Consider the following 109,188-nt stretch of genomic DNA (forward strand, 5'->3'; position numbering starts at 1 on the left):
GTGCGGCGACGCATGGAGCTTACCGGTACTAATAGCTCGATAGGCTTGATCGTTCTTCAGTCAAACCCATGCAAGCTCTACAGTCTTGCCTGACACTGATGTCTTCTTCTTTTCCTTGTCGGTCTAACCACCGACGAGCAGCATCCTTTTCGCTGACCTGGTGGCTTTGCCGGGGGTTCCCCACCCGATCCCATTCCGAACTCGGTCGTTAAGTCCCCCAGGGCCAATGGTACTTCGTCTCAAGGCGCGGGAGAGTAGGTCGCCGCCAGGTCCGCTAAAAGGATGCATCCGCAAAGACACCAAAGTCCAGAACCCTACTCACGATACATACCTCTGCCGCGGGGTGGAGCAGCCCGGTAGCTCGTCAGGCTCATAACCTGAAGGTCACAGGTTCAAATCCTGTCCCCGCACCCAAACTTTTCTACAAATGGCCCTCGCTTCCGCGGGGGCCTTTTGTCGTTTCGGGATCTCGCCATGACCGATCGTTATCTGGATGACCTGACCGTCGGCGAAACCTGGACGGGCCAGCCGTTCGTGCTCTCCGAAGCCGAGATCCTCGACTTCGCCCGCGCCTATGATCCCCAGCCGATGCATGTCGACCTGGAGGCCGCCGCGGCCGGCCGGTTCGGCGGCATCATCGCCAGCGGCTGGCACGTGGCCTCGCGGGTGATGCGCGAATATGTCGACACCGCCCCGTTCGGCGCGACGCCGATGCTGGGCATCCGCATCGACGAGCTGACCTGGCTGAAGCCCGTTCGTCCCGGCGACGCCCTGACGGTCCATCGCGAGATCGTCGAGGTCACCCGTTCGCGCTCCAAGCCCGATCGCGGGACCATCCGCACCTTCACCCGGGTGACCAACCAGCACGGCGAGCCGGTGCTGACCTTCTTCAACCTGATCCAGATGCCTGCCCATGCGGGCGTGACCCTGTAAGGCGCCTTGCCTTCGCGGCCGGCTCGCCCTCAGTCTGCGGGCCTCACGGCTGGGGGCTGAGCGAATGCGACGACGGACGGTTCTGGCGGGCGGGGCGCTGGCCTTCGCCCTGGCGAGCCCCGTGCTGGCCGCGCCGCTTGCGCCCGACAAGGCCCGCCAGGTCGACGCCATCGCCGCCGAGGTGCTGGCCGCCACCGGCGCGCCCTCGGCCTCGGTGGCGATCATCGCGGACGGTGAGCCGGTCTACGCCAAGGCCTATGGTTTGGCGCGGCTGTCGCCAGCCGTTCCCGCCACCACCTCCACCCGTTACGGGATCGCCTCGGTCAGCAAGCAGTTCACCGCCGCGGCCGTCCTGCTGCTGGCCGAGGACGGCAAGGTCTCGCTGGACGATCCGGTCGGCAAGTACGTCCCGGGCCTGACCGACGGTGATCGGATCACCCTGCGCCAGGTGCTGTCGCACACCGCCGGCTATCGCGACTACTGGCCACAGGACTTCGTGTTCGAGGCCATGCGCGCGCCGACCACGCCGCAGAAGATCCTCGATGGCTGGGCGCGCATCCCGCTGGACTATCCGCCCGGGGAGCAGTGGCGCTATTCCAACACCGGTTTCGTCATCGCCGGTCTGGTCGTGGAGAAGGTCTCAGGCGAGCCGCTGTTTTCCTTTCTCAAGCGGCGGATCTTCGATCCCCTGGGCATGAGCGGCGTCACCGAGGACGACAGCAAGGCGCTGTCGCCGCCCGACGCCAGCCACTACACCCGCTATGGCCTGGGCCCCGTGGTCCTGGCCGACAAGGAAGGTCGCGGCTGGCTGTTCGGCGCGGCCGAACTGGCCATGTCGCCGTCGGACCTGGCGCGCTGGAACCGGGCGATGATCCGGCGCGAGTTGCTGAAGCCCTCCTCGTGGGAGGCCATGACGACCTCGGTCGACCTGTCGGGCGGGGCGCCCGCCGGCTATGGCCTGGGCGTGTCGGTCAAGGTGCGCGACGGGGTGATCAGCGTCAGCCATGGCGGCATGCTGTCGGGCGTGCTGACCAGCAACACGGTCTGGCCGGCCGAGAAGCGGGCCGTGACCGTGGTCGCCAACGCCGATTTCGGCGAGCCGCAGACGGCCATCTCGCAGCGCATCGCCTTCCTGCTGCGGCCCTCGACGGGATCGGCGGCGACGGCGCGGAGCCTAGTCGCCCAGTTGCAGGCGGGGACGATCGATCCGGCTCTGCTGACCGCCAACGGCAAGGCCTGGTTCACGGCTGCGCGCCTGGCCGACTTCAAGCAGAGCCTGGCGCCGCTGGGACCTTTACGCATGCTCGACGGCCAGGGCGTCCAAGTGCGCGGCGGCATGACCTGGCATGGTTTCGACGCGGCCTTCGGCGCGCGGACCCTGTCGGTGTCGATGCGGCTGACGCCGGACGGCAGGGTCGAGCAGTTCCTGATCGGGCCGAAGGCGGGCTGAGGGCAAGGCAGGCGAGGGGGCGGCGATGACCGACGTGTTCGAGGGCTTTTCGAGGTTCGAGTTCGACGACGGCCGCTGGAGCCGGTCGGTCTGGCGGATGGGAACCGGGCCGGCGGTGATCGTCGTGCACGAGATCCCCGGCCTGCATCCCGGCGTGCTGGAGTTCGCCCGCGAGGTGGCGGCCGCCGGCATGACCGTCTTCTGCCCCAGCCTGTTCGGCGAGCCTGGCCGGCCGGTCAGCCGCGGCTATGGCGCGGCTTCGTCCTTGCAGATCGCCTGCGTGCGACGCGAGTTCAACCTGTGGCGCGGCGGCAGGTCGAGCCCGATCGTCGACTGGCTGCGGGCCCTGGCCCGGCAGGTCCATGCCGAATGCGGCGGCAAGGGTGTCGGGGCCGTGGGCATGTGCGTCACCGGCGGCTTCGCCCTGGCGATGATGACCGAGCCTTGCGTCGTGGCGCCGGTGCTGTCGCAGCCTTCCCTGCCGGTGACGGCCAAGGGAGATCTTGACCTGTCGGCCGAGGAGCTGGCCTGCGCCAGGCGGCGGTTCGAGGCCGAGGACCTGTCGTTGATCGCCTTGCGCTACAGGACCGACTGGCACGTGCAGGACGGCCGGTTCGCTAGGCTGAAGGGCGAGTTCGGCGAACGGGCCGAGCTGATCGAGCTCGAGGACGCCGACGCCAACGGCTACCGCGTGATCCCGCCGCACTCGGTGCTGACCCTGCACCTGGACCGGGATCGGCCGGATGGGGCGGGGATGATCGCGGCGCGGCGGGTGGTCGAGTTCTTCAGGGAGCGAACGGGGGCGTGATCGGTTGAGCGCTTCGCCAGCTTGCGCCATGGTGACGCCATGACGACCAAGACGCCCCGGACGCCGCAAGAGAAGAAGGCGTTGAGCTACGAGCGCGACAGCCGCAACGACTACACCAGCAGCGACAAATCGATCCGACGGCTGATCCCGCTACGCAAGGCCAAGGAAAGCCGTCGAGTGCGGCACGGGGCCGACCAGGCGCTGCACCGGATCGTCGAGGGCGGCTGCGAGGAGGCGGTCGACCTTCTGGAAAACACCCTGAGCACCGACGTGGCGCGGGTCGGCGGCTGGCGCAAATGGGAGGCCGTCTCGCTGGGCGAAACGGTCAGGGGTCAACTTGAGCGTCGCGAGCGCCTGGGCATGACCGAGGCGCGTGACGAGGGCGAGGACTAGCCGGCGCGCTGGACTTTTCGCCCCCCAGAGCCTAGACACCGCGCCTTCGATTTTCCCCCGCGCTACCGGCGTTCGATCCGCCGGCCGGGCTGCAAAGGCTATCCGCGCCATGAAGCGCCATTCCGAGAAAACCAAGGGCCCCGTGGGTCCGTCGCAGCGTCAGCTTCGCGCCGGCGAACTGATCCGCCACGCGCTCGTCGACATCCTCCGCGAGGAGGAGCTGCAGGACGAGGCCCTGACCGGCGTCACCATCACCGTTTCCGAAGTGCGCATGAGCCCCGACCTGCGGCACGCCGTCTGCTTCGTCGAGCCTCTGGGCGCGGGCCTGGCGGGCGCCGCCCAGAACGTCGACGAGATCATCAAGGGCCTGAACCGGGTCTCGAAGTTCCTGCGCGGGCGCCTGGGCCGGTCGATCGACATGAAGTTCACGCCCGACCTGAAGTTCATCCACGATGAGAGCTTCGGCACGGCCGCCTACATGGACAAGCTGTTCCTCGATCCGCGCGTACGCCAGGACACCGAGCGCCGCCTGTCGGACGTCCTCGAAGAAGACGACGAGGACTGAGCCATGGCGCGCCGCAAGAAGGGTGACGCCGTCTCGGGCTGGGTGTGCCTGGACAAGCCCTACGACCTGACCTCGACCAGCGCGGTTTCGCGTGTGCGCCGGGCGTTCAACGCCCAGAAGGCCGGCCACGCCGGCACGCTGGATCCGCTGGCGACGGGAATCCTGCCGCTGGCGCTGGGCGAGGCGACCAAGACCGTCCCGTTCCTGATGGACGCCGACAAGGCCTATCGCTTCACCATCGAATGGGGCCGTAACACCACCACCCTCGACCGCGAGGGCGAGACGACGGCCTCGTCGGACGTGCGGCCCGCTGTCGAGGCGGTCGAGGCCGCCCTTCCGGCCTTCATCGGCGAGGTCGACCAGGTTCCGCCGAACTTCTCGGCCATCAAGGTGGACGGCGAGCGGGCCTATGATCTGGCCCGCGACGGGGTGGAGTTCGAGCTCCAGACCCGCAAGGTGACGATCCACGCGCTGCGGGTGCTTTCGGTTCCCGACGTCGATCATGTCGAGCTGGAGATGGAATGCGGCAAGGGCACCTATGTGCGCGCCGTGGTCCGGGATCTGGCGGCTGCGCTCGGCGCCTGTGGACATGTCAGCCAGCTTCGCCGCACGCGGGTCGGCCAGTTCACCGAGGACACGGCGATAAGTCTGGAAACTCTAGAGAATTTGGGCTATGAGGCCCGACTGTCGGAGGCATTGCTTCCGGTCGAGACCGCGCTGGACGACATCCCGGCGTTGGCCGTGACCGACGAAGACGCCTTCCGGCTTGCGCAAGGACGCGCCATCGTTCTGCTACCCAGGCAGGTGGAAACGCTGAAAGCCGAGCTCTCGCCCGGTGATCGCACCGTTTCCGCCATGTCCGGAGAACGGCTGGTGGCCTTGTGCGAGATGCGCGCCGGAAAGCTCAATCCGGTGCGGGTCTTCCAACTCACCTGAGCGGAGACAATCCGATGTCGATCACTGCCGAGCGCAAGAGCGCTCTTATCGCCGAGCACGCCCGCACCGAGGGTGACACCGGCAGCGCCGAAGTCCAGGTCGCGATCCTCTCGGAGCGCATCTCGAACCTGACCGAGCACTTCAAGAGCCACAAGAAGGACAACCACAGCCGTCGTGGTCTGCTGAAGCTGGTTTCCCAGCGTCGCCGTCTCCTCGACCACCTGAAGAAGTCCGACGAAGGCCGTTACTCGGCTCTCATCGAGAAGCTGGGCCTGCGCCGCTAAGGCGCATTTCCGCCGCCTTACCCCGGTAAGGCGGCGGAACGCTATTTGGGATCAGCCATCTCGAGACAGGCCGAGGTGGAGGATCCAAGGGCTTCGCTCCTGACGGGGCGGCGCCCAGTACGTGCGAGGGTTCACGTCCTCAAACCCCCGCCTGTCACATTAGGATGAGGATCATCGGGCCGGCTCCATTGGCCGTCCGCCCCTGTCCACGCCCGACGGGAATCCGCCCGCGGGAACCGAAAGAAGAAAAATGTTCGATATCAAGCGCAAGACGATCGAGTGGGGCGGCAAGACGCTGGTCCTCGAAACCGGTCGCATCGCCCGTCAAGCCGACGGCGCCGTCCTGGCCACCATGGGCGAAACCGTCGTCCTGGCCACCGCCGTTTACGCCAAGACCCAGAAGCCGGGCCAAGACTTCTTCCCGCTGACGGTCAACTACCAGGAAAAGACCTTCGCGGCCGGCAAGATCCCGGGCGGCTACTTCAAGCGTGAAGGCCGTCCGTCGGAAAAGGAGACCCTGGTCTCCCGCCTGATCGACCGTCCGATCCGCCCGCTGTTCGTCAAGGGCTTCAAGAACGAAGTCCAGGTCGTCGTCACCGTGCTGCAGCACGATCTCGAGAACGATCCCGACATCCTGGGCATGGTCGCCGCTTCGGCCGCCCTGACCCTGTCGGGCGCCCCGTTCATGGGTCCGATCGGCGCCGCCCGCGTCGGCTGGGTGAACGGTGAGTACGTGCTGAACCCGACGCTCGACGAGCTGAAGGAAAGCGCCATGGACCTGGTCGTGGCCGGCACCGCCGACGCCGTGATGATGGTCGAAAGCGAAATCAAGGAACTCTCGGAAGAGATCGTCCTGGGCGGCGTCAACTTCGCCCACCAGCAGATGCAGGCCGTCATCGACGCCATCATCGACCTGGCCGAGCACGCCGCCAAGGAGCCCTTCGCGTTCGAGCCGGAAGACACCGACGCGATCAAGGCCGAGATGAAGGGCATCGTCGGCGCCGACATCGCCGCCGGCTACAAGATCACCAAGAAGCAGGACCGCTACGAAGCGATCGGCGCGGCCAAGAAGAAGGCCATCGAAGCGTTGGGCAAGTCGGACACCAATCCGGCCGGCTATGATCCGCTGAAGCTGGCGGCGATCTTCAAGGAACTGGAAGCCGACGTCGTGCGTCGCGGCATCCTGGACACCGGCCTGCGCATCGACGGCCGCGACGTGAAGACCGTGCGTCCGATCCTGGGCGAAGTCGGCATCCTGCCGCGCACCCACGGCTCGGCCCTGTTCACCCGCGGCGAGACGCAAGCCATCGTCGTGGCCACCCTGGGCACCGGCGACGACGAGCAGTTCATCGACGCCCTGGAAGGCACCTACAAGGAATCCTTCCTGCTGCACTACAACTTCCCGCCCTACTCGGTCGGTGAGACGGGCCGCATGGGCTCGCCGGGCCGCCGCGAAATCGGCCACGGCAAGCTGGCCTGGCGCGCCCTGCGCCCGATGCTGCCGGCCAAGGAAGACTTCCCCTACACCATCCGCCTGGTCTCCGAGATCACCGAGTCGAACGGCTCGTCCTCGATGGCCACGGTCTGCGGTTCGTCGCTGGCCATGATGGACGCCGGCGTGCCGCTGGTCCGTCCGGTGTCGGGCATCGCCATGGGCCTGATCCTCGAAAAGGACGGCTTCGCCGTTCTGTCCGACATCCTCGGCGACGAAGATCACCTGGGCGACATGGACTTCAAGGTGGCCGGCACCAGCGAAGGCCTGACCTCGCTGCAGATGGACATCAAGATCGCCGGCATCACGCCCGCGATCATGGAGCAGGCTCTTGCTCAAGCCAAGGAAGGCCGCGCGCACATCCTCGGCGAGATGAACAAGGCCATGGAAGCGCCGCGTGAAGACGTCGGCGAGTTCGCTCCGAAGATCGAAACCATCACCATCCCGACCGACAAGATCCGTGAAGTGATCGGCACCGGCGGCAAGGTGATCCGCGAGATCGTCGCCACCACCGGCGCCAAGGTCGACATCAACGACGAAGGCACCGTGAAGGTCTCGGCCTCGGACGGCGCCAAGATCAAGGCCGCGATCGACTGGATCAAGTCGATCACGCAGGAAGCTGAAGTCGGCGCGATCTACGACGGCAAGGTCGTCAAGGTCGTCGATTTCGGCGCCTTCGTGAACTTCTTCGGCGCCAAGGACGGCCTCGTCCACGTCAGCCAGATCAGCAACGAACGCGTCGCCAAGCCGTCGGACGTGCTGAAGGAAGGCCAGATGGTCAAGGTGAAGCTCCTGGGCTTCGACGACCGCGGCAAGACCAAGCTGTCGATGAAGGTCGTCGACCAGACGACGGGTGAAGACCTGTCGAAGAAGGCCGAAGTGACCCCGGAGGAAGCCGTCAACACCTGATGACGGCTTTCAGGGCGACCTGAAAATGCAGCGGGCGGCTCCGAAAGGGGCCGCCCGTTTTGCTTAGGAGCCTCCCCCACGGGGGAGGTTCTTCAGGCCCGCCCGGCCTGGGCCGAGAGGTGATCTGCCGTGATGCCGATCTTGGCCAGGGCGCGGGTCCACTTGCTCTCGTGGTCGTCGCCGAACAGCAGGGCCTCGTCGGCGTCGCAGATGAGCCAGACGTTGTCGCGCAGCTCCTGCTCCAGCTGGCCGGGTCCCCAGCCGGAATAGCCCAGGGCCAGGATGGCGCGGCGCGGGCGGTGGATGCGGCTGCCCAGGGCGTCGAGGGCGTCGCGGGTGACGGTCAGGGCCAGGCCGTCGGCCACCGGCGAGGTCGAGTCGGGCGAGACGTAGTCGTCGGTGTGCAGCACGAAGCCGCGCTCGCGCTCGACCGGCCCGCCCAGCATCACGAGGTCGCTGGGCGCACGCACCTCGGGATCCACGCCCAGCTTGTCGAGCAGCTCGTACACCGTCAGGCCCTCGACCGGGCGGTTGACCGCCAGGCCCATGGCCTGCTCGTCGTCGTGCGAGCAGAGATAGACCACGGCGCGCTCGAAGCGCGGGTCCTCGATGCCCGGCATGGCCACAAGGAGCCGGCCGGTCAGGAATTGGCCCTCGCCGTCGAGGGGGGCGGTCTCGGGAGCGTCCATCTGTTGAGGATCGGCACACAACGCGTCGGTTTCAAGTCAAACCACGTTATTGGCGAACCGATCCGGACGCTTTATCTCCGGACGGCCCTTTCAGCACAGGATCACACCATGGCGATCAAGGTTGGCGACACGCTTCCGGCGGCCACGTTCATGACCAGCACGGCCGAAGGCCCCGCTCCGGTCACTTCCGACGAACTCTTCAAGGGCAAGACCGTCGCCCTCTTCGCCGTCCCCGGCGCGTTCACCCCGACCTGCTCGGCCAAGCACCTGCCGGGCTTCAAGGAAAAGGCGGCCGAACTGAAGGCCAAGGGCGTCGACACGATCGCCTGCGTTTCGGTCAACGACGTCTTCGTGATGAAGGCCTGGGGCGCCGACCAGGGCATTTCTGGTGAAGTGGTCCTGCTGGCCGACGGCAACGGCGACTTCACCCGCGCCATCGGCCTGGACTTCGACGGTTCGAAGTTCGGCATGGGCGCCCGCTCGCAGCGCTACTCGCTGATCGCCAAGGACGGCGTCGTCGAGACGCTGAACGTCGAGGAAGCCGGCGAATTCAAGGTCTCGTCGGCCGACTACATGCTGGGCCAGCTGTAAGCCGGTCCAGGCCCGGAACTTTCGTTCCGAGCATCCCCGCGCGGGCGGGGATCCAAGCCGAGGATGCGGTCAGGCTACGCGCCGCGCAGCATCCGGAATCAGCTTGGGTCCTCGCCTTCGCGGGGATTTTTCGTGGGGGACAGGAAGGTGGCCTAGGCCGAGATCGCGTGCAGCTCGGCGGCGTGCGCCCGCAGCCAGGCCCGGTGCGGCGCGGGATCGCCGATCAGGGTCTCGCACAGCGCCCAGAAGCGCGGGCCGTGATTGGCCTCCACAAGGTGGGCGCACTCGTGGGCGACGACGTAGTCGGCCACCGCCGCCGGCGCCAGCACCAGCCGCCAGCTGTAGCGGATCGCCGCCGGCGCACCGGGACGGGCTGGCCGGCAAGAGCCCCAGCGGGCCTTCGGGTCGGCCACCGCCACCGACGGCATCGGCCGTCCCAGCCGTCCGGCGTGATGGGCGGTGCGCTCGGTCAGGATCTCCAGCGCCCGGTGCTTGACCAGCCGCAGGATCTTCAGGGACCAGTTGGCGTCGTCGGGGGCGATCAGGGCGTCGTCGGTCATCCGCGCCCGGCCGGGACCGATCTCCAGGCGATAGGCCTTGCCCCAGATCTTCAGCACGCCGCCGGGCTCGATCACCTGGCGGCCGGGCAGGGCGGCCAGTTGCAGGCTCATCCAGCCGGCCTTCTCGTGGGCGAAGGCCACGGCCTCGGTCAGGCGGCGCTGGTTGGGGGCAATGGCGACGATCTCGGACTTGGCCCGGTCGACCCGCAGCGACACCCGCCGCGCGCGGCCGTCCACCTTCAGCCGCACGGCGCAGCGCTCGATCTCCAGCCGGTCGCCGTCGGCGAAGCGTCGGGGAGCGGCCTTGGGCTGCGGGCGAAAGAGGTTCATCGCCCTCTAGATCGCCCCCGCCGGGCCTTTACGCAAGAGTCCGGGGTGCAAGAGCCCCCTTCGCCTGTCCGACGGGCGAGGAGATCTTTTTCGGCGGCCGAGGGCGTGCTCAACTCGCGATGGACTGCGTTGGTCCCTGGAGGTCCTCGTGCTCGACGTCGTCTGCTACATCGCCGCCCTCTGCGTGGCTTCGGACTATGCGCCGGCTTCGGAGGTGTCGGGCTTCGTGCGGGCCATGCATCAGGGCCGCCCGGTCGTAGCCTCGCCGGAGGCCGTCGAGAGGCTGGGCGCGCGGCTGGACTTCATGGGCGGCGACAATTTCGTCACCCTCAGGGCCGGAAGCCTGAGGCAGACCTGCGTCGACGGCGCCTGCGTGGTCTTCCGGACCTCGTGCGCGAATCTGGTCTGCACCTGGCAGGCGGGCGCGGCGCGGCCGGCGAACGGCAAGCCCTTCCTCGCGGAGGTGCGCGTCGCCGCGACCAGTTCCGAGGCCATGGCCCGGGCCAGAAGCGCCGTCTTCGTTTCGCTCGAGGTCGGCGGTCAGGTCCGCCGCGTTTCGCTGGCGCAGCTGGGCGAGGGCGGGCCGGCCGATCCCGGCCGCTACACCGCCCCCATGTGGCCGGCCGACGGGCGCCCGGCCCGCTAGGCCTTCTTGCCGGCGAAGTTGGGATCGGTGCGCAGGATGAAGTCGCGGACCTTGGGATAGATCTCCTCGCGGAACCGGCGGCCGTTGAATACCCCGTAGTGGCCGACGCCCGGCTGGACGTAGTCCTCCTTCAGCTCGGCCGGCAGGCTCGAGCACAGGTCGTGGGCGGCCTGGGTCTGGCCGATGCCCGAGATGTCGTCCTTCTCGCCTTCGACGGTCATCAGGCCGATGTCGGTGATGGCTGCGGGATCGACCTTGCGGCCGCGATGCATCAGCTCGCCCTTGGGCAGCAGGTGCCGCTGGAAGACGATGTCGATGGTCTGGAGGTAGAACTCCTCCGTCAGGTCCAGAACCGACAGGTACTCGTCGTAGAATTCCAGGTGCTTGTCGGCGCCGTCGCCATCGCCCTCGACCAGGCTGTTGAAGTAGCGGCGGTGGGCTTCCTGGTGCTTGTCGGCGTTCATGCTCATGAAGCTGGCCAGTTGCACGAAGCCTGGATAGACGCGCCGGCCCATGCCCGGATAGGGCGCGGGCACGGTGTAGATCATGTTGGACTGGAACCAGGTGAAGGGCTTTTCCTCCGCCAGGTTGTTGGTCACGGTCGGCGACAGGCGCGCATCGATCGGCGAGCCCATGAAGGTCATGCTGGCCGGGCGCGAGGGATCGTTGTCCTGCGCCATCAGGGCGGCGGCGGCCAGCACCGGCGGTCCGGGCTGGCAGACGGCCAGCACGTTGGGACGCGGACCCAGCACCCGCAGCATGTCGCGGATGTGGTCGATATAGTCGTGGAAGTCGAAGCGGCCCTGCAGGACCGAGACCTCGCGGGCGTTCTGCCAGTCGACGATGAACACGGCGTGGTCGGGCAGGAAGGCCTCGACCGTGCCGCGCAGCAGCGTGGCGTAGTGGCCCGAGAGCGGCGCGACGATCAGCACGGCGGGGTCCAGCTCGAACTTGCCGGCCCGGCGCATGTCGGCCATGTCGCGGTCGAACTGGATCAGGCGCGCCCACGGGCTCTGCCAGACCACGGTGGGACGCACGCGCACGTCGACGTCGTTGATCTTCACGCTGTCGATGCGCCAGTCGGGCTTGCCGTATCGACGGGTGACGTTGGAGAACAGGTCCGCGCCCGCATAGAGCCGCCGGCCAAGTTCGGTGTTGGCGGCGGGGTTCAGCGGCGAACCCCAGAAGTCGCGGGCCGCGCGGGCGGCCAGGCGCATGGGGGTCGAAGCGTAGAAGCTCGCTTCGTGCAGGGCGTACAGCATGCCGTCTCCAGCGATTGTGCGCTGCAACATAACACGCCGGCCGTGAAGAAGGTACAGCCCTGAGGTGACCTAACGGCGCCGCGATGCAAAAAATGGGTTCGCCAGCGTCAGCGGCCCGTCATCGCCGCCTTCAGCTGGCGGGCGATCTCGTCGGGCGGCGAGCCATAGCCGATGACGCTGTGGAAGCGGCCCTTGGGATCGATGACGTAGATCATCGTCGAGTGGTCGACCGTGTAGTCGGGTCCGTCGCCGACCTTCTTGGCGTAGGCGCGATAGGTCTTCACGGTCGCGTCCACCTGTTCCTGCGTGCCGGTCAGGCCGACGATGTTCTTGGGCAGGTGGCCGGCGGTCAGGTAGGTCTTCATCTGGGCCGGGGTGTCGCGGGCCGGGTCGACCGAGATCATCACGATCTGCAGGTCCTTGGCCTTGGGGCCCAATTGGTCGCTGGCGGTCGCCAGGGCCTGCAGCGTGCCGGGGCAGACGTCGGGGCAGTAGGTGAAGCCGAAGAACATGGCGCTCCACTTGCCCTTCAGCACGTTTTCGTCGGCCGGCTTGCCGTCGTAGTCGACCAGCTGGAACGGCCCGCCGACGGCCGCGGGCTTCGGCGCGGAGTGGAAGACGCCGCTGCGGACGATCAGCGCGCCGGCCAGCAGAACCCCCACGATGCACACGGCCAGAACGACCAGGCGGTTGCGGTTCATGGGGGTCGTCCTTTTTGAGGCTCGCCAGATCGAAATTTCTGGCCTTAATGTCGCGTCATGGCCGACGCTTCGTTCAAGGACGCGCCGAAGAAACCATCACCCGACGGGCTCGATAGGCCCGACGGCGCGGGCGCGCAAGACAGCGACGACTGGTCCTGGGCGGGCCCAGGACTGCGTCAGGGACGCCTTCGTGTTCGAACGTTGATCGCCCAACGCTGGCTGACGGTGGCGGGCCAGTCGGTGACGGTGCTGTTCTGCGGCCTGGTTCTCGAGCGGCAGATTCCCTACGCCCTGTGTTTCTCGCTGATCGCGCTTTCGGCCTGGCTGAACGTGCTGATCGGCCTGGCCTCGACCGGCCAGCGCCTGGCGCGCGACGTCGAGGCCACCGCACAGATCGCCTTCGACATCCTGCAGCTGTCGGGGATGCTGTACCTGACCGGCGGGGTCTACAATCCGTTCTCGCTGCTGCTGATCGCGCCGGTGACCCTGGCGGCCGCCACCCTGCCTGCGCGCTACGCGCTGGGCCTGGGGGTGCTGGCGGTGATCGCCACCATCGTGCTGGCCTTTGTCTATATGCCCTTGCCCGTGGCCGTCGGCGTGTCGCCGCCCAGGCCCGAGGCCTCGCTGCTGGCCGGGATCGTCGCCGCGCGGATCCTCGGCATCGTCGTCACCGGCCTCTACGCCTGGCAGGCGGCCACGGAGTCGGCCCGCATGGAGCTGGCCCTCAACGTCACCGAGACCGTGCTGGCCCGCGAGCAACGGCTGTCTGCACTGGGCGCCCTGGCGGCGGCGGCGGCGCACGAACTGGGCACGCCGCTGGCCACCATCTCGGTCGTCGCCCGCGAGATGGCCCGCGGCGCTCCCGACGAGCAGACCCGCGAGGACGCCGAGCTCCTGATCGGCCAGGCCGCTCGCTGCCGCGAGATCCTGCAGCGCCTGACCGAGATGCCCGAGGCCCAGGACGCCGTGCACGAGCGCATGAGCCTGACCCAGCTGGTGCACGAGATCATCGAGCCGCACATGATCCACGGCGTGCGGGTCGAGGCGGTGGTCAACGGTCCCTCGGGAGAGGCCGCGCCCGACGTCTGGCGCCGCGCCGAGGTGATCCACGCCCTGACCTCGATCGTCGAGAACGCCGTCGATTTCGCCCGTTCCGAGGTGATCGTCGTGGCCCGCTTCGATCCGCGCTCGATCCTGATCGAGGTGCGCGACGACGGTCCCGGCTTCTCGCCCGAGGTGCTGGCCAAGCTGGGCGAGCCCTATGTCACCTCGCGCCCGGGGGCCGAGGGCTCGCGCACCGGCCACATCGGCATGGGCCTTGGCTTCTTCATCGCCAAGACGCTCCTGGAACGGACTGGGGCTGCCGTGGATTTCAGGAACGGCCGTCGCGGCGGCGCCGTCGTTGCGGCGCGCTGGCCACGCCCGGCGATGGAAGCTCCCGGCTTCATCGGTGTTTGAGTACGAAAGACTTGCGAAGTTTTGCAAGTCGTAGACAAGATGCGGACACGACACCCGGTTGAGTAATGGCGCGGGGAGGCGCTGAGTTGATGGCGGATATCGGAGAACTGGTCGCGGCGCTGCCCGACAAGTCCTTGCTTCTGCTCGACGACGATGCGCCGCTGCGCACCCGTCTTGGTCGAGCTTTGGAACAGCGTGGCTTCGAGGTGACGCTGTGCGCCTCGGTGGCCGAGGCCATCGGCTCGCTGAAGGCCCAGGCCCCGGCCCACGCGGTGCTCGACATGCGGCTCGAGGACGGCTCGGGCCTGAAGGTGGTCGAGGCTGTGCGCGACGCCCGCGCCGACGCCAAGATCATCATGCTGACCGGCTACGGCAACATCGCCACCGCCGTGGCGGCGGTGAAGGCCGGGGTGGTCGACTACCTCTCCAAGCCGGCCGACGCCGACGACGTGGCCCGCGCCCTGCTGGCCGCCAAGGACGCCGCGCCCGCTCCGCCGGAAAACCCGATGAGCGCCGACCGCGTGCGCTGGGAGCACATCCAGCGGGTCTACGAGATGTGCGGCCACAACGTTTCGGAGACGGCCCGCCGCCTCAACATGCACCGCCGGACGCTTCAGCGGATCCTGGCGAAACGGGCGCCGCGGTAATTTCCCTCTCCCCCTGCGGGAGAGGGTGGCCTCCCGGAGGGAGGTCGGGTGAGGGGTCTCTCAGATGTCGAACGCCGCGATAGCCAATCGGCCATCGCGGCGTTTTCGTGAGTGCGCCCCCTCATCCGTCACCTTCGGCGACACCTTCTCCCGCAAGGGGAGAAGGAGGGCGGATCACATCGCCGAGATCCCGCCGTCGAGCTTCAGCTCGGCGCCGGTCATGAACTTGCTCTCGTCGCTGGCCAGGTAGAGCACGGCATTGGCGATGTCGTCGGGCTCGCCGATGTGGCCCAGCGGGATCTGCCGGCCGAGCTTTGCGTGGGCCTCTTCCTTGCCCAGGCGCTGGCTCAGCGGGTCAAGGATCGGCGTGTCGATGAAGGTCGGGTGGATCGAGTTCGAGCGGATGTCGAGCCCGAGCTTGGCGCAGTAGAGCGCGATGTTCTTGGACAGCAGCCAGACCCCGGCCTTGGAGGCGTTGTAGGCCGGCGAGTTGTGGTTGGCGATCAGGCCGGCGATCGAGCTGATGTTGACGATCGAGCCGGGCTGGTGGGCGCGCATGTGGGTCAGGGCGTGCTTGGCCCCCAGGAAGACGCTGTCGACATTGATCGACATGATCTTCTTCCAGAGATCGAACTCCATCTGCTCCAGCGGCTTGTCGCCGGCGACGCCGGCGTTGTTGACCAGCACCGAGAGGCCGCCCAGGTCGGCCGCCGCCGCCTCGAGGGCCGCGATCCACTGGTCTTCCTGGGTCACGTCGAGGGCGTAGGCGAAGGCCGTCCCGGCGCCGTGGGCGGCGTTGATCTCGGCCGCCACGGCCTTGGCCCCGTCGACATTGATGTCGGCCAGGGCCACCTTGGCGCCTTCCGAGGCCAGCTTGCGCGCCGCGGCCGCGCCCAGGCCCTGGGCCGCGCCCGTGATGAAGGCCTTCTTGCCGGCGACCCGGCCCGTGGTCTGCGCCATTCGGCGTCCTCCCTGTAATTCAAACGATAGTTTGAACTGGATGCAGGAGGAGGGGAAGGGGGCTACCCCGCGATCGCATCCATGAATTTGGCCAGCTGCACGTCGCGTTCGCTGACGCCGTCGCAGTCGTGGGTGGTCAGGGTCACCTCGACGCGGTTGTAGACGTTGAACCACTCGGGGTGATGGTCGCGCTTGTCGGCCTCGATGGCCACGCGGGTCATGAAGCCGAAGGCGGCGTTGAAGTCGGCGAAACGGAAGGTCTTCTCGATGGCGTCCTTGCCGTTGGCGGCGGTCCAGCCGGTGAGCTGGGCGAGGGCGGCGGCGGCGCCGATCTTGGCGGGGGCGGTCATGCGGGCGGCTCCTGAAGCTTCTGGCCCCTTCAGAACGCCAATCCGGTGGCGACCGCAAGCTCCGCCAGCGCCTGGTCCTCGCCCGAGACCTTGATGGCGACCATGCCCATGGCCGCCGCCGGCTTGCAGTTGACCCCCAGGTCGTCGAGGTAGACGCAACGCTCCGGCGCCACGCCCAACAGGTCGCACATCATCTGATAGATGCGTGGGTCGGGCTTGCGCACCCCGGCCTTGGAGCTTTCGATCAGGGCGTCGAACTGGGCCATGATGTCGGCCACGGCCGCGGCCTTGTCGGCGGAGGACGCCATGCCGGCGCCATGGCCGGCGCCCGGCACGTTGTTGGTGATGCAGCCGACCTTGAACCGCGCCTTGCAGGCCTTCAGCGCCGCGACCATGCGCGGTCGGATCTCGCCCGACAGCAGGGGCAGCACGTCGCGGCCCGGCACGGCGTGGCCCAGGCGCGTGGATTCCTCCAGGAACAGCTCGTCGAAGGTCGCCGCGTCGATCTGCGCCCGCTCGAACCGCGCCCAGGCGTTGGTATCGGGATCGATGGCGTTGACGCCCCGGATGAAGTCGGTCGGCAGGTCGTTGCGGGCCTCGTAGCGGCGGAAGGCCTCGAAGGGCGAGGTGGTGAACACGCCGCCGAAATCCCAGATCACCGCCTCGATCGCCATCGCCTCGCCCGCATCGAACAATTGTTTGAAATCACTTTAGGCGAGGACGTCGGCGGGGAAAAGCCACGTCGAACAATGGTTAAGCTCGCCTTCATGGCGAAAAGGCGCGCGCGGCTCGCCGGGCTCTGGTCTACTGGCGGCCTGGAGTATCCCCCATGCGCCAACTGGTTCTTCTCGCTTTCGCCGCCGGGGTCGCCCTGACCTCGCCGGTTTTGGCCGCCGATCGCTACGGCCTGGCCGGCGGTCCGCCCGACCGCTCGAACCTGCCGGTCGATCCCGAGATCCTGCCGCCCGACACCCGGCCGGGAGAGTGCGTGAACCGCCGCGTCACCGGCCCGGGCGGCGCCTATCGCTGGGAGCGGGTGGAGTGCGACGACGGCGAGCGCGGCTGGAGCGACTTCGACCGCTGGAGCTATGGCCGCCCGCCGCTGCGGGTCGACGATCGGGCCGCGCCGCCGCCCCAGGCCTATCTGCCGCCGTCTCCGTCGCCGCAGCCGGACTATGCGCCCGACCGCTACAGCCGCCGTCATGACGACGGCCCGGCCTACGCGCCGCCGGCCTATGGTTCTCGGGCCTATGCTCAGGGCGGTTACGCCGCGGGCGGCGCCGTCCAGGGCTATTCGCGCCAGGAAGAGGGCTACGAGTACAGCCGCGAGAGCCATTACGACAGCGGCGCCTACAGCGCCTATCCCCCGGCCCAGGGCGGTTACGGCTACGCGACCTGGACCTCGGCCGGGCGCGATGAGTACGGCTTCCTGGTCTGGCCGGGCAAGCAGCCGTAGGGCGGATCGACATTCAGCAATTCTGGTCGCCTCCCTCACCGAGTTTCCCCGCGAAGGCGGGGATCCAAGCTGTATTTCAGGAGACGGCGCGGCCGCGAGCGACCCGCAGGCTCAGCTTGGGTCCCCGCCTTCGCGGGGAAGGACGGATGAGAGAGATACGGCCGTCAGTGAAAGTTGACCCGACCTAGGGCCCTACAGCAGCCGCAGGAACAGCACCCGGGCCGCGCCGTAGTCACGGGCGTCCAGGGTCTCGAAGGCGTCCAGCACCGGGTCGGGCTCGCCGACCCCGCGCTCGAACACCACTATGGCGCCTGGCGCCAGCCAGCCGCCGGCGACCAGCTCGGCCAGGGCCTTCTCGCCCAGGCCCTTGGCGTAGGGCGGATCGAGGAAGGCGATGTCGAAGGCCGCGCCGGCGCTGGCGGGACGCGGGCCAAGGTCGGTGGCGTCGCGGCGGTGCACGCGGGTCTGGCCGAACAGGCCGAAGGCGTCGATGTTCTGGCGGATCGCCCCGCGCGCGGCCTCGTTGGTCTCGACGAACAGGCAGTTCACGGCGCCGCGCGAGATCGCCTCAAGGCCCAGGGCGCCCGATCCCGCGAACACGTCGATCACCCGGGCGCCATGCAGCTCCGGCGCCCAGGCGGCGTGTTCGAGGATGTTGAACACGGCCTGGCGGGCGCGGTCGGAGGTGGGGCGGGTGGCGTCGCCCGGCGGGGTGGCGATGGCCTTGCCGCGATACTGGCCCGAGACGATGCGCATCAGGCCGCGGCCTCCTCGGTGGTCTCGATCGCGCCGGCCGCCGCGCGGCGGCGCATGAAGCGACCTCCGGCCACGAAGGCGGCGATGGCCGCGGCCAGGGGGATCAGGCCCCAGATGTGGTTCAGGCTGAACAGGATCAGGCCGCACATCAGGCCGGGGGCGACCGCCGTGCGGGCCAGGGTGAACAAAGCTTCGCCGCGATGGACGGGGCCGGCCAGCTCGCCGGCGAAAGCGGCATAGCCCCAGACGACCGACATGGCGACGCCGATCGCGGCCACCAGGCCGACATAGACGAGGGTCGCCTCGCCCGAGGCGTGCTCCCACAGGAGCTCGGTGGCCAGGGGCAGCATGGCGATCAGGCCCAGCACGATGAGGTTCAGCACGTCGAGCACGCCGTTGGCGGCGCGCAGGCGGGCGAAGATCCGCCGGTGGCTGATCCAGTAGACGCCGATCACCGCGAAGCTGACGGCATAGGCCCACAGCTTGTGGCCCATCTGGCCAAACAGGTCGGCGACGCCATGCCAGTGCTCGGGCGGATGGATCTCGATGGCCAGCAGGGTGATGGCGATCGCGAAGACCGCGTCGGAAAACAGCACCAGGCGGTGCAGGTGGCGATCTTGCGCCTCGTGCTCGGTCTTGCTCATGAAACCCCCATCGACAACCGCCGATGTGTGCCGTCATTGCCGCGTGACGGCAAGTCGCGGGCCGACTTTGCTCGAAACCTCTTTTCCTTCGCCTCGCGGCCGATTAGCGAGGAGGCGGGTGCTGTGTGGGATTGGGCGGCTGTGTTCGAGGACGTGAGACGTTCGGCGTTTCTGGACGACGTGACGCCGGCTGACCGGCGCATCGGGCGCATCCTGCTGAGCCTGCCGGTCGGGTTCGTGGCCGCGATCCTGGCCGCCGTGATCGGCGGCGTCTTCGTCATGGCCCTGTTCACTGGCCTGCTCGACGGCGGCTTTGACCAGGCCGCGGCGCTGTTCAAGTCGCTGACCAACCCGAACGCCGCGGCCCTGGACCTGATCACCCTGCTGTTCGTGCTGTGCCTGCTGACGGCCACCAACGGCGGCATGGCCGTGGCCTTCGCCGGCGTGGCCGCCGTGCTGCACGAGCGCCGCCTGCGCAGCTACCTGACCAGCGCGCCGGTCTATCGCTGGCGGCTGACCCTGCTGGGCCTTTTCCTGTTCACCGTGACCGTCGGACCGCTGCTGGCGGCCAGCGCGCGCCTCGATCCGCATGCGCCGCCCATGCCGATCCTGACCCTGACATCCACCTTCGACGGCCGTTTGGTCCACGCCGCCGCCGCCATCGGCCTGCTGCTGCTGGCCGCCGCGGCCGAGGAGCTGGTGTTCCGCGGCTGGCTCATCAAGCTGACCGGCGCCTTTACCCATCGGGTGTGGGTGATCCTGCTGATCAACGGCGTGGCCTTCTCGACCATCCATTTCGACCCCAACCCCGACGCCTTCCTGGTGCGGGCGGTGCTGGGGATCGGCCTGGCCTGGGCGACCCTGCGGCTGGGCGGGGTCGAGTTCGCGGTCGGCGCTCACGCGGCCAACAACATCGTCATCGTGCTGTTCCTGCAGCCGATGAGCCTGGCGCCCGAGCCGCCGCATCCGTTCCGTTGGGAGGTGCTGCCGATCTGCGTGGTGATGCTGGGCATCTATGTCGGTTTGGCCGAGCTGGTGGCCCGCACGCCGCGCCTGTCACGCTGGGCCGGGGTGGCGACGGCCTGAGGCTTTCTCTTTCTAGGGCTCGTCCGACCAGCGCAGCGGCGGCGCCTGGGCCTTCAGGGCCAGCATCGCCTCGCGCAGGGCGTCCATGAACGGAGCCCGCTTGCCGGTCCAGGCGACCGGCTCGCCCACCAGCACCGCGCAGTTCAGCGGCACCGGCACGCTGGCGCCCTTGGGCAGCACGCGGCCCGCGCCCTGGATCCACACCGGGATCACCGGGGCGTCGGGAAAGGCTTCGGCCAGGCGCGCCACCCCGCCCTTCAGCTGGCCCATGGCGTCGGTCGCGCCGTCGCCGCGCGTGCCTTCGGGGAAGACCAGCACGATCTCGCCCGCCGCCAGGGCGGCGCGGGCCGGGGCCAGGACGTCCTCGTTCTCTCCTGAAGCCGCGCGGCGGCCGGCCTTGCTGCGGGCCACCGGCACGATGCCGATCACGTGGCGCGAGAACCAGCCGATCACCGGGTCTCGCAGGAAATAGTCGGCCGCCGCCGCGGGGCGCAGCTTGGACACCGCCCGCGACGGGAAGATCGACAGCATCAGCAGGGTGTCCACATGGCTGGCGTGGTTGGCGGCGATGATCGCCGGGCCCTTCAGCGGCAGGCGCTCGCGCCCGGAGACGTCGGCCCCGGTCATGAGCAGGGCCAGGGGCCGGGCGACGAGAACAAGCAGGAGGAAGCGGAGCAGGCGCACGACGCGACTAGATCAGAACCGGTCGAGCGCGAACAGCGCCATGAGGTGGAAGTAGAGCGGGGCGGTGAAGGTCAGGCTGTCGGCGCGGTCCAGCACCCCGCCGTGGCCGGGGATGGCGTGCGAGGTGTCCTTGACGCCGATGTCGCGCTTGATGGCGCTCATGGTCACGTCGCCGGCGAAGCCCGCCGCCGGCAGCACGAAGGCGACGATGAGGAGGCCGTGGCCCGACAGCGGGGTGAACACCGGCCCGACGAACCAGATCAGGGCGGCGGTGGTGATCCAACCGCCGAGAAAGCCTTCCCAGGTCTTGTTGGGGCTGACGCTCGGCAGGATCTTGCGACGGCCGAAGAGCTTGCCCCAGACATATTGGGCGACGTCGTTGAACTCGGTGGCCAGCAGCAGGAAGAACACCAGGCCCGCGGCCCCGGCCGGCAGGTGCTCGCTTGGCGGCACGCGCATCAGGAAGGCGACGAAGCCGAGATTGTAGACGCAGGTGACCAGGCCCCAGTGGAAGGTCGCCGCGCTGGCCAGGTAGCCCTTGGTCTGGCCGATCAGGGCCATCAGGGCGGGCAACCCTAAGAACACCCACACCGGGATGAACACCAGATAGAACATGTAGCGGTCGGCGAAGATGAAGCCGTAGGCCGCCGCAAGGCACAGATAGGCCGCCAGGATCGCCGGCCGGTCCTCGCGCCGCCGGACCGCGAGAGACAGGAACTCGCGCAGGGCCAGGAACGAGATGAAGGCGAAGACGGCGGTGGTCGCCTGCCAGCCCAGCAGCAGCGCCCCGGCCAGCAGCGCCACCATCCCCCACCACGAGACGATGCGCAGGCGCAGTTCCTCGTACGACTTGCCGGGCTTGAGGCGGGGAAGCACGGCGGCGATGGCGCTGGCCACGCCCAGCAGGATCACCACGCCGGCCAGGCCCGCCAGCAGCGGCTTGGGCTGCGCGGCCAGGAAGCGGCTCGCATGTCCGGTCAGATCGCCGATGAAGTCCATGGACGCTCCCGTTCGCACTACTCCCGGTATAGCCTAGTTGCCGAGGGTTACGAGCCGGGGAGTTTTCGTCGAATGTCGCGCCTGCTGCGCTCCAGCCTGGTCCATGCCGCCTTCGGCTTTCTGCTGATGGGAGGCTGGACGCTGTGGGCCAATCGCGCCCACGGCCTGGCGTGGGTTGCGGCCATCGCCCAGGGGCTGCTGTCGGCGGGGCTGACCGCGCTCCTGAAGAAGACGCTGGAGCGGCTGGACGGCCGGTTCTCGGGCTTCGTCGCCCTGGCCCTGCCGCCTGCGATCACCGCCGGCGCCATCCTGGCGACCCTGACCATCGTCCATCGCCTGATCGGCACGCCGGAACTTCTGGCCACCATCGCCTTTCCCTGGACGATGTCGACGCTCTACGCCATCGCCTACAACGCCCGCCTGGTCGCCGACCGGAGGAAGACCGCGCCATGACAGACGCTCCCGACCTGACGAACCGCCGGCCGCTGAAGACCCGGGGCGCGGCCTGGGCCGGACGGCTGGCCGCGGCCATCGCCGGTAAGGGCGTCAGCGCCGACGCGATCTCGGGCCTGGGCCTGGCCTTCGCGGTGCTGGGCGCGGCCCTGCTGGCGGCCAGCGGCGGGGTCGAGGGCGGCTGGCGGTCGCTGTGCCTGGTGCTGGGGGCGACCTGCGTGCAACTGCGGCTGGCCTGCAACCTGCTCGACGGCATGGTGGCGGTGGAGCATGGCCGCTCCAGCCCCTACGGCCCGATCTGGAACGAGCTGCCCGATCGGGTGGCCGACGTGCTGTTCCTGGCCGGGGCCGGCTATGGCGCCATGACCGCGGGCTTCTCCGGCGGGCCGGCCCTGGGCTGGATCTGCGCGGCCCTGGCCATGCTGACGGCCTATGTGCGCGAGCTGGGCCGAGGGCTGGGCTTTCCCGCCGACTTCTCCGGCCCCATGGCCAAGCCGCACCGCATGGCCGCCCTGACGGGGACCTGCGCGATCGCCGCCTTCGAGCCGCTGTGGCGCGGCCGGGGCGAGGTGCTGGCCGTCGGCCTGGCGGTGATCGCGGTCGGAACCCTGGTCACCGTCGTGCGCCGCACCCGCACCCTGGCCGAACGTCTGGCTGACAGGCGGTAGGGCGGGCGTCCGTCAGCCGTAACACAGCAACTAGATTGCTTCCCTCGCCCTTGTGGCGAGGGCCCATGCCGGCCACCGCTCAGACCTTGGTCGTCCGCGAACGGTCTGAGCGGCTGAACGATGGATCCTGGGCACAGGGCCCAGGAAGGCAGTTATGAGGGCGGTGGCTTCTGTTACCGCTTGGGGCCGCGCGGGGCGGGCTTGCCGCCGGTCGGGCGCGGACCCTTGAAGCCGTCCGGCTTGCCTGAGCGCGCCGGAGCGACATTGCCGCGCGCGGCGCCTTGCGCAGCGGCCTTCCCGGCGGGGCGAGCGCCCGGCTTTCCGGCCGCGCCCTTGGGCCCGACGCCCTTCGCGCCTGGCTTGGCGGGGCCCTTGCCGCGGCCGGGGGCCTCGGTGACGAACTTGGTCTCGATCGACTTGGCCTTCCGGGGCTTGGACTTGTTGGGATCGACCTTGATCTTGGCCTTGGCCCAGCCGGCCTTGTAGACCTTCTTGGGCTCCTCGACCTTGGGCGTGGCGATCTGCGGGGCGCGGCCAGTGGGGGCGCGGCGCTGGATCTCGCCGCCGCGCAGGCGCTCGCCGTCCTTGGCCACGCCGGGGGCGTACAGCGGGTCGGCGACGCCGACGAACTGCGGCTTGTCGCCCGTGGGCATGTTCTCGTCGGCGATGACGCCGGCCAGCAGCTCGCGGATCACCCGGGGGCCGACCTCCTCGACCTGGCCGGCCTGCAGCGTGCCCAGGGCGAACGGGCCGTAGGACAGGCGGATCAGGCGGTTGACCTTCAGGCCCACCGATTCCAGCACCTTGCGGACCTCGCGGTTCTTGCCTTCCGACAGGGTGACCGTGATCCAGACGTTGCGGCCGCCGCCGGCCTTGTCCTGGGCCTTGTCGAGACGGGCCTCGATCGGGCCGTAACGGACGCCCTCGATGGTCGCGCCATCCTTCAGGCGGTCAAGGGTCTCCTGGGTGGCGTGGCCGAAGGCGCGGGCGCGATAGCGGCGGGTCCAGGCGTTCTGCGGCATCTCCAGGGCGCGCGACAGCTCGCCGTCGTTGGTCAGCAGCAGCAGGCCCTCGGAGTTGAGGTCGAGGCGGCCGACCGAGATCACCCGCGGCAGGCCGTTGGGCAGGGCGCCGAACACGGTGGGGCGGCCGCCCGGATCGTTGTGGGTGGTCACCAGGCCCGTGGGCTTGTGATAGCGGAACAGGCGCGTGGGCTGGCGGTCCTCGACCAGCTTGCCGTCGACGACAAGCAGGTCGCCCGGGAACACGCGCACGGCCGGGGTGGTCAGCACCTGGCCGTTCAGCACGACCTTGCCGGCCTCGATCAGCCGCTCGACCTCGCGCCGCGAGGCCACGCCCGCGCGGGCCAGGGCCTTGGCGACGCGCTCGCCGCCCTCGGCGTCCGGATCGTGCTCGACGGCGTCGTGCAGGGCGGGCTGGTACTTGTCGGTCATGCCTTCATGTCCTTCTAGGGGAGGGGCGCATCTCACGATGGGCTGCTTGTGGTGATGGCGCCGAACCGCCATAGGATCAAGCGCTTGCAGCCGGAGGCCCCGCCATCACCGACGAAGACGCCATGGCCCTGGCCCTCGACGAGGCCCGCGCGGCCGCCGAGCGCGGCGAGACGCCGGTCGGGGCGGTGATCCTGGATCCGAAGACGGGCGAGGTGATCGCGCGCGCCGGCAACGGTCCGATCGCGGCGCATGATCCCACGGCCCACGCCGAGATCGCGGCCATGCGTCTGGCGGCGGCGAAGCTGGAAAACTACCGGCTGACCGACCTGACCCTGGTGGTGACGCTCGAGCCCTGCGCCATGTGCGCCGGGGCGATCAGCCACGCCCGCATCGGCCGGGTGGTCTGGGGCGCCGACGATCCCAAGGGCGGGGCGGTGGTGCACGGCCCGAAGTTCTTCGCCCAGCCCACCTGCCATTGGCGGCCGGAGACGACGGGCGGGGTGATGGCGCAGGAAAGCGCGGATTTGCTGCGCGGCTTCTTCCGCGCGCGGCGCAAGGCGAAGTCCGCCTCCTAGTTGACCATCGCCGAGCCGAGCAGGACGCGCGCGCCCTTCTTGCCCAGCACGCGGTCGGCGGCCTTCTGCATCTCGGCGCCGACATAGTCGAGGTCGGGCGCCGCGCCGCGGCGCAGGCCCGAGGCGTAGGTCATCAGCACCTGGGCGAAGGCCGCACGCAGGCGCGGGGTGGAGGCCTGGGCGTACTCCATGACCTTGGGATCCTTGGCCTCGATGCCGGTCTCGAGCGTCATCACGCCCTTGCGGCCGTCGCGGCGGATGGCCGAGGCGGTGATGGTCGGCAGGGCGAAATAGGTCGGCGGCGCCTCCTTCTTGGCCTCGCCGCCGCTGGCCAGGGCGGGCGAGGCGCAAAGACCGGCGAGCGTCAGGACGGCGGCGAGGAGGGCGAGGGTGCGGCGCATGGCCTTCCGCATAACCCGTCGTGGTTGACGTCCTCTTTACGTCTGGCGCCGCACAAACGCGTTAACCTAGATTCCCCGTGCGTCAGATGCGCGCGCGGCGGGTGCGAGGAGGCTGATCTTGGGACGCTTTTCACCGCAATCCCTCGACCTTGACGGCAAGGTGATCCTGGTCACCGGCGGCACGGGCTCGTTTGGCCGCCGCTTCATCGAAACGGTCCTGAAGCGCGCCAGCCCGCGGAAGGTCATCATCTATTCGCGCGACGAGCTCAAGCAGAGCGACATGCAGCTGGAACTGCGCGAGCAGTTCGACGAGGCGCAGTTCGCCAAGCTGCGCTTCTTCCTTGGCGACGTGCGTGACCGCGAGCGCCTGACCCTGGCCCTGCGCGGCGTAGACATCGTCATCCACGCCGCGGCGCTCAAGCAGGTGCCGGCCGCCGAGTACAATCCCTCGGAGTGCATCCACACCAACGTGCTGGGCGCCGAGAACGTGGTCTGGGCCAGCCTCAACAACCACGTGAAGCAGGTGGTGGCCCTGTCGACCGACAAGGCCTGCAACCCCACCAACCTCTACGGCGCGACCAAGCTGGCCTCGGACAAGACCTTCGTGGCGGCCAACAACCTGTCGGGCGACATCGGCACGCGGTTCTGCGTCGTGCGCTACGGCAACGTCGTGGGCTCGCGCGGCAGCGTCGTGCCGCTCTATCGACGCCTGCTGGACCAGGGCGCGACCGAGCTGCCGATCACCGATCCGCGCATGACCCGCTTCTGGATCACGCTGAATGAGGGCGTCGACTTCGTGCTGTCGTCGCTGAACCTGATGCGCGGCGGCGAGATCTTCGTGCCCAAGATCCCGTCCATGGCCATGCCCGACCTGGTCAAGGCCATGTCGCCGAGCGCGGGCGTCAAGGTCATCGGCATCCGCCCCGGCGAGAAGCTGCACGAGATCATGATCAGCGCCGACGACGCCCGTTCGACCGTCGAGTTTGACGACCGCTTCGCCATCGAGCCCAACTTCGCCGAGTTCGGCCGCGAGCCCTATTCCGAAGCCGACGGCGCCAAGCCCGTCGCGGAAGACTTCTCCTACAGCAGCGACAACAATCACGACTGGCTCTCGCCCGAAGGCCTGCTGGCCATGCTGGAGGAGAAGGCCGCGCGATGAGCGGCTTCCTCCCCTACGGTCGGCAGACGATCGAGGACGACGACATCGCCGCTGTCGCCGAAGCTTTGCGCGCCGATTTCCTGACCACGGGTCCGACCGTCGAGGCCTTCGAGACGGCCTTCAGGCAGAAGGTCGGGGCGCAGCACGCCATCGCCGTTTCCAACGGCACCGCGACCCTGCACCTGGCGATGATAGCGCTGGGCGTCGGCGAGGGCGACGTCTGCATCGCCCCGTCGGTGACCTTTCTAGCCACGGCCAACTGCGCCCGCTACGCCGGGGCCGAGGTGGTGTTCGCCGATGTCGATCCCGACAGCGGCTTGATGACCCCCGACACCCTAGCCGACGCCCTGGCGCGCGCGGGCGATCGTCGCGTGCGGGCGGTATTGCCGGTGCACCTGCGTGGCGACGTCTGCGACCTGCCGGCGCTGAAGGCCATGGCCAGCGCCGCCGGCGCTGTGCTGGTCGAGGATGCGCCGCACGCCCTGGGCTCGGTCGCCACCTTCGGAAACGAGGCCCATCCGGTCGGCGACTGCGCCTATTCGGCCTTCGCCAGCTTCTCGTTCCATCCGGTCAAGACGCTGGCCACCGGCGAGGGCGGCATGCTGACCACCAATGACGCCGCGCTGGCGGCCAAGGCCCGCTCCCTGCGCGGCCACGGCATGGTGCGTCCGGCCGGGGCCGAGCCCTGGGTCTACGAGATGCCGGAGCTGGGCTTCAACTACCGCATCCCCGACGTGCTGTGCGCGCTGGGGATCTCGCAGCTGGCCAAGCTGGACCGTTTCGTCGAGCGTCGGCGATCGCTGACGGCGCGCTACCAGGCGCTGCTGGCGCCGTTGTCGCCGCTGGTGCGGCTGGCGGCCGGCCCGTCATGGTCTGACCCGGCGCTGCACCTGCTGACCGCGCTGATCGACTTCGAGGCGGCGATGACCACCCGCGCGGCGGTGGTTGAAAGCCTGAAGGCGCAAGGGATCGGCACGCAGGTCCACTACATTCCGGTGCACCGCCAGCCCTACTATGTGAACCGGTATGGTCTGGCCGACCTGCCCGGCGCCGACGCCTGGTATGGCCGCTGCCTGACCCTGCCGCTCTATCCCGCCATGGCCGACGAGGACCCTGAGCGGGTGGTCGAGGCTCTGGCGCGGGCGCTGGGTGTTTGAAGGGCGCTAGCCAAGTCGAGGTAGTGTCAGCATACCTAGGAGTGTGCAGCGTCGCGATGACGCCGCGTTCTTTTAGGAGAAGCAGAATGTCCAAGACGTACGAGCAGCGAATCCGCCGCGCAGAGCGCATCCTCCTTCGGCTGCTGAAGGAGCGCCGCGAACCCCCGTCGAGCTACACGCTCGACAACCTCGACTAACAACAGCTTCGCCTTCCTAGGCCTTGTGCCTAGGATCCATGGCTCAGCCTGCTCAAACCTTTCGCGCATGGCCAAGGTCTGAGCGGTCGCCGGCATGGGCCCTCGCCACAAGGGCGAGGGAGGCAAGCTTCTGGGTGGGTGATCGTTCCTACCCCGCCGCATAAATCTCGATCACCGGGGCGATGTCGGTGAAGTTGGCCACGTCGGCGTGCAGGCTCGGCGCGACGGGACTTTCCAGGCAGGCGCGCATGGCGGCCTCGTCGCGGAAGGTCAGGTGCGCCATAGCCACGAACGGGGCCGGACCGCCGTCCAGGGCCGACACCCCGCGAAACACCCGGGCGTCCAGCAGACCGGTTTCAGCCAAGGCCTCGCGCACCATGCGGATGTGGGTCTGCGCATAATAGTCGTGGTCGAAGCGCGCGCCGTCGCGGGCCGGATAGACGATGCTGATGAAGGCCATGATGGGTTCCGAGCGGGCGGGGCGACAGATTGGCCGCCCGCGCCCGCCGGTCAAGCTTCCAGGCGCCCTACGGCTCGACGCTGATCTGGATCACCGGGGTGATGTCGGTGAAGTTGGCGACGTCGGCCTGGACAGCGGGAGCCTCGGGGCCGCCCAGCGAGGCCTGCAAAGCCGCCGCGTCGCGGAAGGTCAGGTGCACCATGGCCACGAACGGCGGCGACGAGCCGTCCGGTCCGGGAACGCCGCGCAGGATCCGCGTGTCGACCAGGCCTGTGGGCCCGAAGGCCTTCTGCGCCATCGGGATGTGCACGGCCTTGTAGTAGTCGTGATCGAACTTCGCGCCCTCGTGGGCGGGATAGAAGACGCTGAAGACGGCCATGTCGGGCTCCGTACGCTGGGAGCCCGGATCTGGGGACGCGTCAGGTCGTGGACAAGCTTACTCGCCGAGGTCACGCTCAGCCAATGGACCGCCTGAACCAACTGCTCGCCCGTTTCGAACGTCAGCGCGACGCAGGTTCGGTGTTGCGCTGGGCGGGGCCGAGACCTGACGGCCGAGGCAGCAAGCTCTCCCGCCTGCTGGTCGAAAAGATCGGCTATCGCGAAGCGGCGGGCGACTGGGAACCCGAAGAGATCAGCCGCGACGAGGCGGCGGGGCAACTGGCCTTTCTGGCTATCGAAAGCCTGGCTTACGGCGCTTACGGTCCGCCCAGGGCGGGTTTGAAGGACCTGGCTCTGGAAGCGCTCGGCGATCTGGGGCCCGAGGCGCGCTTCTACGTCAACGGCTGGCTGCCAAAGCCCGGCCAGAAGGGCATGGGCTGGACGGGGCTGTCGACGGCGACGTTCGACGCCGGCGTTCTCGGCTTCGACGACCGCAACGCCTTCGTGTTCTGGATCGAGGAAGAGGACTGAGCGCCTGGGGCCCTCAAGCCGCCTGTTGCTGCTGCACCAGACCCTTGAGCAGGTCGAGGGTCTCGGGGCTGGCGGCCAGGGCTTCGCGGGCTTCGGGCGCGCGGGCCAGTTTCAGGGCTTCGAGGCGGGCGCGGTCGGCGACCGGTCCGGTCGGGCCGGCCTCGCCAGAGGCCAGGCGGGCCAGCAGGCTCAGGCGTTGGGGCAGGGGGGCGGGCGCGCGGACCAGCAGCGACAGCAGGCGGGCGTCGGCCTCGACCATGCCGCCGACCTCGCCCAGCTTGACGCACAGCGGGCCGTAGTCCTCGACCACCAGGCCCGACCGCGTCAGCGACTTCTGCAGCCCGGCCAGGGCGGCCAGCTTCACCGACGGGCTGTCGGGGCCCTGGCGCATTTCCTTCTCGAAGCGCATGGCCTGGATGTTGGCCGACAGCCAGCGGGCGGCGTGGCGCTTGTTGACCGCGCCCATGACGTTCTCGGCCAGGCGGATCAGCATGACGATCTCCTCGCGGGCCGAGCGGTCGCGGCCCAGCAGGGCCTCGATGAAGTCGCCGTTGAGCAGAGTCTTGGAGCGGGTGGTGAAAGCCGCAGTGATGTCCTCGGCCGGCAGGATGCGGCCCGCGGCGGCCGTCAGGCTCATCGCCAGGGCGCGCAGGTGCTCGATTTCGGCCTCGGCGTCGGTCGGCTTGAGACGGCGCACGCCGTTCAGCTCCTTGAGCACCCGGCGGGCGATCGAGGCGCGGACGGTGGGGAAGTTCTCGCCGCACAGCCATTGGCCCAGGCGCTTGGCTGTGCCCGACAGCTCCGGCATGCAGGCCCGGACGCTGGCCTCGACCTTGATCAGCACCTCGACCTGCGCCCCGCCGGCCAGGCGGGTCATGGCGGCCAGGGTCGAGCCCAGGTCGTCGGCGGTGTCGAGCAGGTCGGCCATGCCGGCCTTGGAGCCGATGATCTCGGCCAGGGGCGTTTCGATGGCGGCCAGGGCGGCGGCGCGGGCCTTGGGCTCGGCCGGCGCGGCGTCGGCCAGGTCGAGCAGGCGGGCGATCTTCTCGCTCCAGTCCTTGGCCGGGGCGATCGAGGCGGCGACGCCGGCCCCCAGCAGGAAGGCGCGGTCGGGATCGGCGGCCAGGCGCTCGGCGGCTTTCGCAAAGCCTTCCTTGTCGAGATCCGGCAGCTGGCCCTTCTTGAAGGCCTTCATCAGGTTGGCGACCGAGCGCTCGACCAGGCCCTGGAAGTTGCGGATCAGCTCGTGGACCGACATGCCCCGGGCCTCGGCCTCGGGAATGGCGATCTTCTGCAGGGCGTGCTGCAGGTCGGTGCCGGACGCTTCCAGCTTCTCGACGAGGTCAGGGCGGTGCAGTAGCTCGAACGGCGTGGCCTTGTGGCGCTGCAGCCAGCTTTCCAGCAGGCGGCCGATACGGTCGCGGGCGTGGGCGGTGTAGAGGTCGGCCGGCTGCACGCACAGCGGCTCCATCTCTTCCACCGGCTTCTTCGGCTTGCCGCCGTCGACCATGCCCTTGGTGAAGATCGAGATGGAGCGATATTCGCGGGTTTCGGGGTCCAGGGTCTCTTTCGAGACCCGCACGGCGACGGCGCGCCCCGAGTTCAGCACTTCCTCGGCCTGGGCCAGGGCGTGGCTGCGAATCTCGGTGGCCATGTCCAGAGTCCATTGCGCGCCGGCCTTGCGGCGCACGAATAGCTCGTAATGGACCTGGTCGCTCATGGGCTTTATGGGGCTCCTGGACCGTGACTATGACTTGCGAGACCTTAAGGCGAGGTTGAGGGGCGCAAATCACCGTTCGGCGTCGGCGCCGCAACTGTGTCCAAGCCCGCCACGCCCCGGCCGCAATAGAGTTTGACAACACCGGATGGAAAGCTTGGCCGCTCCATGCGTTGTAGCGGAGCGCGGTGGTCGGTAGGATCGACCGCAAGGTATTCGGAGGATTAGACGGCTTGGCCGAGATCACGCTCATCGACGACGACGAGAACATCGTCGCTTCGGTCTCCCTGGCCCTGGAGAGCCACGGCCACACGGTGAAGGCCTATTACGACGGCGTCTCGGGTCTCGAGGCGGTGGAGAGCAATCCGCCGGACCTCGTGATCCTCGACGTCAAGATGCCGCGCATGGACGGCATGGAAGTGCTGCGCCGCCTGCGCCAGTCTTCCGAGACGCCGGTCATCATGCTGACCTCGAAGGACGACGAGATCGACGAGATTCTCGGCTTCAACCTCGGGGCCGACGACTACATGCACAAGCCGTTCAGCCAGCGCCTGCTGCTCGAACGCGTCAAAGCCGTCCTGCGTCGCGCCCGTCCCGAGGAAGAGGATCCGGCCGCGCCGGGCGCCGCTGGCGCCGCGGGCTCCAAGGTCATGAAGCGGGGCAAGCTGACGCTCGATCCGGCCCGCCACGACAGCCTGTGGGACGGCCGGCCGGTGCGCCTGACGGTCACCGAGTTCCTGCTGCTGCAATCGCTGGCCCAGCGTCCCGGCTTCGTGAAGAGCCGCGACAACCTGATGGACGCCGCCTACGACGATCAGGTCTATGTCGACGACCGCACGATCGACAGCCACATCAAGCGGATGCGCAAGAAGTTCCGTCAGGTGGACCCCGAGTTCGATTCCATCGAAACCCTGTATGGCGTCGGCTACCGCTACCGCGAAGCCTGAGCCGGGATCGGATCCGGAGCCGCGCGACCGTCGTCGGCTGACCTGGCCGCGCGCCTCGCGGCTGGGCCGGCTGATCGTCGGCCTGAACCTGCTGGCCCTGGCCATCCTGGTGGTCGGGGCCCTGGTGCTCAACGAGCTGCGCAGCGGCTTGATCAACGCCCGCATCGACAGCCTCAGCACCCAGGGCGAGCTGATCGCCAACATCATCGAGCGGGCCGCCACGCAGGGCGAGCCCGAGCCGATGCTCGACGTGGCGGCGGCCAACGACATCCTGCAGTCGTTCTTCAGCGGCCATTCGCAGCGCGCCCGCCTCTATGACGGCGAAGGCCGGCTGCTGGCCGATTCCTACCTGGTCGAGGACCGGGTCGAGTGGAAGGTGCTGCCGCCGGCCCGCAAGTCGGGCGACAACGGCTTCCGCCTCTCCTTGCAGGACAAGGACGCCAAGCCCCGCGCCCTGGAGCGCGCCAAGGCCGAGTTCGAGCAGGAGATCGAACGCGCCCGCATGGGCGAGACCGTCAAGCAGGTGCGCCTGGCCGAGAACGGCGAGCGGGTGGTGTCGGTGTCGATCCCGATCCAGCACGTCCGCGCCGTGCTGGGGGTGCTGACCGTCGAGGCCGGCGACGTCGACGAGATCATCGGCGCCGAGCGCAAGGCGCTGCTGCCCTTCGTGCTGGTGGCCGTGGGCGCGGTGCTGATCTCCAGCCTGCTGCTGCACCGCCTGGTGGCTCAGCCGGTGCTGCGCATGGCCCGGGCGGCCGACCATGTGCGCCTCGAAGGCGCGCGGGCCATCAGCCTGCCTGACATTTCGCGCCGCAACGACGAGATCGGCGACCTGTCGCGCTCGCTGGAGGAAATGACCGAGGCCCTGTCCGAGCGGATGGGCGCCATCGAGCGCTTCGCCGCCGACGTGGCCCACGAGATCAAGAACCCGCTGACCTCGATCCGCTCGGCCATCGAGACCCTCGACCTGGTCACCGAGGCCAAGGCCCGTCAGCGCCTGCTGGGCATACTGCAGCAGGACGTCGGGCGCCTGGACCGGCTGGTGACCGACATCTCGAACGCCTCGCGCCTCGACGCCGAGCTGTCGCGCGAACTGCCCAAGGCCATCGATCTGGCTCGCTTGCTGACTGAGGCCGTCTCGATCTACGAGGCCCAGGTGCGCGGCGAGGAGCCGCCGTTCAGCGTCCGCGTGCGTCTGGTCGGCGCGCCTTCGGGGACCTCGCGGGTCATGGCCCGCGAGATCCCGGTCAGCCAGGTGTTCCGCAACCTGATCGACAACGCCCGCTCGTTCAGCGCCGGCGACGGCGAGGTGCGGGTCGGGCTGGTCCGCCAGAACGGCCGCCTGGTCGCCACGGTCGAGGACGACGGCCCGGGCATTCCGCCCGACAACCTCGAAACCATCTTCGAGCGCTTCTACACCTCGCGGCCCAAGGGCCGGGCGTTCGGCGGCAATTCGGGCCTTGGTCTGTCGATCGCCCGCCAGATCGTCGAGGCCCACGGCGGCCGGATCCATGCCGAGAACCGCCAGGACGAGGCCGGCAAGGTGATCGGCGCGCGCTTCGTGGTCGAGCTGCCCGAGCACCGCGATGGTCACGCCCACGGCCATCACGGCCGCGACGGCCACCATCATCACCATGGCGGGCGCGAATGATCCGCCATGCCGGCCTGGTGGCCCGGCGGGTCGGCGGCCTGTGGCGCGGGGTGCTGATCGAGGGCGCTTCGGGCGCGGGCAAGAGCGACCTGGCCCTGCGGGCGCTGGAGGCCGGTTTCCGGCTGGTGGCCGACGACCGGGTGGTGACCTTCGTCTCGGAGGGGCGGCTCTACGGCCGGGCGCCCGATCCGCTGAAGGGGCTTCTGGAGGTTCGCGGCTTCGGGATCGCGCCCGAACCGGCCCTGCCGCTGGCCGAAATCGCCCTGCTGGTGCGCTGCGTCGACGATCCGGCCAATGTCGAGCGCCTGCCCTCGACCCGCACCGAACGCCTTCTGGGGTTGGATTTGCCGGCTTTCGAGCTGTGGCCGTTCGAGCCCGCCGCGCCCGCGAAGATCGCCAGGATGCTGGAGCATCTTGGAGTCGCTCCCTAACAAGCGTATCAAGGCGGCCCGCGCGGCGCCTCCCTGCCGTATCGGGCGAAGGGGATCCCGTTTGAGAGACCAGGCATGATCGGGCTCGTGATCGTCACGCACGGGCGTTTGGCGGAGGAATTCGTTTCCGCCATGGAGCATGTGGTGGGGCCGCAGACCGCGGTGAAGGCCATCTGCATCGGGCCGGAAGACGACATGGAGCGTCGCCGGTCGGACATTCTGAAGGCCTGCGCCGCCGTCGACGACGGCGCCGGGGTCATCCTGCTGACCGACATGTTCGGCGGCACGCCCAGCAACCTGGCCATCTCGGTGATGGAGCAGACCAAGGCCGAGGTCATCGCCGGTCTGAACCTGCCGATGCTGATCAAGCTGGCCAGCGTGCGCACCCGCGACGACCTGGACGCCTGCGTGGCCCACGCCCAGGAGGCTGGACGCAAGTACATCTCCGTGGCCTCCTACGTGCTGGCGGGAGAAAAATGAGCAGGACGGCGGCGGCCACGGTCGAGATCATCAACGAGCGCGGGCTGCACGCCCGGGCGTCGGCCAAGTTCGTCAAGCTGGCCTCGGGCTTCGACGCCGAGGTCACCGTCGCCCGCGAGGGCTCCAGCGTCGACGCCCGTTCGATCATGGGCCTGATGATGCTGGCCGCCGGCATCGGCTCGACCATCGACATCGCCGCTGAAGGCCCCGAGGCCGAAGCCGCCGTCGACGCCCTGGTCGAACTGGTCGGCAACCGCTTCGACGAGGAGCGATAGGGCTTTAAGCTCCCACCGCAAATCTAGAACGCTTCCCTCGCCCTTGTGGCGAGGGCCCATGCCGGCTCCCGCTCAGACCTAAGCCGTCCTGAAAAGGTCTGAGCAGCTGAACCATGGATCCTGGGCACGAGGCCCAGGAAAGCAGTTGTGGGGCGAGCGGAGCTTTCCCTCTACCCCACCTTCGCCGCCATCCACCGCGCCGCCAGTTCGGGCCACGAGCCGTGCGTGCCCGCCAGTTCGCGCAGGGCGAAGCCGTGCGGGGCCTGGCCGAAGACGTGGGCGTCCAGATCCAGCTTCAGGTCGCGGGCGGTCTTGATGAAGTTCAGCGCGTGCTCGACCGGCACCACCTCGTCCAGCAGCGCGTAGGCCAGGAACACCGGGCAGGCGGGCACGCCGTGCGGCTGCGCGGCGATACCGATCGGCCAGGCGTCGTAGAAGGCCTGCTTTTCCGCCGGCGGATAGTCGGGCTTGCCGGCCGGCGCCTTGTAGTCGCGGTGGTTGGCGTTGATCGGGGCGTAGGTGATCAGCACGCCGGCAAGGTCCGCAGCCTTCTGGCAGGCCAGGGTCCCGGCCAGATGGCCGCCCGACGACAGCCCCAGCACGAAGCGCGGCAAGTCGGTGGGGATCTTTTCCAGGGCCGAGAGGCCGTCGGTCAGGGCGATGTCGAAGGGCCAGACGCCTTCGGGGGCCGCGGCGCCCGGCAGGCGATGGGCCAGCACATAGGCGTCGTAGCCCTGATCGTTCAGCCACAGCGCCGCTTCGACGCCTTCACGGTCGTGCATCAGCCGCAGATAGCCGCCGCCAGCGCAGACCAGCACCCGGCCCTTGGGGGCCTCGACGCGGAAGGCGTGCAGTTCGGCGCGGGTGACCTGGCCGATCGTGCGGTCGGGCCAGACCCCCTCGATGACGTTGGCCGGGCCGTCGCTGAGGACGATGATCTCGGTCGGCTGCTGCACGGCGCGTCTCCTGGTCGGACTGTCTGGCGGCTTATCGCGGCGCCCGCCCCTATCCACAAATGAAAAGGGCGGCCCGTCAGGACCGCCCTTCGCATCAGTCGCTCCGATGGGTCCTACTGGACCGGCTTGCCGTCGGCGTCGATCACCTGGATATCGAGCTTCAGGGCCTTCAGCTTGGGTTCGATCACGGCGCGGTCGCCGACGATCACCCAGACCAGCTCGTTCGGCTTGATCACCTTCTTGGCGGCCGCCGTGGCGCTTTCGACGCTCACCGCCCGCACGTCGGCCGGATACTCGTCGAAATAGCTGTCGGGCAGGCCGTAATTGACCAGTTCGCCGATGGAGTCGGCCACGGCCTCGCCGGTTTCCCAGTTGCCGGGCATCGACAGGGTCAGGCTGTTCTGGGCCTTGGCCAGCTCGGCCGGGGTGACCGGGCGCGGGCCGATGATGTCGGTCAGCTCCTTGCGCGCCTCGGTGAACGACTCGGCGGTCTTGTCGGTCTGCACGGGCGCGCGGATCAGGAACAGGCGCGAGCCGCGGGCGTCGCGAACGCCCGAGAAGGCGCCGTAAGACCAGTGCTTGTCCTCGCGCAGGTTCATGTTCAGGCGCGAGACGAAGTCGCCGCCGAACAGGGTGTTGAACGCGTCGATCGCCGCCTGGTCGTTCGGGTCGCGCGGGGGCAGCAGGTTGCCGGCGGCGATCACCGACTGCTGGGCGCCGGGCTTGTCGATCAGATAGACGGCCGCCTTGCTCGGCAGGGCCTGGACCGGGGCCTTGGTCTTGGTCGGGGCGCCCGTCCAGCCGCCCAGCTGGGCTTCCAGCTTCGGCAGCAGGGTCTGCATGGTGGTGTCGCCGACCACCACCAGGGTCGCGCCCTTGGGCTGCAGCCAGGTGGTCTGGAAGCGCACGAGGTCGTCGCGGCTGATCGAGGCGACCGAGGCCTCGGTGGTCAGCTGGCCGTACGGCGAGCCGGCGCCATAGGTCAGCACCGGCAGGATGCGGCTCGACATGGCCTGCGGGTTCTGCTTGGCCTGCTGCACGCTGGCGATGGCCTGCTTCTTCAGGCGGTCGAGGTCCTCGGGCTTGAAGGCCGGGTTCTTCAGCACGTCGGCATAGATCGCGAGCGCCGGATCCAGGGTCGTGGTCAGGGTGTTGAGCGAGACCTGGGTGAAGTCCTGGCCGCTGCCTGAGCCGATGCCCGCGCCCAGCTGGGCCAGTTCGCGGCTGATGGTCAGGCCGTCACGGTTCTTGGTGCCCTCGGTCAGCATGCTGGTGGTGATGCTGGTCAGGCCCGCCTTGTCGCCGGCGCTGGCGGCGACGCCGGCGTCGAACAGCATGCCCATGCGGATCTGCGGGGTCTCGTGGCGCTCGGCCAGGATCACCTTGACGCCGTTCGACAGGGTGGCGCGCTCGAGCTTGACGAAGGCGGGAGCCTTGGTCGGACCGGCCTCGGGCATGGTCTTGCGGTCGGCGCCGGCCGTGGTCGTGTAGGTCGGGAACGGCGTCACCGTCAGGGTGAAGTCGCCGTCGGTCAGCCAGGCCTTGCCGGCCGCCTGCAACTGGGCCGCCGTGGCGGTGCGCACGCGCTCGAGGCTGGTCTTGTAGGCGTCGGGCGAGCCCAGGAACACCTGGCTCTCGGCCAGGATGTCGGACTTGCCGCCGAAGCCGCCGATCCGCTCGACCCCGCGCACGAAGTTCGACAGGGTCAGGGTGCGGACCTTGGCCACTTCCTCGGGCGTGGGGCCGTCGCGCAGCAGGCGCTGGAATTCCTCGTCGAAAGCCTTCTCGACCGCCGCCACGTCGCCGCCCGGCTTGACGGTCAGGGTGACGACGAACTGGCTGCCGATCTCGCTGTCGGAGACGCCGGCGCCGACATTGGTGGCGATCTGGTCGGTGTAGACCAGGCGCTGGTAAAGGCGCGAGGTCTTGTCCGAGACCAGCACGTCGCCCAGCAGGGCCAGGTAGTCGGACTCGGCCGTGCCGTACTGCGGGATGTTCCAGATCTTGTAGATGCGCGACTGCGGCACGCGGTCCTGCATCTCGGCGCGCTGGCTGCCCGTGCGCTTGGCCACCCAGGCCTTCTGGCGCATGACCGGCGGGCCCGAGGGAATGTCACCGAAGTACTTCTCGACCTTCGCCTTGGCCTCGGCCGGGGTGATGTCGCCAGCCAGCACCAGCACGGCGTTGGCCGGGCCATAGTATTTCTTGAACCAGTCCTTCACGTCGTCCAGCGAGGCGGCGTCCAGGTCTTCCATCTCGCCGATGACCGTGTGGCCGTAGGGGTGGTCGGCGTCGTAGGTGCTGGCGGTGACGACGTCCCAGACCTGGCCGTAGGGCTGGTTCTGGCCCTGGCGCTTCTCGTTCTGGACGACGCCGCGCTGCTCGTCGAGCTTGGCCTTGTCGATGGCGCCGACGAGGTGGCCCATGCGATCGCTCTCGAGCCACAGCACCTGGTCCAGGGCCGCGGTCGGCACGTTCTGGAAGTAGTTGGTGCGGTCTTCGTTCGTCGTGCCGTTCATGTCGGTGGCGCCGAGCTTCTCCAGCGCCTTGAACCAGTCGTCGTTGAAGTTCTCCGAGCCGTTGAACATCAGGTGTTCGAAGAGGTGCGCGAAGCCGGTGCGGCCCTTGGGCTCGTTCTTGGAGCCGACGTGGTACCAGACATTGACCGCCACGATCGGGGCCTTGTGGTCCTCGTGCACGATCACGGTCAGGCCGTTGGCCAGGGTGAACTTCGTATAGGGAATGTCGACGGCGGGCAGTTGGGCCAGCTGGCCGGTGACCTTGGCCGCCGGCTTGGGCGCGGCTTGCGCGAGCATTGGGTTGGCGAGGAGCAACGCCGCGACGGCGGCGGAGGCGAACAGCTTCATGAAGAGCCCCGAATAGGTTTTCGCATAACGCGAAGATGCCCCGCACCATAGGTTGCGGGGCATCCGGGACAAGCGAGCGCCGGGGCCGCCTTCATTAAATTTCGTCCAGAAAGGGCAAGAGCTTCGGGGCGCCTGGTCGCTCTCCCCTAACCGCTCTCGCAAACCTCACCGCCTCCCTCGCCCTTGTGGCGAGGGTCCATGCCGGCCGCTGCTCAGATCCGGACAGATTTCGAAAGGTCTGAACAGGCTGAACCCGGGATCCTCGCCACAAGGGCGAGGAAGGCGGAATTGGTGGACTTGGAGCCGGGGCTGACCTGCCGGCGGAGCCGAAAAACCCTGGGTCCCCGCTTTCGCGGGGATTTTACGGAAGAGGGGAGCGCAGGCCTACTCCGCCGGAACGGCTTCCGCGGCCACCTCGGCCTTCACCATGACCATCGGCTTGAGGTCCAGGTCGTGGAACAGGCGGCTGTCGTCGTCCATGTCGGGCAGCGGCGTGGTCAGGAGCTTGCCGCCGACGAAGATCGAGTTGGCGCCGGCCAGGAAGCACAGGGCCTGCAGCTCGCGGTTCATGCCCTCGCGGCCGGCCGACAGGCGGACCATGGCTTTCGGGCAGACGATGCGGGCGACCGCGATGGTGCGCACGAACTCGATGGAGTCGATGGCCTTCTCGCCTTCCGCCAGGATCTGGTCGCCCAGCGGCGTGCCGCTGATCGGCACCAGGCCGTTGATCGGCAGGCTGTCGGGGTGGGCGGGCAGGGTGGCCAGCTGGTGCAGCAGGCCGGCGCGGTCGCGGCGGGTCTCGCCCATGCCGACGATGCCGCCGCAGCAGGTGCTCATGCCCGCGTCGCGCACATAGGCCAGGGTGTCGAGGCGCTCCTGATAGGTGCGGGTCGTCACCACGTCCTTGTAGTAGTCGGGGCCGGTGTCGAGGTTGTGGTTGTAGTAGTCGAGACCGGCGTCCTTCAGCTGCTTGGCCTGCTCGGCGGTCAGCATGCCCAGGGTGGCGCATGTCTCCATGCCCAGCGCCTTCACCCCGCCGATCATCTCGGCCAGCTTGGGCAGATCGCGGTCCTTCAGCTCGCGCCAGGCCGCGCCCATGCAGAAGCGCTGGGCGCCGCCGTCGCGGGCGGCGCGGGCCTTGGCGATGACCACGGCCGGCTCCATCAGCTTCTCGGCCTTCAGGCCGGTCTTGAAGTGGGCGCTCTGGCTGCAATAGCCGCAGTTTTCGGCACAGCCGCCGGTCTTGACCGACAGCAGCTGCGACAGCTGCATCTCGGAGGGGTCGAACCAGGCGCGGTGCACGCGCGCGGCTTCGAACGCCAGCTCCATGAACGGCAGGGCGAACAGCGCCTCGACTTCCTGAAGGGTCCAGTCGTGGCGGGGCTGTGCGGAGATATTGATCGGCGTCATGGCGGGCAGGTTTGAACTTGGGCGATCCGAATGGCAAGACGGCCCGCGCATCCGCGCGTTGTTGCGTTGCGGAAGTCAAACGCCTGCAAGGTGGTTATAGTCGGATCATGGATCGCGAAATCGAACTGAAGTTCCTGATCGCCCCGGAGGCTTCCGACGCGATCCTGGCCCGGCTGGGCGCGGATGGCGCGGTGCGCCGGCTCGACGCCACCTATTACGACACCGCCGACCACGCGCTGCGCCGGGCGGGCTTCGGCCTGCGGGTGCGCGACGGCGACGGCGGCCGCAAGCAGACCCTGAAATCGGCCTCGGCCGGCGGCGTCTTCGCCCGCGGCGAGTGGGAGGCGCCCGTCTCGGGCCCCGGTCCCGACCGAGACCTGCTGGACCAGACCCCGGCTGGCCGCATCGTCAACGGCGACGTCCTGGCCCCGGTGTTCGCCGCCAAGGTCGAGCGCACCCTGCGCCTCGTCGAGCACGCCGGGGCGGTGATCGAGGCCGCGCTCGATCGCGGCGAGCTTCAGGCTGGAACCGACCGCGCCGCGGTCAATGAGCTGGAGCTGGAGCTGAAGACCGGAGAGCCGGCCGCCCTGTTCGACCTGGCGCGCGACCTGATGGCCCATGCGCCGCTGCGCCTGTCGCTCGTCAGCAAGGCCGAGCGCGGCTATGCCCTGGCCCTGGGCGAAGCGCCCGGCGCCCGCCGCGAAGCCGCCGTCCTGACTCGCGACATGACCGCCGCCGAGGCCTTCCAGGCCCTGGGCAACACCGCGCTGGGCCGTCTGTGCGTCGCGGCCGAGGCTCTGGTCGAGTTGCCGGGACCCGAGGCGGTGCACGATCTACGCGTCGCCGCTCGCCGGCTGCGCGCCCTGTTCAAGCTCTTCCGTCCCGTCACCGGCAAGCTGGCGGCGGCGCCCGCCTCGGACGCGGTGAAGGCCCTGGCCGACGCCCTGGGCCCGGCCCGCGACCTGGACGTCTACATCGCCGGCGCCTGGCGTCCCGCCGTCGAGGCCGATCCGCAGCCGGTCGAAGGCCTCGCCGCTCTGGGCAAGGCGCTGGTCGACGCCCAGCAGGTCGCCTACGCCCGCGCCCTGGAGGCCGCCGCGCCCGAGCGCTTCGGTCCGCTGGCGCTCGATATCGCCGCCTGGCTGGAGGCCGGCGACTGGCTGTCCGATCCCGAGCGGGTCGAGGATCGGGGGGCGCCGGCCAGGGCCTTCGCCGCCGGCCGGCTGAAAAAGCTGTCCCGGGATGTCCTGGCGCGGGGCAAGCATCTGGACGGGCTGGACGCCGACCAGCGTCACCGCCTGCGCATCCGCGGCAAAGGTCTGCGCTACGCCATCGACGCCCTGGCCCCGCTGTTTCCGGATCATCTCAAGCGGCTGGAGCGGTGGTCGGCCGCCACGCGCGATCTGCAGGACGTCCTGGGCGGCCTCAACGACCAGGCCCACGGCGCGGCCCTGGCCCGCCAGGCGGCCCTGGCCGACGGCGATCCCCAGGCGGCCTATGCGGCCGGCGCCCTGTCGGCCGCACCCGAGACGACCGACAGGCTGATGGCCGAGGCCAGGGCGGCCCTGGCCGAGCTCAAGGATCTCAAGCCCTTCTGGTGAAGGCTACTCGCCCTTCTTCGGCTTGGCCTGGGTCGTCTGGGTGGTGCGCACCGCCACGCCGTCGCCGCGGGCGGAGGCGACCAGGCCGGCGCAGTCGGCGTCCTTCTCCAGCCCGGGGGTGACGAACGGCAGGATCGCCGCCAGGGGGCTTAGCAGCGAGCCCAGCGCCGCAGCCACCCCGCCCTGGGCGATGGCGCCGCCGGGCTGGAGGTCGATGTCCGGCTTGCCCAGCGGCCCCTTGATCTCGATCGGGATGAACAGCCGCACCAGGCGCGGCTTCTTGCTGTCGCCCTCGATGCGCAGGTCCAGGCGCTCGGTCTTCAGGTTGATCGTGCCCTCGCCCTTGGCCAGGACCACGCCGGTGTCGGCGATGATCTTGTCGGTGCGCATGACGCCGTCCTTCACGTCGAAGCTGGCCACGGCGCAGCGCAGGCTGGTTTCCTTCGTATCCTTCGACAGCAGCATCAGCAGGCCCTTGGAGGCGTTGACGCCCAAGAGCTCGGCGAAGGCCTGGCGCACCTGGCCCTTGGGCGCGACCAGGGTCACCGTGCCGTTCGACGAGGCGGCGGCGCGGTGCACCGAGTTACCGACGCCGCGCAGCTTGGCCCGGGCCACGATGCCGCCTTCTATGGCCGGCTTGCCCGCGGTCTTCAGCGGGATGAAGTCCTCCAGCTTGGCGTTGGTCAGGCGCAGATCAAGGTCGGTGACGGGCGTGTTCGGCCGGGCGTCCAGCTTCACGCGGCCGGCCAGGTCGCCACGCGAGAAGGTGAAGGCGATCGGGTTCATGTCGAGCACGCCCTTGTCCAGCGTCAGGTCGAGGCGAACCTTCTGCAAGGGCAGGTTAGGGGCGTTCACCGCCAGGGCGCGGTAGGTGACCTTGGCGTCCATGGCCCGCACGCGATCGGTCTGCAGGGTGGCGTCGGGCAGCAGGCGTCCGGTGGCCTCGCGCTGGCCGGCCTCGACCTTCTGGCCGGCCGAGGCGGTCTCACCGCGACCCGTGGCCGGGGCGGCGCCGACCAGGCTGCCCAGGTCGTCGAAGTCGAGGCGCTTCGAACGGAGGTCGGCCTCGAGGTAGGGCCGCTCGCGGTCGACCAGCACAAAGAGGTCGCCGTTGACGTCGCTGTCGCCGATGCGGCCCGAGAACTTCTCGAAGTCGAACCGGCCGCCCTTGCGCACCAGGTGGCCGCTGATCCGGTAGGGCGGGGTGTTGGGCAGGGTCAGGCCGGTCAGGCCGTAGAGCCGGTTGAGGTCGCTGCCGGCCACCGTCAGGTTGCTTTCGAACCGGCCCAGGTCGAACGGCTTGGTGATCGAGCCCTCGGCCAGGATCCGGGTCGGACCGGCGCTGACCCGGGCGTCGAACGGGTAGGGCCGGTTGGGCGAGATGTTCAGCAGGGGTCCGCCGGTCACCCGCGCCAGGAACGGCGAGCGGTTGTACTGGCCCTTGCCCTCCAGCACGAAGCGGCCCTTGCCGTCGCCGCTGGCGTGTTCGTTGGAGCTGACCGTGCCGACGAACAGCACGTCGCGGCCCTTGTCCTCGACCCGCAGCGCGCCCTCGTTGATCACGAAGTGCTGGATGGCCGGCAGCTTCAGCGGCTTGGTGCGCTTCTTGTTCGGGTCGCCGAAGGTCCAGTTGGCGCGGCCCGAGGCCTCACGCAGCAGGCGCACGTCGGGGCGGTCGACCGCCAGCAGCGGCAGGATGACGTCGCCCTTCAGCAGCGGCAGCAGCTTGATCTGCACCGCCACGCGGTCGGCGCGGGCCATGTGGCCGGCCTGGGGACCGGTCTTGGGCGCCCAGTCGGGCTGGCCGACGAACAGGCCGTAGGCCTCGGCCTTGGGCGAGAACGACCAGGGGTGGACGCGCAGGTCGCCCTCAATGCGCACCTCGCGCTTCAGTTGGGCCGAGGCGAAGCGGCCGACGGGGCCGCGCAGCATGTTCCAGTCGAACCAGACGAAGAAGGCGACGATCGCCGCCAGGATCAGCAGGGCGCCGCCGATGCCCCAGCGGGCCGATCGCGGCAGGGCGCGCCAGCGGCTCCCGGGCTTGCGCCCGGGGCTGGTCGGCGGCGGCGGTGTCGAAACGGAACCTTCCGGCATCCGCATACAACGCGCGGCGAACGGCGTTCCGTTCCCTGCCGGGCCTATGAGGCCGGTTTCAGTAGACCAGTTTCAGGCTGCCGATCACGGCGGCGACGATCACGAAGGCCACGATGGCCACGACTTCGTAGGCCTTGAAGAAAGGCCGGCTCGGCGAACGCATGTTGAAAATCCCCCACATCCCACATTGGCACTAGAGCCGCTGCGGACCGCAAGGGTCACGCCAGTTCTCCCGTCGCGGGTATTCGCGCCCTTCGCGGACATAAGGAAATCTTTATGTCAGTTTGCCAGTGTCGCCGCCGCGCGCTATAGAGCGCACAAGACACCCCCATCAGGAGCCGAAACGTGGCTGACTACATCGTCAAGGACATCTCGCTCGCCGACTTCGGCCGCAAGGAACTCGCGATCGCCGAGACCGAAATGCCGGGCCTGATGGCCACGCGCGCCGAGTACGGCCCGCAGCAGATCCTGAAGGGCGCCCGCATCGCCGGCAGCCTGCACATGACCATCCAGACCGGCGTTCTGATCGAGACCCTGACGGCTCTCGGCGCCGAAGTCCGCTGGGCCTCGTGCAACATCTTCTCGACCCAGGACCACGCCGCCGCCGCCATCGCCGCCGCCGGCATCCCGGTCTTCGCCTTCAAGGGTGAGAACCTGGTCGAGTACTGGGAATACGCCCACAAGATCTTCGAGTGGCACGACGGCGGCTACCCGAACCTGATCCTCGACGACGGCGGCGACGCCACCCTGCTGTGCGTGCTCGGCCCGAAGGCCGAAAAGGATCCGTCGATCCTGAACAACCCGCAGAACGAAGAAGAAGAAGCGCTCTACACCGTCATGAAGCGCTACCTGGCCGAAAAGCCGGGCTTCTACTCGGCCATCCGCGACGCCATCGGCGGCGTGTCGGAAGAAACCACCACGGGCGTGCACCGTCTGTACCAGATGGCTCAGAAGGGCGACCTGCCGTTCCCGGCCATCAACGTCAACGACAGCGTCACCAAGTCGAAGTTCGACAACCTGTACGGCTGCCGTGAATCGCTGGTCGACGCCATCCGTCGCGGCACCGACGTCATGCTGTCGGGCAAGGTCGCGGTGGTCTGCGGCTACGGCGACGTGGGCAAGGGCTCGGCCGCTTCGCTCCGTCAGGGCGGCGCCCGCGTGATCGTCACCGAAATCGACCCGATCTGCGCCCTGCAGGCGGCGATGGAAGGCTACGAAGTCCAGACGCTGGACGACGTCGCCGGCAAGGCCGACATCTACGTGACGGCGACCGGCAACAAGGACGTCATCACCGTCGACCACATGCGGCAGATGAAGAACAACGCCATCGTCTGCAACATCGGCCACTTCGACTCGGAAATTCAGGTCGCCGGCCTGAAGAACTTCAAGTGGGACGAGATCAAGCCGCAGGTCCACCACGTGGAATTCCCGGACGGCAAGAAGATCATCCTGCTGTCGGAAGGCCGCCTGGTGAACCTGGGCAACGCCACGGGCCACCCCTCGTTCGTGATGTCGGCCTCGTTCACCAACCAGACCCTGGCCCAGATCGAACTGTGGACCAACAAGGCCGCGTACAAGAACGAGGTCTACACCCTGCCCAAGCACCTCGACGAGAAGGTCGCCTTCCTCCACCTGGAGAAGCTGGGCGCCAAGCTCTCGACGCTGAGCAAGGACCAGGCCGACTACATCGGCGTGCCGGAAGCCGGCCCGTTCAAGCCGGACCACTACCGCTACTAAGCGATCCGCCGACAGGCGTTTCACGGGAAAGCCCGCTCTTCGGAGCGGGCTTTTTTGTTGCTGAGGCGGCAGCGAGACGGCGGCCTCGGTTTTGCCGTCGTGACGCCCTGTTCAAGTTCCGCAGGCTCGGCTAATCGCTTTGCCCATGCCGCTCGCGCTTCTCATTTCCAGCCATGTCGCCGGCAGCCAGGTCGGCGCCACCGCCCAGGCCGCGGCCCTGACCCAGTTCCGCATCGACACCATGGTCGTGCCGACCGTGCTGTTCGGCCGCCATCCCGGCTGGGGCGTTCCCGGCGGCGCGCCGGTGCCGATCGAGGTGGTCGAGGGCATGCTCGACGGGCTGGAGGCCAACGGCCTGTTCGGCCTGACCGACATCGTCATCACCGGCTATTTCGCCAGCGCCGCCCAGGTGCGCGCAGCCGCCCGGGCCATCGACGCCGTGCGGGCCGCCCCGCGCGACGGGTCCTCGGGCCGCAAGCCGACCATCATCGTCGATCCGACCATGGGCGACGCCGGCAAGGGCCTCTACGTGCCGGCCGAGGTCGCCGACGCCATCGCCGCCGACCTGATCCCGCGCGCCGACTTCGTCGCCCCCAACGCCTGGGAACTGCAACGCCTGACCGGGGCCGAGGTGCGCGATCCGGCCGGGGCCGTGCGCGCCGCCCGCCTGCTGAACAAGCCGGTGATCGTCTCGTCGGTGCAGCGCGGCGGCGAGATCGGCGTCGTCTATGCCGACCGCAAGGAGGGCTGGCTGGCCGCCCACGCCAAGGCCGAGCGCTCGCCCAGCGGCACCGGCGACCTGCTGACCGCCCTGTTCGCCGCCTCGATCCTGGAAGGCCAGACCCTGTCCTACGGCCTGGCCCGCGCCGTCGGCGGCGTCGCCGAAACCGTCACCGCCGCCAACATCTGGAACGCGCCGGAGCTGCCGATCGTGGCCATGGCCGCTCGCATCAAGCAGACCTCGCCGACCGTGCGGATCGAGCGGCTGGCTTAGGGGCGGTCCTTGCTCCCATTTGGCAGGGCGCGAAATCGCAAAAAGATCGCCTCCCTCGCCCTTGTGGCGAGGGCCCATGCCGGCGGCGGCTCAGACCTTGTCCCATGCTGCAAAGGTCTGAGCCGCTGAACGATGGATCCTGGGCACAAGGCCCAGGAAGGCGATTTTTGGAGTGAAGTGGAAGGGGAGGGAAGCGGCCGGTCAGCCCGCGAAATGCCGCTCCAAATTCTCCAGCACCAGCGCCGCCATCGCCGCGCGGGCTTCTTCCGTGGCGCTGCCCCGGTGCGGTTGCAGCACGACGTTGTCCATCGCCAGCAACGCCGCCGGCACGTTCGGCTCGTCCTCGAACACGTCCAGGCCCGCGCCGGCGATCGTCCCGTCGGCCAGGGCCGCGACCAGGGCCGCCTCGTCGACCACCGAGCCGCGCGCCACATTGATCAGCAGGCCGTCCGGGCCCAGCGCCGCCAGCACGTCCGCGTCGACCAGCGGGCCGGCGTCGCCCGGTGTGACCAGGAACAACACGTCGACCGCCCGCGCGAGTTCCAGCGGGCTGGCGTGGTAGGCGTAGGGGACGCCCTCGACCGGCCGGCGGCTGTGATAGGCGATGCTCGACGCGAACGGCTTGGCCATGTCGGCGATCGTCTTGCCGATCTGGCCCAGGCCCAGGATCCCGACGGTGCGCCCGGTCGCCCGCCGCGCCAGGGGCAGGCGCTCGGCCTTGGGCCAACGGCCTTCGCGCACGTAGCGGTCGGCGGTGACCATCCGGCGCGACAGCGACAGCCACAACCCGATGGCCAACTCGGCGACGTCCTGGGTCAGCACGCCCGGCGTCGTGGTCACGGTCACGCCCCTTGCCGCGGCGACGTCGAGGTCGACCTTGTCGAGGCCGACGCCGTGCACGGCCACGATCTCCAAGGCCGGCAGGCGCTCCCATAGCTCGGTCGGCACGCCCAGGTCGCCGCCGGTGACCACGGCCCGCACCCTGCCCGCGACCTCGTCGATCAGGGCGTCCGGATCGGCGGCGCGATAGGGGCGGTGGACCGTGTAGGCCGCCTCCAGCCCGGCTTCGAGCTGCGGGGACAGGGCCTTGAGCTGCAGGACGTCGGGCTTCATCGGCGGGCTCCGGTTACGCGTTACACTGTCCTTCGGATGACAAACCCCGGCCCGGCGGGCTAGACGAAACTTCATGAGCCTCGACATCACCGGCGTTTGCCCCGCCCCGTTCGCCCAGGTCTACGAAGCCTTCGAGGCCAATTTCGACCCCGCCTCGCCGGGCGGTGGCGAGCTTGGCGCGCGCTTCACCCTGGCCGTCGACGGCGAGGTCGTGGTCGACCTGATGGCCGGCTATGCGGACCGCAAGCATCAGGTCGCCTTCGGGCCCGACACCCTGACCCCGCTGTTCTCGACCACCAAGGCGATCGCCGCCCTTCTGGTCGCGCGCCTGGTGGACCAGGGCAAGCTGACCTATGACCAGACCGTCGCCTCGGTCTGGCCGGAGTTCGCCCAGGCCGGCAAGCAGGACGTCACGGTCGGACAGGTTATGTCGCACCAGGACGGCCTGTCGGGTTTCCTCGACGAGGTCGATCCGGCCATCTGGTTCGACTGGCAGGCGACGACCGCCAAGCTCGCCGCCATGGCCCCGCTGTGGCCGATCGGCTCGGCCAGCGGCTATCACCCGGTGACCTTCGGCTTCACGGCCGGCGAGATCTTCCGCCGGGTCGACGGCCGCACCATGGGGACGGCCCTGCGCGAGGACCTGGCCCAGCCGCTGGAGCTGGACATCTGGATCGGCCTGCCCGACAGCGAGCATGCGCGCTGCGCCGACCTGATGCGCCCGACCGCCTTCCCGAAGTTCGGCGAGATCAACGACGCGGTGAAGGCCGCCTTCATGACCAAGTGGGCCGCGCCCGGCGGCCGCGGCACCGGCGAATGGCGCCGGGCCGAGATCCCCTCGGCCAACGGCCACGCCACCGCCCATTCCCTGGCCCGCCTGATGGGCGCCCTGGCCAGCGGCGGCACGCTGGACGGCGTGAAGATCCTGTCGCCCGAGACGATGGAAAAGGCCCGCGCCGAGCGCATCGCCGGCCAGGATCTCGTCCTGCCCTACCAGATCAGCTGGGGCGCGGGCTTCATGCGCAACACGCCCAACTTCTTCTATGGCCCCACGGCCGACGCCTTCGGCCATTCGGGCTGGGGCGGCTCCTGCGCCTTCGCCGATCCGAAGACCGGGGTCTCGGGCTCCTACGTGATGAACCGCCAGGGCAACGAACTGATCGGCGATCCGCGCGCGGTCAGCCTGATCAAGGCGGCCTACGCGAGCCTCTGACATACTCACCGATCTTCCCCGCGAAGGCGGGGATCCAAGCGGCTTGTCCGGATGGGTCTGGAACGAGCCGCTAGCTCGGCTTGGGCCCCCGCCTTCGCGGGGGTGAGCGGATGAAGGGGCGGCCTTAAAGCCCCAGCCGCCCGCGCAGGCGCTCGGCCACCGCGCCCAGGGTGATGGTCGACAGCGCCTCCTGCACCGGCAGCGGCACGCCGTCCGGGGCGGCCTGCACCAGCTTGCTGGTGAAGTCGGTGATGGCGGTGATGTGCTGGGCCAGATGATCGACCGTGTGCAGTTCCTGCATCACGGCCAGGCGCGATTCCGGCGGGGTGTTCTCGAGGATCTTGCCCAGGGCGCTGTCCAGGTGGCCGCAGGCCTCGGCGGCCAGCGACATCTCGACCGACAGGGCCTCGAGCACGGCGGCCAGATCGGGCGTGGTGATGGTTTCCGCGGACATGGTTTCCCCCAGCATTAAGTCTGTCGGCATACCTGACGCAGAGCGTCTTGCCGCCGGCTTAAGGGCCGGCGGCGGTGCGACAAATTGACCAACGCTTTTCGCCGCCTACGGTTCAGCTCGCGGCGGCGGCGATCCGCGTGCGCTTCCAGGCGCCGTAGGCGAAGGCGGCGACGCCCAGCCAGATGAACACGAACGACAGCGCCCGCAGCGGCGTGAAGGCTTCTCCGAGGAACACGCCCAGCAGGAACTGCAGCGTCGGGGCGATGAACTGCAGGAAGCCCATGGCGCTCAGCGGCAGGCGGCGGGCCGACCAGGCGAACAGGGCCAGCGGCACGACGGTGGCCGGGCCGGCGGCCAGCAGCAGGATCGCGGTGCGAGCGTCCTGGGCGAAGTGGCCGGCCCCGGTCGATTGCAGATGCCAGACATAGAGCAGGCCGGGAATGGCCAGATAGGCGCACTCGATGAACAGGCCCGTCTGGGCGTCGGCCTTCACCTGCTTCTTGAGGATGGCGTAGATGCAGAAGCTCAAGGCCAGGCCCAGCGACACCAGCGGCAGGTGGCCGAGCGCGATGGTCTGGATGGCCACGCCCACGGCCGCAAGTCCGATGGCGACCTTGCCCTCGGTGCTCATCCGCTCGCGGAACAGCAGGGCGCCGGCCGCCATGTTCATCAGGGGGTTGATGTAGTAGCCGAGGCTGGCCTCGATCACCCGGCCGGCGTTCACCGCCAGCACATAGATCGTCCAATTGCCGAAGATCGCCAGGGTCGACAGCAGCAGTATGCCCAGCGTCTTGGGCTGGCGCAGCACCTGCGCCACCTGGCCGCCCTGCCTGGCCAGCAGGACGAGGCCGCCGGCCCAGATCACCGACCACAGAGTCCGGTGGGCGATCATCTCGAACGAGGTGACGCCCATGATCGACAGGGTATGGAAATAGAGGGGCAGAAAGCCCCAGAGCAGATAGCAGCCGACGCCGGCAAGATAGGCCGAACGCGCGTCGTTGTTCGCACTGCCGATGGTACTGGGAGGCATGGACCGCACCTTTCGCGGAGGGATCTGACAGATAAGGATCCCGGCGTCCGCCCACATCTTGCGGGCCCGCGTCGCTGAAGGGTGCGAAGTATCGCCGAAAGGCGGTCCCGTCGTCCCTCCGCTGGCGGAAGGACGACGGGGGAAGTCGTCTTAGGCCAGGGTCTTCTGCTTGATCAGGCCCTTGTCGTGCAGCAGCTGGGCGATCTGCACGGCGTTCAGGGCCGCGCCTTTGCGCAGGTTGTCTGCGACGCACCAAAGCGCGATGCCGTGCTCGACGGTCGGGTCCTTGCGGATGCGCGACACATAGACCGGGAACTCGCCCTGGCTTTCCTTCGGCGTGATGTAGCCGCCGTTCTCGCGCTTATCGACCACCACGATCCCTTCGGCGTCGCGCAGGATCTCGCGGGCGTCGTCCTCGTCCAGCGGGCCGGTGAACTCGATGTTGACCGACTCCGAGTGGCCCACCATCACCGGCACGCGCACGCAGGTGGCGACCAGCTGGATGGCCGGATCCAGGATCTTCTGGGTCTCGACGGTCATCTTCCACTCTTCCTTGGTGAAGCCGTCGTCCATGAAGACGTCGATGTGGGGGATGACGTTGAAGGCGATCTGCTTGGTGAACTTCTTGGGCTCAGGCGCGCCCAGGACGAAGACGCCCTTGGTCTGGTCCCACAGCTCGTCCATGCCTTCCTTGCCAGCGCCGGAAACCGACTGGTAGGTCGACACCACCACGCGCTTGATCGGCACTTCGTCGTGCAGCGGCTTCAGCGCCACCACCAGCTGGGCGGTCGAGCAGTTGGGGTTGGCGATGATGTTCTTGGGGATGACGTTGACGGCGTCCGGGTTCACTTCCGGCACCACCAGCGGCACGTCCGGGTCCATCCGGAAGTGGCTGGAATTGTCGATCACGATCGGACCGGCCGCGCCGATCTTCTCGCCCCAGGCGGCCGAGATCGAGCCGCCGGCGCTCATCAGCACGATGTCGACCTTCGAGAAGTCGAACTGCTCGAGGTCTTCGCACTTGATGATCTGGCTGCCGAACGAGACCTCGGTGCCGATGGATTTGCGCGAGGCGATGGCGTGCATCTTCTCCACGGGGAATTTCACTTCCTCGAGGATGTTGAACATCTCGCGGCCCACGTTGCCCGTGGCGCCGACCACGGCGACCCGGTAACCCATCGCAGTCTCCAATCTTTCAGCCCCGACAAGGGGAATTGCGCCGTCCCGTTACGCCTCGTAACGCGGGTAGGCAAGGGCATGGTTTTGCAAACGCGGCGGCTTATGGCCGCGTTTGTGGGAATAATCTTGCCCTGCGAGTGCGAGGAGGTGCTTGGCGCCCATCAAATCGCCCGTCATTCCCGCCCTTGTGGCGGGAACCCCTGGTTCAGCTGCCACGTGAGACGCCAGCGGATCGCTGGCGATCCGCCCCACCCGCTCTTGCGGCCGATAGAGGGGTTCCCGCCACAAGGGCGGGAATGACGGGAGGAGATGGGGACCCCGGGACGCTTCGTCCAACTGGACAGCGAGCCCGCGCCGGGCGCATACCCACGCCATGCGCAAGCACGACGCCGACGTCATCATCGCCGGGGCCGGCATGGCCGGAACCACCCTGGCGCTCGCCCTCGCTTCCGGCGGCGTCAGGCCGCTGCTGGTCGACCCGCAGCCCTTCGACGCCCAGCTGGCGCCGACCTTCGACGGCCGCTGTTCGGCCATCGCCTACTCGTCGTTCCGCCAATGGCGGGCGATCGGCGCGGGCGAGGCCCTGGCGCCCCACGCCCAGCGCATCGAGCAGATCCTGGTCACCGACGGCAAGGCGCCGGGCGCGGCCTCGGGCAAGCCGTCGCCCTTCTTCCTGCGCTTCGACAGCGGCGAGATCGCCGACCGCTCGGAAGGCGAGCCCCTGGGCTACCTGATCGAGAACCGCCAGATCCGCGCGGCCCTGTCGAAGACCGCGCTGGACAAGGGGCTGGAGGTCATCGCCCCGGCCGGCGCGACGGGGCTGGAGGTCGACGCCTCGGGCGCGCGGGTCACGCTCACCGACGGCCGGGTGCTGAGCGCGCCGCTGGCGGTCAGCGCCGAGGGCCGCAACTCGGCCCTGCGCAAGGCCGCCGGCATCGGCGACATCGGTTGGGGCTACGGCCAGAGCGGCGTCGTCGCCACCGTGAAGATGCAGCACCCGCACGAGGGCGTGGCGCACGAATACTTCCTGCCCAGCGGCCCGTTCGCCATCCTGCCGCTGACCGACAACCGCGCCAGCCTGGTCTGGACCGAGAGCACCGCGCGCGGCGAGGCCCTGCGCCACGCCAGCCCCGAAGCCTTCCACGCCCACCTGATGCGCCGGTTCGGCGATTTCCTGGGGCAAGTCGAGATGGCCGGGCCGGTGTTCGTCTATCCGCTGTCGCTGTCGCTGGCCGAGCGCCTGGTCGCGCCACGTCTGGCCTTGATCGGCGACGCCGCCCACGGCGTGCACCCGATCGCGGGGCAGGGCCTGAATCTCGGCCTCAAGGACGCCGCGGCCCTGGCCGAGGTGGTGGTCGAGGCGATCCGCAACGGCGAGGACATCGGCGCCGAGGCGACGCTGGAGCGCTACGCCCGCTGGCGGCGGTTCGACAACGTCACCAACGCCCTGGCCTTCGACGGCTTCGTGCGATTGTTCTCGAACGACAATCCGCTGCTGCGCGTGGCGCGGGGCGTCGGCATGGCGGCGGTCAACCGGATCGCACCGGCGCGCCGGTTCTTCATGCACGAGGCCGGCGGCGGGGTGGGGGATCTGCCGAAGCTGCTGCGCGGGGCGTCGCTGTAGGCCTTACGTGGTCCTCGTCCTTCGACAGGCTCAGGATGAGGACCAGTTCAGGCGCGGCGCCTTACCGAAAACCTCATCCTGAGCTTGTCGAAGCATGCCCTTGGGCGGGCCGCGCTAGTGGCGCGACCCGAGGGGATAAGGTTTTCGCGGAGCCGAGGGAGGAGGGATCCTACTCCCCGTCCGCCAGGCTGCGGGCTTCTTCAGGCAGCATGATCGGCACGCCGTCGCGGATCGGGTAGGCCAGCTTGGCCGTGTGGCTGACGAGCTCGCCGCGGGCGCGGTCGTAGAACAGCGGCGCGCGGGTCACCGGGCAGACCAGCACCTCCAGCAGGCGCGGATCGACGTCGACGGGCGGGGGCGGAGGAGCGGCGGTCATGGCGCTGTTCTAGAGCCGGCCGATCGATTGGGAAAGCCCCGCCGCCGGAACCTCTCGCGCGGGCTCGCGGTTGTCGCAGAAGCGATAACAACGATCTCGGATAGCGACATGACCGTCATCGAACGGACCTTCCTGGCCGCCGCCGTGGCCACCAGCACCCTGACCCTGGCCGCTTGCGGCTCGATGGGCGGCGGCATGGGCGGCGAAAGCGCCTACAGCCCGCGCCTTTCGACCCAGGCCAGCGACGAGAAGGCCTTCGCCAGCACCTTCGTCTCGTGCCGCGACGAGGTGCGGGCGGGCAAGACCAGCGGCTTCAAGGTGCATCCGGCCAGCGCCACGGCCCGCGACCTGCAACCGGGCCCCACCGGCCTGGTGCTCAAGGTTCCGTACGACAAGGCCAAGGGCTCCAAGGGCGTGCGCGCGGCGCTGGACGAGCGGCACAAGGCCGCCATGGGGCAGTGCCTGTCCGAAAACGGCTACCAGGTGGCCGCCTGGGATGCAGTGAAGCCGTAAGCGACGCGCCTGCGGCCGTGCGCCCTTCGAGGCTCGGCTGCGCCTACTGCACCGAAGGCGGTTCGTCGTCGTCCTGGGCGGCGTCGATCTCCAGCAGCGCCACCAGGGTGCTGCGGCGGTCGGCGAGGGTGCGGGCCTCGAGCAGGGCCTGCTTCTCCAGCGGATCGAACGGCAGGGCCATGGCCAGGCTGTTGATCAGGGCGTCGGACGGCGCGGCCTGGGCTTCGTTCCAGTCGATGGCCAGGCCCCGATGGTCGAGATAGCGGCGCAGGGCGTTGAGCAGCGGGGCTGCGTCGCCGACCGCCTCCTGCTGGTCTTCGCGCAGGTCGAGGTCGAAGGGCGCGAAGTCGGCCCGAACCTGGCGATAGGGCGTGCGCGCCGGCAGTTCCTCGCCCAGCCGGAACCGCGCCACGCCCGTCAGGGTGATCAGATAGCGGCCGTCGCTGGTCTCGGCGAAGCTGGTCACCCGTCCGGCGCAGCCGATCGGGGCCAGGGCCGGCCGCGTGACGTCGCCGCCCGGCCGGGTCTGGACCATGCCGATCATCCGCTCGCCCGACATGGCGTCGTCGAGCATGTTGAGATAGCGCGGCTCGAAGATGTTCAGCGGCAGCTGGCCGCCGGGAAGCAACAGCGCCCCGTCCAATGGGAAGACGGGGATCACCAGCGGCAGGTCGAGGGTCTTCCGGTATACGCCCGGCATGGCGGCCTCCTTGACTGGGTGTTCTGAACGCTTGTCCCGGCGAACGGGTCCTTCAAGTCCTAGCTGAGCAGGCCATTCCTAGCTGAAAAGGATCGACGACAGGCGCTTGCGGCCCTGCTTGGCTGTTTCCGAGGTCGGGCCGGCGGCCTCGAACACGGTCAGCAGCTGCTTGCGGGCGGCGTCGTCGTTCCAGGTCCGGTCGCGCTGGATGATGGTCAGCAGGTGGTCGCAGGCCGCGTCCAGCTGGCCCGCGCCCGCCAGGGCCTTGGCCAGCTCCAGCCGGGCCTCGTGGTCGTCGGGGTTGGCGGCCAGGCGCTGTTCGAAGGCGGCGGTCTCGGACGGGGCGGCTTCGGCGAGCTTGAGGGCGGCGCGCACGCTTTCCAGGTCCGGGTCCTTGGCGTTGGCCGGCGCCATGTCGGCGATCTCGGCCGCGCGCTCCAGGTCGCCGCCGGCCAGGTAGACGCGGGCCAGGCCGCCCAGCGCCTTGATGTTGTCGGGCTCCATCTGCAGCACCTGGGCGAAGGCCTGGGCCGCGCCGCCCAGGTCCTCGACGTCCAGGCTCTCCTTGGCCATGGCCAGCAGCTCGTCCACCGCGCCGGCCGCGGGCGGGCCCGAAATGCGGTCGATGAACTGCTGGATCTGGCTTTCGGGCAGGGCGCCCTGGAAGCCGTCCACCGGCTGGCCGTCGACGAAGGCGTAGACGGTGGGGATCGACTGCACGCGCAGCTGGCCGGCGAAGCCCGGGTTCTTGTCGACGTCGATCTTGACCAGCTTGACCGCGCCCTTGGCGGCGGTGACCACCTTTTCCAGCGCCGGGGTCAGCTGGCGGCAGGGGCCGCACCATGTGGCCCAGAAGTCGACGATGACCGGCTGGGTCTTCGAGGCCTCGATGACGTCGGCCATGAAGCTGGCGTCCGTGCCGTCCTTGATGTGCTCGCTTTTGCCGCCGGCCGGGATGGGCGCGGGCTTTTCACCGATCAGGGACATGACTGCTTCTTCTCTCGTGCGCGGACGCTCAGCGCCGCAAGATGGTCCTTGGCGAGCCGGTTCGCAATCGGGGGCTGCGCCTTCTTGCTGTGAAGGCGTTTGGCGGCGATGGTGCGCGCCGCCCGTTCGGGGCGTTCCGCCAGGACCCACATGATCCATCGTTTCGTATCGCGCGTGCTGGCGGGCCTGTCCCTGGCGACGACGCTGGGCCTCGGCGGCGCGGCCCAGGCGGCCCAGCCGGCAGCCCCGGCGGCGGTCAAGTCGGCGACGCCCAAGCCGATGGCGTGCGAGCCGCTGTACGCCTTCGTCGCCTCGACACCGCCCGGCGACAGCCACGAGGCGGTGTTCTTCTGGCCGGCCGACGAGACGGCCGACACGCCCTACATGTACGCGGTCCTGGCCGGTTCGCCGTCGACGCCCGACGAGGCGCGCACCGTGCTGTGGGAGGGCTACGCCCAGGCCACCCACAATGTCGAGCTGGAGAAGATGGCCAAGATCCTGGCCGACTGCCTGGCGGCGCCGGCCGGCCGCAAGCTGACGGCGCTGCGCCCGGCGACGGTGGATCTCGACTGCACGGGCGAACCCACCGTGCGCGCCCGCGGGGCCTGCCTGCGGTTCCGGGTCGGTCCCCAGCGTTAGGCGGGGTCGATACTCAACGCCTGGGACGATTTTCAACCGTGCATCCCCGCGCAGGCGGGGATCCAAGCCGCGGCTGGGGATGATCCACAGCCGAGCCGCATCTTGAAAGTCAGCTTGGGTCCCCGCCTTCGCGGGGATTTGGCGGTTTGGAACGTGGCGACCTTGTACCGGCCGATCTGGCGCTAGCCGACGACGGCCATCGCCTCGAAATCGACGATCATCGGCTCGACGCCCAGGGCGGCCAGGAACCGGCGGAAGCCCGCCTGGCTGACGGCGGTGGTGGCGTCGTTCTTCAGCGGGTGGAAGTTGACCGGATCGGCCTCGCTCAGCGCCTTGTCGAGCACGAAGCGGATCTTGCGGTCCTGGTCGTTGATCAGGCCGAAGGCGGTGACCGAGCCGGGGGTGACGCCCAGCGTCTCGACCATCATCGCCTCGGGGCCGAATGACAGCCGGCCCGAGCCGATCACGTGATGCAGCTTCTTCAGGTCGATCGTCGTCTCGCCCAGCGCCGAGATCAGCCACAGCTGGCCCTTGGCGTCCTTGAGGAACAGGTTCTTGGTGTGGCCGCCGGGCAGGGCCTTCTTGATCTCCAGCCCCTCCTCGACGCGGAACACCGGCGGGTGGTCGAGGGTGGCGTGGTCGACGTCGTGGGCGTCGAAGAAGGCGATGAGATCGGCGCGGGTCTTCATGGCCCCTGTAAAGCGAAGGGCGAGGCGGCTGGTCAAGCCGCCCCGCTCTTCTGAAGGCGATATCTCGCGCCGCTTATTGGGTCAGCGGGCGCAGGATGATCTCGACCCGGCGGTTCTGGGCGCGGCCCTCGGCGGTGTCGTTGGAGGCGATCGGCTGGCGCTCGCCCTGGCCGGCCACGAACACGCGGTCGGGCAGCACGCGGCCGGGGCCGGTCAGATAGCCCGCCACCGAGCCGGCGCGGCGCTCCGACAGGGCCTGGTTGTAGTCGTCCGGACCGCTGCTGTCGGCGTGGCCGACCACGTCGATGGTGGTCTGCGGATAGGCGTTCAGGGTGCGGGCCACGTCGTCGAGCACGCGGGTGAACTGCGGCTGCACGTCCGACTTGTCGATCGCGAAGGTCACGTCGCTGGGCATGACCAGAACGATCTGGTCGCCGTTGCGGCGGATCATCACGCCCGAACCTTCCAGGCTGCGGCGGAAGTCGGCCTGCTGGCGGTCCATGTAGTTGCCGACCGCGCCGCCGGCCAGGGCCCCGATGCCCGCGCCGATCAGCGCGTTCTTGCGGCCCTGCTCGCCCTTGTTGGTGTTGGTCAGATAGCCCAGCAGGGCGCCGCCGGCCGCGCCGGCCAGGGCGCCGGTGCCGGTGTTGTTGCGCACCGGCATGCCGGTATAGGGGTCGGTGGTGGTGCAGGCCGTCATCGCGCCGGCGCCGAGCAGCAGGGCGCCGAAGGCGGCGGCGTGGAACGCGGTCTTCTTGTTCATCATGGCCGGGATCCTGTCGTTGTTCGTGCCGAGGTTTAGCTCAAGCCGGGCAAACGCGCCCGTTTATAGTCAAGTTCCGACAAACCGGATGAGCGGGGCATGAACGGCCTTCGTTCCGCCGCCTGTTGGGTGTAGTAAGGCCCGTCTTACTAATCGCGCCCATTTTTCTCACCTTCGAAGGCCAACCGTGTCCGCATCCGCCATCGAGCCCATCTCGTTCACTCTCTACAGCAAAGACTTCCCGCGCTTCGCCCAGGAGCTGGGCGCCTCGTTCGAGCGCTATGGCTTTGCTGTGCTGTCGGAGTACGACCTGCCGCAGGACCGTATCGACGCGGCCATTTCCGACACCAAGGCCTTCTTCGCCCTGCCGGTGGACACCAAGAAGCAGTACGCCGGCGTCAAGGGCGGCGCGCGCGGCTACATCCCGTTCGGCGTCGAGACCGCCAAGGGCGCCACGCACTACGACCTGAAGGAATTCTGGCACATGGGCCGCGACCTGCCGCCCGGCCACCGCTTCCGCGCCACCATGGCCGACAACGTCTGGCCGGCCGAGATCCCGGCCTTCAAGCATGACGTCAGCTGGCTGTACAACGCGCTCGACAGCATGGGCGGCAAGGTGCTGGAGGCGATCGCCACCTACCTGAAGCTCGACCGCGAGTTCTTCAAGCCGACCGTCGAGAACGGCAACTCGGTGCTACGCCTGCTGCACTATCCGCCGATCCCGCAGGACGCCACCGGCGTGCGCGCCGGCGCCCACGGCGACATCAACACCATCACGCTTCTGCTCGGCGCCGAGGAGGGCGGCCTCGAGCTGCTCGACCGCAACGGCGAGTGGCTGCCGATCAACCCGCCCCCGGGCTGCATCGTCATCAACATCGGCGACATGCTCGAGCGCCTGACCAACCACGTCCTGCCCTCGACCATCCACCGCGTGCAGAACCCGCCGCCCGAGCGCCGCCACCTGCCGCGCTACTCGACGCCGTTCTTCCTGCACTTCGCGTCGGACTACGAGATCAAGACCCTGCCCAACTGCGTCACCGCGGAGAACCCGGACCGCTATCCGGAGTCGATCACCGCCGACGAGTTCCTCCAGCAGCGTCTGCGCGAGATCAAGCTGGCCTGATCCGGCGAGCCTGAAACGACAAAGGCCCCGTCCTCGCGGACGGGGCCTTTTTTCATGCCTGCGCGGCCTTGCGCCTACTTGGCGATCCGCAAGGCCGAGATTTCCTGGGCGATCGACTTGAAGGCGGTCTTCAGCTCGCCGCCGGTGGCCGGGAAATAGGCCTGGCTGGTCTTGGTGGCGCAGGTGGTCAGCATCGACTTGGCGGTGGAGTCGACGTCGAAGCCGACGGTGTAGACGACCACGTTCTTGGCCTTGATCTTGGTGCACAGCTCCTTGGCCTGCGCGGTGGCGTCGCCGTTGGTGGCGTTGCAGTTGATGTGGTCGCTGGCCGAGCCCGAGCCGGAGCCCGCGTTGGCGGCGATCACGCCCTTGCAGTAGGGGGTGTTGAAGGCGCCGTCGGTCATCATCACGACGATCTTCATCGTTTCGGCCGTGCCGTAGGCGGCCGGCTTCTGGCTGGCGCTGGGCCACAGATAGGCGAAGTTCGGCGAGACCATGTACCAGCCCCAGGCCAGGCCGATCTGGCCGGCGGTCGAGCCGCCGTCTTCCAGCGCGGCGATCTGCTTCTTCAGCAGCGTGCGGTCGGCGGTCAGGGGGGTGATCTTGGCGTCGGGGCAGGGGTTGGACGAGGCCGGGTAGTTGCGGCCGACCAGGGCCGTGGACGGGGCGTCGTCGGTATAGGCGTAGGTCCCGGTGCGCTCGGTGGCGCAGGTGCTGAGCGACAGCGACTTGGCGCTGTTGTTGGCGTTGGTGAAGTTCAGGATGGCGCAGCTGATGTCGCTGCGCGAGGTGCTCTGGCACGAGGCCGTCCCGTTGGCGCCGGCCGTGGTGCTGGCGTAGCTCGTGGCGGCGGTGGGCGACAGGTTGGTGGTCAGGGCCTGGCCCGTGACGGCGGTGATGGTGGGCTGGGCGCTGTTCAGCGCCGTCAGGCCGGTGATCCCGGTCAGCTTCAGCTGGTCGCCGCTCTGGAAGACGTGGGTCGTCTGGGTGTTGAAGACGAAGGTGCAGCCGGTGTTCAGGCACTTGTAGACCGAGCCGTTCGAACCGGAATTGATCGTGGTTCCCGACTGGTTGACGCCCGTGAACCTGGTGCTGGACGCCACGGAGCTGACCCGCAGGACCTTGCCGTTCATCGAGCTCTGGCTGGAGCCGAAGACCATGGCGTAGTCGTTGACCGCCAGGCCGTGAGCGCCCGAGGTGGTGACGGTGGACGAGGTTCCCCCGCCGGTGAAGCTTGACACGCCGGTGCTGACGCCGGTGTTCCACGCCGCCGAGGTCAGGGGCGAGGTCGGGATCGCCCCGCGAACGGCGTCGGCATAGGTGTCGACATTGACGCCCATCGAATAGGGCACGATGGCGACCTTGGAATAGTAGGGCGTCTGGATGTCCTGCACGACGATGTCGACCAGGTCGTTGGCGGCGGTCCGCAGGTCGGTGATCCGGGTGCCGGACATCGAGCCGGTGATGTCGAGGACGAGAGCGATTTCCAGGTTGTTGGCGGCGCGCACGACCACCGACTGGGCGCCGATAGTCAGCTTGTCCTTGCCGATCATGCCCAGGATGATCGCGTCGATGGTGACGCTGGCGGTGCCCGTCACCTGCTTGCCGTTGGTCGAGCCGACGAAGCTGGAGCTGGTGACCGACTTGCCCAGTTCCGCGGCCAGGGCGGCCCCGCCCAGGCTGGTCAGGGTCTCGGTGTCGGTGGCGGTCGAGCGTGCGGCGATCAGGGTGGCCGCGTCGAGGGAGTCCTGCAGGCGCCGGCGCTCGATGCTCATGCGGCTGAGGTCGAAGAAGCCGAACACCAGCAGGCACAGCGGGATCAGGGCCAGCGCCACCCACACGGCTATGGCGCCGCGGCGGTCGGATCGGAAGCCGCCCAGGCGCTTTGCGGCGCGGGCGAGCGCCCCGCCCGGACGGGCGGTGGTGCGGCGGCGGACGATCATCGGCGGTGGCCCCTCGTTCTTTCGTCGCCCAGCATGGCAGGGGACGGTGAACAGGCGGCAAACGATCCGGAAATTCAGGTTTCTGGCCGTCGCGCCCGGATGAAGTCGATGAAGGCCCGCAGCGGCGCGGGCATGTGGCGGCGGCTGGGATAGTAGAGGAAGGGGCCTTCGAAGGGCGGGTTCCAGTCCTCCAGGATCGGCACGAGACGGCCGGCGGCCACCGACGGCGCAAGGAATCCCTCGAAGCTGGCGATGACGCCCAGGCCCTCCTCGGCGGCCCGCAGCTCCAGTTCCAGCGACGAGCTGATTAGCGGCCCGTCGGGAGCGATGCGCACGATCTCGCCGTCCTTCTCGAACTCCATGACGATGATCGCGCCACTGGAAAACCGGTGCCGGATGCAGGGCAGCGACAACAGGTCGCGCGGATGGCGGGGCGTTCCGTGCCGCGCCAGGAAGTCCGGCGAGGCGGCGGCCTGGTAGCGCTGCGGACCCGACAGCGGCACGGCGATCATGTCCTTCTCCAGCCGCTCGCCGTAGCGCACGCCGGCGTCGGCTCCCGCCGCCAGCACGTCGACGAAATTGTCCTCGGCGGTGATCTCCAGGGTGATCCCCGGATTGGCCTTCAGGAACGGGCCGACGATGTCGGGCAGGACGAGGCGCGCCACCACGATCGGCACGTTCAGCTTCAGGGTTCCGGTCGGGCTGTCGCGGAACTGGTTGACCGCATCCAGCGCCCCGGCCACGTCGGCGAGGGCCGGGGCCAGGCGTTCGAGCAGCCGCTCGCCGGCCTCGGTGGGGGTGACGCTGCGGGTGGTGCGGTTGAGCAGCCGCACGCCCAGCGCCGTCTCCAGCCGCCGCACCGCCTCGCTCAGCGACGAGGGCGACACGCCGCGTCCCACCGCCGCGCCGCGAAAGCTCCGCGTACGGGCGACGGCGGCGAAGGCGTCGAGATCGGCGAGGTCGGGGCTGGCCATTGTGCGAAATTCCGAACGGCCCGTGCGCCGCTGGTCGGATTATCGCACAGGTCGCGCGAGGTCATAGTCGGCTTGTCCAACACCCGCGGCGCTCCCCACGCCGCGTCTCCAAGGAGATCGCCCATGCGTACGCTCAAGCTCGGAAACACCGGTCCCGCCGTCTCGGCCCTCGGTCTCGGCTGCATGGGCATGTCCGACGACCTCTATGGCCCCGCAGACCGTAGTGAGGCCATCGCCACCATCCACGCGGCCATGGAGGCCGGGGTCACCCTGCTGGACACCGGCGATTTCTACGGCATGGGCCACAACGAGATGCTGATCGGCGAGGCCCTGCGGGGCCAGGACCGCGACAAGGCCGTGATCAGCGTCAAGTTCGGCGCCCTGCGCGGCCCCGACGGCGCCTTTCTCGGCTTCGACAGCCGGCCCAAGGCGATCCGCAACTTCGTCGCCTATTCGCTGCGCCGGCTGGGAGTCGATCACATCGATGTCTATCGCCCGTCGCGCCTGGATCCCGACGTGCCGATCGAGGACACGATCGGCGCCCTCGTCGAGCTGCGCGACGCCGGCTACATCCGCCACATCGGCCTTTCGGAAGTCGGCGCCGACACCATCCGCCGCGCCGCCGCCGTGGCCCCGATCTGCGACCTGCAGATCGAGTATTCGCTGGTCTCGCGCGGCATCGAGGACGCCATCCTGCCTACCCTGCGTGAGCTGGGCATCGGCGTGACGGCCTATGGCGTGCTGTCGCGCGGCCTGATCAGCGGCCACTGGGTCAAGGACGCCCAGCGCGGCGCCCGCGACTTCCGGGTCTATTCCCCGCGCTTCCAGGGCGAGAACCTCGACCGCAACCTGGCCCTGGTCGAGACCTTGCGGGCGGTCGCCGACCAGAAGGGCGTCAGCGTCGCCCAGATCGCCATCGCCTGGGTGGCATCGCGCGGCGACGACATCGTCCCCCTGGTCGGCGCCCGCCGCCGCGACCGCCTGGCCGAGGCCCTGGGGGCTCTGGACGTCGTTCTGACGGCGGAAGACCTTGCCGCCATCGAGGCGGCCGTGCCCAAGGGCGCGGCGGCCGGCGAGCGCTACGCCCCGGCGATGATGGCCCATCTCGACAGCGAACGCTGACCGTCCAAAGCCTTGTTGGCGCCTTGCCTGGAGCGGTCTAGGCAGGGCGCCACGATCTCTGGAGGGCGGCATGAACGGTTTCAATCGGCGCACGGTGCTGGGCGGCGCGGCCGCCGCCATGACCCTGTCGTTCGGCCCCGCCGCCGGCGCCGCCACCGGCCGGGCCAAGGTGCTGATGCTGTCGGACCTGCACTCGGCCTACGGGATCACCCCGGCCCTGCTGGAGGCCATGCGCCGCATCGTCCGCCGCGACGCCGCCCCCAGCCTGATCCTGCTGAACGGCGACCTCTTCGAAGCCGGCAACGTGGTGGCCAAGCGCACCGACGGCGCGCTGGACTGGGCGTTCCTCGAAGCGGTGGCCAGGCTGGCCCCCACGGTGATCAACATCGGCAACCACGACGCCGACCTGGTGGAGGACATCGCCGCCGCCGCCGATCGCGCTCGCGCCCTGGGCATCACCGTGATCAGCAACATCGTCGACAAGCGCACCGGCCGGCCGGTGGCCAGTTCGCGCGCCACGCTCGACCTCGGCTTTCCGGTCCACCTGATCGGCTGGGCGACCAACTCGATCGACACCTATCCCAAGGCCATCCGGCCCGACCTCGCCATTCCGGCGCCGACGGCGTGGGCGCAGGCCAACCTGCCGGCCGCGCCGCCCGAAGACGGCATGCTGGTGGTGATGAGCCATGCGGGCCTGCCCGCCGACCGGCCGCTGCTGGCCGGCCTGCCCGAGCGCACCCTGTTCCTGGGCGGCCACAACCACGTGACCGTCGAGCATGCGCAGGGGACCAGCCGCTACGTCCACACCGGCGCCTGGGGCCAGCCGCTGACGGTCGCCACGATCGACCGCGCCCGCAAGGCCGATCCGATCCGCATCTCGCGGGTGGTCGTCGACCCGCGCGGTCCGGCCGACCCGGCCCTGGCCCGCCAGGTGAAGGAGACGCTGGACGCCCAGCTGACGTCGGAAGAGCGGGCGGTGGTCGCCAGGATCCCCAAGGCCCTGTCGCTGGGCGACACCGGCCGTCACGTCGCCGGCCTGATGGCGCGGGCCGCCGGCGCCGACATCGGCTTCATGGGCCACACCACCCTGGGCATGGGCCTGCCGGCCGGCGACCTGTCGCGCTACGCCTACGACTCGGTGGTGCGCTTCGACGGCAGGATCGTGAAGGCCCAGGTCGACGCGGCGACCCTGGCCGACATCCTGACCCGCACCGACCAGGATCGCGGCTTCCCGTTCGACCGGCTGACCGGCGATTTCGCCTATGCCAGCGGCCCCACGCGCCCGGACAAGACCCACTTCACCGTCGTCACCACCGACTGGTGCGCGGGCCGCCAGCACGAGTATTTCGGCCGCGAGGACCTGTCGTTCAGCGAGACCGACCTGAAGGTGAAGCCGTCGATCCTGACGGGACTGGCCCGAAGCTGATCCCTCTCCCCTTGCGGGAGACCCCGATCCCCGCGAAAGCGGGGATCGGGGTCTCTCAGATGGAAAACGCCGCGACAGCTGATCAGCCGTCGCGGCGTTTCTGTTCGCGCCACCCCTCATCCGTCGCCTTTCGGCGACACCTTCTCCCGCAAGGGGAGAAGGGGGTTATTCGACGGTGACGGATTTCGCCAGGTTGCGCGGCTGGTCGACGTCGGCGCCCTTGATGACCGCTACGTGGTAGGCCAGCAGCTGGATCGGGGCCGACATCACCAGGGTCGAGACCAGCGGGTCGCTGGCCGGGGCGGTGACCACCACCTTGGCGCCCTCGGGGGCGTGCTTCACGCCTTCGGTGTCGGTGATGAAGATCACCTGGCCGCCGCGCGCCATCACCTCGCTCATGTTCGAGGCCGACTTTTCAAACCAGCTGTCGTGGGGCGCGAGGATGACGATCGGGGTCTTGTCGTCCACGAGGGCGATCGGGCCGTGCTTCAGCTCGCCGGCGGCGTAGCCCTCGGCGTGGATGTAGCTGATCTCCTTGAGCTTCAGCGCGCCTTCCAGGGCCAGGGCCGACATCGGGCCGCGGCCCAGATAGAGCACGTCGCGGGCCTTGGCCACGTCGGCGGCGATCTCCTTGATCGCGCCTTCCAGGTGGATGGCCTCGGCGATCAGGCGCGGGGCCTCCAGCAGCACCTTGACCAGGCGCTGCTCCTCGGCCGCGTCGATGGTTCCGCGCGCCTTGGCGGCGGCCACGGCGATGGCGGTCAGGACGCTGACCTGGGCGGTGAAGGCCTTGGTCGAGGCCACGCCGATCTCGGGACCGCAGTGGATCGGCCAGACCACGTCGACCTCGCGGGCCATGGTCGACTCCGTGGCGTTGACCACCACGGCGCTCTTCATGCCCTTGGCCTTGCAGTAGCGCAGGGCGGCCAGGGTGTCGGCGGTCTCGCCCGACTGCGACATGGCGACCACCAGGGCGCCGGGACGCAGGGCGGGCTGGCGGTAGCGGAACTCCGAGGCGATCTCGACGTCCACCGGCAGGTCGGCCAGCTGCTCGATCAGGTACTTGCCGACCACGCCGGCGATGTAGGAGGTGCCGCAGGCGACGATCTGGATGCGTTCCAGCTTGGCCCAGTCGACGTCGCCGGGGATGGCGGTGCGGCTGGTCAGGGCGTCCACATAGGCCGCGATGGTGCGCTGGCACCCCTCGGGCTGGTCGTGGATCTCCTTCTCCATGAAGTGGCGGTAGTTGCCCTTCTCCATCATCACGGCGCTGGTCGGCACCACGCGCACGGGGCGGGTCACCGCCGCGCCCGAGGCGTCGAAGATCCTGGCCCCGTCATGGTCGAGGGCCACGTAGTCGCCCTCGTCGAGATAGATCACCCGGTTGGTGAAGGGGCCCACGGCCAGCGCGTCCGAGCCCAGGAACATCTCGCCCTGGCCTTCGCCCACGACCAGGGGGCTGCCGCGGCGGGCGCCCAGCACCAGGTTCTCGGCGCCTTCGATCAGCACGGCCAGGGCGTAGGCCCCGGTCAGACGGTCGAGCGTGGCCTTGAAGGCGTCGATGGGCGCAAGGCCCGTGGCCAGTTCGGCGTCGATCAGGTGGGCGATCACTTCGGTGTCGGTGTCGCTCTCGAAGGTGCGGCCGGCGGCGGCCAGCTCGGCCTTCAGCTCGGCGAAGTTCTCGATGATGCCGTTGTGCACCAGGGTCACGCGGCCGGCGCTGTGGGGGTGGGCGTTGGCGACATTGGGCGCGCCGTGGGTGGCCCAGCGCGTATGGCCGATGCCGGTGGTGGCGGTCAGCGGCTCGGCGGTCAGAACCTCTTCCAGCGCCTTGATCTTGCCCTTGGCCCGGCGGCGCTCGACGCCGCTTCCGACCACGCCCGCCACGCCGGCGGAGTCGTAGCCCCGGTACTCGAGCCGCTTGAGGCTCTCGACCAGACGCTCGGCGACGGGGGCCTTACCGACGATGCCGATGATGCCGCACATGGGACATGATCCTTTGTAGAACGCGTCTGGAGGACTATTGCTACCAGCACGGGATATTTCGAGCGCGGCCTTTAGCACTCGTGCAGGGGCCGGCGACGTAAATCTGCATTTCGGATCGTTTCGCGGTCCGTACGAGACTTCGAAGACGCTCTATATGGGCGTTGCTCCGATTCACACAGCGACCCGACAGCGACGAAGACCATCATCATGAGCAAGCGCGCCTATTTCGGCACCGACGGCATCCGCGGCCAGGCCAACAAGCACCCGATGACCGCCGAAGTCGCCCTGCGCGTCGGCCTGGCGGCCGGCAAGCTGTTCCGTTCGCAGGACGACCGCCGCCACCTGGTGGTGATCGGCAAGGACACCCGCCTGTCGGGCTACATGATCGAGCCGGCCCTGGTGGCGGGCCTGACCAGCGTGGGCATGGACGTGCGCCTGTTCGGCCCGCTGCCGACCCCGGCCGTGGCGATGATGACCCGCTCGATGCGCGCCGACCTGGGCATCATGATCTCGGCCTCGCACAACAACTTCGCCGACAACGGCATCAAGCTGTTCGGCCCAGACGGCTACAAGCTGTCGGACGAACAGGAGCTGAAGATCGAGGCCCTGATGGACGAGGGCCTGCAGGAAGGCCTGGCGGCCCCGCGCGACCTGGGCCGCGTCAAGCGCATCGACGACGCCCAGGCCCGCTATGTCGAGATCGTCAAGGCGACCTTCCCGCGTCATCTGTCCCTGTCGGGCCTGCGCATCGTCATCGATTGCGCCAACGGCGCGGCCTACAAGGTGGCCCCCACCGCCCTTTACGAGCTGGGCGCCGAGGTCATCAGCCTGGGCGTCTCGCCCGACGGCACCAACATCAACGAGGAATGCGGCTCGACCCATCCTGACCAGATGGCCAAGCTGGTGCGCGAATACCGCGCCGACATCGGCATCGCGCTCGATGGCGACGCCGACCGCCTGGTGATCTGCGACGAGAAGGGCCTCGTGGTCGACGGCGACCAGATCATGGCCATCATCGCGGCGGCCTTCGCCAAGGCTGGCGCGCTAAAGGGCGGCGGCGTGGTGGCCACGGTGATGTCGAACCTGGGCCTCGAGCGCCAGTTGGGCGGCCTGGGCCTGACGCTCGAGCGCACATCGGTGGGCGACCGCTATGTCATGCAGCGCATGCGCGAGGGCGGCTTCAACGTCGGCGGCGAGCAGTCGGGCCACCTGATCCTGTCGGACTTCTCGACCACGGGCGACGGCCTGATCGCCGCTCTCCAGGTGCTGGCGGTGATGGTCGAGAGCGGCCGGCCGATGAGCGCCCTGGCCCGCCAGTTCGAGCCGGTGCCGCAACTGCTGGAAAACGTCCGCTTCGCCGGCGGCAAGCCATTGGAGGCCAAGGCCGTCAAGGAAGCCATCGCCGACGGCGAGGCCCAACTGAACGGGGCCGGCCGCATCGTGGTGCGGGCCTCGGGCACCGAGCCGCTGATCCGCATCATGGCCGAGGGCGACGACCCGGCCCTGGTGCGCAAGGTGGTCGGCGACATCGCCGCCGCGGTGAAGGCTGTCTGAGCACGAATATTCCGTGTAGCTGCACGAATTCGGGCGGAAAAGCGGCCGAAACCCGCCTAAAAGGCGACGGCTCAGGTTGTGTTTCGTCAGTTTCGTGACATCGTCGTCCCCGTGGTTAACGGCGCGAGCCCCCACAGCGCCGGGCCACGGGAGGAAATCCGAGGTGTTCCACACGCAGCATTCGCGGCCCGTCGTCGCGCCCGGCCTTCTGCACAGCCGCGAGTTCCGCCGCGCCCTGGTGTTCGGCGGTACGATCAGCGCGCTCTTCTGGCTGGCGACGGCGTGGGCGGCCAGCCGGCTGCTGCTGAACCTCTAATAGTTGTGCCTTTGGCTGCCTAACTGAGGCGGTATTCCCTCCGGGGAACATATTTGCATGCGAGTTTGGTTGGTCGTGAAGAATATATTTTGGTTGTCTGTCGCCATCATGTTGTGTGCGATCGCCGCCTTTGCCGCATTTCTGGGCTTTGGGTTCGCTGCGGGTAGAATATTTTCGAACTTCAATGGTACAGTTGCTTTGGGGTGTGTGACCCTGTTTTCGACGACGACATTGGCGCTCTGGCAATTCAATAGAACGAAGAAAAAAGAGGCGGAAGCTAGGATATTTTCTGAAAGAGCGGCGAATTATAAGCAGCTCATCGGGGTTCTGAGGAAGGCTATGCATTCCACCAAGGGGTGGGTCGAGGTCGATCATGATGAGCTAGCGAAGGAGCTAAGCTCTGTAACATATGACATGATCATCTGGGGTGGGCAGGATACGGTTCGTTCGCTTTTAGATTTCAGCGACATGACTGCGGGAGATCTTGGGGGAATGGTGAGAAAAACCGCAAGTTTGTATGCAGCTATTCGCAAAGACTTGGGGCATGAGGACGACGCTGAGCTTTCGAATGATCTGGTCCTTCAGATGATCACGGCTGAGGATCGTGCGACCGTGAGGCGGCTCTTGCATGGTGAGGCGGCCTGAGCGCTTCCATGTAATTCGCGCGCCGCCGTCAGGCCGAGGCGCGCTCCACCAGATCGTAAGGCTCCAGAACGTCAGCCGGCGCCGCTGCGCCCGGCGCCTGACGCTCCGGCGAATGGCGCAGGGCCTCCAGCAGAAGATCCAGGGCGCGGCCGGTCATGCGGTCGATCGGCTGGCGCACGGTGGTCAGGGGCGGCCAGACCCGCGTCGCCAGCAGAGTGTCGTCGAAGCCGGCCACGGCCAGGTCGCGCGGCAGGGAAAGGCCCCGGCGATGCGCCACCCACAGAGCGCCGGCGGCCATGTCGTCATTGGCCGCGACGATGGCGTCGGGCGGCTCCGCCAGCGCGAGCAGCTGTTCGGTCGCTGCGAGGCCGGACTCGAAGGTGAAGCGTCCCTCGACCACCAGCTCGTCCGGCAGCGACAGGCCGTGCGCGACCAGCGCAGCGCGGCAGCCGCCCAGGCGCTCGACGCTGTCGGAGTGGTCCTGCGGGCCGGCGATCACCGCGATGCGTTTCCGGCCCTTGGCCGCCAGCCGTTCGGTCAGGGCGCGCGAGGCGGCGCGGTTGTCGATGCGGACGGTGATCATGTCGGGCAGGGGCGCGGCGGTGGCGATCGAGGCAGTGATCAGGCCAAGGGCGGCGAACTCGGCCGAGCCGCTCAGCACCGTGTCGAACGGCGGCAGCAGTAGCAGGGCGTCGGCGCCCGACCGTTGCAGCGAGCGCGCGACCTCCAGGGCCTCGCCGGGCGAGGCGGCCTTGCGGGTGATCAGTTGCAGGCCGCGTTCGGCCGCGGCTACGGCGGCGGCCGCCAGCACCGCGTGGATGAACATGCTGTCGACCCCGGCATAGAGCAGGCCCACCCTGGCCGGCGCCGCGCCGACCAGTCGCCGCGCGGCCGAGCTCGGCACGTAGCCCAGCGCGGCGATGGCGGCCATCACCCGCTCGCGCGTGTCGGCCGAGAACTTGCCCGTGCCGTTGAAGACGTTCGACACCGTCATGGCCGAGACGCCGGCCTGCTGCGCCACGTCCCTGATCGTCACCCTGGCCCGCTCGCGGGGGCGCCTGGAGCGCTGCATGGTCGTCTGGTCCCGGAGGATTCGAGGCGCGTGAACGGCGGTTCGAAAGAGGGTTGTGGTTTAACGATAAACCTCGCAACCCTTCGGCGCGACTCTCAAATTCAGTGAAGCTTGGCTCATGACCTCTTCCGCCACCCCGGCCAAAAGCCACTACGTGATCCTCGACGGCCTGCGGGGCGTGGCGGCCCTGATGGTGGTCGCCTTCCACCTGTTCGAGGCCTATTCCGGCGGCAGCCCGCACAAGCAGATCATCAACCACGGCTACCTGGCGGTGGACTTCTTCTTCCTGCTGTCGGGCTTCGTGGTCGCCTACGCCTATGACGACCGCTGGGGCGAGATGAGCCAATGGCAGTTCTACAAGCGCCGCCTCGTGCGCTTGCAGCCGATGATCGTCATCGGCGGCCTGATCGGAGCGGCCCTGCTGGCGTTCCAGCATTCGCCGATGTTCCCCAAGCTTCAGACCGTCACCGCCTGGCAGGTGATCGGCGTGCTGCTGCTCAGCTTCGTGATGATCCCGCTGCGGCCCTCGGCCGAGATCCGCGGCTGGGGCGAGATTTATCCGCTGAACGGCCCGCAATGGTCGCTGTTCTACGAGTATGTCGCCAACATCCTCTACGCCGCCGGCCTGCGGAAGCTGTCAAACCGCTGGCTCGGCGTCCTGGTCGGCGTTTCGGCCCTGGCGCTGATCGGCCTCCTGGTGCTGGGCCCGCGCGGCGATGTCATCGGCGGCTGGGCTCTGGACGCCAAGGGCATCCAGATCGGCCTGACCCGGGTGATGTTCCCGTTCTTCGCCGGCGTGCTGCTGATGCGGCTGGGCAAGCGGATCAAGGTCCGCCACGGTTTCGCGGTGTGCAGCGTGCTGCTGATCGCGGCCCTGTCGCTGCCGCGCTTCGGCGGCCCTGAGCGCCTGTGGGTCAACGGCCTGTACGAGGCCGCCTGCGTGATCCTGCTGTTCCCGCTGATCGTCGCCATCGGCGCGGGCGAGAAGGACGTCGACGGCCCCAGCGTGCGCATCGCCCGCTTCTTCGGCGACCTGTCGTATCCGATCTACATCACCCACTATCCGCTGATCTACGTCTACACCGCCTGGGTGGTGGACCATAAGATCCCGGCCGCCCAGGGCGCCCTGGTCGGGGCGGGGGTGTTCGTCGCCGCGGTGGCGATCGCCTGGGTCAGCCTCAAGCTCTATGACGAGCCGGTTCGTCGCTGGCTGGCGGGCAGGCTGCTGCGGGCCCGCTGAGGCAAGGCGGTGCGGCCCGGCTTGACCGTTCGTGGCCGCGCCGGGACTATCGCGCCTGGTCTCCTTGGAGGGCTGGGCGCGTGCGGCGACTGTCGAAGGGTCTGAGGACGCTGCTGCTGTGGACGGCCGTCGGCGTCCTGGCCTGCACGGCCTTCATCTACCTGATCACCAGGGACGCCGGCCTGTCGCTGCTGTTCGGCACGCTCGGCGGCGTCACGGGCGCCGTCGGCGGGACGCTGCGCCAGGTCTATTCGGTCAAGCTGCGCCGCGAGGCCGAGGCCCGGCTGGGTCCGCAAAGACCCAACATCAAGACCCTGGACTCCTGACGGCTTTCGCCCGGCTCAGAACCCGATCTTCGGGGCCTTCAGACGGCGCTTGTTGACGTGGCCCTTGGGCGCGGGCGCCTCGATCTCCTCGGGCAGTTCGCCCTTGAAGTAGAAGCGCTGCCAGGCCTCCTTGGTGGCGGCCGGGTCGCGGGCGGCGATGCGGGCGTTGAACTCGCCGCGCTTCTCGGCCCAGACGTCGTACTGCTTGCGCATGTCGGGGTTGGAGTTGAAGTGCCGGATCACCGGCTGCACCGTCTCCAGCGGCTTGTCCTGGATCATGGTGATGAAGCAGAACGGCTCGCCCTTGGCGAACTTCACCGTGCCGGGACGGGTGAAGACCCAGTTCATCGTGAAGGGGAAGGGCAGCCAGTCGGTCTCGACCAGGCCGGCCAGCGGCTGGATACCGTCCTTGATGTGGTTGGGCGGACCCATGGTCCAGATCAGCCAGTCCGGCGGCGTGCGGAACAGATAGCCGGTGTGGAAGGTGATCGTCCCGCGCGAGAAGTGCGACTTGACGAAATCGTCGAAGCCCGGGTGCGGATGGTCGGACTTGAAGGTGATGTCGTTCTGGTGGATCCCGCCGTTCCAGGTGGCCTCGAAGCCGACCGGGCACAGGATCTCCCAGCCGGTGGTGTTGGCCATGGTCAGCGGCAGGCAGCGATAGGGATGGCGGTCGGCGAAGTTGTCCATCCAGGCCCGCTGCGGGCGCCCCGGCACGATCTCCGGCGGCCGGCTTTCGGTGGGATAGCACTCCAGATACATGCCGCTTCTTTCCCGTCGTTCCCGGACCGTCCCGGCCCTTCTTTGATCCAGCCTTAGCCCTGCGGGGGCGTTCCCGTCCAGCCGTCGGCTTCGGCCGGCTCGGCTTCGCCCTTGCGCTGGGCCAGCTTGCGCAGCTCCTCGTCGCGGGCGGCCGTGTCCCAGGCCCCGCCGGCCTCGCCCGGACGCATGCGCGCCAGGTCGGCGGCCAGCAGGCGGTCCATGGTCTGGGCCGCGTCGCGCGAGGCCAGGATGTAGGCCTCTTCCTGGCCCCACATCGGCTTGAGGTCCTCGAAGGTCTTGCGGTCGTGACGGCGGAAGAACGAGGTGGCGCGGAAGGCCTTGTGGGCCCGGAAGCCCAGCTTCTGAAGCGCGGTCGAGCCGAGCGCCAGGGCCGCCTCGAAGGTCTCGCGCTCCACCGCGTCGGCGCCGTTGGCCAGCAGGTCGTAGGCGTGGCGGCGGTCCCAGGCGCGGGCCAGGATGATCAGGTTGGGGAAGGCCCGGCGGGCCGTCTCCACCAACTCGGCGGTCTTCTCGCGGTCGTCCAGGGCGACGATCAGCATGCGGGCGTGCTCGGCGCCGGCGGCGCGCAGCAGATCAAGGCGCGTGGCGTCGCCGTAGTGCACCCGGCGGCCGAAGCGGCGCAGCAGTTCGATCTGCTCGATGTCGCTGTCCAGAACCGTCGACTTGAAGCCGTTGGCCTGCAGCAGGCGGCCGGTGATCTGCCCGAAGCGCCCGAAGCCGGCGATGATGATGTCGGGCTCGCCCTCGTCGAACTGCGGGGCTTCCGGCTCGACGTCGGGGATGGCCGCGTTCACCAGCTCTGCGATGCGCTCGTAGAGGATCATGGCCACCGGCGTCAGGGCCATCGAGACGGCGACCGTGGCGGTCAGCAGGGCGGCCAGGTCCGCGCCGATGACGCCCGCCCCGACGGTGAAGCTCAGCAGCACGAAGGCGAACTCGCCGCCCTGGGCCAGGGCCGTGGCCACGGCGGCGGCGCTGCGTCCCTGCGCGCCGGCGATGCGGGCGATGCCGAACATCACCGCGAACTTCAGGACCATCAGGCCCAGCACCAGGGCGATCAGGGTCAGCGGCTGGCGGGCGATCAGGGTCAGGTCGATGCCCGCGCCGACGGTGATGAAGAACAGGCCCAGCAACAGGCCGCGGAACGGCTCGATGTCGGTTTCCAGCTCGCGGCGGAACTCGCTTTCGGCCAGCACCACGCCGGCCAGGAACGCGCCCAGGGCCGGCGACAGGCCCACAGACTGCATCAGCCCGGCGACGCCGACCACGATCAGCAGGGCTGCGGCGGTGAAGATCTCGCGCAGGCGGGCCTCGGCGATGAAGCGGAAGATCGGCCGCACGATGAACCGGCCGCTGCCCACGACCACGCCCACCGCGCCCAGCACGGCCAGGCCTTGCGCCCAGGCCGGCAGGTGCGAGATCAGGCTGGCGCCGTGGCCGCCGGCGTCGCCGGCATGGGCGTCGGGCGCCACCGTGGCCAAGAGCGGCAGCAGGGCGAACATCGGGATCACCGCCAGGTCCTGCAACAGCAAGACGCCGAAGGCGGCGCGGCCGACCGGACCCTGGCGCAGGCCCTTCTCGTCGAGGGTCTGAAGCACGATGGCGGTCGACGACATGGCCAAAACCAGGCCCACGGCCAGGGCCGTTTGCCAGGGCAGGCTGAGGAGATAGCCGATGGCGGCCACGGCCAGCGAGGTGCCGACCACCTGCGCCCCGCCCAGGCCGAAGATCGTCTTGCGCATCTCCCACAGGGTTGAGGGGCGCACTTCCAGGCCGATCAGGAACAAGAGGATGACGACGCCGAACTCGGCGAAGCGCATGACGTCGTGCTGCTCGCCCACCAGCGACAGCATGGCCGGGCCGATCAACACGCCGGCGATCAGGTAGCCCAGCACCGAGCCCAGCCCCAGCCGCTTGGCGATCGGCACCGAGATGACGGCGGCGCCCAGATAGACCAGGGTCTGCTTGAGGAACGGTTCCATGGCTTACGCTCCTTCGGCCGCGTGGTCGGCGGCCAGCAGGGCCGACATCCGCGCCTGGTAGCGCAGGGCCTCGGCCTTCAGCTGCTCGTCGTCCTTCATCGCCGCCCCGTGCACCACGAACGGCGTCTCCCAGACCATGCCGCACAGATAGGCGGTCTGCTCCAAGGGGCGCAGGAATTCGTCCAGGGTGAAGCGGTTGTAGCCCTTGGCGTGATAGGCCTGGGCCGGGCCGCCGGTGGTGCAGGCCACGAACAGGCGCTTGCCGGCCAAGGCGTCGCCGCCCAGGCCGTAGGCGAAGCCGTGCAGCCACACCAGATCCAGCCATTCCTTCATCAGGGCCGGCGGCGAGTACCAGAACATCGGGAACTGCAGGGCGATGATGTCGTGGTCGACCAGCTTCTGCTGCTCGGCCTCGATGTCGATCGAGAAGTCCGGATAGGTCTCGTACAGATCGTGGAAGGTGACGCCGGAAAGGGCCTTGGCCGCCTTGGCCAGGGCGCGATTGGCGCGCGAGCGTTCAAGCGCCGGATGCGCCAGGGTCAGCAGGGCGCCGGCGGTGGCGGGCGTCACGATCGGGGTGTTAGGGTCGGTGGTCACGCGTAACCGCCTACCGTGGTCGCATGACGGGAAAATTTATTCATCAAGGCTTGAATTTCTCCGGCCGGCGGGCGAGAGCAGTCGGCGAACGTCGCTCCGGGAGGAAGCATGGTCGACAAGGTGAAATCCGACGCCGCAGAAGCGTTGGCGGGTCTGCTGTTCGACGGCATGACCATCATGGCCGGGGGCTTTGGTCTCTGCGGCATTCCCGAAAACCTGATCGCGGCGATCCGCGAGACGGGGGTCAAGGACCTCACGGTCATCTCCAACAACTGCGGGGTCGACGGATTCGGCTTGGGCATCCTGCTGGAGAACCGTCAGATCAAGAAGATGGTCTCGTCCTATGTGGGCGAGAACAAGCTGTTCGAACAGCTATACCTGAGTGGGGAGCTCGAACTGGAGTTCAATCCGCAGGGCACGCTGGCCGAACGCATCCGCGCCGGCGGCGCGGGCATCCCGGCCTTCTTCACGCGCACCGGCTACGGCACCCTGGTGGCCGAGGGCAAGGAAACCCGCGAATTCGACGGCGAGATGTACGTGATGGAGCGCGGCCTTGTCGCCGACCTCTCGATCGTCAAGGCCTGGAAGGCCGACGCCGAGGGCAACCTCGTCTACCGAAAGACCGCCCGCAACTTCAATCCGATGATGGCCACGGCCGGCAAGGCCACCGTCGTCGAGGTCGAGGAGCTGGTCGAGATCGGCGCGCTCGACAAGGACAACATCCACACCCCCGGCATCTTCGTCGACCGCCTGATCAAGGGCGCGAAGTTCGAGAAGCGGATCGAGCGCGTCACGACGCGTCCTCGCGAAGCCAAGGAGCAAGCGTAATGGCCTGGACCCGCGACGAGATGGCGGCCCGCGCCGCCAAGGAGCTGCGCGACGGCTTCTACGTCAACCTCGGCATCGGCATCCCGACCCTGGTGGCCAACTACATCCCCGAGGGCATGCACGTGACGCTGCAGAGCGAGAACGGCATGCTGGGCATGGGCCCCTTCCCCTATGAGGGAGAAGAGGACGCCGACCTGATCAACGCCGGCAAGCAGACGATCACCGAGCTGGACTCGAGCTCGTATTTCTCGTCGGCCGACAGCTTCGCCATGATCCGCGGCGGCCACATCGCCCTGTCGATCCTGGGCGGCATGCAGGTGTCGGAGACCGGCGACCTCGCCAACTGGATGGTGCCCGGCAAGATGGTCAAGGGCATGGGTGGGGCCATGGACCTGGTGGCCGGCGTCAAGCGCGTGGTGGTCGTGATGGACCACTGCGAGAAGTCGGGCGCGCCCAAGCTGCTCAAGGCCTGCTCGCTGCCGCTGACCGGCGCCGGCGTGGTGGATCTGCTGATCACCGAACTGGGCGTCTTCGAGATCAACCGCGGCAAGACCCCGGTGAAGCTGATCGAACTGGCCCCGGGCGTGTCGGTCGACGAGGTCACGGCCAAGACCGAGGCGGCGTTCGAGGTGGTTCTCTAATTCCCTCTTTCTGAGAGAGAGGGAGGGGCCCAGGCGATAGCCTGGGAGGGTGAGAGGTTTCACTCTTTGCAGGAAGGCCTCGGACCTTCTAGCTAGCGCGACTTCAGACGGCGCCTCGTTCTGTGGCGTCGTTACCTCTCACCCTCCCACCGCTTCGCGGCGGGCCCCTCCCTCTCTCAAAGAGAGAGGGTTACCGTCCGCGCCACGAGCCGACCCATGCGCGACTATTTCTCCCTGATGGCCGGCTACAACGCCTGGGCCAACACCCGCCTGCTGGAAGCCTGCGAGGCCCTGCCGGCCGGGGCCTTCACCGCCGATCGCGGCGGGTTCTTCGGCTCGATCGCCGGCACGCTGAACCACCTGCTGGTCACCGACCGCATCTGGACCGCGCGCCTGACCGGAACGCCGCTGCCGCCGTACGGGCTAGACACCCTGCTGTTCGACGACCTCGCGCAGCTACGCGCCGCCCGCACGGTCGAAGACGCCAACCTCGCGGCCTATGTCGCCGGCCTCACCGACGAGGCCTGCGCCGCGCAGTTCCGCTGGGTGCGCAAGGCCGACGGCGTCGAGGTGGTCGGCCCGCTGTGGAAGACCCTGGCCCACCTCTTCAACCACCAGACCCACCATCGCGGCCAGGCCCACGACCTGATCGGCCAGGCCGGCGTCGCGCCGCCGTCGCTCGACCTGCCGGTCTACCAGCGCGAGGCGGGGGTCTGAGGCGCTCCCTCAATTCACGCCTGTAGCTCCACCCCCTGGATGTGCTAGATCGCGGGCATGAAACGCGCCGTCGAGCACCGTATCGGGGTCCAGGCCCCCGCCGAGATCGTCTGGGAAGTCGTGTCGGAGTTCGATCGCTGGCACGAGTGGAACCCGCTCTACGTCAAGGCCGCCGGCCAGCTGAAGATCGGTACCGCCCTGACCCTGGAAGAGGCTATCGGCGATCGCCCGGTCAAGGTGATCCAGCCGATCGTCCAGGACTGGGTGCCTTACGAGCAGCTGCACTGGCGCAGCCAGCGCCTGGGCGGCTTCGTCACGGCCATCCGCTATCTCGAGGTCGAGAACATGGGCGAGGCCAACGCCACCTTCTCGAACGGCGAGCTGTTCATGGGCATGCTGGTCAAGTGGATCTCCAAGGACGAGCGCCGCGCGCTGAAGGCGGCCTTCACCGCCATGGGCGAGGCGGTGCGCGATCGCGCCGAGGCCCTCTGGCAAGCGCGCGCGGCCGCCCCATCTGAAGCCGGATGATCGACGATCTCTACAGCGCCAGCATCCTGACGCTCGTGGCCAACATGCCGCGCGCCGGGCGCCTGTCCGCGCCTGACGCCAGCGCCGACAGGACGGCCAAGCTGTGTGGCAGCCGCATCATCGTCGATGTCGTGGTCGAGGACGGCAGGGTCGCCGACTTCGCCCAGGAGGTGACCGCTTGCGCCCTGGGCCAGGCCAGCGCCGCGGTGCTGGGCGCCCACGTGATCGGGGCGGATCTTGCCGAACTTGAGTTGGCCCGCGACGCCCTGGCCGCTATGCTGAAAACGAACGGTCCGCACCCTGCGGGCCGCTTTGCGGAGCTCGCCGTGCTGGAGCCGGTCAAGGACTATCCCGCCCGTCACGCCTCGACGCTTCTGGCGTTCGAGGCCGCGGTCGAGGCTGTCCGGAAGGCCACAGGGGCGACCCAAACGCGAACTAGCCGCGCCGGCGCCGCTTGATCGGTTTCTCGCGGGTGCGATAAGTGCCCGACTCCGTTCGCGAAAGCGCCGGCATGAGCCTTTATCACCGCGTCGTCGACTTCGGCCTGCGCGCCTACAAGTTGACGCTCTCGCCTCTCATCGGGCGCCAGTGCCGCTATCTGCCGACCTGTTCGGAGTATGCGGCCCAGGCGCTCAAGGATCACGGACCCGCCAAGGGGTCCTGGCTCGCGCTGGGACGGATCTGCCGATGCAATCCGTTCGGCGGCTGGGGATACGACCCGCCGCCCCCGCCGCGCGAGCCGCGCAAGTGGATGTGTGAAGAATGATCGATCTGGTTTTCCCCGACGGCTCCTCGCGTCAGTACCCCGACGGCTCGACGGGGCGGGACGTCGCCGCGGCCATTTCCAAGTCGCTCGAGAAGAAGGCCCTGCTGATCAAGCTGGACGGCCAGGTGCTTGACCTCGACCGCGCCCTGACGCCCGACCTGCTGACCGGCGAACGCAAGTTCGAGATCCTGACGCGCGAGGCCCCCGAGGCGCTCGACACCATCCGCCACGACACCGCCCACGTGCTGGCCGAGGCCGTGCAGGAGCTGTTCCCCGGCACCCAGGTGACGATCGGTCCGAACGTCGAGGACGGCTTCTATTACGACTTCGCCCGCGACGAGCCGTTCAGCCTGGACGACCTGGCGACGATCGAAAAGCGCATGAAGGAGATCGTCGATCGCGACGAGAAGATCACGCGCGAGGTCTGGGACCGCGACGAGGCGATCAAGCACTTCGACGATATCGGCGAGCAGTACAAGGCCCAGATCATCCGCGACCTGCCGGGCACGGACACGATCACGGTCTATCGCCAGGGGAACTGGAAGGACCTCTGCCGCGGCCCGCACCTGCCGTCGACCAAGCATGTCGGCAAGGCCTTCAAGCTGACCAAGCTGGCCGGCGCCTACTGGCGCGGCGACCAGAACAACGCCCAGCTGCAGCGCATCTACGGCACGAGCTGGGCCTCGGAAGCCGATCTCGAAGCCTATCTGAAGCGCATCGAGGAAGCCGAGAAGCGCGATCACCGCAAGCTGGGCAAGGCGCTGGGCCTCTTCCACATGCAGGAAGAGGGCCGGGGCATGGTCTTCTGGCACCCCAAGGGCTGGAAGCTGTGGCAGAACCTTGAAGCCTACATGCGCCGCAGCCTCGACCGCGCCGGCTATATCGAGGTCAAGACGCCCCAGGTCCTGGACAAGACCTTCTGGGAAAACTCGGGCCACTGGGACAAGTACCGCGCCAACATGTTCGTCTGCGAGACGGTCGAAGGCGAGATCCTGTCCCTCAAGCCGATGAACTGCCCCGGCCACGTCCAGATCTGGAACGTCGGCCAGCGCTCGTACCGCGAGCTGCCGATGCGCATGGCCGAGTTCGGCGCCTGCCATCGCTACGAGCCGTCGGGCGCCCTGCACGGCCTGATGCGGGTGCGCGCCTTCACCCAGGACGACGCCCACATCTTCTGCCGCGAGGACCAGATCGTCGAGGAGACCGAGCGCTTCATCCGCCTGACGCGGATGATCCACGCCGATCTCGGCATGACGACCAAGTACGTCGCCCTGGCCACGCGTCCGGAACTGCGCGCCGGCACGGACGAGTTCTGGGACAAGGCCGAGGGCATGCTGGCCGAGGCCGCGCGCCTGGCCGGCGTCGAGCCGGTGATCGCCGAGGGCGACGGCGCCTTCTACGCGCCCAAGCTCGACTTCATCGTTCAGGACGCCATCGGCCGTGAATGGACCTGCGGCACGCTGCAGCTCGACTACGTGCTGCCGGAACGTTTGGGTGCGGAGTACGTTGCCGAAGACGGGTCCAAGCAGCGGCCGGTGATGCTGCACCGCGCGATCCTGGGATCGTTCGAGCGGTTCATCGGCATTCTGCTGGAAAACTATGCGGGCCATCTGCCGCTTTGGCTGGCGCCGACGCAGATCGTCGTGGCGACGATCACGTCCGACGCCGACGATTATGCCCGTACTGTCGTTGAGCGGTTGACGGGCATGGGATTGCGCGCGGAGGTCGATCTTCGTAACGAGAAGATCAACTACAAGATTCGCGAGCACAGCCTCGCCAAGGTTCCCGTGATCGCGGTGGTCGGACGTAAGGAAGCGGAGACGGGGCAGGTGGCCCTGCGGCGCCTGGGCGGCGAGGGTCAGCAGATCCTGTCGCTCGACGAGGCGCTGACGGTGCTCGGCCTGGAGGCCACCCCGCCCGACCTGGCGCGCGCCCGTGCACCGCAAGACGCGCGGGAGCCCGCCCGGGTCTGACATGAACAGCATTCTCCCGTCCTTCACGGTCCTCGCCGCAGGCGCGCGTCCCGCCAAACCCTTGGTTTCGGTGGTGATGGTCGTCTACTGGACGGGAGAAGCGCTGGTCGAAAGCATCCGCCATGTGCTGGCCGAGCCGATGGTCGACGAGTTCGTCATCGTCGACAACGGCTCGCCGCCCGAGGACGCCGACATGCTGCGGGCGCTGGGCCTGACCGAGCCTCGGGTTCAGCTGGTGCAGGGCCACGGCAATGTCGGCTTCGCCAAGGGGGCCAATCTCGGCGCTTCGGTGGCGCAGGGCGAGTACCTGATCTTCCTCAATCCCGACGCCAACCTGCAGCCTGACTGCGTGCCGTCCATGGTCTCGGCCTTCCGCGGCCAGCCTGTGCCGACGGTGATGGGCGCTCGGGTCATGAACATCGACGGCACCGAGCAGCGCGGCGGTCGTCGCGGCGAGGTGACGCCCGTCACCACCCTGCTCAGCCTGTCGCAGCTCAGCCAGAAGGTGGCGCGCTTCCGGCGCTTCGAGATCCATCGCGAGCACGAGCCCCTGCCGTCCGAGCCGACGCCGATGCCGACGATCTCGGGCGCCTGCTTCGCCCTGCGGCGGGCGGACTTCGACGCCCTGGCCGGTTTCGACGAGGGCTACTTCCTGCACGTCGAGGATGTCGACCTGTGCTGGCGGGCCCGCCAGGCGGGCGGCCAGGTGCTGTTCCACCCGAACGCCCGCGTCATCCACCTGGGCCACACCAGCCTGGAGCACCCGGTCAAGGTCGAGTTCCACAAGGGGGTGGGCCTGTCGCGCTACTTCATCAAGCGGGCCGACAACATCCAGCGCTACGTGCTGGCGGTGATGCTGGCGCCCCTGATCCTTGGCCTGTCGGTCTGCCGTCCGGCCATCAACGCCCGCCTGCGCAAGGGCTAGGACGGCGGCGGCGCATCCAGCCGCCCGGCGTAGCCGAAGATCACTCCCAGCCATGGATGGGCGACCAGCACACGGAAGCGGTAGGTCCCGTCCCGCGCGAAGATCCGCGCCCGGCTGCGCGGCGCCCAGCCGGCGGGCAGGGGCAGCGGGCCCAGGCGCCAGCCCTCGAAGATCCAGCGGAAGCCGCCCATGCAAGGTTCGGCGTGAAAGCGGAAGGTCAGGAGGCCGACCGCCTCCTCGAAGGCGCGCGGATCGCCGGCTGCGGGGCGAACGTGGGACAGAAAGGCGCGAAGGCCGAACCGGCGCGTCCAGATCTCGCCCCGGCCCGGAAGGGGAGAGATGAACACCGCCGTGTCGTGGAAGCCAGGCCCGGGCAAGCCTTGCAGCCGCCGGACCAGCGCCGCCGCCCCGCCATCGCCCCGTGCCCGCGCATGACCATGAAGACCGACGGGCCGCTCGCCCTGATGGACGGCGCGCACGGCGGCGGGCAGGTTCTCGAACACCCCACCCAGCGCGCGTGGGAACAGGCCTTCGATCATGCCGCCGGCGGCTCCAGCACGAAGCGGGCCCGCTGCTGCGGCGTCGGAACCATGCAGGTCGAGCGCTTGCCCATCAGGCGATAGCGGTTGGCGGCCAGCCAGTCGTAGCCGGCGTCCAGCCACGTCCTGGGCGCCAGGCCGACCACGGCCGCCAGCGCCGACCACGGCGCGCCCAGCCGGCGCAGCAGGGCCAGGATCGCCGCGCTCTTCTCCAGCGCCCGGCCGCCGTCGAGATACAGAAAGCTGGCCGGATGGTCGGGATCGATCCCGTGGGCGATCGCCAGGGCCCGGCCGTAGTCCGACTGGATCGGCGTGAACCGCATGATCCCCTTGCGGTCGATGGCCAGCACCGCCCGCACCGAGCCCGAGCACAGGTTGCACACCCCGTCGAACAGCCAGAGCGGCTCGGGGGCGGTCATGGTCGGTTCTCCAGGCATTCGCGCTCCAGGGCCCGCAGGGCGGCGGGTACATCGCGCCGCATGGCCGCCGCCGCCATCCCGGCGGGCAGGCCGAACGGGGCGCTGACCTTGTTCTCGTAGACCACCCGGGTGGCGGTTCCGTCGCCCAGAGGCGTCAGCAGCCACTGGCCCTCGCAGTCGTCGATGTCGCCGCCGATGCAGCGAAAGCCGATGCGCCGGCTAGGCTCCAGCTCCAGCCGCGACACCGACCGCAGCATCGGCGAGAACAGGCCGCGCTTGATCCAGTGCTCGCGGGTCTCGGAGCGGCCGTCGGCCGCCCGCTCAAGCACGGTGCAGCGCTTGACGCTGGGGGTCATGCGCGAGGCCAGCCGGCAGTCGAGGATGGTTCGCCAGACGCGGTCGGGCGGGGCGGCGATGTCGATGACCGCCCGGACCTCGCCGCGCCCGTCGGCCCCGGCCCGCACCTGCGCCGCCACGTCGCCCGCCGCGACGGCGGGGGACGCCGCGACCAGCCAGACGAGGGCGAGGGCCATGCCGTTCATGGACCTACGCTAGAGGGTTTCCACCCGCGCGGGAAAGCCGCTTTCGCGTCTCAGCGCTTCAGCGCGGTCGCGCCCTCGGCGTGCCAGGCCCAGGCGTGCTGGATGATGTCGTCCAGGCCATAACGCGGGGTCCAGCCGAGCAGGGCGCGGGCCTTGTCGCTGTCGGCCACCAGGATCGGGGCGTCGCCGTCGCGGCGGGTGACGGTCTCCAGCGGGAAGCTATGATTGGAGCGCCGCTCGATCGCCGCCACCAGTTCGCGCACCGAGGTGCCCTCGCCGGTGCCCAGGTTGAAGGCGGTGCTGTGCTTGCCGTCCAGCAGCCATTTCAGCGCCGAGACGTGGGCGTCGGCCAGGTCCAGCACGTGGACATAGTCGCGGATGCAGGTGCCGTCGCGGGTGTCGTAGTCGCTGCCGTAGAGGGTGAACTTGTCGCGCTCGCCGCGGGCGGCGGCGATGGCCAGGGGGATGGCGTGGGTTTCCGGCTCGTGCTTCTCGCCGATCCGCCCCTCGGGATCGGCCCCAGCGGCGTTGAAGTAGCGCAGCACCACCGAGCGGAAGCCCTTGTAGCGGTCCATGTCGCGCAGGATCTGCTCGACCATCAGCTTGCTGCGGCCGTACGGGTTGAGCGGCGCCTGCGGGTGGGTCTCGTCCATCGGCAGGGTCACCGGCGGGCCGTAGGTGGCGCAGGTCGACGAGAACACCAGCTTGTCGACCCCGGCCTTGCGGGCGGCCTCGATCAGGGTGATCGCCCCGCCGACATTGGTGCCGTAGAAGGCGCCCGGCTCGGCGATCGAGAAGGCCACCTCGACGAAGGCGGCGAAGTGGATCACCGCCACCGGCTTGTGCTTGGCGAACACCTCGGCCAAGCGGATGGGGTCGTTGACGTCGCCCACCTCCAGCGGACCCCACTGGACGAACTCTTTCCAGCCGTTGCTGAGATTGTCGTAGACCACGGGCGTGAAGCCGGCCTCGGCCAGGCGCAGGCAGGTATGCGAGCCGATATAGCCCGCGCCGCCGGCCACGAGGATGGCTTGGCTCAAGGTCGCGCTCCGATTTCCATTACGAGTCCGTGGGTTGCCCCGGCTCCCTTCTTGGCGCGGGACTGGCCGGGGTCAAGGGGGAAGGCGTGCTCAGAAGGCCTCGGCCAGGATGGTCCCGTCGGGCATCAGGGCCGCGCGCTTGAGGCCGCTGGAGGCGAACGGCATGGCGACATTGCCGTCCCGGTCCACCGACACCAGGCCGCCATGGCCGCCCAGGTCGGCGACGCCCTGGATGGCGCAGGCCGCCGCCTCGTCCAGGCCCTGGCCGCCGAAGCGGATGCGGTGGGCGATCTGCGCGCCCACGGCGGTGCGGATGAAGTACTCGCCCTGGCCGGTGCACGACACCGCCGCCCAGCCGTCGGCCCAGGCCCCGGCGCCGATGATCGGGCTGTCGCCCACCCGACCCGGCAGCTTGCCGAACACGCCGGCGGTCGAGGTGGCGGCTGCCAGGCGGCCGTCCTGGTCAAGCGCGACGCAGCCGACCGTCCCGGTGGGCAGGCCGCCGGGAGGCGCGTTGTCCTCGAAGGCCCCGGCGCGGGTGTAGTAGGTCTCGGGGTCCGAGATCGTCTCCAGGCCCTGGGCGCGGGCGAAGGCCATGGCACCCTCGCCGGCCAGCATCACGTGCGGGGTCTGGTCCATCACCGCCCGGGCGGCGCGGATCGGGCTGGCGAAGCCTTGCAGCGCGGCCACCGAGCCGGCGCGGCTGGTGGCGCCGTCCATCAGGCTGGCGTCCAGCTCGTACTCGCCGTCGGCGTTGGGCGAGGCGCCCTTGCCGGCGATGTAGAGGCCCGAGGCCTCCAGGGCCGCCACGGTCTCGACCACTACGTCCAGGGCGCCGGCGCCTGCCGCCAGCCGCTCGCGCCCGGCCTCGATCAGGCCGCGCATGTGGGCGATCTCGACCGAGTAGTCATGGCCGCGCTTTGCGCCGGCGCCGCCGTGCAGGGCGAGGGTAAAACGTTTGTTTGACATTTGGCTTTCTCGGTCGTCGCGCCTGCGCTAGCGTCGGCCTTCTAAAGCGCGACAGCCAAAAGTGTGAGCGGTTTTGGCGGCCGTCGCGCGCTCTTAAAAGTAAGAACTCAGGGAGAAGCGAGATGAAGGCGGTGCTCAGCAAGGTGGTCGGCGGTCCCGAGACCCTGGTGCTGGAAGACCTGCCCGATCCGGTCCCCGCGCCCGGCCAGGTGCTGATCGACGTGAAGGCCTGCGGGGTCAACTATCCCGACCTGCTGATCATCCAGGACATGTACCAGTTCAAGCCGAACCGCCCGTTCGCCCCCGGCGGCGAGGTCTCGGGCGTGGTCGCGGCCCTGGGCGAAGGCGTCACCAGCCTGTCGGTCGGCCAGCGGGTGCTGGCGTCCACCGGCTGGGGCGGCATGGCCGACAAGCTGGCCGTCGAGGCCGCCCGCTGCACGCCGATCCCCGACGCCATGCCCTTCGACGAGGCCTCGGCCTTCATCCTGACCTACGGCACCTCCTATTACGCCCTGAAGGACCGCGGCTTCCTCAAGCCCGGCCAGACCCTGCTGGTGCTCGGCGCGGCCGGGGGCGTGGGCCTGGCGGCGGTGGAGCTGGGCAAGGCGATGGGCGCGCGGGTCATCGCCGCCGCCTCCAGCCAGGAGAAGGTCGACCTGGCCATCTCGCGCGGCGCCGACGCCGGCGTCGTCTACGCCCGCGGCCCCTTCGACAAGGACGGCCAGAAGGCCCTGGCTGACCAGCTGAAGGCCGCCTGCGGCCCTAATGGCTGGGACGTGGCCTATGACGCGGTCGGCGGCGACTATTCCGAGGCCACCATCCGCGCCGCCGGCTGGGGCGGCCGCATGCTGGTGATCGGCTTCCCGTCGGGCATCCCGAAGATCCCGCTGAACCTCACGCTCCTGAAGTCGTGCGACATCGTCGGCGTGTTCTGGGGCGCGGCCGTGGCCCGTGATCCGGCCGGCCACGCAGCCAATGTCCGCGAGCTGATGGACCTCTACGCCGCCGGCAAGATCCGCCCTTACGTCTCCGAGCGCTTCCCCCTGGAAAAGGCCGGCGACGCCATCGCTCACCTCGCCAGCCGCAAGGCCATGGGCAAGGTGGTGGTGACCACCGAGTAGGGGTTTACCGCAAGGTCCCCGCCTCTCGGCTTCGGGTCAGGTCCGGTAACCGACCGTGCGAAGCGCATCGGCGGCCTTGAGCACGGGGTCAAGCTTGGCCGCCAGGGCTTGATACCAGTCAGGCTCCTGCCAGCGACCGTCGGCCAGTTGCTCGAGCGGCGGCTCCCATCGCGGGTGAAAGAGGCGCGGAACGGCGCCGGCGAGGTCGGAGAGCTTCGCCTGATCGAACCCTTCCACGAGGGCGCGTTCGGCCTGGTCGAGCACGGTCTCGAACGCCGCGACGTGGCCTTCGTAGCCGGGCGTGACGGCGAGCACGGGAACCAGGTCCGTCAGAGCCGCTATCAGCTGCCGCAGTTGTTGTCGCTTCTCGTCAGGGGTGAAGTAATGCTCCATTCTCAACCTTTCGCTGACCGCTTGCCGGGATGCAAATCAAGGCTTTCCAACTCTCCCGGCCTGAGAGCCACTTCCACGACAGAAGGCGTCCATGAATCTGCAAGAGGCCCAAGCGCCCATCGACCGCGAGATCGCCCTGGCCCTGGTGCAGGCCACGCCGGAAACCTGGGATCGGGCCGAGGTTAAGCTGGAGCGACGCGCGGACGTCGCCGTCGAGAGCATTCGCATCGAAATCTCCAACCCCGACGGCCGTCGTGATGTCGTTTCGCCGACGCAGTAGCTTCAAAGCGCGGCAATCCGGCTAGCCGATGTGTTCATCTCTTTCGGCAAGCCCTGGACGAGCGTCCGTTACCTCGTCTGGCTGGCCGAAGGCGGGGATTGGCGTTTCACGGCCGACTTCAGCTATTGAGCCGGGCCGGAGCCAGGTGTCGTGGTTAAGTTTCGGCAAATCACCCGCTTGCCGTCCCGTTCTGAAACAACAGTAAAATCATACGGTTAAACGGTCGGTAAGGACGTCCCTTAGGAAAGCGGTGAGATCAACTGAGCTATTGCTGCTCTTCGAATAGTCGGAGGCGGCGTTCAGATGTTCCTTCCTGCTCGCGACGCGTTTCCCGTAGAGGCGCGCCGCCCGTACCGTATGAATCGGCGTCCCGAGGAGCGCGTGAAGGTGCTCGGGGGCGAGATGGATCTCGTGCGCCCGGAAGAGGTCTTCCACTTCGTGGCGGGCCGGATCGCGGGCGGCAAGGGCGCGATCGTCGCCAACCACAACCTGCACAGCCTCTACCTGCTTCAGAAGGACCCGCAGGTCGTCGAGTTCTTCAAGGCCGCCGAGCTGATCGAGGTCGACAGCGTGCCGCTGATCTTCTGGGCGCGCATCGTCGGCCGGGCCAGCCGCCGCTTTCACCGCTGCACCTATCTCGACTGGCGCAACGACTTCTGGGCGCGGGCGACCAAGGAGAACTGGAAGGTGTTCTTCGTCGGCGGCGCCCCGGGCGTGGCTGATGCGGCGCTGGAAAACATCCGCCGCGATTGGCCAGGCGCCCAGGTCGAGAGCCATCAGGGCTATTTCGACGTCACCGACGGCTCGGCGGAAAACGAGGCGGTGGTCGAGAAGATCAAGGCCTACAAGCCCGACATCCTGTTCGTCGGCATGGGCATGCCCCGCCAGGAGAAGTGGCTGCTGGAGAACCACAAGAAGCTCGACCCCTGCGTCGGCTTCACGGTCGGCGGCGCCTTCGACTACGAGGCCGGCGTGCAGCTGGCAGCGCCGCGCTGGATGGGCCAGGTGGGCATGGAGTGGCTCTTCCGGCTGATGGCCGATCCCGAGCGGCTGTTCACCCGCTACTGCGTCGAACCGTGGCACCTGTTCGGTCCGGCCATGGTCGACGCCCGCAGGGCCCTTGCGCGGCAGCTGAAGCCGGGTAAGAAGAACGCCGTTCCGCCGGAGGCCGCCTATCGGCGCGCCACCGATCTCGCGCTCAAGCCTTAACCTGACGTCCGTGGGGGACTGACTCATGGGTTTGAAGATCGAAAAGAAGCCGCGTCGCCGGGCCGCCGAGCGCCCCAACGCCTGGCAGCGGGTCTGCGCCGTCTTCGGCCTGGCGGGCCTCGTCCTCGCCTGGGCGGTGATGCTGGTTCCGTGCGCCCTGTGGCTGCTGTTCAGCCTGGTCGTTCGCCGCCCCCAGGGGCGCTCGCCGTTCGGCCGCGCCTCGGCCGCTGACGCCGCGTAAGGCTGGCCGCCCGCGGCGGCCCGTTTCATGATCCTCCCGCGCCAAGCGGCTCGCTTCCAGAGGCCGCGCGCCACGAGGGAGGATGCCGCATGGGCGGACGTCTGGACGGCAAGGTCGCCGTCGTCACCGGGGCCTGCTCGGGCATAGGCCTGGGAACCGTCGAACTGTTCGTCGCCCAGGGCGCGAAGGTGATCGCCGCCGACCTTCAAGCCGAGAAGGGGGCGATCCTCGAGCAGCGCTTTCCCGACGCCGTGCGCTTTTCGCGCTGCGACGTCACGGTCGAGGACGACATCGCCGCCGCGATCGGCCTGGCGACGCAGGCCTTCGGCGGGCTCGACATCCTGTTCAACAACGCCGGCCACGGCGGCGCGCCCAACGGCGTGGCCGACATGACCGGCGCGGCCTGGGACGCGACCTTCGCCGTGCTGCTGCGCGGCCCGGTGCTGGGCATGAAGCACGCCCTGCCGGCCATGCAGGCCCGGGGCGGCGGCTCGATCATCAACACCGCCTCGATCGCCGGTTTGCAGGCGGGCTTCGGGCCGCTGGCCTATTCCTCGGCCAAGGCGGCGGTGATCCACATGACCCGCTGCGCGGCGGCCGAGCTGTCGCCGCTGGGCGTGCGGGTCAACGCCATCTGCCCGGGCCTGATCGCCACCTCGATCTTCGGGGCCTCCATCGGCTTGCCACGCGAGGTCGCCGATCAGATGGCCGCCAGGGTCGCCGAGGTCGGTCCCAAGATCCAGCCGATCGCCAAGGCCGGCCTGCCCGAGGACATCGCCGCCGCGGCCCTCTACCTCGCCAGCGACGACAGCGCCTTCGTCAGCGGTACGCACATCGTCGTCGACGGCGGCATCACCATCGGGCCGCGCAGCAGCTGGGACGTGCGCACGCCCTCGCCGATCCTGGCGGCCATGGGCGTCTCGCCCGAGCAGGCCCAGGCCATGCGCGAGTCGATGATCGCGGGCCAGGCGGCGGAGTAGGGGCGGCGGCGCGCGCGATGGTGCTCGGCTTGTCGCTTGTCGGGTGCTATCTTGAGCTGCATGTGGCCCGAGATCATCGCGCAGTTGGCCTCGACGCCCGAGGTTCTTGCCAGCCTCAATCCGCCTGCGAGCACGCGGGAGATCGATGCGCTGGAGCGCCGGGTGGGCGCGCGGCTTCCCGACAGCTTCAAGGCCTATCTGGCGACGATGGACGGCCAGAACGATCTGGGCGAGACGGCCTGGCTCGTCGAGTACAACCGGTTCCTGCCGGTCGCCGAGATCATCGAGACCATGGACACGATGAAGATGCTGTTCGCCGGCGAGGGGCGGATCGCGCACATCGCGGAAAACCGGATCCGGCCCGTGCTCTGGGACCGGCGTTGGATCCCCTTCGCCGGGTTCATGGGCTCAAGCCATCTCATCCTCGACCTGCATCCTGGTCGCAAGGGCGTGGCAGGCCAGATCTTTCAGTCGTTCCCCGGCGTCGATCTCGAAGACGACGCCACGGTGATCGCCGCCAGTTTCACCGATTTCTCTCGCGATCTGCTGGCGACGCTCCAGGCGCGGTCCTGATCGGGCCGACGGCTCAGCGGCCGTAGAAGTCGGCGTACCAGGCCGCGAAGCGCTGGAGGCCTTCCTCGACGCCGACTTTCGGCTTGTAGCCGGTCAAGGCGTGCAGCTTGGAGACGTCGGCATAGGTGGCCGGCACGTCGCCTGGCTGCATCGGCAGGAACACCTTTTGCGCCTGGCGGCCGATCGCGCTCTCCAGGGCCGCGATCATGTCCATCAGGCCGACGGGGTTGCTGTCGCCGATGTTGTAGACCTCGTGCCCGCCGCGTGGCGGCGGGTTGTCGAGCACGCCGACGATGCCGTCGACGATGTCGTCGATATAGGTGAAGTCGCGGGCCATCCGCCCCTCGCCATAGACCTCGATCGGCTCGCCGCGCAGGATCTTCTGGGTGAAGCTGAAATAGGCCATGTCCGGCCGGCCCCAGGGGCCGTAGACCGTGAAGAACCGCAGGCCCGCCTGCGGGAAGCCGTACAGGCTGGCGTAGCTCTGGCTGAGCAGCTCGCACGAGCGCTTGGTGGCCGCGTACAGCGACACCGGCGCCTCGGCCGGGTCGCTTTCCTTGAAGCCCTCGCCGGCCAGCGGCCGCTCGCCATAGACGCTGCTGGACGAGGCGTAGACCAGGGCCTCGACGCCGCCGTGGCGGCAGGCCTCCAGCACCGACAGGTGGCCGGCCAGGTTCGAGCGCTCGTAGGCGAAGGGGTTGTCGATCGAGTAGCGCACCCCGGCCTGGGCGGCCAGGTGGACGATCCGCTTGGCGCCCGACGCCTTGACCAGCGCCAGCAGGGCCTCGTGCTCGGCGATGTCCATGCGGATCATCTCAAAGTCCGGGCGGCCCTCCAGGCGCGCGGCGCGGGCGTCCTTCAGGGCCGGGTCGTAATAGGCGTTGAAGACGTCGACGCCGATCACCGTTTCGCCGCGTTCGAGCAGGCGCTCGACCACGTGCATGCCGATGAAGCCGGCCGCGCCGGTGACGATGACGGGTCCGGCGCTCACGCCCCGCGCCCCACCGAGGCGTAGGTGAAGCCGTGGCGGACCATTTCATGCGGCTTGTAGACGTTGCGCAGGTCGACGACGACCGGGGCGGCCAGAAGGGTCTTGAGGCGTTCCAGGTCGAGGGCGCGGAACTGGTCCCACTCGGTGAGGATCAGCAGCACGTCGGCCTGGTCGGCGGCCTCGTAGGGGCCGGCGACGAACTCCACGCCCGGCAGCAGGCCCTCGGCCTCATGACGGCCTTCGGGGTCGAAGGCCCGCACCTTGGCGCCCTTGGCCTGCAGGGCCGGCAGGATGTCGAGGCTGGGGGCGTCGCGCATGTCGTCGGTGTTGGGCTTGAAGGTCACGCCCAGCACGCCGACGGTCTTGCCGGCGAGGTCTTCGGTCCCGAGCACGGCGGCGACCTTGTCGGCCATGGCCTTCTTGCGGGCGCTGTTGACCTCGACCGTGGTCTCGATCAGCCGGGTCGGCGCGCCGTAGTCGGCGGCGGTCTTGACGAGGTTGCAGATCTTCATGACGGGCTCGCGAAGTTCGTGAGCTCATCATCGGCATTTCCATTGAATTCGAGGTCAAAATGCTTGGTGTTTTAACCTCTAATCAATCTGGTTTATTTACTGTTATTATTGATTGGAAGTGAATTTTCACGGTTAAATCGTCGTCGAGAATCTCGGTTTATTTATCGTAAATCTGCGATGCGATGGTTGAAGCAGCCTTGCGCGTAAGGCATTTTGACTCTCGACCCTTCCGCTCCTCCTCCATCGTCTTCAGGTCCATGGTCTTCGGCTTCCTGCGTCCCAAGTCCCGATCCAAGTCGCAAACGGCGTCCACCGACGGCCGAGTGGTTTACGGCGTGGGCGATATTCACGGCCGTCTGGACCTGCTGGACCAGTTGCTCGATGTGGTGGCGGCCGATTTCGCCGCGCTGGGGCGGCAGGATCGGCCGGTGATCGTGTTCGTCGGCGACTATGTCGACCGCGGGCCGGACTCGGCCGGGGTGATCGAGCGCATCGCCGCGCTGAAGGCCGCCTCGGGCGGCGCGTCCGGCTTCGAGGTGCGGGCCCTGATGGGCAACCACGAACAGACCCTGCTGCAATTTCTCGACAGCCCCGAGGGCGGGCCGGTCTGGGTGGAGTTCGGCGGCGGCGAGACCCTGGCCTCCTATGGGGTGGCGCGGCCGGTGGGGCGTGATCCCGAGCCCTGGCGCGCGGCCCAGGAGCAGTTCCAGCGCAATCTGCCGCTCAAGCACCTGGAGTTCCTGCGCCAGCTCGAGCTGACCGCCGTCTACGGCGACTATCTGTTCGTGCACGCCGGGGTGCGGCCGGGCCGGGGCCTGGCCGAACAGGACCCGCAGGACCTGCTGTGGATCCGGGGCGATTTCCTGCACCAGCCGCACGGCCTGGACATGGTTGTGGTGCACGGCCACACCCCCGACGAGGAGCCGTTCCTGGGCCGTGACCGGATCAATGTCGACACCGGGGCCTATGCGACGGGCGTCCTGACCGCCGTCCGCGTGGGGCAGGATGCACCGACAATGCTGCAAGCGCGAAAACGACGCCCCGTCCCGGTGTGAAGCTTGTGGCCCCCGAGTCTCCATGCGATGAGATCGGGGGAGGGATGCAGCCGAGAGACGTGACGAGAATGATTACCGTTCGACGCTTTATTCGGGCGGCTTCGCTCTGCCTGGCCCTTACCGCGGCCGCGCCGATCGCCAATGCTCAGGACGCCGTCCCGCCGCCGCCCGCCGCCGCTGCTGCGGCGCCGCAAACCGCGCCTGTCGCCCCGTCCATGGCCGCGCCCGCCGGGGCCGTCGATCCCGACTATCAGCTGGGTTCGGGCGACAAGGTTCGCGTCACCGTCTTCGGCGAGCCCACCCTGTCGGGCGAGTTCTACGTCACCGGCTCGGGCCTGGTCTCGCTGCCGCTGCTGGGCGAGATCAAGGCCGCCGGCCTCAGCGTCCGCCAGTTCCAGGAGGCCGTGGAGACCGCCCTGCGTAACGGCTATCTCAAGCAGCCGCGCGTCAGCGCCGAGGTTCTGAATTTCCGCCCGTTCTACATCCTGGGCGAGGTCAGCAAGCCGGGCACCTATCCCTATACCTCGGGCCTGACCGTCCAGAACGCCGTGGCCACCGCCGGCGGCTACACCTACCGGGCCGACAAGAACAAGGTCTACATCAAGCGTCTCGGCGAAGAGAAAGAGACCAAGATGGAGCTGACGCCCTCGACCCAGGTCGCGCCCGGCGACACGGTCCGTATCGGCGAGCGTTTCTTTTAAGAGCCCAAAAGCAGGCGGGAGATCTTTCGCGGCCTGCTGCCGGTTAAGAAGCGATTCACCGTGTGGCGCGGCGTTAGGCCGCGCCTGAAACTACCTGACCGCGTATTGGAAACCATTTTTTTGTATCTTTCCGCACAGAGTGGGTAGGACCACTCTGGGGGAACGCCTTTGCTGAAGGTTCTGACCTGCCTGACGGGGCAGCACGACTTCAGGCTCGTGCTCGTCGCGGGCCTTGTCTGCTTCGCCGCCTGCTTCACGGCCTTTCGGCTCTTTTCACGCCTGCGCGGCGCGCGCGGCCTGGTGCGCGGCGCGTGGCTGCTGCTCACCGGCCTCGTCGCCGGCTCCGGCGTCTGGGCCACCCACTTCATCGCCATGGTCGCCTACGACCCGGGCCTGAAGACCGGCTACAGCCCGGCCGGCACCCTGCTGTCGCTGATGATCGCGGTGCTGTTCATGGCCGCCGGCTTCGCCGTGGCCTCGGCCGAGCGCACCCGCACCAACGACTGCGCCGGCGGCCTGCTGCTGGGCCTGGGCATCGGGGCGATGCACTTCACCGGCATGTCGGCCTTCGTCACCCAAGGCTATGTCGTCTGGGAACAGGCCACCGTCGCCGCCTCGGTCGTCATCGGCGTGGTCTTCTCGGCCGCCGCCCTGGTGATCGCCGGCCGCGCCCGTTCGCTGGCCAAGCAGCTGATCGGCGGCACGGCGCTGACGCTCGGCGTCTGCGGCCTGCACTTCACCGGCATGGGCGCGGTCACCATCGTTCCCGACGTCAACGTCGTGGTCCCCGAGCAGCTGCTTTCCGGCGCCATGCTGACCCTGGCGGTGACCGCCATCACCGGCCTGATCATCCTGGGCGGCCTGGGCGCGGTGACCATCGAGTCGTCGACCAGCCGCTCGGCGCTGGACCGCATCCGCCGCCTGGCCAACGCCGCCTATGAAGGCATCGTCGTGGTCCAGGACGGCCGCATCAACGACGCCAACGCCGCCTTCGCCGAACTCGCCGGCGCCCCCCTGGGCGAGCTGGTCGGCAAGCCGCTCTACAACGCCATGCTGACCTTCGACGGCAAGGAAGCAGCCCGAGAGGGCGTGCGCCGCGAGGGCCTGCTTCAGCCGGTCGCCGGCGGCCGCGCCATTCCGGTCGAGGTGTTCTCGCGCCTGATGGACGACGGCGCCCGCACCGAGACCTCGGGCCTGACCGTGCTGGCCATCCGCGACCTGCGCGAGCGCCGCTCGGCCGAGGAGAAGATCCGCTACCTGGCCGAACACGACGGCCTCACCGGCCTGCCCAACCGCAACTCGCTGCAAGCGCGCCTTGCCGCGGCCCTGGAGCGCGTCGAGGCCTCGGGCGAGAGCCTATCGCTGGTCTGCATCGATCTGGACCACTTCAAGGAAGCCAACGACCTGCACGGCCACCTGGCCGGCGACGCCCTGCTGGTCGAGGCCGCCCGCCGCCTGCAGGACTCGGTCACCGCCCCGTCCTTCGCCGCGCGCCTGGGCGGCGACGAGTTCATCCTGGTGCAGATCGCCGCCGGCGATCAGCCCGCCGCCGCCGCCGAACTGGCCGGCCGGGTGCTCGAGCAGCTGTCGGTTCCGGCCGTCTACGAAGGCCAGGACCTGGCCATGGGCGCCAGCCTGGGGGTCTCGTTGTTCCCCGATGACGGCCGCACCGCCGAGGCGCTGCTGGCCAATGCCGACATGGCCCTCTACCGCGCCAAGGAAAGCGGCCGCGGCGTCTATCGCTTCTTCAAGCGCGAGATGGACGAGACCATCCGTGAACGTCGCACCCTGGCCCGCGAGCTGCGCCAAGCCATCACCGACGAGGAGCTGGTGGTGTTCTACCAGCCGCTGGCCCGCGCCGCCGACGGCGAGGTCTGCGGCTTCGAGGCCCTGGTGCGCTGGAAGCATCCGGTGCGCGGCATGGTCCCGCCGCTGGAGTTCATTCCGGTGGCCGAGGAAAACGGCCTGATCACCCAGCTGGGCGAGTGGGTCCTGCGTCGCGCCTGCGCCGACGCCGCCAGCTGGGACCGCCCGCTGCGCATCGCCGTCAACCTGTCGCCGCTGCAGCTGAACCAGCCCAACCTGCCGACCCTCGTGCACGAGGTGTTGATCGCCACCGGCCTGTCGCCCTCGCGCCTGGAGCTGGAGATCACCGAAAGCGCTCTCTTCAAGGACTATCAGCGCGCGCTCGACAACCTGCGCCGCCTGAAGGCCCTGGGCGTTCGCATCGCCATGGACGATTTCGGCACCGGCTTCTCGTCGCTGTCGACGCTCCAGTCCTTCCCGTTCGACAAGATCAAGATCGACAAGAGCTTCGTCGAGAACATCCACCGTCACGACCGCGCCACCGTCATCGTGCGCGCCGTGCTGGGCCTGGGCCGCAGCCTGGAGATCCCGGTGGTGGCCGAGGGCGTCGAGACCCAGGAGCAGATCGACTTCCTGCGCGGCGAGTCCTGCGCCGAGCTGCAAGGCTACGCCATCGGCCGTCCGGGTCCGATCGACAGCCTGTCGGCCTGGACCCTGGCTCGCGAGGCCGCCGCCGCCGCGAACAGCGAAACCAAGACTCGCGGCGCGGCCTGAGCGCGTCAACCTGCGCGGGAACCTCTACCGTGCGTCGGCGTTAGCATCAGCGTCGCCGGCGGGGGTGCGCTCGGCGGCGCGGGGCTAGCGTAATGGGCCAGTTTCTCAGTCGGGCGACGATCCGGTTCGCGTCGTCGGTCGACCGCCCGGTTCTTCGGTTCTGCCTGGCCGGCGCGGCCGTGGGGCTGGCGGCGGCCGCCCGCGTGGGCGCGGCCAGCCTGACCGATCACCCCAGCAATTTCCCGCCCTTCTTCGTCGCGGTGATGCTGGCCGCGCTGGTCGGCGGCCTGTGGGCGGGGCTGGCCTCGGTGCTGGTCAGCGCCCTGCTGGTCCGTCTGCTGTGGATGAGCGGCCCGCTCGACACCGCCCAGGCCGCTCAACTGGCCACCTTCGGCTTGAGCAGCGGCCTGATCGTGCTGTTCGTCGCCGCCCTGCGGCTGGCCGTACGCAGCGGCCTGGCCGCCGAGGAGCGTTTCCGTATCGCCCAGGACGCCTCGCTCGACGCCTTCGTGATCCTCGAGCCCGTGCGGCGGGCCGGACGGATCGACGACTTCCGCTGGACCTACGCCAACCCCGCCGCCCAGGCCCTGCGGCCGCGCGGCGTCTCCAGCCTGATCGGCCGTCGGGTGCGCGACGTCTTCCGCGACGAGACCGGCCAGCAGATGATCGAGCGCCTGACCCGCCTGCTGGACGAGGGCGGTCCCGACGACCTGGAGGTGCGCCGGGTGATCGACGGCGAGGAGCACTGGGTGCGCTCCAGCGGCGTGCGCATCACCGAGGGCCTGGCGGTGACCTTTCGCGACGTGACCCGCGAGCGCCGCGCCCAGGCCGCCCTGCGCACCAGCGAGGAGCAGTTTCGGGGCGTGGCCAACGCCGCCCCGGTGATGATCTGGATCTCGGGCGTCGACGGGGCCTGCATCTGGTTCAACGACGCCTGGCTGAAGTTCACCGGCCGCGGCATGGACGAGGAACTGGGGCGCGGCTGGGCGGCCGGCGTGCATCCCGACGACCTCGACGCCGCCGAGGCCGAGGCGGCCGCGGCGATCGCGGCCCGCCGGCCGTTCCGGGCCGCCTTCCGCCTGCGCCGCGCCGACGGCGCCTGGCGCTGGATCAGCAGCGCCGGCGCCCCGCGCCACGACGCCTACGGCCAGTTCCAGGGCTATATCGGCAGCTGTTTCGACAATACCGAGGTCGTGGAGACCACGCTGGAGCTGGAGGCCCGCGTGGCCGAGCGCACCGCCGCCCTGGAGGCCAGCATCGCCGAGCGCGCCAAGACCGAGGCGGCGCTCGCCCAATCCCAGCGGCTGGAAACCGTCGGCCGCCTGACCGGCGGGGTGGCCCACGACTTCAACAACCTGCTGACGGTGATGGTCGGCGGGCTCGACATGATCCTCAAGCGCCCGGACGACGTGGCTCGCGTGCGGCGCCTGGGCGAGGCGGCCCTGGCCGCCGGCCAGCGCGGCGAGCGCCTGACCCGCCAGCTGCTGGCCTTCTCGCGCAGCCAGGAACTCAAGCTCGAGGTCGTCGACATCGCCGGCCTGATCCTCCAGGTCGAGCCCCTGGTCCGCCGCGCGGTCGGCGACGCCAAGAGCCTGGTGGTCCGCGCGGACCCCGAGGCCGGCTCCAGCCGCGTCGACGCCGCCCAGTTCGAGGCGGCCCTGCTCAATCTGGTCGTCAACGCCGTCGACGCCACGCCCGAGGACGGGACGATCACCGTCGCGGTCTCGTCCGAGCGGCTGGAGGACGGCCAGGCGGGCGAGGCCCCGGCCGGCGACTATGTCCGCGTGGCGGTGTCCGACACCGGCCACGGCATGCCGCCCGAGGTGCTGGGCCGGGTGTTCGAACCGTTCTTCACCACCAAGGAGGTGGGCAAGGGCACGGGCCTTGGCCTGGCCCAGGTCTACGGCTTCGTGCGCCAGTGCGGCGGGGCGGTGACCATCGACAGCCAGGAGGGCAGGGGAACGACGGTGTCGCTGCACCTGCCCGTCGCCGCCTCCGACGGCGTTGTCGCACCCCGCGCCGAGGACGCCCCGGTCGCCGATCTGACCGGGGTGCGGGTGCTGCTGGTCGAGGACGACGCCAGCGTCAGGGCCATCACCGAGGGCGCGCTGACCGAACTGGGCTGCATCGTCGTCACCGCCGAGCATGGCCGCGCGGCCCTGGCCCGGCTGGAGGCCGAGCCCGATTTCGACGTCCTGCTGTCGGACCTGGTCATGCCCGGAGGCGTCAGCGGCGTGGAGCTGGGCCGCATCGTCGCCGAACGCGCGCCCCGCACGGCCGTCCTGCTGACCACGGGCTACGCCGGCGACCGCCTGGCCGCTGCGCTGGAGGACCTGCCCTGGCCGGTCCTGCGCAAGCCGTTCCGGATCGAGCAGCTGCACCGGGCGCTGGCCGAGGCGGTCGGGGGGCGGTCCAAGATGATCCCTCTCTCTTAGAGAGAGGGAGGGGCCCGCCGCGCAGCGGTGGGAGGGTGAGTGGTTTCGCCCTCACAGGAAAATCCCAGTTCCTCTGATTGAGAACGCAGGAACGCCATGCCCAGCTTGGGTCATGGACAGGACCGCCTACGCCCGCTGCCTTCGCCAGAAACAGACCCTGGCGGAAAAGACGCTTTGGGCCCTTGTCCGCAACCGTCGGCTCTCAGGCTTCAAGTTCATGCGGCAGATTGCGATCGGCCGCTATTTCGCGGACTTCGTCTGCGAGGCGGGCAAGCTGATCGTGGAGCTCGACGGCGCGGCTCACGACGGTCGTGAAGACTATGACGACCAGCGCACCGAAAACTTGGAGCAGCTTGGATACGTGGTGTTGAGGTTCCCCAACGAGCGGGTGCTGGCCGATCCCGGCGGGACCGCCGACGAGATCCTGGCTGCGCTTCGATCGGCCAGGCCGTAACCACTCACCCTCCCACCGCCTGCGGCGGCGGGCCCCTCCCTCTCTCTAAGAGAGAGGGATTCCGGACGTCACCGCCTCCGGCTCAATCCCCCCAGAAGCCCGCGCATGATCTCGCGGCCCGCCTGGCTGGCCACCGTCCGCAGCAGCGACTTGGCGAAGGTTTCGGCCATGCCCTGGCGGTTGGACGAAGCGCGCGGCCGGGAGGCGCGGGCGTCCTCGCGTTCTTCCCGGGCCCGTTCGCGCTCGCGCACCTTCTCTTCGGCCGCCCGCTGGCGCTCGGCCTCGGCGGCGGATGCGGCGGCCGCCGAGCCCTTCTGGGCCTGGGCGGCGCGGCCTTGCAGGGTCTCGTAGGCCGAGGCGCGGTCCTGGGCGGTGTCGTAGAGGCCGGCCACCGGGCTCTTGGCGATGGCGGCGGCGCGCTCTTCCGGCGTCAGCGGGCCCAGGCGCGAGGCCGGCGGGCGGATCAGGGTCTTCTGCACCACGCAGGGCGCGCCCTTGGCGTCGAGCACCGAGACCAGGGCCTCGCCCACGCCCAGGGCCTGGATGGTCTCGGCGGTGTCGAAGGCTGGATTGACCCGGAACGACTGCGCCGCGGCCCTCAGCCCCTTCTGGTCGGCGGGGGTGTAGGCGCGCAGGGCGTGCTGTACGCGCGCGCCCAGCTGGCCCAGCACCGCGTCAGGAATGTCGGCCGGGTTCTGGGTGACGAAATAGATGCCCACGCCCTTGGAGCGGATCAGGCGCACCACCTGCTCGATCTTCTCAAGCAGGGGCTTGGGCGCATCGTTGAACAGCAGGTGCGCCTCGTCGAAGAAGAACACCAGCTTGGGCTTTTCCGGATCGCCCACCTCGGGCAGCTCTTCGAACAGCTCCGACAAGAGCCACAGCAGGAAGGTCGAATAGAGCTTGGGCGACTGGATCAGCCTGTCGGCCGCCAGCACGTTGACATAGCCGCGCCCGGCCACGTCGGTGCGCATGATGTCGGCCAGGTTCAGGGCCGGCTCGCCGAAGAAGTGCTCGGCGCCCTGGGTTTGCAGGGTGAGCAGCTTGCGCTGGATCGCGCCCACCGTGGCGGCCGAGACGTTGCCGTACTGGGCGCCGATCTCGCCCGCGTTGTCGGCCACGTACTTCAGCGCCGCTTGAAGATCCTTCAGGTCGAGCAGCAGCAGGCCGTCCTGGTCGGCGACATGGAAGGCGATGGTCAGCACCCCTTCCTGCACGTCGTTGAGTTCCAGCAGGCGCGAGAGCAGCAGCGGCCCCATCTCCGAGATGGTCGTGCGGATCGGGTGGCCCTTCTCGCCGAACAGGTCCCAGAAGATGGTCGGCGGGGCGGCCGGGGTCAGGGTGATGTCCATCGACGCGGCGCGGGCCTGCATCTTCTCGTTCGGCGTGCCCAGGGCGGCGACGCCTGACAGGTCGCCCTTCACGTCGGCGGCGAACACCGGAACCCCCGCGTCGGCGAAGGCCTGGGCCATGACCTGCAACGTCACCGTCTTGCCGGTGCCGGTGGCGCCGGCCACCACGCCGTGGCGGTTTGAGCGGTCCAGCCGTTGGGTGACTGGTCCTTCGCCGAGCCCGATCAGGATCTCGCCTTCGCCGATCGCCAGGGTCATGCGCAACTTCCCTACATGATTGAGGCTTAAGCCTAGCTCTAAGCCTTGTCCTTCGCCAATCGGGCTGAACAATGGTCCCCAAGACTTACGCCAGCAGAGATTCCCGTCGATGACGACCTTCACGCCCTCGATCACCAGCCGCAACGCCGTCGTCTTCCTGGCGGTGGTCGCGGCCGGCGCGGCCCTCTACTACATGCGCGGCATCCTCACGCCGCTGGTCCTGGCCATCTTCCTGGCGGTGATGATCGACAGCTTCGCCCGCGTGCTGACGGTGCGAGTGCCCAAGTTCCCCGAGAAACTGGCCCTGCCGACGGCCATCGTGCTGTCGCTGCTGCTGTTCGGCGGCTCGGTGTGGATCGTGGTCGAGAACGGCGCAGGCTTCGTGGGCCAGGCCAAGGCCTACGCCCCGCGCCTCAACGAGGTGATCGCCAAGATCGCCGGCCTCTTCGGGATCCGCGTCGCGCCCACGCTCGACGACCTGATCGCCCAGCTCAATCCGCAGCAATATGTCGGCGCCATCGCCGGCAGCCTGCAGAATTTCGCCTCCAACGCCGTGCTGGTGCTGATCTATCTGGGCTTCATCATCGCCTCGCGCCGGGGCTTCTCGCGCAAGATCGTCGCCCTGTTCCCGCATCACGCCGAGCGCGACCGCTCGGTGCAACTGTTCCAGCGCATCCGCAACGGCGTGGAGCAGTACCTGTGGATCCAGACTGTCACCGGCCTGATGATCGCCGTGGCCGCCTGGGCGGTGATGGCCCTCGTGGGGCTGGACAACGCCTTCTTCTGGGCCTTCCTGATCTTCATCGCCGCCTACATCCCGATCATCGGCGGGGCCATCGGCTGCATCCTGCCGCCGCTGTTTGCTCTGGTTCAATTCCCCCACAGCCTGCTGCCGGCGCTGATCCTGGCCGGCGCGCTGCAGGTGATCTTCTTCGTGGTCGGCAATGTCGTGCTGCCGCGGATGCAGGGCGACAGCCTGAACATGGACCCCACCGTCGTCCTCTTGTCGCTGGCCGTCTGGGGCGCGCTGTGGGGCGGCATCGGCATGTTCCTGTCGACGCCCCTGACCGTGGCCCTGATGCTGATCCTGGCCCAGTTCGACGGCACCCGCTGGATCGCCATCCTGCTGTCGGAAGACGGCGATCCGACCAGCGAGCGGGCCACCTCGCACGGCCCGGCCGGCGTCGCAAAACAGGGATTGGCGAGAAAAAAGCCAAGTTCGAAAAAAGGGACTTAAATTTCCTGGAAGCGCTCCTATCTAGGTCTGGTACCGGGAGCCCCCCAATCCCGGTCCCGCGCGACGCCGGCCTGCTTTACCTGGCGCGTCGAACGCGGAAAACGCCCGCCGCCCCCCAAGGCGGGCCTGCGCCGCCGGTCTCCCCCCACCGGCGGCGCTTCCGTGTCCGGAGCAGCGTTTCCGAACAATCCACGGCCAGGACGCCCGGATAGAAATGTGGGTGGCGCTTCCTTCGGAATTCAGCAGTTTAGGCAAAATATTGTTCGGTTCTCGGGCGTGTCGGTTGAACGCGCACGGGAAAGGGCTAGGTTGTCGCCAAAAATTCGCGAGGAAATCCCATGGTCGGCGATAGTGACCGCAAGACGAACCAACAGGCCTCCAGCGCCCTGAGCGCGGGTCTGGAAGCGGCTTTCGGCGGTGCGCTCACCCCTGCCCAGGCCCAGTTCGCGGCGCTGGCCGCCGAAGACTGGTCGGCCGAGGAACTGCCCGGCGTCGACGCCGGCGACGTGGCCGCCGAGCTGGCCGCTCTCTACCGCTTCGCAGAAGGTTCGGCCGATGAGGCCCTGGCCCTGCGCGTGCGCACCGCCAAGGGCGGCGACGTCCTCGAAATCGTCCAGCCCGACCGTCCCTTCCTCGTCGATTCGATCATGGGCGCCATCGCCGAGACCGGCTTCTCGGTGCGCGCCATGTTCCACCCGATGGTCGAGCTGGCCGGCCAGCGCCGCTCGCTGATCCAGGTGTGGCTGGAGCCTGTGGGCCAGGACCGTGAAGACGCCCTGCTGACCGCCGTCCGCGACGCCCTGGCCGACGTGCATCGCGCCGTCGACGACTTCGACGCCATGCGCGCCCTGATGCGCCGCACGATCGACGAACTGCGCGGCGCCCAGGTCGAACTCGCCGCCGAGGAGCGCGCCGAGGGCGTCGACTTCCTCGACTGGCTGGAAGGCGACCACTTCGTGTTCCTGGGCGCGCGGGTCTACGAATATCCCCGCACCGCCGACGGCGGCTATGCGGCCGAGGAGCCGCTGTATCAGCCCGAAGGCAGCCTGGGCGTCCTGCGCGACCAGACCCGCACCGTCCTGCGCCGCGAGAGCGAGCCGGCGATCCTGTCGCCGCAGGTGCGCGACCACCTGTTGCTGGGCGCCCCGCTGGTCGTGGCCAAGTCGAACCTGCGCTCCAAGGTCCACCGCCGCGGCTACATGGATTACGTCGGCGTGCGCCGCTACGGCGCCGACGGCAAGCCCTCGGGCGAGGTCCGGTTCGTCGGCCTGTTCACCGCCGAGGCCTACGAGACCCCGGCCCACGAGGTGCCGCTGATCCGCCGCAAGGTCGAGCATGTGCTGGACAAGGCCGGCAAGGATCCCGACAGCCACAACGGCAAGCGCCTGCGCAATATCCTCGAGACCTGGCCGCGCGACGAGCTGTTCCAGATCGAGGAGGGCGACCTGCTCTCCATGGCGCTCGGCGTGCTGCACCTCTACGACCGCCCGCGCGTGCGCCTGTTCACCCGCCGCGACCCGTTCGACCGTTTCATCTCGGCCCTGCTGTTCGTCCCGCGCGAGCGCTATGACTCCGGCGTGCGCCAGCGCGCCGGCGACCTGCTCAGCCAGGCCTTCGACGGCCGCGTCTCGGCCTATTATCCCAGCTTCTCGGACGCGCCCCTGGCCCGGGTGCACTACATCCTCGGCGTCAAGCCGGGCGTGCATCCCGAGCCGGACCTGGCCGCGCTGGAAGCGGCCATCGCCGAGACCACCCGCACCTGGGACGACCGCTTCGAGGCCATCGTCCGCGAGCGCGGCGCCACCCGTCCGGTGGTCGACACCCTGGCCCGCTGGGCCGGCGCCTTCCCGCCCGGCTATCGCGACCAGTACGACGCGCCCGAGGCCCTCGCCGACATCGCCGTCGTCGACGACCTGAAGGCCGGCGAGGCCGTGCGCGTGCGGGCCTTCCGCCGCGACGGCGACGACGCCATGACCTTCCGCTTCAAGCTCTATCGTCCGGGCGCGGCCGCGCCGCTGGCCGACGTGCTGCCGATCCTCGAGCACATGGGCCTGAAGGCCCTGATCGAGGACGGCTTCAAGCTGAAGCCCACCATCGACGGCCTCAAGGCCCCCACCTGGGTCCACGAGTTCGTGCTGCGCGACGAGCAGGGCGAGCACCTGTCGTTCGCCGACATCAAGAGCGCCTTCGAGGCCGCCTTCGTCGCCATCTGGACGGGCAAGGCCGAGAGCGACGGCTTCAACCGCCTGGTGCTGGAGCTGGGCGTCGACTGGCGCGAGGCCGCCCTTGTGCGCGCCCTGGCCCGCTACCGCCAGCAGACGGGTCTCGACCCGTCGCAGGCGGTGCAGGAAGCGGCCCTGGCCGACAATCCGGGCGTCGCGCGCCTGATCCTGGATCTCTTCCGCATCAAGTTCGACCCGGCCATCGCCGCCGACCTCGCCGCCCGCAAGGCGCAGGCGCAGGCCGTGGCCGAGAAGATCACCGAGGCCCTGCAGGCGGTGGAAAGCCTGGACGCCGACCGCGTCCTGCGCCGCATCGCCGCCCTGGTCGGCGCGATCCAGCGCACCAACTTCTACCAGGCGGGCGAGGACGGCGGTCACAAGCCGCACATCAGCTTCAAGATCGCCTCGCGCGAACTGGCCGACCTGCCGGCGCCCAAGCCCTATCGCGAGATCTTCGTCTCGGCCCCGCACGTCGAGGGCGTGCACCTGCGCTTTGGTCCCGTCGCCCGCGGCGGCCTGCGCTGGTCCGACCGCCGCGACGACTTCCGTACCGAAGTGCTCGGCCTCGTTAAGGCCCAGCAGGTCAAGAACGCGGTCATCGTGCCGGTCGGCTCGAAGGGCGGCTTCTATCCCAAGCAGCTGCCGCGCGGCGGCGATCGCGACGCCATCCAGGCCGAGGCCATCCGCGCCTACAAGACCTTCCTGTCGGGCCTCCTGGACATCACCGACAACATCGACGCCGACAACCAGGTGATCGCCCCGCCGGCCGTGGTCGCCCACGACGGCGAGGATCCCTACCTGGTCGTCGCCGCCGACAAGGGCACGGCCACCTTCTCCGACATCGCCAACGGCCTGGCGGAAAGCTACGGCTTCTGGCTGGGCGACGCCTTCGCCTCGGGCGGTTCGGTCGGCTACGACCACAAGGTCATGGGCATCACCGCCCGCGGCGCCTGGGAAGCGGTCAAGCGCCACTTCCGCGAGCTGGGCAAGGACATCCAGGCCGAGCCCTTCACCGTGGTCGGCGTCGGCGACATGTCGGGCGACGTGTTCGGCAACGGCATGCTGCTGTCCAAGCAGACCAAGCTGCTGGCCGCCTTCGACCACCGTCACATCTTCCTCGATCCCGATCCGGATCCGGCCGTCTCGTGGGCCGAACGCGACCGCATGTTCAAGCTGCCGCGCTCGTCCTGGGCCGACTATGACGCCAGCAAGCTCTCCAAGGGCGGCGCCATCGTGCCGCGGAACCAGAAGGAGATCCCGCTGAGCCCCGAGGTCCAGGCCATGCTGGACCTGAAGGCCGCCAGCGTCTCGCCGGCCGAGCTGATGACCGCGATCCTCAAGTCGCGCGCCGAGCTGCTCTATCTCGGCGGCATCGGCACCTATGTGAAGGCCAAGGGCGAGACCAACGCCGAGGCCGGCGACAAGGCCAACGACGCCATCCGCGTCAACGGCTCGGATCTGCGTGTCAAGGTGGTGGGCGAGGGCGCCAATCTAGGCCTGACCCAGGCCGGCCGCATCGAGTTCGCGCAAAGCGGCGGTCACTCGAACACCGACGCCATCGACAACAGCGCCGGCGTCGACAGCTCCGACCACGAGGTCAACATCAAGATCCTCACGGGCCTGCTGGAGCGCTCGGGCGAGCTGACCCGTCCGGACCGCAACACGCTGCTGGCCTCGATGACCGACGACGTCGCCCATCACGTGCTGGAACACAACTACGACCAGACCCTGGCGCTGACCTTGCTTGAAAGCGACAGCGCCGAGGAGCTGGAGGCCCACGCCCGCTTCATGAGCGAGCTGGAAGCCCGCGGCCGCCTGGACCGTAAGGTCGAGGGCCTGCCTGAGGCCACGGTGATGGCCGATCGCGCCCAGGCCAAGAAGGGCCTGACCCGTCCGGAACTGGCCGTGCTGCTGGCCTACGGCAAGCTCGATCTGTTCGACGACATCATCGCCTCGCGCGCGCCGGACGATCCCTGGTTCGAGGCCACCCTGCGCGGCTACTTCCCCAAGGCGCTCGATAAGTACGCCGACGCCATGCAGAAGCACCGTCTGAAGCGCGAGATTATCGCCACGGTGGTCGGCAACCAGATGGTCAACATGTGCGGCCCCACCTTCCCGGGCCGCCTGAAGGCCGCCGCCGGCTGCGACGTCGAGGCCCTGGTGGTCGGCTTCGCCGCCGCCCGCGAGATCCTGGGCGTCGACGCCCTGTGGGACCAGGTCTCGGCGCTGGACAACAAGGCCGAGGCCGAGGGCCAGACCGCGCTTTACAAGGCCCTGGCCTATGCGCTGCGCAGCCTGACCTTCTGGCTGGCCCGCCGGGCCTTCCGCGACAAGTCCAGCGTCCAGCAACTGGTCGAGGCCTATGGTCCGTCGGTGGCGGCCCTGAAGGGTCTTACCCCGGCCATCCTGTCGAGCTTCGAGCAGAAGACCACGGCCAAGCGCGCCAAGGCCTATGTCGCCGACGGCGCCCCGCAGGCCCTGGCTGAAGCGGTCGCCGCCCTGCAGCCGGTGACCACGGCCGCCGACCTCGTCGACCTGGGCAATGCGTCCAGCTGGTCGGTCGAGAACGTCGCCCGCCTCTATCACCAGGTCGGTGCGGCCCTCGGCTTCGACCGCCTGCGCTGGGCGGCCGGCCAGTTCGTCGGCGGCGACAGTTTCGAGCGCCTGGCCGTCCGTCGCCTGATCGAGGACCTTTTGTTCGAACAGGCCGCCATCACCCAGGCGGTGCTGAAGTTCGCCGCCAACGCCCAGGCGGGCGACGACGAAAGCTCGGCCAAGGCCGCAGTGGCCTCCTGGGCCGCCCTGCGCGCCGACCGCGTCAAGGCCGCCAAGCGCACGGTGGACGACATCGAGCAGGCCGGCGGCGGCTGGACCTTCGCCAAGCTCACCATCGCCAACGCGGCCCTGCGCGAGCTGTCGGTGCAGGGGTAGATGCAGAGACGGGCTGAAATTCACCTTTTCAGCCCGTCATTCCTCTAGCGGGGCACTGCGCCTCTTCAATTTGAAGAGCGTGCGTATGTCAGGCAGTGGGGCTGCTCGGAATGGCTGTGCTTGAGGGTGGAATCGCGCAACCTTTTAGCGAGAGGTGCGCATGTTTGAGACAGCTAATCAGTATCTGAGTTGGAACCAGCATCTAGCTGGCTGGGCGCAATTCGTTGGCGCGATGCTGGCGCTTATTGCGGCCTATGTCCTCGCTGTCATGCCAATCAATGCGCAGCGGAAGGACGCGCTGGCTGCTGCCGATGCGCTGGACATGGCGGCAAAGGCCCTTTTGGAGAGCGCGGCGACTTTGATCGCAGAACAGGTGGATGAGGTGCGGAATAACTGGCCCACGCCGTTGAGCCTCAGTTTGACTGCGAGTCGCTTGACGACAAGAGGAGATAGAATTCTGGCATTCCCTCATCATCAGTTGAGGGACCAGTCTGCGGACGGCCTTGCAGATAGGATCTTGCAGATGGCGGAGCTTTTCAGGGAGGTGTTCCATCATACGCAGGCGCCATATGGTGGACCGGATCGTGGGCAACGGCTTACTTCCGCCGCTCGGGACGAAGTTGTTGGTCACCTCGAAGAGGCCGTTCGGAAAGCTAACCTGCTGATCTACTAAAGACATAGGCAAAGTGTTGCAGAGGCCCTTGAGTTCACGACACTCGCTATCGGATTAGAGGTGACCCCGGGGCAAGCGCTGCATGGCCGCTGACAAAGACCGCATCATGCTGCTCGACGCCCTGCGGGGGCTCGGCGTGCTGGGCATCCTCTTGTGCAACGCGCCGGGCTTTGCGTTTCCGATGGCGCTCAGCGACAGCGTGCGGGCCTGGCCGTTCGGGACGGGGGCGGAGACCATGTCGGTGTGGCTGGTCACCCAGTGGCTGTTCCAGCGCAAGTTCGTGACCCTGTTCTCGATGCTGTTCGGCATCTCGATGTTTCTGGTCGGCGGCGAGAAGGGGCCCGTTTCGGAAGGCGGGGCGGGAAAGGGCGGGGTGCTCTACCGGCGCCTGGGCTGGCTGGCCGTGTTCGGGATCGTCCACGGCTTCGCGATCTGGTGGGGCGACGTGCTGCTGAGCTACGCGCTGGCCGGTTTGGCCGTGGCCCAGGCCCGCTCGTGGCCGGCCCGCAGGCTGCTGTCCTGGGGGATCGGCCTGTGGATCGCTTTCAGCCTGCTGACGATCGGCGGACTGGCGCTGCTGGCCTTCGAGCCGCCCGCCGAGATCGCCGCCGAAGCCGCGCGGGAGGCCGCCCGGGGCGCGGCCGCCATCGCCGCCTATCGCGGCGACTTCATGCGGTCTCTGGCGATCAACGCCGCCGAGCGGCTGGAGAACCTGCCCTACGAGCCGATCATCTTCCTGCTGACGACCGGGCTGATGATGATCGGCCTGGGCGCCTACAAGAAGGGCGTGTTCACCGGCGCGGTCTCGACGCGGACCTATGGCGTGCTGATCGCCGTTGGCCTCGCCGCCCTGGCCGTGGTCGGCTGGCCCTATTTCGCCTTCGCGCTGAACGGCATGGGCGAGCGCGACCTGCGCCTGGCCGAGGGGCTGCAGATGATCACCGCCCCGCTGACCACCCTGGCCTATGTCGGGCTGATGGCGCTGGCGGCGCGTTCGACGGGCTTCTGGCGCAGGCTCCCGGCCGTGCTGGCGCCGGTCGGCCGGATGGCCTTCACCAACTACATCGCCCAGTCGCTGGTGATGACGGCGATCTTCTACGGCGGCCGGGGCCTTGGCCTCTACGCCCGCCTCGACCGCCCGGCCCTGGCCCTGATCGTCGTCGCACTGTGGATCGCCCAGGTGCTGTGGTCGCGCTGGTGGCTGGAGCGCTTTTCGATGGGGCCGCTGGAATGGATCTGGCGTCGGCTCTATCGCGGCCCGACGCGGCTGCGGCGCGAATGAGGGGGAAGGGGGGCGTCGCTCCGTCGGCTGATAACGTCCCCCCTCCGGCCCTTCGGGCCACCTCCCCCAGAGGGGGAGGATCTTCGTTCGCCGAATAACCCTGTGCGTCATAAGGTTGTCGCGGGCCAACGCTAACGCGACCGACGAGACGTCGCGGGCGTCCTGTCGGGGAGTGCGTTGCAATGAAGATCGATCGTCGCGGGCTGCTGGCCCTGCTCGGCTCCGGCGCGGCTACGCCGGTCGCCGCCGCCGCCCCCAAGACCTTCGACGGCGAGGTCGCCTTCGCGCACGGCCTAGCCTCGGGCGATCCGCTTTCGGACCGCGTGATCCTGTGGACGCGGGTCACCGCGAATGGCGCGACCGCTCCGGTCGCCCTGCGCTGGGAAGTCGCGACCGACGCAGGCTTCAAGACCATCGTCGCCCAGGGCCAGGCGCTCACCGACGCCGGCCGCGACTGGACGGTCAAGGTCGATGCTGTGGGCCTCAAGCCGGGTACGGATTATCACTTCCGCTTCCGCCCGCTGAAGGCCGGCAAGCCGGTGGGCGAGGGGATCGTCGGCCGCACCCGCACCCTGCCGCAGGGGTCGGTCAAGGACGTCGTTCTGGCCGTGGCGTCCTGCTCGCTCTATTCGAACGGCTACTTCACCGCCTATGACGCCATCGCCAGGCTGCCGCGCGTCGACGCGGTGCTGCACCTGGGCGACTACATCTACGAGTACGGCGGCGGACCCAAGGACTACGGCATGAGCTCGCCGGTCGCCGCCCAGCGCCGGCCCGATCCGGTCCACGAGATCGTCTCGCTCAGCGACTACCGCCGCCGCCACGCGATCTACAAGACCGACCCGATGCTGCAGGCCGCCCACGCCCGCGCGCCGTGGATCGTGGTCTGGGACGACCACGAGACCGCCAACGACAGCTGGGTCGGCGGTGCCGAGAACCACGACCCTGACAAGGGCGAGGGCGACTGGGCCGCGCGCAAGGCCGCCGCCCTCAAGGCCTATTACGAGTGGATGCCGATCCGCGAGCCTTCGGCCGGAACCCTGCCCGAGGCCGCCTGGCGTCGCTTCCAGTTCGGCGACATCGCCACCCTCTTGATGGTCGAGACCCGCCTGACGGCCCGTTCCCAGCAGCTGGACTACGCCAAGGACCTCTCCTTCACCGCCGACGGCAAGCCGCAGGTCGAGGCCTTCGTCGCCAAGTGGAAGGATCCCTCGCGCCGCCTGATGGGCGAGGGCCAGGAGCAGTGGCTGGCCCGAGAGGTCGAGGCCTC

General features: G+C 68.9%; 108 protein-coding genes, 1 tRNA gene, 1 rRNA gene and 1 pseudogene (1 of these 111 only partly in view). 66 read left to right on the top strand and 45 right to left on the bottom strand.

Annotation, left to right across the window (positions count from 1 at the left end):
- The first annotated feature begins 156 nt into the window (after positions 1 to 156).
- The 10 genes from rrf to pnp all read left to right on the top strand — a co-directional run bounded on the left by rrf (position 157) and on the right by pnp (position 7,770).
- Positions 157 to 271, top strand: a 5S ribosomal RNA gene (gene rrf / locus P7A99_RS16370).
- A 66-nt stretch (positions 272 to 337) separates the two neighbouring features.
- Positions 338 to 414: transfer RNA gene (locus tag P7A99_RS16375), tRNA-Met, on the top strand.
- A 60-nt stretch (positions 415 to 474) separates the two neighbouring features.
- Positions 475 to 933, top strand: coding sequence for a MaoC family dehydratase (locus P7A99_RS16380; RefSeq protein ID WP_277794846.1), 459 nt, complete (start codon positions 475 to 477; stop codon positions 931 to 933).
- A gap of 64 nt (positions 934 to 997) precedes the next feature.
- Positions 998 to 2,383: a serine hydrolase domain-containing protein gene (locus P7A99_RS16385; RefSeq protein ID WP_277794847.1), complete on the top strand. Its 1,386-nt coding sequence runs from the start codon at positions 998 to 1,000 to the stop codon at positions 2,381 to 2,383.
- A gap of 25 nt (positions 2,384 to 2,408) precedes the next feature.
- Positions 2,409 to 3,191 carry a dienelactone hydrolase family protein gene (locus tag P7A99_RS16390; RefSeq protein WP_277794848.1) on the top strand — a complete coding sequence of 261 codons (783 nt, stop codon included), beginning with the start codon at positions 2,409 to 2,411 and terminating at the stop codon, positions 3,189 to 3,191.
- A 39-nt stretch (positions 3,192 to 3,230) separates the two neighbouring features.
- On the top strand, positions 3,231 to 3,584 hold the full coding sequence (locus P7A99_RS16395; RefSeq protein ID WP_277794849.1) for a hypothetical protein: 354 nt from the start codon (positions 3,231 to 3,233) through the stop codon (positions 3,582 to 3,584).
- 109 nt (positions 3,585 to 3,693) lie between these two features.
- Entirely contained in the window at positions 3,694 to 4,149 is a 456-nt protein-coding gene (gene rbfA / locus P7A99_RS16400) for a 30S ribosome-binding factor RbfA (protein ID WP_277794850.1), read from the top strand.
- Between the two features lie 3 nt (positions 4,150 to 4,152).
- The gene (gene truB / locus P7A99_RS16405) at positions 4,153 to 5,085 is read left to right on the top strand and encodes a tRNA pseudouridine(55) synthase TruB (protein ID WP_277794851.1); all 933 of its coding nucleotides are present in this window, start codon (positions 4,153 to 4,155) and stop codon (positions 5,083 to 5,085) included.
- A gap of 14 nt (positions 5,086 to 5,099) precedes the next feature.
- Positions 5,100 to 5,369, top strand: a complete 270-nt coding sequence (rpsO, locus tag P7A99_RS16410) for a 30S ribosomal protein S15 (protein ID WP_277794852.1) — start codon at positions 5,100 to 5,102, stop codon at positions 5,367 to 5,369.
- A 250-nt stretch (positions 5,370 to 5,619) separates the two neighbouring features.
- Positions 5,620 to 7,770, top strand: a complete 2,151-nt coding sequence (gene pnp, locus P7A99_RS16415; protein ID WP_277794853.1) for a polyribonucleotide nucleotidyltransferase — start codon at positions 5,620 to 5,622, stop codon at positions 7,768 to 7,770.
- 92 nt (positions 7,771 to 7,862) lie between these two features.
- Here pnp and P7A99_RS16420 read toward each other — a convergent pair whose 3' ends face one another.
- Positions 7,863 to 8,459: a YqgE/AlgH family protein gene (locus tag P7A99_RS16420; protein ID WP_058348697.1), complete on the bottom strand. Its 597-nt coding sequence runs from the start codon at positions 8,457 to 8,459 to the stop codon at positions 7,863 to 7,865.
- A gap of 108 nt (positions 8,460 to 8,567) precedes the next feature.
- Here P7A99_RS16420 and P7A99_RS16425 point away from each other — a divergent pair, with 108 nt between their 5' ends.
- Positions 8,568 to 9,050, top strand: a complete 483-nt coding sequence (locus P7A99_RS16425) for a peroxiredoxin (RefSeq protein ID WP_277794854.1) — start codon at positions 8,568 to 8,570, stop codon at positions 9,048 to 9,050.
- Between the two features lie 152 nt (positions 9,051 to 9,202).
- Here P7A99_RS16425 and P7A99_RS16430 read toward each other — a convergent pair whose 3' ends face one another.
- The gene (locus tag P7A99_RS16430) at positions 9,203 to 9,940 is read right to left on the bottom strand and encodes a M48 family metallopeptidase (protein ID WP_277794855.1); all 738 of its coding nucleotides are present in this window, start codon (positions 9,938 to 9,940) and stop codon (positions 9,203 to 9,205) included.
- Between the two features lie 148 nt (positions 9,941 to 10,088).
- Between P7A99_RS16430 and P7A99_RS16435 the strand changes: the two genes are divergently transcribed.
- Positions 10,089 to 10,586, top strand: coding sequence for a hypothetical protein (locus P7A99_RS16435; RefSeq protein WP_277794856.1), 498 nt, complete (start codon positions 10,089 to 10,091; stop codon positions 10,584 to 10,586).
- On the opposite strand, the gene P7A99_RS16440 is transcribed toward P7A99_RS16435, so the two are convergent.
- Together P7A99_RS16440 and P7A99_RS16445 are read right to left on the bottom strand one after the other, a co-directional pair.
- On the bottom strand, positions 10,583 to 11,848 hold the full coding sequence (locus P7A99_RS16440; protein ID WP_277794857.1) for a polyhydroxyalkanoate depolymerase: 1,266 nt from the start codon (positions 11,846 to 11,848) through the stop codon (positions 10,583 to 10,585). The two genes, P7A99_RS16435 and P7A99_RS16440, sit on opposite strands and share 4 nt — an antisense overlap.
- Positions 11,849 to 11,955: 107 nt before the next feature.
- Positions 11,956 to 12,549: an SCO family protein gene (locus P7A99_RS16445; protein ID WP_277794858.1), complete on the bottom strand. Its 594-nt coding sequence runs from the start codon at positions 12,547 to 12,549 to the stop codon at positions 11,956 to 11,958.
- Positions 12,550 to 12,606: 57 nt separating this feature from the next.
- On the opposite strand from P7A99_RS16445, the gene P7A99_RS16450 reads away from it, so the two are divergent.
- Both P7A99_RS16450 and spdR read left to right on the top strand, forming a co-directional pair.
- Positions 12,607 to 14,007, top strand: coding sequence for an ActS/PrrB/RegB family redox-sensitive histidine kinase (locus P7A99_RS16450; RefSeq protein WP_277794859.1), 1,401 nt, complete (start codon positions 12,607 to 12,609; stop codon positions 14,005 to 14,007).
- Between the two features lie 89 nt (positions 14,008 to 14,096).
- Positions 14,097 to 14,654 (top strand): stationary phase response regulator transcription factor SpdR, encoded by a 558-nt coding sequence (spdR, locus tag P7A99_RS16455; RefSeq protein ID WP_277794860.1) that lies wholly within the window; start codon positions 14,097 to 14,099, stop codon positions 14,652 to 14,654.
- 174 nt (positions 14,655 to 14,828) lie between these two features.
- On the opposite strand, the gene P7A99_RS16460 is transcribed toward spdR, so the two are convergent.
- From P7A99_RS16460 to P7A99_RS16470, 3 genes are all read right to left on the bottom strand, one after another.
- The gene (locus P7A99_RS16460; protein ID WP_277794861.1) at positions 14,829 to 15,614 is read right to left on the bottom strand and encodes an SDR family oxidoreductase; all 786 of its coding nucleotides are present in this window, start codon (positions 15,612 to 15,614) and stop codon (positions 14,829 to 14,831) included.
- 62 nt (positions 15,615 to 15,676) lie between these two features.
- Positions 15,677 to 15,964, bottom strand: coding sequence for a 4a-hydroxytetrahydrobiopterin dehydratase (locus P7A99_RS16465; RefSeq protein ID WP_277794862.1), 288 nt, complete (start codon positions 15,962 to 15,964; stop codon positions 15,677 to 15,679).
- Positions 15,965 to 15,993: 29 nt separating this feature from the next.
- Complete coding sequence (locus P7A99_RS16470) at positions 15,994 to 16,638, bottom strand: HAD-IA family hydrolase (protein ID WP_277794863.1); 645 nt, start codon at positions 16,636 to 16,638, stop codon at positions 15,994 to 15,996.
- Positions 16,639 to 16,793: 155 nt separating this feature from the next.
- On the opposite strand from P7A99_RS16470, the gene P7A99_RS25235 reads away from it, so the two are divergent.
- Positions 16,794 to 17,420: a hypothetical protein gene (locus P7A99_RS25235; RefSeq protein ID WP_431307683.1), complete on the top strand. Its 627-nt coding sequence runs from the start codon at positions 16,794 to 16,796 to the stop codon at positions 17,418 to 17,420.
- 192 nt (positions 17,421 to 17,612) lie between these two features.
- Here the strand turns inward: P7A99_RS25235 and rsmD are convergent, their stop codons facing one another.
- Both rsmD and P7A99_RS16485 read right to left on the bottom strand, forming a co-directional pair.
- A complete protein-coding gene (rsmD, locus tag P7A99_RS16480) occupies positions 17,613 to 18,176 on the bottom strand; it encodes a 16S rRNA (guanine(966)-N(2))-methyltransferase RsmD (protein ID WP_277794864.1) in 564 nt (187 codons plus the stop codon).
- Positions 18,176 to 18,820, bottom strand: a complete 645-nt coding sequence (locus tag P7A99_RS16485; RefSeq protein WP_277794865.1) for a TMEM175 family protein — start codon at positions 18,818 to 18,820, stop codon at positions 18,176 to 18,178. Before P7A99_RS16485 ends, rsmD begins: the two co-directional genes overlap by 1 nt.
- Before the next feature lie 153 nt (positions 18,821 to 18,973).
- Between P7A99_RS16485 and P7A99_RS16490 the strand changes: the two genes are divergently transcribed.
- A complete protein-coding gene (locus tag P7A99_RS16490; RefSeq protein WP_277794866.1) occupies positions 18,974 to 19,906 on the top strand; it encodes a CPBP family intramembrane glutamic endopeptidase in 933 nt (310 codons plus the stop codon).
- A 12-nt stretch (positions 19,907 to 19,918) separates the two neighbouring features.
- On the opposite strand, the gene P7A99_RS16495 is transcribed toward P7A99_RS16490, so the two are convergent.
- The gene (locus P7A99_RS16495; protein ID WP_277794867.1) at positions 19,919 to 20,590 is read right to left on the bottom strand and encodes a lysophospholipid acyltransferase family protein; all 672 of its coding nucleotides are present in this window, start codon (positions 20,588 to 20,590) and stop codon (positions 19,919 to 19,921) included.
- A gap of 12 nt (positions 20,591 to 20,602) precedes the next feature.
- Positions 20,603 to 21,589, bottom strand: coding sequence for a phosphatidate cytidylyltransferase (locus P7A99_RS16500; RefSeq protein WP_277794868.1), 987 nt, complete (start codon positions 21,587 to 21,589; stop codon positions 20,603 to 20,605).
- A 72-nt stretch (positions 21,590 to 21,661) separates the two neighbouring features.
- Here P7A99_RS16500 and P7A99_RS16505 point away from each other — a divergent pair, with 72 nt between their 5' ends.
- Both P7A99_RS16505 and P7A99_RS16510 read left to right on the top strand, forming a co-directional pair.
- A complete protein-coding gene (locus tag P7A99_RS16505; RefSeq protein WP_277794869.1) occupies positions 21,662 to 22,042 on the top strand; it encodes a hypothetical protein in 381 nt (126 codons plus the stop codon).
- Positions 22,039 to 22,710, top strand: a complete 672-nt coding sequence (locus tag P7A99_RS16510) for a CDP-alcohol phosphatidyltransferase family protein (protein ID WP_277794870.1) — start codon at positions 22,039 to 22,041, stop codon at positions 22,708 to 22,710. Before P7A99_RS16505 ends, P7A99_RS16510 begins: the two co-directional genes overlap by 4 nt.
- A gap of 173 nt (positions 22,711 to 22,883) precedes the next feature.
- Here the strand turns inward: P7A99_RS16510 and P7A99_RS16515 are convergent, their stop codons facing one another.
- The gene (locus P7A99_RS16515) at positions 22,884 to 24,164 is read right to left on the bottom strand and encodes a pseudouridine synthase (protein WP_347276697.1); all 1,281 of its coding nucleotides are present in this window, start codon (positions 24,162 to 24,164) and stop codon (positions 22,884 to 22,886) included.
- A gap of 122 nt (positions 24,165 to 24,286) precedes the next feature.
- Between P7A99_RS16515 and P7A99_RS16520 the strand changes: the two genes are divergently transcribed.
- Positions 24,287 to 24,739, top strand: a complete 453-nt coding sequence (locus P7A99_RS16520) for a nucleoside deaminase (protein ID WP_277794871.1) — start codon at positions 24,287 to 24,289, stop codon at positions 24,737 to 24,739.
- Here P7A99_RS16520 and P7A99_RS16525 read toward each other — a convergent pair.
- Positions 24,736 to 25,140 carry a hypothetical protein gene (locus tag P7A99_RS16525; protein WP_277794872.1) on the bottom strand — a complete coding sequence of 135 codons (405 nt, stop codon included), beginning with the start codon at positions 25,138 to 25,140 and terminating at the stop codon, positions 24,736 to 24,738. The genes P7A99_RS16520 and P7A99_RS16525 overlap by 4 nt on opposite strands.
- 118 nt (positions 25,141 to 25,258) lie before the next feature.
- Here P7A99_RS16525 and pseB point away from each other — a divergent pair, with 118 nt between their 5' ends.
- On the top strand, positions 25,259 to 26,299 hold the full coding sequence (gene pseB / locus P7A99_RS16530) for a UDP-N-acetylglucosamine 4,6-dehydratase (inverting) (protein ID WP_277794873.1): 1,041 nt from the start codon (positions 25,259 to 25,261) through the stop codon (positions 26,297 to 26,299).
- Complete coding sequence (gene pseC, locus P7A99_RS16535; RefSeq protein ID WP_277794874.1) at positions 26,296 to 27,456, top strand: UDP-4-amino-4,6-dideoxy-N-acetyl-beta-L-altrosamine transaminase; 1,161 nt, start codon at positions 26,296 to 26,298, stop codon at positions 27,454 to 27,456. Before pseB ends, pseC begins: the two co-directional genes overlap by 4 nt.
- A gap of 345 nt (positions 27,457 to 27,801) precedes the next feature.
- Here pseC and P7A99_RS16540 read toward each other — a convergent pair whose 3' ends face one another.
- Together P7A99_RS16540 and P7A99_RS16545 are read right to left on the bottom strand one after the other, a co-directional pair.
- A complete protein-coding gene (locus tag P7A99_RS16540; RefSeq protein ID WP_277794875.1) occupies positions 27,802 to 28,113 on the bottom strand; it encodes an EthD family reductase in 312 nt (103 codons plus the stop codon).
- A gap of 67 nt (positions 28,114 to 28,180) precedes the next feature.
- Entirely contained in the window at positions 28,181 to 28,492 is a 312-nt protein-coding gene (locus tag P7A99_RS16545) for an EthD family reductase (RefSeq protein ID WP_277794876.1), read from the bottom strand.
- Positions 28,493 to 28,575: 83 nt separating this feature from the next.
- On the opposite strand from P7A99_RS16545, the gene P7A99_RS16550 reads away from it, so the two are divergent.
- Complete coding sequence (locus tag P7A99_RS16550) at positions 28,576 to 29,022, top strand: hypothetical protein (protein ID WP_277794877.1); 447 nt, start codon at positions 28,576 to 28,578, stop codon at positions 29,020 to 29,022.
- Between the two features lie 13 nt (positions 29,023 to 29,035).
- Here P7A99_RS16550 and P7A99_RS16555 read toward each other — a convergent pair whose 3' ends face one another.
- Complete coding sequence (locus P7A99_RS16555) at positions 29,036 to 30,742, bottom strand: hypothetical protein (protein ID WP_277794878.1); 1,707 nt, start codon at positions 30,740 to 30,742, stop codon at positions 29,036 to 29,038.
- A gap of 230 nt (positions 30,743 to 30,972) precedes the next feature.
- Here P7A99_RS16555 and P7A99_RS16560 point away from each other — a divergent pair, with 230 nt between their 5' ends.
- From P7A99_RS16560 to P7A99_RS16580, 5 genes are all read left to right on the top strand, one after another.
- The gene (locus tag P7A99_RS16560) at positions 30,973 to 31,686 is read left to right on the top strand and encodes a response regulator transcription factor (protein ID WP_277794879.1); all 714 of its coding nucleotides are present in this window, start codon (positions 30,973 to 30,975) and stop codon (positions 31,684 to 31,686) included.
- Complete coding sequence (locus P7A99_RS16565) at positions 31,655 to 33,337, top strand: ATP-binding protein (RefSeq protein ID WP_277794880.1); 1,683 nt, start codon at positions 31,655 to 31,657, stop codon at positions 33,335 to 33,337. Before P7A99_RS16560 ends, P7A99_RS16565 begins: the two co-directional genes overlap by 32 nt.
- Positions 33,334 to 33,768 carry an HPr kinase/phosphorylase gene (locus P7A99_RS16570; RefSeq protein ID WP_277794881.1) on the top strand — a complete coding sequence of 145 codons (435 nt, stop codon included), beginning with the start codon at positions 33,334 to 33,336 and terminating at the stop codon, positions 33,766 to 33,768. The genes P7A99_RS16565 and P7A99_RS16570 overlap by 4 nt, the downstream gene beginning before the upstream one ends.
- A gap of 75 nt (positions 33,769 to 33,843) precedes the next feature.
- The gene (locus P7A99_RS16575; RefSeq protein WP_058348726.1) at positions 33,844 to 34,248 is read left to right on the top strand and encodes a PTS sugar transporter subunit IIA; all 405 of its coding nucleotides are present in this window, start codon (positions 33,844 to 33,846) and stop codon (positions 34,246 to 34,248) included.
- On the top strand, positions 34,245 to 34,523 hold the full coding sequence (locus P7A99_RS16580; protein ID WP_116489063.1) for an HPr family phosphocarrier protein: 279 nt from the start codon (positions 34,245 to 34,247) through the stop codon (positions 34,521 to 34,523). Before P7A99_RS16575 ends, P7A99_RS16580 begins: the two co-directional genes overlap by 4 nt.
- Positions 34,524 to 34,693: 170 nt before the next feature.
- Here the strand turns inward: P7A99_RS16580 and P7A99_RS16585 are convergent, their stop codons facing one another.
- The 3 genes from P7A99_RS16585 to bioB all read right to left on the bottom strand — a co-directional run bounded on the left by P7A99_RS16585 (position 34,694) and on the right by bioB (position 39,756).
- A complete protein-coding gene (locus tag P7A99_RS16585; protein ID WP_277794882.1) occupies positions 34,694 to 35,479 on the bottom strand; it encodes an alpha/beta hydrolase in 786 nt (261 codons plus the stop codon).
- Positions 35,480 to 35,592: 113 nt separating this feature from the next.
- A complete protein-coding gene (locus P7A99_RS16590) occupies positions 35,593 to 38,346 on the bottom strand; it encodes a M16 family metallopeptidase (RefSeq protein ID WP_277794883.1) in 2,754 nt (917 codons plus the stop codon).
- Positions 38,347 to 38,730: 384 nt separating this feature from the next.
- Complete coding sequence (gene bioB, locus P7A99_RS16595) at positions 38,731 to 39,756, bottom strand: biotin synthase BioB (RefSeq protein ID WP_277794884.1); 1,026 nt, start codon at positions 39,754 to 39,756, stop codon at positions 38,731 to 38,733.
- A gap of 107 nt (positions 39,757 to 39,863) precedes the next feature.
- On the opposite strand from bioB, the gene P7A99_RS16600 reads away from it, so the two are divergent.
- Complete coding sequence (locus tag P7A99_RS16600; RefSeq protein ID WP_277794885.1) at positions 39,864 to 41,357, top strand: CHAD domain-containing protein; 1,494 nt, start codon at positions 39,864 to 39,866, stop codon at positions 41,355 to 41,357.
- A 3-nt stretch (positions 41,358 to 41,360) separates the two neighbouring features.
- On the opposite strand, the gene P7A99_RS16605 is transcribed toward P7A99_RS16600, so the two are convergent.
- Positions 41,361 to 43,457, bottom strand: coding sequence for an AsmA family protein (locus P7A99_RS16605; RefSeq protein ID WP_277794886.1), 2,097 nt, complete (start codon positions 43,455 to 43,457; stop codon positions 41,361 to 41,363).
- Between the two features lie 339 nt (positions 43,458 to 43,796).
- On the opposite strand from P7A99_RS16605, the gene ahcY reads away from it, so the two are divergent.
- Both ahcY and P7A99_RS16620 read left to right on the top strand, forming a co-directional pair.
- Positions 43,797 to 45,188 (top strand): adenosylhomocysteinase, encoded by a 1,392-nt coding sequence (gene ahcY / locus P7A99_RS16615; protein ID WP_277794888.1) that lies wholly within the window; start codon positions 43,797 to 43,799, stop codon positions 45,186 to 45,188.
- Between the two features lie 145 nt (positions 45,189 to 45,333).
- A complete protein-coding gene (locus P7A99_RS16620; protein WP_277794889.1) occupies positions 45,334 to 46,182 on the top strand; it encodes a PfkB family carbohydrate kinase in 849 nt (282 codons plus the stop codon).
- Between the two features lie 201 nt (positions 46,183 to 46,383).
- Here P7A99_RS16620 and P7A99_RS16625 read toward each other — a convergent pair whose 3' ends face one another.
- On the bottom strand, positions 46,384 to 47,295 hold the full coding sequence (locus P7A99_RS16625; protein ID WP_277794890.1) for a 2-hydroxyacid dehydrogenase: 912 nt from the start codon (positions 47,293 to 47,295) through the stop codon (positions 46,384 to 46,386).
- 73 nt (positions 47,296 to 47,368) lie between these two features.
- Here P7A99_RS16625 and P7A99_RS16630 point away from each other — a divergent pair, with 73 nt between their 5' ends.
- Positions 47,369 to 48,508, top strand: a complete 1,140-nt coding sequence (locus P7A99_RS16630) for a serine hydrolase domain-containing protein (protein WP_277794891.1) — start codon at positions 47,369 to 47,371, stop codon at positions 48,506 to 48,508.
- Positions 48,509 to 48,632: 124 nt separating this feature from the next.
- On the opposite strand, the gene P7A99_RS16635 is transcribed toward P7A99_RS16630, so the two are convergent.
- The 3 genes from P7A99_RS16635 to P7A99_RS16645 form a co-directional block, all read right to left on the bottom strand.
- Positions 48,633 to 48,962, bottom strand: coding sequence for a hypothetical protein (locus tag P7A99_RS16635; protein WP_277794892.1), 330 nt, complete (start codon positions 48,960 to 48,962; stop codon positions 48,633 to 48,635).
- A 112-nt stretch (positions 48,963 to 49,074) separates the two neighbouring features.
- A complete protein-coding gene (gene rarD / locus P7A99_RS16640; protein WP_277794893.1) occupies positions 49,075 to 49,992 on the bottom strand; it encodes an EamA family transporter RarD in 918 nt (305 codons plus the stop codon).
- A 150-nt stretch (positions 49,993 to 50,142) separates the two neighbouring features.
- On the bottom strand, positions 50,143 to 51,171 hold the full coding sequence (locus P7A99_RS16645; RefSeq protein ID WP_277794894.1) for an aspartate-semialdehyde dehydrogenase: 1,029 nt from the start codon (positions 51,169 to 51,171) through the stop codon (positions 50,143 to 50,145).
- Positions 51,172 to 51,544: 373 nt separating this feature from the next.
- Between P7A99_RS16645 and P7A99_RS16650 the strand changes: the two genes are divergently transcribed.
- Entirely contained in the window at positions 51,545 to 52,795 is a 1,251-nt protein-coding gene (locus P7A99_RS16650) for a UbiH/UbiF/VisC/COQ6 family ubiquinone biosynthesis hydroxylase (RefSeq protein ID WP_277794895.1), read from the top strand.
- 169 nt (positions 52,796 to 52,964) lie between these two features.
- Here the strand turns inward: P7A99_RS16650 and P7A99_RS16655 are convergent, their stop codons facing one another.
- Positions 52,965 to 53,171, bottom strand: a complete 207-nt coding sequence (locus P7A99_RS16655) for a Trm112 family protein (protein ID WP_058348402.1) — start codon at positions 53,169 to 53,171, stop codon at positions 52,965 to 52,967.
- A gap of 108 nt (positions 53,172 to 53,279) precedes the next feature.
- On the opposite strand from P7A99_RS16655, the gene P7A99_RS16660 reads away from it, so the two are divergent.
- A complete protein-coding gene (locus P7A99_RS16660; RefSeq protein ID WP_277794896.1) occupies positions 53,280 to 53,684 on the top strand; it encodes a hypothetical protein in 405 nt (134 codons plus the stop codon).
- Between the two features lie 43 nt (positions 53,685 to 53,727).
- Here the strand turns inward: P7A99_RS16660 and P7A99_RS16665 are convergent, their stop codons facing one another.
- On the bottom strand, positions 53,728 to 54,384 hold the full coding sequence (locus P7A99_RS16665; protein WP_277794897.1) for an LON peptidase substrate-binding domain-containing protein: 657 nt from the start codon (positions 54,382 to 54,384) through the stop codon (positions 53,728 to 53,730).
- Between the two features lie 78 nt (positions 54,385 to 54,462).
- A complete protein-coding gene (gene trxA, locus P7A99_RS16670; RefSeq protein WP_277794898.1) occupies positions 54,463 to 55,371 on the bottom strand; it encodes a thioredoxin in 909 nt (302 codons plus the stop codon).
- Between the two features lie 150 nt (positions 55,372 to 55,521).
- On the opposite strand from trxA, the gene P7A99_RS16675 reads away from it, so the two are divergent.
- Positions 55,522 to 56,010, top strand: a complete 489-nt coding sequence (locus P7A99_RS16675; protein ID WP_277794899.1) for a hypothetical protein — start codon at positions 55,522 to 55,524, stop codon at positions 56,008 to 56,010.
- A gap of 182 nt (positions 56,011 to 56,192) precedes the next feature.
- Here P7A99_RS16675 and P7A99_RS16680 read toward each other — a convergent pair whose 3' ends face one another.
- Positions 56,193 to 56,699 (bottom strand): prolyl-tRNA synthetase associated domain-containing protein, encoded by a 507-nt coding sequence (locus P7A99_RS16680; protein ID WP_277794962.1) that lies wholly within the window; start codon positions 56,697 to 56,699, stop codon positions 56,193 to 56,195.
- Between the two features lie 73 nt (positions 56,700 to 56,772).
- A complete protein-coding gene (locus P7A99_RS16685; RefSeq protein ID WP_277794963.1) occupies positions 56,773 to 57,462 on the bottom strand; it encodes an OmpA family protein in 690 nt (229 codons plus the stop codon).
- A gap of 187 nt (positions 57,463 to 57,649) precedes the next feature.
- On the opposite strand from P7A99_RS16685, the gene P7A99_RS16690 reads away from it, so the two are divergent.
- Complete coding sequence (locus tag P7A99_RS16690; RefSeq protein ID WP_277794900.1) at positions 57,650 to 58,585, top strand: isopenicillin N synthase family dioxygenase; 936 nt, start codon at positions 57,650 to 57,652, stop codon at positions 58,583 to 58,585.
- A gap of 74 nt (positions 58,586 to 58,659) precedes the next feature.
- Here P7A99_RS16690 and P7A99_RS16695 read toward each other — a convergent pair whose 3' ends face one another.
- The gene (locus tag P7A99_RS16695; RefSeq protein WP_277794901.1) at positions 58,660 to 60,528 is read right to left on the bottom strand and encodes a pilus assembly protein; all 1,869 of its coding nucleotides are present in this window, start codon (positions 60,526 to 60,528) and stop codon (positions 58,660 to 58,662) included.
- 74 nt (positions 60,529 to 60,602) lie between these two features.
- Complete coding sequence (locus P7A99_RS16700) at positions 60,603 to 61,502, bottom strand: LysR family transcriptional regulator (protein WP_277794902.1); 900 nt, start codon at positions 61,500 to 61,502, stop codon at positions 60,603 to 60,605.
- Between the two features lie 123 nt (positions 61,503 to 61,625).
- Between P7A99_RS16700 and P7A99_RS16705 the strand changes: the two genes are divergently transcribed.
- Complete coding sequence (locus P7A99_RS16705) at positions 61,626 to 62,624, top strand: aldo/keto reductase (RefSeq protein WP_277794903.1); 999 nt, start codon at positions 61,626 to 61,628, stop codon at positions 62,622 to 62,624.
- Between the two features lie 70 nt (positions 62,625 to 62,694).
- Complete coding sequence (locus P7A99_RS16710; protein ID WP_277794904.1) at positions 62,695 to 64,050, top strand: metallophosphoesterase; 1,356 nt, start codon at positions 62,695 to 62,697, stop codon at positions 64,048 to 64,050.
- A 165-nt stretch (positions 64,051 to 64,215) separates the two neighbouring features.
- Here P7A99_RS16710 and glmS read toward each other — a convergent pair whose 3' ends face one another.
- Entirely contained in the window at positions 64,216 to 66,036 is a 1,821-nt protein-coding gene (gene glmS / locus P7A99_RS16715) for a glutamine--fructose-6-phosphate transaminase (isomerizing) (protein WP_277794905.1), read from the bottom strand.
- Between the two features lie 207 nt (positions 66,037 to 66,243).
- Between glmS and glmM the strand changes: the two genes are divergently transcribed.
- The 3 genes from glmM (at position 66,244) to P7A99_RS16730 (ending at position 68,551) form a co-directional block, all read left to right on the top strand.
- The gene (gene glmM, locus P7A99_RS16720) at positions 66,244 to 67,590 is read left to right on the top strand and encodes a phosphoglucosamine mutase (RefSeq protein ID WP_277794906.1); all 1,347 of its coding nucleotides are present in this window, start codon (positions 66,244 to 66,246) and stop codon (positions 67,588 to 67,590) included.
- Between the two features lie 163 nt (positions 67,591 to 67,753).
- Complete coding sequence (locus P7A99_RS16725; protein ID WP_277794907.1) at positions 67,754 to 67,906, top strand: hypothetical protein; 153 nt, start codon at positions 67,754 to 67,756, stop codon at positions 67,904 to 67,906.
- Between the two features lie 93 nt (positions 67,907 to 67,999).
- The gene (locus tag P7A99_RS16730; RefSeq protein ID WP_277794908.1) at positions 68,000 to 68,551 is read left to right on the top strand and encodes a hypothetical protein; all 552 of its coding nucleotides are present in this window, start codon (positions 68,000 to 68,002) and stop codon (positions 68,549 to 68,551) included.
- A gap of 28 nt (positions 68,552 to 68,579) precedes the next feature.
- Here the strand turns inward: P7A99_RS16730 and P7A99_RS16735 are convergent, their stop codons facing one another.
- Entirely contained in the window at positions 68,580 to 69,623 is a 1,044-nt protein-coding gene (locus P7A99_RS16735; protein ID WP_277794909.1) for a LacI family DNA-binding transcriptional regulator, read from the bottom strand.
- Between the two features lie 118 nt (positions 69,624 to 69,741).
- On the opposite strand from P7A99_RS16735, the gene P7A99_RS16740 reads away from it, so the two are divergent.
- A complete protein-coding gene (locus P7A99_RS16740) occupies positions 69,742 to 70,863 on the top strand; it encodes an acyltransferase family protein (protein ID WP_277794910.1) in 1,122 nt (373 codons plus the stop codon).
- Positions 70,864 to 70,943: 80 nt separating this feature from the next.
- The gene (locus tag P7A99_RS16745) at positions 70,944 to 71,189 is read left to right on the top strand and encodes a hypothetical protein (RefSeq protein WP_277794911.1); all 246 of its coding nucleotides are present in this window, start codon (positions 70,944 to 70,946) and stop codon (positions 71,187 to 71,189) included.
- A 15-nt stretch (positions 71,190 to 71,204) separates the two neighbouring features.
- On the opposite strand, the gene P7A99_RS16750 is transcribed toward P7A99_RS16745, so the two are convergent.
- The 3 genes from P7A99_RS16750 to P7A99_RS16760 are packed head-to-tail and all read right to left on the bottom strand — an operon-like array spanning position 71,205 to position 74,551.
- Positions 71,205 to 71,951 carry a DUF6065 family protein gene (locus P7A99_RS16750; RefSeq protein WP_277794912.1) on the bottom strand — a complete coding sequence of 249 codons (747 nt, stop codon included), beginning with the start codon at positions 71,949 to 71,951 and terminating at the stop codon, positions 71,205 to 71,207.
- 53 nt (positions 71,952 to 72,004) lie between these two features.
- Positions 72,005 to 73,954 carry a monovalent cation:proton antiporter-2 (CPA2) family protein gene (locus P7A99_RS16755; protein WP_277794913.1) on the bottom strand — a complete coding sequence of 650 codons (1,950 nt, stop codon included), beginning with the start codon at positions 73,952 to 73,954 and terminating at the stop codon, positions 72,005 to 72,007.
- A 3-nt stretch (positions 73,955 to 73,957) separates the two neighbouring features.
- On the bottom strand, positions 73,958 to 74,551 hold the full coding sequence (locus P7A99_RS16760; RefSeq protein WP_277794914.1) for an NAD(P)H-dependent oxidoreductase: 594 nt from the start codon (positions 74,549 to 74,551) through the stop codon (positions 73,958 to 73,960).
- 108 nt (positions 74,552 to 74,659) lie between these two features.
- Here P7A99_RS16760 and P7A99_RS16765 point away from each other — a divergent pair, with 108 nt between their 5' ends.
- The 8 genes from P7A99_RS16765 to P7A99_RS16800 all read left to right on the top strand — a co-directional run bounded on the left by P7A99_RS16765 (position 74,660) and on the right by P7A99_RS16800 (position 80,929).
- Positions 74,660 to 75,379: a CoA transferase subunit A gene (locus P7A99_RS16765; protein ID WP_101716384.1), complete on the top strand. Its 720-nt coding sequence runs from the start codon at positions 74,660 to 74,662 to the stop codon at positions 75,377 to 75,379.
- A complete protein-coding gene (locus tag P7A99_RS16770; RefSeq protein ID WP_277794915.1) occupies positions 75,379 to 76,020 on the top strand; it encodes a 3-oxoacid CoA-transferase subunit B in 642 nt (213 codons plus the stop codon). The genes P7A99_RS16765 and P7A99_RS16770 overlap by 1 nt, the downstream gene beginning before the upstream one ends.
- Positions 76,021 to 76,236: 216 nt before the next feature.
- Positions 76,237 to 76,737, top strand: coding sequence for a DinB family protein (locus P7A99_RS16775; RefSeq protein ID WP_277794916.1), 501 nt, complete (start codon positions 76,237 to 76,239; stop codon positions 76,735 to 76,737).
- 57 nt (positions 76,738 to 76,794) lie between these two features.
- Positions 76,795 to 77,265 (top strand): SRPBCC domain-containing protein, encoded by a 471-nt coding sequence (locus P7A99_RS16780; protein ID WP_277794917.1) that lies wholly within the window; start codon positions 76,795 to 76,797, stop codon positions 77,263 to 77,265.
- Entirely contained in the window at positions 77,262 to 77,723 is a 462-nt protein-coding gene (locus tag P7A99_RS16785) for an iron-sulfur cluster assembly scaffold protein (protein WP_277794918.1), read from the top strand. The genes P7A99_RS16780 and P7A99_RS16785 overlap by 4 nt, the downstream gene beginning before the upstream one ends.
- 53 nt (positions 77,724 to 77,776) lie before the next feature.
- Positions 77,777 to 78,031 (top strand): membrane protein insertion efficiency factor YidD, encoded by a 255-nt coding sequence (gene yidD, locus P7A99_RS16790; protein ID WP_101713535.1) that lies wholly within the window; start codon positions 77,777 to 77,779, stop codon positions 78,029 to 78,031.
- Positions 78,028 to 80,004, top strand: coding sequence for a threonine--tRNA ligase (thrS, locus tag P7A99_RS16795; RefSeq protein ID WP_277794919.1), 1,977 nt, complete (start codon positions 78,028 to 78,030; stop codon positions 80,002 to 80,004). The genes yidD and thrS overlap by 4 nt, the downstream gene beginning before the upstream one ends.
- A 1-nt stretch (position 80,005) precedes the next feature.
- Entirely contained in the window at positions 80,006 to 80,929 is a 924-nt protein-coding gene (locus P7A99_RS16800; protein WP_277794920.1) for a glycosyltransferase family 2 protein, read from the top strand.
- On the opposite strand, the gene P7A99_RS16805 is transcribed toward P7A99_RS16800, so the two are convergent.
- The 5 genes from P7A99_RS16805 to P7A99_RS16825 all read right to left on the bottom strand — a co-directional run bounded on the left by P7A99_RS16805 (position 80,926) and on the right by P7A99_RS16825 (position 84,438).
- A complete protein-coding gene (locus P7A99_RS16805; RefSeq protein ID WP_277794921.1) occupies positions 80,926 to 81,468 on the bottom strand; it encodes a DUF4166 domain-containing protein in 543 nt (180 codons plus the stop codon). The genes P7A99_RS16800 and P7A99_RS16805 overlap by 4 nt on opposite strands.
- Complete coding sequence (locus tag P7A99_RS16810; RefSeq protein WP_277794922.1) at positions 81,465 to 81,887, bottom strand: thiol-disulfide oxidoreductase DCC family protein; 423 nt, start codon at positions 81,885 to 81,887, stop codon at positions 81,465 to 81,467. The genes P7A99_RS16805 and P7A99_RS16810 overlap by 4 nt, the downstream gene beginning before the upstream one ends.
- Positions 81,884 to 82,420 (bottom strand): SRPBCC family protein, encoded by a 537-nt coding sequence (locus P7A99_RS16815; protein WP_277794923.1) that lies wholly within the window; start codon positions 82,418 to 82,420, stop codon positions 81,884 to 81,886. The genes P7A99_RS16810 and P7A99_RS16815 overlap by 4 nt, the downstream gene beginning before the upstream one ends.
- A 59-nt stretch (positions 82,421 to 82,479) precedes the next feature.
- Entirely contained in the window at positions 82,480 to 83,469 is a 990-nt protein-coding gene (gene galE, locus P7A99_RS16820; RefSeq protein ID WP_277794924.1) for a UDP-glucose 4-epimerase GalE, read from the bottom strand.
- 90 nt (positions 83,470 to 83,559) lie between these two features.
- Positions 83,560 to 84,438: an isoaspartyl peptidase/L-asparaginase family protein gene (locus tag P7A99_RS16825; protein WP_277794925.1), complete on the bottom strand. Its 879-nt coding sequence runs from the start codon at positions 84,436 to 84,438 to the stop codon at positions 83,560 to 83,562.
- Between the two features lie 122 nt (positions 84,439 to 84,560).
- On the opposite strand from P7A99_RS16825, the gene P7A99_RS16830 reads away from it, so the two are divergent.
- On the top strand, positions 84,561 to 85,559 hold the full coding sequence (locus tag P7A99_RS16830; RefSeq protein WP_277794926.1) for an NADPH:quinone oxidoreductase family protein: 999 nt from the start codon (positions 84,561 to 84,563) through the stop codon (positions 85,557 to 85,559).
- 36 nt (positions 85,560 to 85,595) lie between these two features.
- Here P7A99_RS16830 and P7A99_RS16835 read toward each other — a convergent pair whose 3' ends face one another.
- Positions 85,596 to 85,952 (bottom strand): hypothetical protein, encoded by a 357-nt coding sequence (locus P7A99_RS16835; RefSeq protein WP_277794927.1) that lies wholly within the window; start codon positions 85,950 to 85,952, stop codon positions 85,596 to 85,598.
- Positions 85,953 to 86,043: 91 nt separating this feature from the next.
- Between P7A99_RS16835 and P7A99_RS16840 the strand changes: the two genes are divergently transcribed.
- From P7A99_RS16840 to P7A99_RS16860, 5 genes are all read left to right on the top strand, one after another.
- Positions 86,044 to 86,232: a hypothetical protein gene (locus P7A99_RS16840; protein ID WP_277794928.1), complete on the top strand. Its 189-nt coding sequence runs from the start codon at positions 86,044 to 86,046 to the stop codon at positions 86,230 to 86,232.
- A 303-nt stretch (positions 86,233 to 86,535) separates the two neighbouring features.
- Positions 86,536 to 87,441 (top strand): WecB/TagA/CpsF family glycosyltransferase, encoded by a 906-nt coding sequence (locus P7A99_RS16845; RefSeq protein ID WP_277794929.1) that lies wholly within the window; start codon positions 86,536 to 86,538, stop codon positions 87,439 to 87,441.
- A gap of 25 nt (positions 87,442 to 87,466) precedes the next feature.
- The gene (locus P7A99_RS16850) at positions 87,467 to 87,682 is read left to right on the top strand and encodes a hypothetical protein (RefSeq protein WP_277794930.1); all 216 of its coding nucleotides are present in this window, start codon (positions 87,467 to 87,469) and stop codon (positions 87,680 to 87,682) included.
- An 89-nt stretch (positions 87,683 to 87,771) separates the two neighbouring features.
- Positions 87,772 to 88,662 carry an SDR family NAD(P)-dependent oxidoreductase gene (locus P7A99_RS16855; RefSeq protein ID WP_277794931.1) on the top strand — a complete coding sequence of 297 codons (891 nt, stop codon included), beginning with the start codon at positions 87,772 to 87,774 and terminating at the stop codon, positions 88,660 to 88,662.
- A gap of 60 nt (positions 88,663 to 88,722) precedes the next feature.
- Positions 88,723 to 89,235, top strand: coding sequence for an SMI1/KNR4 family protein (locus P7A99_RS16860; protein WP_277794932.1), 513 nt, complete (start codon positions 88,723 to 88,725; stop codon positions 89,233 to 89,235).
- 13 nt (positions 89,236 to 89,248) lie between these two features.
- Here the strand turns inward: P7A99_RS16860 and P7A99_RS16865 are convergent, their stop codons facing one another.
- Both P7A99_RS16865 and P7A99_RS16870 read right to left on the bottom strand, forming a co-directional pair.
- Positions 89,249 to 90,226, bottom strand: coding sequence for an NAD-dependent epimerase/dehydratase family protein (locus P7A99_RS16865; RefSeq protein ID WP_277794933.1), 978 nt, complete (start codon positions 90,224 to 90,226; stop codon positions 89,249 to 89,251).
- Positions 90,223 to 90,723: pseudogene (locus P7A99_RS16870) on the bottom strand (UDP binding domain-containing protein); the annotation flags it as partial. The pseudogene P7A99_RS16870 and the gene P7A99_RS16865, both read right to left, overlap by 4 nt.
- A 350-nt stretch (positions 90,724 to 91,073) precedes the next feature.
- Here P7A99_RS16870 and P7A99_RS16875 point away from each other — a divergent pair.
- The 5 genes from P7A99_RS16875 (at position 91,074) to P7A99_RS16895 (ending at position 97,963) form a co-directional block, all read left to right on the top strand.
- Positions 91,074 to 91,793, top strand: a complete 720-nt coding sequence (locus tag P7A99_RS16875; protein ID WP_277794934.1) for a metallophosphoesterase family protein — start codon at positions 91,074 to 91,076, stop codon at positions 91,791 to 91,793.
- Positions 91,794 to 91,861: 68 nt separating this feature from the next.
- Positions 91,862 to 92,494, top strand: a complete 633-nt coding sequence (locus P7A99_RS16880; RefSeq protein WP_277794935.1) for a polysaccharide biosynthesis/export family protein — start codon at positions 91,862 to 91,864, stop codon at positions 92,492 to 92,494.
- 168 nt (positions 92,495 to 92,662) lie between these two features.
- A complete protein-coding gene (locus P7A99_RS16885; protein ID WP_277794936.1) occupies positions 92,663 to 95,074 on the top strand; it encodes an EAL domain-containing protein in 2,412 nt (803 codons plus the stop codon).
- A gap of 92 nt (positions 95,075 to 95,166) precedes the next feature.
- Positions 95,167 to 97,509 (top strand): ATP-binding protein, encoded by a 2,343-nt coding sequence (locus tag P7A99_RS16890; RefSeq protein ID WP_277794937.1) that lies wholly within the window; start codon positions 95,167 to 95,169, stop codon positions 97,507 to 97,509.
- Between the two features lie 112 nt (positions 97,510 to 97,621).
- Positions 97,622 to 97,963 (top strand): endonuclease domain-containing protein, encoded by a 342-nt coding sequence (locus P7A99_RS16895; protein ID WP_277794938.1) that lies wholly within the window; start codon positions 97,622 to 97,624, stop codon positions 97,961 to 97,963.
- A 68-nt stretch (positions 97,964 to 98,031) separates the two neighbouring features.
- Here P7A99_RS16895 and P7A99_RS16900 read toward each other — a convergent pair whose 3' ends face one another.
- The gene (locus P7A99_RS16900) at positions 98,032 to 99,573 is read right to left on the bottom strand and encodes a helicase HerA-like domain-containing protein (protein ID WP_277794939.1); all 1,542 of its coding nucleotides are present in this window, start codon (positions 99,571 to 99,573) and stop codon (positions 98,032 to 98,034) included.
- A gap of 109 nt (positions 99,574 to 99,682) precedes the next feature.
- On the opposite strand from P7A99_RS16900, the gene P7A99_RS16905 reads away from it, so the two are divergent.
- The 5 genes from P7A99_RS16905 to P7A99_RS16925 form a co-directional block, all read left to right on the top strand.
- On the top strand, positions 99,683 to 100,810 hold the full coding sequence (locus P7A99_RS16905) for an AI-2E family transporter (protein ID WP_277794940.1): 1,128 nt from the start codon (positions 99,683 to 99,685) through the stop codon (positions 100,808 to 100,810).
- Positions 100,811 to 101,148: 338 nt separating this feature from the next.
- Positions 101,149 to 105,963: an NAD-glutamate dehydrogenase gene (locus P7A99_RS16910; protein ID WP_277794941.1), complete on the top strand. Its 4,815-nt coding sequence runs from the start codon at positions 101,149 to 101,151 to the stop codon at positions 105,961 to 105,963.
- 160 nt (positions 105,964 to 106,123) lie between these two features.
- Complete coding sequence (locus P7A99_RS16915; RefSeq protein ID WP_277794942.1) at positions 106,124 to 106,636, top strand: hypothetical protein; 513 nt, start codon at positions 106,124 to 106,126, stop codon at positions 106,634 to 106,636.
- Positions 106,637 to 106,718: 82 nt separating this feature from the next.
- Positions 106,719 to 107,918, top strand: coding sequence for a DUF418 domain-containing protein (locus P7A99_RS16920; protein ID WP_277794943.1), 1,200 nt, complete (start codon positions 106,719 to 106,721; stop codon positions 107,916 to 107,918).
- Between the two features lie 182 nt (positions 107,919 to 108,100).
- Positions 108,101 to 109,188: the 5' portion of an alkaline phosphatase D family protein gene (locus P7A99_RS16925; protein ID WP_277794944.1), read on the top strand. 616 nt of this gene lie beyond the right edge of the window; only the first 1,088 of its 1,704 coding nucleotides appear in the window; the start codon lies at positions 108,101 to 108,103; its stop codon lies beyond the right edge, outside the window.

Origin of the sequence: Caulobacter endophyticus (assembly GCF_029543245.1) — a bacterium.
Lineage (GTDB): Bacteria > Pseudomonadota > Alphaproteobacteria > Caulobacterales > Caulobacteraceae > Caulobacter > Caulobacter endophyticus_A.

Coding starts and splice junctions, on each gene's coding strand:
- P7A99_RS16380 (WP_277794846.1), top strand. CDS start 475: ATGACCGATCGTTATCTGGATGACCTGACCGTCGGCGAAACCTGGACG.
- P7A99_RS16385 (WP_277794847.1), top strand. CDS start 998: ATGCGACGACGGACGGTTCTGGCGGGCGGGGCGCTGGCCTTCGCCCTG.
- P7A99_RS16390 (WP_277794848.1), top strand. CDS start 2,409: ATGACCGACGTGTTCGAGGGCTTTTCGAGGTTCGAGTTCGACGACGGC.
- P7A99_RS16395 (WP_277794849.1), top strand. CDS start 3,231: ATGACGACCAAGACGCCCCGGACGCCGCAAGAGAAGAAGGCGTTGAGC.
- rbfA (WP_277794850.1), top strand. CDS start 3,694: ATGAAGCGCCATTCCGAGAAAACCAAGGGCCCCGTGGGTCCGTCGCAG.
- truB (WP_277794851.1), top strand. CDS start 4,153: ATGGCGCGCCGCAAGAAGGGTGACGCCGTCTCGGGCTGGGTGTGCCTG.
- rpsO (WP_277794852.1), top strand. CDS start 5,100: ATGTCGATCACTGCCGAGCGCAAGAGCGCTCTTATCGCCGAGCACGCC.
- pnp (WP_277794853.1), top strand. CDS start 5,620: ATGTTCGATATCAAGCGCAAGACGATCGAGTGGGGCGGCAAGACGCTG.
- P7A99_RS16420 (WP_058348697.1), bottom strand. CDS start 8,459: ATGGACGCTCCCGAGACCGCCCCCCTCGACGGCGAGGGCCAATTCCTG.
- P7A99_RS16425 (WP_277794854.1), top strand. CDS start 8,568: ATGGCGATCAAGGTTGGCGACACGCTTCCGGCGGCCACGTTCATGACC.
- P7A99_RS16430 (WP_277794855.1), bottom strand. CDS start 9,940: ATGAACCTCTTTCGCCCGCAGCCCAAGGCCGCTCCCCGACGCTTCGCC.
- P7A99_RS16440 (WP_277794857.1), bottom strand. CDS start 11,848: ATGCTGTACGCCCTGCACGAAGCGAGCTTCTACGCTTCGACCCCCATG.
- P7A99_RS16445 (WP_277794858.1), bottom strand. CDS start 12,549: ATGAACCGCAACCGCCTGGTCGTTCTGGCCGTGTGCATCGTGGGGGTT.
- P7A99_RS16450 (WP_277794859.1), top strand. CDS start 12,607: ATGGCCGACGCTTCGTTCAAGGACGCGCCGAAGAAACCATCACCCGAC.
- spdR (WP_277794860.1), top strand. CDS start 14,097: ATGGCGGATATCGGAGAACTGGTCGCGGCGCTGCCCGACAAGTCCTTG.
- P7A99_RS16460 (WP_277794861.1), bottom strand. CDS start 15,614: ATGGCGCAGACCACGGGCCGGGTCGCCGGCAAGAAGGCCTTCATCACG.
- P7A99_RS16465 (WP_277794862.1), bottom strand. CDS start 15,964: ATGACCGCCCCCGCCAAGATCGGCGCCGCCGCCGCCCTCGCCCAGCTC.
- P7A99_RS16470 (WP_277794863.1), bottom strand. CDS start 16,638: ATGGCGATCGAGGCGGTGATCTGGGATTTCGGCGGCGTGTTCACCACC.
- P7A99_RS25235 (WP_431307683.1), top strand. CDS start 16,794: ATGCGCCAACTGGTTCTTCTCGCTTTCGCCGCCGGGGTCGCCCTGACC.
- rsmD (WP_277794864.1), bottom strand. CDS start 18,176: ATGCGCATCGTCTCGGGCCAGTATCGCGGCAAGGCCATCGCCACCCCG.
- P7A99_RS16485 (WP_277794865.1), bottom strand. CDS start 18,820: ATGAGCAAGACCGAGCACGAGGCGCAAGATCGCCACCTGCACCGCCTG.
- P7A99_RS16500 (WP_277794868.1), bottom strand. CDS start 21,589: ATGGACTTCATCGGCGATCTGACCGGACATGCGAGCCGCTTCCTGGCC.
- P7A99_RS16505 (WP_277794869.1), top strand. CDS start 21,662: ATGTCGCGCCTGCTGCGCTCCAGCCTGGTCCATGCCGCCTTCGGCTTT.
- P7A99_RS16510 (WP_277794870.1), top strand. CDS start 22,039: ATGACAGACGCTCCCGACCTGACGAACCGCCGGCCGCTGAAGACCCGG.
- P7A99_RS16515 (WP_347276697.1), bottom strand. CDS start 24,164: ATGACCGACAAGTACCAGCCCGCCCTGCACGACGCCGTCGAGCACGAT.
- P7A99_RS16520 (WP_277794871.1), top strand. CDS start 24,287: ATGGCCCTGGCCCTCGACGAGGCCCGCGCGGCCGCCGAGCGCGGCGAG.
- P7A99_RS16525 (WP_277794872.1), bottom strand. CDS start 25,140: ATGCGCCGCACCCTCGCCCTCCTCGCCGCCGTCCTGACGCTCGCCGGT.
- pseC (WP_277794874.1), top strand. CDS start 26,296: ATGAGCGGCTTCCTCCCCTACGGTCGGCAGACGATCGAGGACGACGAC.
- P7A99_RS16540 (WP_277794875.1), bottom strand. CDS start 28,113: ATGGCCTTCATCAGCATCGTCTATCCGGCCCGCGACGGCGCGCGCTTC.
- P7A99_RS16545 (WP_277794876.1), bottom strand. CDS start 28,492: ATGGCCGTCTTCAGCGTCTTCTATCCCGCCCACGAGGGCGCGAAGTTC.
- P7A99_RS16550 (WP_277794877.1), top strand. CDS start 28,576: ATGGACCGCCTGAACCAACTGCTCGCCCGTTTCGAACGTCAGCGCGAC.
- P7A99_RS16555 (WP_277794878.1), bottom strand. CDS start 30,742: ATGAGCGACCAGGTCCATTACGAGCTATTCGTGCGCCGCAAGGCCGGC.
- P7A99_RS16565 (WP_277794880.1), top strand. CDS start 31,655: ATGGCGTCGGCTACCGCTACCGCGAAGCCTGAGCCGGGATCGGATCCG.
- P7A99_RS16570 (WP_277794881.1), top strand. CDS start 33,334: ATGATCCGCCATGCCGGCCTGGTGGCCCGGCGGGTCGGCGGCCTGTGG.
- P7A99_RS16575 (WP_058348726.1), top strand. CDS start 33,844: ATGATCGGGCTCGTGATCGTCACGCACGGGCGTTTGGCGGAGGAATTC.
- P7A99_RS16580 (WP_116489063.1), top strand. CDS start 34,245: ATGAGCAGGACGGCGGCGGCCACGGTCGAGATCATCAACGAGCGCGGG.
- P7A99_RS16590 (WP_277794883.1), bottom strand. CDS start 38,346: ATGAAGCTGTTCGCCTCCGCCGCCGTCGCGGCGTTGCTCCTCGCCAAC.
- bioB (WP_277794884.1), bottom strand. CDS start 39,756: ATGACGCCGATCAATATCTCCGCACAGCCCCGCCACGACTGGACCCTT.
- P7A99_RS16600 (WP_277794885.1), top strand. CDS start 39,864: ATGGATCGCGAAATCGAACTGAAGTTCCTGATCGCCCCGGAGGCTTCC.
- P7A99_RS16605 (WP_277794886.1), bottom strand. CDS start 43,457: ATGCGGATGCCGGAAGGTTCCGTTTCGACACCGCCGCCGCCGACCAGC.
- P7A99_RS16620 (WP_277794889.1), top strand. CDS start 45,334: ATGCCGCTCGCGCTTCTCATTTCCAGCCATGTCGCCGGCAGCCAGGTC.
- P7A99_RS16625 (WP_277794890.1), bottom strand. CDS start 47,295: ATGAAGCCCGACGTCCTGCAGCTCAAGGCCCTGTCCCCGCAGCTCGAA.
- P7A99_RS16630 (WP_277794891.1), top strand. CDS start 47,369: ATGAGCCTCGACATCACCGGCGTTTGCCCCGCCCCGTTCGCCCAGGTC.
- P7A99_RS16635 (WP_277794892.1), bottom strand. CDS start 48,962: ATGTCCGCGGAAACCATCACCACGCCCGATCTGGCCGCCGTGCTCGAG.
- rarD (WP_277794893.1), bottom strand. CDS start 49,992: ATGCCTCCCAGTACCATCGGCAGTGCGAACAACGACGCGCGTTCGGCC.
- P7A99_RS16645 (WP_277794894.1), bottom strand. CDS start 51,171: ATGGGTTACCGGGTCGCCGTGGTCGGCGCCACGGGCAACGTGGGCCGC.
- P7A99_RS16650 (WP_277794895.1), top strand. CDS start 51,545: ATGCGCAAGCACGACGCCGACGTCATCATCGCCGGGGCCGGCATGGCC.
- P7A99_RS16655 (WP_058348402.1), bottom strand. CDS start 53,171: ATGACCGCCGCTCCTCCGCCCCCGCCCGTCGACGTCGATCCGCGCCTG.
- P7A99_RS16660 (WP_277794896.1), top strand. CDS start 53,280: ATGACCGTCATCGAACGGACCTTCCTGGCCGCCGCCGTGGCCACCAGC.
- P7A99_RS16665 (WP_277794897.1), bottom strand. CDS start 54,384: ATGCCGGGCGTATACCGGAAGACCCTCGACCTGCCGCTGGTGATCCCC.
- trxA (WP_277794898.1), bottom strand. CDS start 55,371: ATGTCCCTGATCGGTGAAAAGCCCGCGCCCATCCCGGCCGGCGGCAAA.
- P7A99_RS16675 (WP_277794899.1), top strand. CDS start 55,522: ATGATCCATCGTTTCGTATCGCGCGTGCTGGCGGGCCTGTCCCTGGCG.
- P7A99_RS16680 (WP_277794962.1), bottom strand. CDS start 56,699: ATGAAGACCCGCGCCGATCTCATCGCCTTCTTCGACGCCCACGACGTC.
- P7A99_RS16685 (WP_277794963.1), bottom strand. CDS start 57,462: ATGAACAAGAAGACCGCGTTCCACGCCGCCGCCTTCGGCGCCCTGCTG.
- P7A99_RS16695 (WP_277794901.1), bottom strand. CDS start 60,528: ATGATCGTCCGCCGCCGCACCACCGCCCGTCCGGGCGGGGCGCTCGCC.
- P7A99_RS16700 (WP_277794902.1), bottom strand. CDS start 61,502: ATGGCCAGCCCCGACCTCGCCGATCTCGACGCCTTCGCCGCCGTCGCC.
- P7A99_RS16705 (WP_277794903.1), top strand. CDS start 61,626: ATGCGTACGCTCAAGCTCGGAAACACCGGTCCCGCCGTCTCGGCCCTC.
- P7A99_RS16710 (WP_277794904.1), top strand. CDS start 62,695: ATGAACGGTTTCAATCGGCGCACGGTGCTGGGCGGCGCGGCCGCCGCC.
- glmS (WP_277794905.1), bottom strand. CDS start 66,036: ATGTGCGGCATCATCGGCATCGTCGGTAAGGCCCCCGTCGCCGAGCGT.
- glmM (WP_277794906.1), top strand. CDS start 66,244: ATGAGCAAGCGCGCCTATTTCGGCACCGACGGCATCCGCGGCCAGGCC.
- P7A99_RS16735 (WP_277794909.1), bottom strand. CDS start 69,623: ATGCAGCGCTCCAGGCGCCCCCGCGAGCGGGCCAGGGTGACGATCAGG.
- P7A99_RS16740 (WP_277794910.1), top strand. CDS start 69,742: ATGACCTCTTCCGCCACCCCGGCCAAAAGCCACTACGTGATCCTCGAC.
- P7A99_RS16750 (WP_277794912.1), bottom strand. CDS start 71,951: ATGTATCTGGAGTGCTATCCCACCGAAAGCCGGCCGCCGGAGATCGTG.
- P7A99_RS16755 (WP_277794913.1), bottom strand. CDS start 73,954: ATGGAACCGTTCCTCAAGCAGACCCTGGTCTATCTGGGCGCCGCCGTC.
- P7A99_RS16765 (WP_101716384.1), top strand. CDS start 74,660: ATGGTCGACAAGGTGAAATCCGACGCCGCAGAAGCGTTGGCGGGTCTG.
- P7A99_RS16770 (WP_277794915.1), top strand. CDS start 75,379: ATGGCCTGGACCCGCGACGAGATGGCGGCCCGCGCCGCCAAGGAGCTG.
- P7A99_RS16775 (WP_277794916.1), top strand. CDS start 76,237: ATGCGCGACTATTTCTCCCTGATGGCCGGCTACAACGCCTGGGCCAAC.
- P7A99_RS16780 (WP_277794917.1), top strand. CDS start 76,795: ATGAAACGCGCCGTCGAGCACCGTATCGGGGTCCAGGCCCCCGCCGAG.
- P7A99_RS16785 (WP_277794918.1), top strand. CDS start 77,262: ATGATCGACGATCTCTACAGCGCCAGCATCCTGACGCTCGTGGCCAAC.
- yidD (WP_101713535.1), top strand. CDS start 77,777: ATGAGCCTTTATCACCGCGTCGTCGACTTCGGCCTGCGCGCCTACAAG.
- thrS (WP_277794919.1), top strand. CDS start 78,028: ATGATCGATCTGGTTTTCCCCGACGGCTCCTCGCGTCAGTACCCCGAC.
- P7A99_RS16800 (WP_277794920.1), top strand. CDS start 80,006: ATGAACAGCATTCTCCCGTCCTTCACGGTCCTCGCCGCAGGCGCGCGT.
- P7A99_RS16805 (WP_277794921.1), bottom strand. CDS start 81,468: ATGATCGAAGGCCTGTTCCCACGCGCGCTGGGTGGGGTGTTCGAGAAC.
- P7A99_RS16810 (WP_277794922.1), bottom strand. CDS start 81,887: ATGACCGCCCCCGAGCCGCTCTGGCTGTTCGACGGGGTGTGCAACCTG.
- P7A99_RS16815 (WP_277794923.1), bottom strand. CDS start 82,420: ATGGCCCTCGCCCTCGTCTGGCTGGTCGCGGCGTCCCCCGCCGTCGCG.
- P7A99_RS16825 (WP_277794925.1), bottom strand. CDS start 84,438: ATGTCAAACAAACGTTTTACCCTCGCCCTGCACGGCGGCGCCGGCGCA.
- P7A99_RS16830 (WP_277794926.1), top strand. CDS start 84,561: ATGAAGGCGGTGCTCAGCAAGGTGGTCGGCGGTCCCGAGACCCTGGTG.
- P7A99_RS16835 (WP_277794927.1), bottom strand. CDS start 85,952: ATGGAGCATTACTTCACCCCTGACGAGAAGCGACAACAACTGCGGCAG.
- P7A99_RS16840 (WP_277794928.1), top strand. CDS start 86,044: ATGAATCTGCAAGAGGCCCAAGCGCCCATCGACCGCGAGATCGCCCTG.
- P7A99_RS16845 (WP_277794929.1), top strand. CDS start 86,536: ATGTTCCTTCCTGCTCGCGACGCGTTTCCCGTAGAGGCGCGCCGCCCG.
- P7A99_RS16850 (WP_277794930.1), top strand. CDS start 87,467: ATGGGTTTGAAGATCGAAAAGAAGCCGCGTCGCCGGGCCGCCGAGCGC.
- P7A99_RS16855 (WP_277794931.1), top strand. CDS start 87,772: ATGGGCGGACGTCTGGACGGCAAGGTCGCCGTCGTCACCGGGGCCTGC.
- P7A99_RS16860 (WP_277794932.1), top strand. CDS start 88,723: ATGTGGCCCGAGATCATCGCGCAGTTGGCCTCGACGCCCGAGGTTCTT.
- P7A99_RS16880 (WP_277794935.1), top strand. CDS start 91,862: ATGATTACCGTTCGACGCTTTATTCGGGCGGCTTCGCTCTGCCTGGCC.
- P7A99_RS16890 (WP_277794937.1), top strand. CDS start 95,167: ATGGGCCAGTTTCTCAGTCGGGCGACGATCCGGTTCGCGTCGTCGGTC.
- P7A99_RS16895 (WP_277794938.1), top strand. CDS start 97,622: ATGGACAGGACCGCCTACGCCCGCTGCCTTCGCCAGAAACAGACCCTG.
- P7A99_RS16900 (WP_277794939.1), bottom strand. CDS start 99,573: ATGACCCTGGCGATCGGCGAAGGCGAGATCCTGATCGGGCTCGGCGAA.
- P7A99_RS16905 (WP_277794940.1), top strand. CDS start 99,683: ATGACGACCTTCACGCCCTCGATCACCAGCCGCAACGCCGTCGTCTTC.
- P7A99_RS16910 (WP_277794941.1), top strand. CDS start 101,149: ATGGTCGGCGATAGTGACCGCAAGACGAACCAACAGGCCTCCAGCGCC.
- P7A99_RS16915 (WP_277794942.1), top strand. CDS start 106,124: ATGTTTGAGACAGCTAATCAGTATCTGAGTTGGAACCAGCATCTAGCT.
- P7A99_RS16920 (WP_277794943.1), top strand. CDS start 106,719: ATGGCCGCTGACAAAGACCGCATCATGCTGCTCGACGCCCTGCGGGGG.